The organism is Actinomadura miaoliensis, from assembly GCF_039536785.1.
Taxonomy (GTDB): domain Bacteria; phylum Actinomycetota; class Actinomycetes; order Streptosporangiales; family Streptosporangiaceae; genus Spirillospora; species Spirillospora miaoliensis.
In genome coordinates this window covers 512,085-626,556 of record NZ_BAAAZG010000001.1, presented here as the reverse complement: position 1 = coordinate 626,556, position 114,472 = coordinate 512,085, and the positions used below count along the sequence as shown (strand labels likewise).

Sequence of the window (114,472 nt, the reverse complement as noted above, 5' to 3'; positions counted from 1 at the left end):
CCTGCTCGCCCTGCCCGCCTACGGTCGCTACCAGCACACCTACGAGGAGATGCTGGCCGCGCACGACGAGCTGATCGCCAAGGCCGCGGACAGGGTGACGATCCTGCACCTGGGGCGCGGCCTCGCCGAGGAGCTCCAGGACCTGTACCTGCGGCTGGCCGGGAGCGTCACCCCGCTCGGCGACGACGACCTGCGGGCGCTGCGGCGGCTGGCCGGGCACTGCGCGACGGGCCCGCAACCGGAGACCATCCCGATCCGGGAGAACCGGGCCGTCGTCAACCAGGCGCGTCTGGCGGCCGGGGCCGATCCGCTGCTGGACACCGTCACCGACGTGCTGCGCCTGGCCTGCGCCCTGTCAGGCGGCGACGTGACCTTGCAGGAGCCGACCCGGTTCGCGTCCCTGTCACGGTCGGTACGGCGAAGCCTGCTCGCCGGCCTCGACGACGTCGTACGCGCCGACCCCGGCAAGCTGGGCGACGTGGCCGCCCGCCGGGAGCAGTGGAAACGCCTCGGGGAGCGGCTGCATCCGCACGAGTACCCGCGATGGCCGCACGCGGCCCAGGTGTTCGCCGTGGCGCGAAGGGAGCGGACGGCGCCTTCCTTCGCGGCCCGTGTCGAGGCCCGGCTCGCCGCCGGCGACGTGCCGGGTGCGGCGACCCTGCTGAAAGGGGCGCCGGGCCTGCTCTTCCGGTCACTGGACCGGCTCCTGCGCACCGCGTCCACGCCGGCCGAACGAGACGCCGTCCTGGAGATCGCCGAGACGGTGGCCGGGCGGGTCTCGGGCCGTGTCGTGCTGTCCGTCCGGGAGCATCTGCTCAACCGCGCCGCCGGGGGAGGCACCCGGGTCTTCGCCAACCGCCTGGGCCGCGGCATCACCGCGCCCGACACCCGCCCGCCGCTGGACGAGCAGACGGTGGAGCGGCTGGCGGCGTTCCTGGACGCCGAGATCCAACGCCGCCTGCCACCGATCGGGCGTCTGCTGGTCGACCCCGACGTGCTGGACGTCGCGCTGCCGCTCAGCGGGAAGGCCACGGCGGACGGTCTCGGAGTGCTGCCGCGGGGTTCGGTGACCCGGGTCGACGGCGAACTGCTGCGGTTCTTCGTCCACTGGAGGCAGCGCGACCACGACACCGACTTCGACCTGTCGGCCCTGATGCTCGACGGCGACTACCGCAACCCCACCTGGCTGTCGTACACGTCCCTCACGCAGGTGGGAGGCGAGCACTCCGGCGACATCGTCGTGGCGCCGGACGGCGCGACGGAGTTCATCAACCTGCGCCTGGACCGGGTACCGGCCCGGTTCGTCATCCCGCAGGTCAACATCTACTCCGGCGAGGGCTTCGACCGGGTCGCCGAGTCGTTCTTCGGATTCATGCTGCGCGACGCCGACCAGGCCGGGCGGCCGTTCGAACCCCGCACCGTGCGGATGAAGTCAGAGCTGCGCGGCCCCGGCCGCGTCGCGCTGCCGCTGGTGTTCATGCGCGGTGACGACGGCCGCTGGCGCGCCAAGTGGCTGCACCTGCACCTGAAGGGCCGTCCGGCGTTCAACCGGGTCGAGGGCAACCGCCTGTCGACGGCGAGGCTGGTCCGCGCCACCGTGGAACGCCGGTACCTCACCGTCCGGCACCTGATCGGCCTGCTGGCGGAACGCGCCGGATCGGTGACGACCTGGGACGGCAGGACGATCCCCGGCGGGCCGGTCACCTTCATCGGCCTGGAACGCCCCGAGGGCCTGCACGAGGCGTCGCGGGTGTTCACCCCCGACCGGCTGAGGGACCTGATCCCCGCCTGACCGGCTGCTACCGTAACGGCGGGGCGAGGCCATGAGGAGGCTTCCTTCTCACGCTTCGAACGTAACCAGCCCTCTCGCTCTCCTCGCCCCACCGTGATGCGTGCGCGACGGTGGCCCGGGCGGCCGGCCGGATGCCCGTCCGTCCAGGTCACCGGCGCCGCGTCAGGTCTCCCCGGTCACCGTGATGGCGCGGACCGGGCACAGGGCGGCGGCCTCTCGTACGGCCGGGTCGCCGGTGTGGCCGGGTTCCACCACGACGACGAGGCCCTCGTCGTCGGAGTCGAAGACGTGCGGGGCGGACAGCAGGCACTGGCCGGAGCCGATGCACCGGTCGCGGTCGGCGGATATCGACATCACCAGGTCACCGGGAGGCGGTAGAGGCCGAAGGTGCGGTTCTCGTACTTGAACGGGAGTTCGTCCGGACCGACGGCGAGGCGGATGGAGGGGATGCGTTCGAACAGCGTGCGCAGGCCGATCTCCAGTTCCGCGCGGGCCAGGTGCTGCCCCAGGCACTGGTGGAAGCCGTATCCGAACGCCAGATGGTGCCGGGTGCCGCGGTGCACGTCGAACTCGTCGGGACGCTCGTAGACGAGTTCGTCGCGGTTGGCGGACGCGCCGAGGACGAAGATGCCCTCGCCCGCGCGGATCACCTGGCCGCCGAGCTCCACGTCCTCGGTGGCGACCCGGTCGAAGGCGGCCCAGTCCACGACCGAGTGGAAGCGCAGCAGTTCCTCCACGGCGCCGGGCCACAGCCCGGGGTCGGCGGTGAGGTCGGCGAGCTGCGCGGGATGGCTCAGCAGCGTGAACACACCGAGCGGGAGCATGTTGGCGGTGGTCTGGTGGCCCGCCACCAGCAGCAGGAACGCGATGCCGACCAGTTCGTCGCGGGACAGCTCACCGGTCGCCAGCCGCGTGGCGGCCAGGCGGCTGACGATGTCGTCGCCGGGGTGCCGTGCCGCGCGGTCGACCAGCGTGCCGAGGTAGGTGATCAGCTCGGTGCGGGCGGCGGCCGTCTCCTGCTCGGCGCCCTCGCCGGACGCCTCGGCGATCCTGCGGGTGCAGCGGTGGAAGTAGTCGTGGTCCTCGTACGGCACTCCCAGGATCTGGCAGATCATCAGGGAGGCCAGCGGCAGCCCGAACGCGGTGACCAGGTCGGCCCCGTCGCCGCGGAGCATGTCGTCGACCAGCCGGTCGACCACCCGCTGGATCCGCGGCCGCATCTCCCGGACGCGCTTGACGCTGAAGTCGGGGATCACCATCCGGCGGTAGCGGCCGTGCTCGGGCGGGTCCATGTCGAGGAACTGGCCGGCCTGCTCGTCGGCCGAGCCCGCGAAACCGGCGAGCGGATGCCCGGGCGTGCTCGGGTCGGTGCTGAACCGCGGGTCGGTGAGCAGCCGCCGCGCCTCCGCCTGGCGCGTCACCACCCACACCGGGCCGTCCAGGAAGGACACCCGCGCCAGCGGCCCCGCCGCGCGCAACCGCTCGTATTCGGGCGGCGGGGAAAAGGGACAGCGCCGCGGCATCGGAAAAGTGGGCAGCGGAGAAGAATCGTCGTTCAATGCGCGGCTCCACGGAGAAGATGTGCCGAGATAACTGCCAGAAGGGCCCCCGCGCCACTGTAACCCCGATCTCGGGGGGTGTCCACGGCGACGGCGCGTGACGCGGTGCGCGCATTCTGTGTCCGGCAAAGCGGGGATGCGGCCTTGGCAGATCTCGACAATTGACCGCGGATGCGGGCGGATTTACTCTTGACCAGATCAAATGATCTTGTCAAATGCGAGAGGAGCCTGGTCATGAAGTACATTTGGTGATGACAGCGGCCGGCCTGGGTGGTCACCGGATCATCCAGGCCAGGCATTCTCCTCGTCATTCCGGCCGGTGCCGGATTTCGGTGCCGGATCATCCTCTGGTGGTCGCCGATGCCGAGCAAGCCGCTATTCGATCCGCGCTCACCCGATTTTCTCGAAGATCCTTATTCGGTGTACGCGGTGCTCAGGGAACATGACCCGGTGCATTGGTTCGCGCCATTGCGGGCGTGGGTGGTGACCCGGTACGAGGATTGCCGGTTCGTGCTGCGCGACACCGGCCTGTTCGCCGCCGACCCGTCCCGGGTGCGGCCGGACGAGCCGGCCCCGCCCGGCGTCCAGGGCATGGACCCGCCGGAGAGCCAGGCGTTCCGCGGCGCGATCGGCCAGGCCCTGCGCGGGGTCGAGGAGGCGGGGGCCGAGCCCGCGCTCACCGACCGCGCCGCCGAGCTGCTCGTCGCGCGCGGCTCCGATGCGTTCGACGCGATCGAGGACTTCGTCCGTCCGCTCGTCCTGCGGGCCGTGCACCTGGTGCTGGGCGTGCCCGAGCCCGACCGGGCGACCTTCGTGCCCCACCTGGTCGAGGTGGAACGGCTCATGGACGCCGGGCTGCGGCCGGAGGTGGTGGCGGGCACGGCGTCGTCCAGGGAGTACATCGGGCGGCTCGTCGCCGGCTGGTGCGCCGCGCCCGCCGAGGGGTCGCCGCTGGAGTTCTTCAAACGGTGGTGCGGCGAGGCGGGCGTGTCCGAGGCCGCCTTCCAGAGCACCGTGCGGTTCATGGCCCTGTCGACCTGCGGGTCGGTCGCCGCCGCGGTGGGCAACGCGCTGCTGGCGCTGCTGCGCGGCCGCGACGGGCTCGCCGTGCTGGCGCCGCTCGACCGCGCCGGCCTCGACCGCGCGGCCGACGAACTGCTCAGGTTCGACGGCCCGGTGCAGGCCGTCACGCGGATCTGCGCGGCGGACCTGACCCTCGGCGACCGGCGGGTGTCCAGGGGGGAGGAGGTCATCGCCCTCGTCGCCGCGGCCAACCGGGACCCCGAGGTGTTCGAACGGCCGGACGAGATCCGGCTCGACCGCACCCCCAACCCGCATCTCGCGCTCGGCCGGGGCGCGCACGTCTGCCTCGGCGCCGCCCTGACGCGGCTGGTGTTCCGGGCGGCGTTCACGGCCCTGGTCGCCGTCCGCCCGAAGCTGACGCTGGCCGGCGAACCCGAGCGCGTCCCGGTGGCGACGCTGCGCTCGCTCGTCCGGCTTCCCGTGGCGGACGGGCCCCGGGCATGACCGCCACGGCCTCCCGTCCCGACCCCTCCCTTCTCGCCGACCGCGCCGATCCGACCTCCGATGGGAGCATCGATGTCCGCTGAGCCGTACGCGTTCTCCGCCGGCTACTACGAGCTGCTGCGCACCGCCGCCGGACCCGACGGGTGGCCGCCGGTGGGCTTCTTCACCGACCTGGTCCCCGAGGGCGGCAGCGTGCTGGAGCTGGGCCCGGGCACGGGCCGGATCACCCTGGCCGTCGCGGAGCGGGCGGCGAGCGTCTACTGCCTGGAACGGTCCGCGACGATGCGGGCCGTGCTGCTGTCCAAGCTCGCGCAGCGGCCGCACCTGCTGGACCGGGTGACCGTCCTGGACGGCGCGGCCCCCGACTTCAAGCTGAACCGGCGCTTCGACCTGGTCTGCTTCGGCGGCGTGCTGGAGCACATCCCCACCGACGCCCGGCTGCGCCTGTTCACCACGATCCGCGAGCATCTGGTGGACGGCGGCCTGCTCGCCATGGACATGGTCCTGGACGAGCCGGTGCCCGAATGGGACGAGCACGTGCGGGGCGAGGTGCGTGCGGGCGACTGCCGGTACGAGCTGTCGACCGCCGTCCGCAAGCTCGGCCCCGACCTCGGGCGGCTCCGCTACGTCTACCGCACCTACCTCGGCGACGAGCTGCTCTCCACCGAGACGGTGGAGCGCGACCACAACCTGCACCGCAGGGAGCCCGTGCTGAAGGACCTGGAGGCGGCCGGGTTCGAGGCGGTGGGCGGCTCGGTGCTCCACGCGCCGACCTACCGTCCCGAAGAGGACGACAACCCCGGCACGCTGGTGGCGCGCGCCGTCGCGGGGCGGCCGTGACCGGCACGATGACGGCGGCGCCGGCCGTGACGGCGCTGGACCTGCGCTTCGACGTGGAACCGCTGGCGGCGGAGGTCCGCCGGCTGCGCGAGCGCGCATGGAAGGCGCAGCGGCCCTATGGCCAGGACGGGCTGATGTCCACGACGGCCGCGGACTGGACGATCCTGTCCCTGCGCAGCCCCGGGGGCGATCCGGCCCGCACCGATCCGGGCGGCGCCGGGCTGGCGAAGTTCGCCGACACCCCGCACCTGGCGGCCTGCCCCGCGCTCGGCGCGGTGATGGCGGCCGTGCCGGCGCCGCTGCGGGCGGTGCGGCTGATGGCGCTGGGACCGGGCGCCGAATCCCCCGAGCACCGCGACTCCAAGATCGGCCTGCCCTACGGGACGCTCCGCCTGCACGTGCCGATCACCACCAACCCCGGCGCGGTCGTCGTCATCGAGGGGGTGGAGTACCACTGGGAGCCGGGACGGCTCTGGTACGGCGACTTCAGCCGCCCCCACCTGGTGCGCAACTCCGGCGACGAGGCCAGGATCCACCTCGTCCTGGACATGCTGGTCACACCGGAGCTGCTGGGCCTGTTCCCGGACGACGTCCGCGACCGGCTGCCGATCGGCGACGTGCTGTTCGCCCGTCCGCCCGTGCCGCTGCCGGAGCGGGAGCTCGGCGCGCTGCGCCGGAGCTTCATGCTGCCCGCCGCGTTCCGCGAATGGTCGGAGGACGAGGTCTCGTCCGGCGCGGACCTGCCCGCGCGGATCGTGGCCGTGGACGGCGAACCGGTGCTGGAGGTCGCCGGCGAGCCGACCTTCGGGCTCGTCCACCTGGGCGCGGGCGAGTTCCGGCTGCGGGGCTGGAGCGAGGAGCGCACGCTGCACATCGCCTCAGACGGACGCGTCCGCATGTGGGTACGGGCCGGACGGCGGCTCACCTGCTGGGAACGCCCCTCCGAACCCTGACCCCGGACCCGCGTACCCCGGCGCCGCGCCGCCCCGCCCGCCGCTAGTGCCGTTCGCCGAGGCGGCGGGCGCGGCGGAGCCCGCCGCGCAGCAGCAGCGCGGTCAGCAGGATCGCCGCCCCGCCGAGCGCGATGGTGCCGCCGACCGGGAGGAACTCCGCGACGGCCCCGGACAGCACCGGCCCCATGCCCTGGAACGTCATCATCCCGGTCGAGGCCAGCCCGAACGCGTGCCCCCGCGCGCCGTCGGGCACCGCGTCGACGAACTGCCGCTGGATGCCCAGCTCGTAGGCGTACCCGACCCCGGCGGCGAACTGCAGGACGACCACGACCGCCAGCGGAACGGGCAGCGCCAGCCCCAGCAGCGGCAGGCCGAGCAGGACCAGCAGCGGCACGACCATGCGCTCCCGCGCCCGCGGCCCCAGCCCCCGCCCGACGGCCAGGTTGCCCACCATCATCCCGGCGGGCGAGCACGCCAGCAGCAGCGCCCCCACGCCCTCGGGGAACCCGCGCACCGCCGCGTACGGCACGAGCAGGCCCTCGGCGCCGGACACGAACACCAGGGGCAGCCACTGCACCAGCAGCAGAGCCCGCACGATCGGGTCGGCGAGCAGGTCGCGGCTGCCGGACCAGCTCTCCCGCAGCACCGACCCCGGCATCCCGTCGGCGCGCGGCGCGGCGGGCAGGTCGGGCAGCCGTGCCCGGGTGAGCGCCGCGGCCAGCAGGAAGGCGGCCGTCGCGACGAGCAGCGCGGAGCGGGCGCCGAGCGCGGCGATGACGATCCCCCCGAACGCCAGCCCCAGCACCTGCGCGGCCGAGGCGGCGACCATGGTCAGGGAGCGTCCCAGCACGTAGGCGTCGCCGCTGAGCACCTCGCTGATCAGCCGGTTGAACGCGCCCGACACCACCGGGGTGACGACGGAGACCAACGCCACCAGCAGCAGGGACACCGCGACCGGCGCGCCCGGCAGCGCCGGAACCGCCGTCGCCACCGCACCCGCCGCGTACGCGCCGACGACCAGCGGCCGGGGCCGCAGCCGGTCGGCCAGCGCGCCGAGCAGCAGCCCGCCGGCGACCTGCGGCAGCCAGCCGACGCCGAACGCCAGCCCGGCCAGCAGCGGCGAGCCGGTCCGCCCGTACACCAGCACGGACAGCCCGACCATCCGCAGCACGCTGCCCATGATCCACAGGCAGCGCGCGCCGAACAGCACGCGGAAGCGGGGCTCGGCCAGCACGTCCCGGTACGTGGCGCGCGGTGCGCCCTCCAACGACGTCATGCGTCCACTGTGCGGGACATTGATCAACCCGACCAGACCCCGCGGGCGGCTAGAGGACGTCGCCCAGGCGGGTGCGGAAGTCGTCTTCCAGGTCGGCGACGGCGTGCAGCGCGGTCAGCGCGTTCGGGCGGGGGCGACCCCCGGTGGTGACGCGCCGCGCGTTGTAGTGCAGGGCGCGCACAAGCGCGGTCCACGCCGGGACGAGCGTGGAGCCCACCCAGTCGCTCAGCTCCTCCAGCGCCTCGGGACCCTGGCCGGGGAGGCGGGCGTGGCGGAGCGACGCGGCCACCATCTTCCGGTTGCGTGAGGCGACCCAGAAGTCGTTGTTGTGACGGTAGGTCGCCGGGTCGGCCAGGCCCTTCTCCAGCCACTCCCGCAGCACGTCGAAGGCCGCCCGTCCGCACGCCCAGCCATGCGCGGCCACCTCGGGGTCGGCGATCCGCGCCGTCGCGGTGCGGGTGAGCATGACGGCGGCGAACCCGGCCGTGTCGGGCACCCGGCGTCCGGTGAGCTCCAGCCACTGCCACGGCCGCTCCGGCGACCACGGCGGCCGGTCCCGGCGGTCGCCGAGCGCCCAGCGTTCACGGCTGGCCTGCTCGGGGCCGGGCGGCGGGGGAGACCACGCGTACGCGCCGACCTCGGCGGCGGGCACGGTGCCGACGAACCCCGGGTGCAGCCCGGCGTCGTCGGTCCACAGGAACCGGTCGTCGACCTCCACCCTGCCCGGCGGTCCCGGCCTGACCAGGAACCAGTGCGGCGCGGGCTCGGCGTCGCCGGTCTCGATCCAGGGCAGGTGCGTGGTGCGGCCGGTGACGATCGCCGCGCCCGTCTCGTGCGCGTGCCGGACGATCGCGTCCGCCGCCTCCCCGGGTGCGGCGGCGCCCCGGCGGTGCAGGTCCACGCGGTACAGCTCGCCGTCGCCGGTGAGCGGCGTGTGGTAGTGGAGGAACTCCATCAGCGAACCCGAGCGCCGGACGCCGAGGAAGAGCTGCGTGCCGAACGCGAGAACGTCGGGCACGCCGATCGCGCGCAGCAGCCCCGCCGCCGCGGTGCTGTAGCAGGACAGCAGGTCGCCGCGCACCTCCCCGGTGCCGGCGGGCCGCGTCATCTCGTGCATCGAACCTCCTGGAGCGGCATGCCGGGGGCAGCGGGGGCGATGACGACCGGGCGGGCGAGCCAGTCCCGTCCGTGCCCGCCCGCGAAGGCCAGCGCCGCCGCGTACCCGTCCGGGACGGGCAGCTCCCGCCAGGTCACCCCGTCCAGGTGCCCGCACGCCGCGTCCGCCACCGCGCCGGGCGACCGGAAACCCGCCAGGCCTCGCCCGGTGGCCTTGCAGCGCGCCTCCCGCACGGCCCACACCCGCGTGAACTCGCGGCGGCCCTCGGCGGGCGGCAACGCGTCGATCCGCCGCCGCTCCCGGGGATGCAGCCAGCGCCGGGCGATGCGCTCCCAGCCGGGCCCGGGTGCCTCCTGGACGTCCAGCCCCAGCCTGCCGCCGACGCCGACCGCGACACCGACGAGCCCACCGCTGTGGGAGATGTTGAAGTCGACGTCCCATCGGCGCCCGTCCGGATGGGCCAGGTACGGGCGGCCGGACGGTTCGCGCCGTACCAGGCGGGGAGCGCGCAGCCCGAGCCGTTCGACCGCCGCCCGCAGCACCGCCGGCAGCGGGCCGTCCCCGGTGCCGGCGCCGGACGGGCACAGCAGCACGACCGCCGCCACGTCGGGCAGCGCCACCGCCCGCAGATCGGGGTTCCCGGGCCCGGCCGTCGCCGTCACGTCTCCAGGACCCTCGCGACGTGCTCGTACTCGGCCGGTTCGTACGGCAGGTCCAGCACGACGGTGCGCACGCCCAGCTCCCGGTAGGCGTCCAGCGCCGCCGCCACCGTCTTGTACGAGCCGACCAGCTTCGGGCAGTCGATGCCGATGCGGCCCGCCCCATACCACAGGCACTCGTCGTGGAGGGCGCCGGCCTCGGCGAGGTCGATGTTGGCGCGGTGCTGCGAGGAGGTGACCTGCCGGGCGAACAGGCGGCGGGTGAACGCGTCGCGGCGCGTGGCCGCGTACTGCCGGTCCGCGGTGTCCCACGCCTGCTCGTCGGTGTCCCGGGCGACCACGCCGACGATCATGGCGAGCCCGCCCGTCAGGCCCCCCGCCGCCAGCCGCTCGTGCTCGGCGGCGATGTCCGCGCGAGGCTTGGCCATCACCAGGGCCCGGTCGAGCCGCGGCAGCACGGCCGCGATCTCGGGAGAGCGCGAGCCGGGCGCCAGCACGCGCGGCGCCAGCGCGGGGTCGGGCGGCGGCTCGGGCGGCGCGGACCGCAGCCCGTAGCACGGGCCGGAGTGCGGCTCGCCGCGCAGGACGGCCCGCAGCGCGTCGATGAAGTCGGCCATCCGCTCGTACTTGCCGCCCTCGGCCGGGTCCAGGCCGAGGGCCTGCAGCTCCGCCGCCTTCGCGCCCGCGACGACGTTCAGGTTGACGCGCCGGCCGTACAGGTGGCAGAGCCCCGCCACGGCCCGCGCGGCGATCGCGGGGTGCGCCAGCGTGGGGTTCACCGCCACGATCGGTTCCAGCGTCGTGCTCGCGGCCAGCACGAGCTGCCCCGCCAGCCACGGGTCCAGCGACTGCCAGAAGTCGTAGATGAGCATGGCCGACGCGCCGAGCCGCTCGGCCGCCGCGCAGTGCGCGGCCACCGTCTCCCGGTACGCCGCGCCGGAGCCGCCGCCCGGCGCGGGGCCGTGCGCCCCGGCGCCGAACACGTCGGCGTGGCCGGGGCAGACCGTGAACGTCTCCATCCTGGCGTCCATCGTCCTCACCCCTCGTCCCGGCCCAGCGGGCCCGACGCGGCGAACGAGCAGGCGGCGGTGTCCAGCAGGCCGAGCCTGCCGTTGGCGCGCAGCAGGCGCCGGTTGCCGTACATCAGGCTCGCCGACCGCAGGTCCCGGAAGATCCGTTCGAGCACCAGGCCGTCGCCCTGCCGGTAGCCGAGGCCGAGCCCGGCGACCTCCAGCAGCCCGTCGGCCGCCGCGAAGCAGCGTTCGGACGCCGCGACCTTCACATTGTTGATCATGATCTGGAAGGCGGGACGGTCCCGTCCGGCACCGGTGCGCGCCTCGTACTCGCGCAGGCCCGCGGCCACCATCGCCTCGGCGATGTCCAGGTCCCGGCGGGCCAGCGCGATCCGGTCGAGCGTGTCGTCGTCGCGGCGGATCGCGGGGCCGCCGCCCGCGGGACGGCGCGCGTGGCCGACGACGTGCCGCAGCGCGGCGCGGGCCGCGCCCGTCCACGCCGCCGCCCAGCCGAGATGCCCGAGCGGCGCCATCGTGCGCGCCGTCACCCGGGCGAAGCCGCCGGGCGGTTCGATGACGTGGTCGCGGGGCACCTCGACGTCCACGGTCATCGACACGTTGCAGGTGCCGCGCATCCCCAGCATCCGCAGCGGCGCGATCACCTTGGGGTCGGACAGCTCGCGCGGGCAGTGCACGAGCACCACGTCGTCGGCCGGGCCGTCCTCGGTGCGGCGCATCGTCACCAGGAACGCGCCCGCCTGCGCCCCGCCCGACACCACCGGGGCGTCGCGGTGGAACCGGACGACGCCGTCCCGGTCGTCGATCGCCGCCATCGCGGTCAGCATGTGGCCGCCCTTGCCCGCCTCGGTGGTGATGGACGCCAGCAGCGTCTGCTCGGCGGCGACGGACCGCAGCACCCGCGACCGCAGCGGCTCGGGCGCGTACTCGGCCAGCACCGCCACCTGCTGGCAGTGCATGACCCACAGCACCGCCACGCCCAGGCACCGCCCGCCCAGCTCCGCCGCGGCGTGCAGGAAGGCGGCGGTGTCCGCGCCGGCGCCGCCGCAGTCGGCGGGCACCGTGTAGCCCAGCAGGCCGTGGTCGCGCAGCACGCCGATGCCGCGGCCGTCGGGGTCGCCGGTGGCGTCGATGACCTCGGCCAGCTCGGCGAGCCGCGCGGTCGCCCCGGCCAGGTCGGGGCGGGCGGTCACGGCTCGGCCCGTTCGGCGGGGTGCCCGGACACCTGCTCGGACACGACCGCCCAGATGCTGTCGGCGGTCGCGAACACCTCGTCGGTGAACGCCGAGTCGGGGAAGACGAACCCGAACGCGTCCTCCAAATCCATCACCAGGTCGACCGCCCGCATCGAGTTGAGCCCGAGCGACCGCAGGTTCGCCGTCGGGGTGATCTGCGCGGTGTCCTGGACCGCTCCCAGGTGGCCGAGCAGCACGCGCAGGAATTCCTCGCGCCGGTCTGTCATCGCGTCTCCGCCCTTTCGCCGGTGGCCCTTTCGCCCGTGGAATCGCCGTTCACGCCGTGTGGGGCGGCGGACAGCGGCCGGTACGCCGTCTCCAGCCGCAGCGCCGCCCGGACGCCGCCGGCGTCCACGGCCACCTCGGCGGGCGCGTCCCGGCCGAGGAACGCCACCAGCGCCGCCGTCAGCCCGTACGCGCCCACGTTCGGGACGGCCAGCAGCCCGCCGGGGGCGGCGCCGGGGAGCCGGGCGCGCTGGTTGAGCAGGTCCAGCGCCGTGCACAGCGGCCCGGCCAGCACCGCCTCGCCGTCGCGGTCCCGCGCGCCGTCCCCGGCCGGCACGGCCGACGGCAGCGGCAGCGGCTCCGCCATGATCGGCGGGACGCGGCGCAGCCCCTGCATGCCGCCCAGCACGTTGACGCCGCCGTCGGCGATCACGAAGCGGGTGTCCTTGCTGCGCTTGACGTCCTGCACGCCCAGCAGGAGCGTGCCGCATCCACCGGCCAGGTAGCGGCCGGACTCGAACGCCACGACCGGCCCGCCCGGGGACGCCGCCGCCCCGGGCAGCCGCGCGAGCAGCCCGGCGAGCCGCTCGTCCAGGCCGGGCCAGGCCGGACGGGTGCCGGGCCGCGCGTACGGGTGGCCGAAGCCGCCGCCGAGGTCGACGATCTCCACGCGCAGCCGCAGCGCCTCCTGCGCCTGCCGGACGGCGTCCACCGCCAGCTCGAACCAGTCCATGAGCCGGTCGGTGTCGTCGATGTTCGTCCCGACGTAGACGTGGTAGCCGGCCAGCTCGACCCCGTCCGCCCGGAACTGCCCGGGCCGGTCGCGCACCCACGCGACGTCCGCGCCGAACTGCGACGGCGCGCCGCCCATCGCCAGGCCCGCCCCCCGCGGGTACGCCGACGGGTTCAGCCGGAGGATCGCCTTGGCCGGCACCCCCGCCCGCCGCGCGCACAACCCCAGGCGGGCCAGGTCGGTCGGGGAGTCGACGGAGAACAGACGCACCCCGCGCGACAGGGCGTGCGCGAGTTCGCCCTCGGTCTTGGCCGGGCCCGTGTAGAGACACGAACGGGCGTCCGCGCCCGCCGCCAGCGCGGTGTCCAGCTCGCCGCGGGAGCAGACCTCGGCCCGCGCCCCGGCGTCGAGCAGCGCGCCCACCAGCGGCGGAAACGGGTTGGCCTTGAGCGAGTAGAACAGGTGGCTGCCCGCGGGGACGGAACCGGCCAGCTCGGCGTGCGCCGCCCGTGCCACGTCGAGGTCGTAGACGTACAGCGGGGTGCCGTACTCGGCGGCCAGCCTCCGCAGCGTCCGCGCCGGGACGTTCATGCCGGCCTCCCCGCGTCACCGGCGGCGTTCACCTTGCCGGGGCCTGCCGCCGCCGCGCCGAGGGCGCGCACCGCGACCGGGTCGACCTTGCCGTTGCGGTTCAGCGGAAGCCGTTCCACCGGGACGATCAGATCCGGCACCTTGAACCACTCCAGATGCCTTTGCAGCTCGGTCCGCACCCGCATGGCCGTCAGCCCGGTGACGACCGCGAGGACGGGCGGGTCGTCGCCCCGCGCGCCCACGCAGAACGCCTCGTGCACCCCGGGGACCTCCTCGGCCGCCATCGCCACCTCGGTCGCCGACACACGGAACCCGTTGGACTTGTAGATGTCGTCGTCGCGGCCGTGGAAGTACAGGTAGCCGTCCTCGTCCAGCCAGCACTGGTCCCCGGTGAACAGCGCCCGCTCGCCGAACGGGCCCCACGGCCGGAACCGCAGCGCGGTGCGCTCCGGGTCGCCCCAGTACCCCTGGGTGACGTGCGGGCCGCGCACGACCAGCTCGCCGATCTCGCCCGGCGGCAGCGGCCGCCCGCCGGCGTCCACGATCACGCATTCGGTGTCGTCCAGCGGGCGGCCGACCGAGCCCGGCTTGTGCGGCAGCTCCTCGGGCAGCAGGATCGAGATGCGCTTGCACTCGGTGAGCCCGAACATCAGGTACACGCCGAGGTCCGGGTAGCTCGCCCGCAGCCGTTCCAGCAGGTCGGCGGACATCGCCGCGCCGGTGTTGGTGAGCACCCGCAGCGGCGGCAGCGCGTGCGGGGTGCGCCGCGACAGCCGGTCCAGGTTGTGCGCGAGCCCCGGCACCGACGGCAGCACCGTGACCCGGTGCCGGTTGAGGAACGCCAGCAGCCCCGGCCCTGCGTCGGTGCCCTTCCCCCACACCAGCGAGCAGCCCGACAGCATGCTCAGCAGGATCTGGTACACGCCGTAGTCGAACGCCAGCGGCAGCACGCAGCCGATCACGTCGTCCTCGCGCAGCCGCAGCCGCCGAGCGATCATCCGCGCGGCGAACACCATGTTCGCGTGCGTGCCCGCCACGCCCTTCGGCCGTCCCGTCGACCCGGAGGTGTACAGCACGCTGACCAGGTCCCAGGAGATCGGCCGCGCCGCGGGCGGCACGGGCCCGCCCCGCCCGTCGCGGGGCGGCGGGGCGGTGAAGCACGGCAGGTCTGCGATGGGCAGCCCTAGCGTTCCGGCGCACCGCCGCGCCTCGGTGTCGCGGCCCGCGACCACCAGGGCCGGGGCGCAGTCGCGCATGACGTGCTCGGCGGCGTAGCCGGTGGTGTCGCCGTTCATCAGCACGTAGACGGCGCCGAGGCGGGACGCGCCGAACATGACCGCGATGGCGTCGGTGAACTCGTCGATCACCACCACGACGCGGTCGCCGCGCCGCACGCCGCAGCGCCGCAGGCCCGCCTCGGCGGCCAGCGAGGCGTCCCGCAGCTCGGCGAACGTGCCGCGGACGTCGCCGCTGACCAGCGCCGTGCGGTCCGGCCAGCGGGCGGCGGCGCGGTCGAGCAGGTCGTGCAGCAGCGACGCCTCCGGCTCGGGGTGGGCGGTCATGACGGCACTCCTCCATGCTGTGCGCGCAGGGCCGGGGCGACGAGGACGGCGGCGATGTCGTCCGGCGTGGTGAACGACTCCGGCACGAGCAGCTCGTCGGGCAGGACGGGCCCGAGCTCATCCTCCAGGCGCTCGACGACGGCCGCGAGCGCCAGCGAGTCGAACCCGGGCACCTCGAACAGCGCGGTGCCCGGCGTCAGGGCGGGCTCCTCGCCCAGCACCGACCGCAGCACCGTCAGGACGAGCCCGACGGCGGCGGCGTGGGCGTCGGCGGTCATCCGGCCGCACCCCCCACCGCGGAACGGGCGATCTTGCCGGTGGACGTCACGGGCAGCTCCTCGTGGAAGGTCACGGTCGCCGGGACCATGTAGCCGGGCACCTGGCCGGTCAGCCAGTGCCGCAGCGCGGACGCCTCCGGCGCCGCGCCCGGACCGTCCGGCACCACGTGCGCCTCCAGCACCGTGCCGTGCTCGGGATGCGGCACCGGCCGGACGACCGCCTGCGCGATCCCCGGGTGCGCGAGGATCGCCGCCTCCACCTCGCCCAGCTCGACGCGGAACCCCCGCGTCTTGACCATGCCGTCGCGGCGTCCCCGGAACCGCAGGACGCCGGCCGCGTCCGCCTCGGCGAAGTCGCCCGTCCGGTAGTAGACGCGGCGGCCGTCGCCGCCGGGAAGGCCGAGCATGGCGCGCGCGGTGCGCCCGGGATCGTGGAGGTAGCCGGGGGTGACGGACGGTCCGGAGACGATCAGCTCGCCCTCGGCCGACGCGGCGCGCGGCACGCCGTCGTCGCCGAGCAGCCGCACGTCCGTCCCGGGGACGGGGCGGCCGATCGGCATCCGGCTCCCGGCCAGCAGCTCCGGGGTCACGTCCGCCCAGGTGACGACGTTGGTCTCAACCGGGCCGTAAAGGTTGGCGACGCGCGCCCCCTCCGGCAGCGCCGACACCAGCGTCCGCAGCTGCGGCACGTGGTACTCCTCCCCGGCGTACAGCAGTTGGCGCAGCCGCGGGAGCCCGTGGTCCACCAGCCGGGAGCGCCGGGTGAGCGCGTTCAGCGCCGACGGCACCGCGTACAGCGCCGTGATGCCTCGGTCGCGCAGGAACCGGTAGGCGGCGGCCGGGAACATCACCGTGCGCTCGTCCATCAGGTGCAAGCACGCGCCGGACGTCAGCGCCACGTACACGTCGTACACCGGCAGGTCGAAATGCAGCGGCGCGTGCTGGGCCACGTGGTCGCCGGGGCGCAGCGGGAACACGGCGGCGGCCCAGTCGACGAAGTAGCCCGCGTTGACGGTGCTGATCATCACGCCCTTGGGGACGCCCGTGGACCCCGACGTGTAGAGGACGTACGCCAGCTCGTTGGCCGCGATGTCGGGCGATCCCGCCGCGTCGCGCCGCGCCACGAGCAGCTCGCCCGCCAAAATCTCCTCGGCCTGCCGCGACCACCCCGTGCCCGCAGGGGCCAGGCCGGTGAGGGCGCCGAGGTCCTCCTCCGGCCAGTTCTCGGCGGTGTCGGCTGACGCGAACAGCAGCCGGGGATCGGCGTCGGCGACGATCTGCCGCCGTCGCCGGGGCGGCGCGTGCGGGTCGATCGGGACGTACGGGACGCCCGCGAGCAGGCAGCCCAGCATCAGCACGATCGCCTGCGGGCTCTTGCGGACGCTCAGCCCCACGCACTGCCCGGCGCCGGTGTGCGCGGCGACCACCTCGGCGACCTGTGAGGCGAGCGCGAGGCACTGCCCGTACGTCAGGCTCAGGTCCGTGGCGCCGTCCCGCACGGCGGTCGCGTCGGGCCGCTCCCGGGCCGCCCGGGTGAACCGGTCCGCGATGTCGTACTCCGCCCTCATGCGCGTTCCCCTTCCGCGGGCGCCCCGGCCCGTCCGGCGGCGAGGGCGGTGGCGAGCGCCCGCTCGGCCTCGGCCGCGGCGGTGACCAGGTCCGCGAGGCCGCCGGAGGGACGGCGGCCCGCGCGCAGGCGGCGCAGCGCCAGGTAGGCGAAGCGGTTCACCTCGGACCACCGCGCGACGACCTCCTCGCGGAAACGGCCGCCGAGTTCCGCCGGCACCGGGCCGCCGGGCTCGGCGGCGAGGTCGTCCAGCCACGTCGCGTACAGGCCCCGGCGCCGTTCGATCGTCCAGCAGGCCTCGCAGAACCGGTCGAACGCCGCGAGGTCGACGTCGGCGCGGCAGTGCTCCTCCACGAACGCCTTGTAGGGCTCGGACGCCGCCCAGTCCCCGAGCACGGCGAGGTTGGCGCGGAACAACTCGGCCCGTCCAGGAACTCCCGCGTCCGGGGGCTCGGGGACGAGAGTGACGAGCCGCGTCGCCGGGTCCCGTTCCAGTACGGCCGTCAACGCGGCGTCCACGGTCGTGTCCAGGGGCCGCGCGTCGCCCCATTCGGTGCGGTTGTCGTAACCGTCGGACACCCGCAGCGTCGGGGGCGACCCGTCGACGGCCGTGACGACGAAGCTGTGCTCGACGTGCTTGCGGCCCGCGTAGGGACACCACGGCAGCAGGTAGGCGTCGGTGACCACCATCGGGACGCGGCCGGAGGCCAGCGCCCGCTCGCACGCCGCAGCCAGCCCGCCCTCCGCGACGCGTTCGGAACGCGGACGCAGCCCGGCCAGCGACGCGCACCGGTCCTGCTGCGCCTCGAAGTCCAGCAGGGGCGCCGCCCCGCCGCCCGACTCGTAGGCGAACCACCACTGCGAGCCCAGCACCGAGCGGACGTCGCGGCATCCCTGGGCGAGCAACGCCATCGCCAGCGTCACCTCCCAGCAGTCCAGCAGACCGGTGTCCAGACCCGCGCCGGCGAGGACGGAGGCGGACACGCCCGCCGGGGTACCTTCCATCGCTTTTCTCCTGCGCCCGAGAACCGAACGGTGAACAGCGGAACGGTCCGGCATCATTCGCGCGGACCGGGCGGCGCGTTGTCGAATCGTTCGCGCATCCAATGGAGCATTCGCAGCAGTTCCACGGACTCCAGTGCCGTGCCACGCCGATTCCGGCCCCGCGGAGACGGTTTCAGCGGCATTCCGCCGACCGCCGCCCAACGCAGCCGGCCGGTGTCGTCGAGAAAGGTGCGGGCGCGGTTCCTGTTGTCCGGATGCAGGCAATAAGGAACGTCCAGGTAACCCCGCGCGAAGGCGGCCGCGAAAGCCTCGCCGATGTCTCCGGACAGGTCCAGCACGCATTCGACGAGCGTCCGCGCCTCCCGGTAGACCTCCGTGCCGCGGACCAGGTCCGGCGCGGGCACCGGCGGAGCAGACGCCCGCAGGCGCAGCGCGGCGGCATGGGCGTCCTCCAGCGCCACCACGTTGTCCTCGATGGCGGGGATGCGCGTCGCCTCCGCCCTGGTCTTCAGGATCAGCCGCTCCGCCCGCGTCGCGACCGCCAGCCGGACGCTGTCCTCCAGCAGCGCGGCCGCGCCCCGCGCGGTCTGCGGGAACAGGCCCATGTAGGTGTAGAGGACCACGTGCCAGTCCAGGTCGCCGAGGAACTCGGCCGCCAGCAGCCGCAGCGCCGCGACGGCCTCGGCGTCCTGCCCGTGGTGGGTCTGCTGGGCATAGCTGAGCGACACGCTGCGCAGGCCGTGCTGCCGGAAGAACAGGCCCTCCAGCACGCTCAACGCGACCAGCAGCGAGGGCGGGCAGAGCTGGCCCAGCATGCACCCGCCGAAACTCTCCAGATGCGCGCCCGGTGTCCGCGCCAGCAGCTCGCAGGTCGTCCGCCAGTCCGCGATCGCGTCCGCCAGCGGGACCCGGCTGTAGGGCAGGCAGTAGGAGACCGGACCGCCCTCGGTCGCGGTGAGGCCGCAGCGCAGCGCGGTGCGCACGATCGCCGACGGCAGCGCCGACCCGTGCCGCACCTGGACGGGGAAACCGCCGCCCGCGACGCCGTCGAGGACCGCCGCCGTCGTCTCCACGGCATGGGCGACCAGCGGATAGCCGTTGAGGTCGGCGCCGGCGGCGAGCGCCCGCGCCGCCCGGTCGTGCGCGCCGACACGGGTGTAGCTGTCGAGCGTGATCGTCCCGGCGGCGCACGCGTCGGCGGCGCGCACCGCCAGCAGGCCGCGACGCATCGCCTCCGGAGAACCGAACCCCATCCTCGGCTGGACGACCAGCCGTCCCGCGCGCGCGTGCCCGGCCACGAACTCGCCGAACGACGTTGCGCACGACGGCGGGGACGCCTCCGGCGGTGCCTCAACGTGCATGCGCGTCCGCCCACGCCAGGTGGTCGCGGAACTCCCGCAGGGCCGCGTCGCCGACGAACACGCCCGTGAAGCCGAGCCCGGTGAGCTCCGCCACGACCTCCCGCCGGCCGGTCCCGCCCGTCGTCAGCATCCCGCCGATGACGACGGGCACGTCCGACAGCCCGGGCACGCGGCGGAACGCGGAGATCAGCTCGGCGCCCTCGACGCGTCCGTGCCCGTTGACCGTGCTGATCGCGACCAGCGTCGGGGGAGCGGCGCGGCATTCGTCCAGCAGCACGTCGACGGGACAGCACGCGCCCAGGTTGCGGACGAAGAAGCCGGCCTCCTCCAGCACGCACTGCAGGACGACGAGGCCCCAGGTGTGGGAGTCCGACGGCGTCGAGGCGACCACGGCCGTCTTCCGGGGCCGGTCGCGGGACGTCGGCGGGAACGGCGGCGCGGCGCCCGGTCGCGGCGGAGCCTCGCTCATCGAGATCCCCGCGTCCCGTACGGCGGACGCCCGATCCGGTGAGCACGTTCCAACACCGTCGCGCGCGAAAACGGCCGGGTGTGGAAAGCGCGGTGCAGTGACATTGACAACGAAACTCCCGCTCCATAACATCCGCTGTCACCACTTGTGGCACACAGCCAACCCGAGTCCGTCGGGCCCAGTCCAACAACAAATCGCTGGCGGTCCGACAGCGAAGGCTTGTCAGGCCAGGTGAGAGACATGGATCTGGATCTAGCTCACGTTCGGGCCTTCGTCACCGCCGCCGACCGCCTGCATTTCGGCCGGGCCGCAAAGGATCTTTCTCTTTCGCAGCAGGCGCTGTCCGCGCGGATCTCCCGGCTGGAGGGCGGCCTCGGCGTGAAACTGTTCGTCCGCGGCGCCCGCGGGGTCCGCCTCACCACCGCCGGACGGCACTTCCTCGACCCGGCGCGGCGGCTGCTGCTCGCGGGCGACCAGGCGGTCGCGTCCACCCGGTCCGGCGCCGGGCCGCTGCGCATGAACGTCTGGGGCAGCCTGCTGTTCCCCTCGCCGACCATCCGCGCCCTCGCCGGGGGCGAGTCGGGGCCGCGGCTGGAGGTCGGCGTCTGCCGCGACCTGCCGGACGCGGTCGCCGCCCTGCGCGACGACGCGATCGACGTCGCGCTGGGACGGGTGTCCGCCGGGGCCGACACCGCGTCCCTGGCGCGCCGCCTCATCCGGCTCGACGCCATGGCGGTGATCGTCAACATCGAGCACCCGCTGGCCGGGCACGCCCGGCTGACCCCGCGGGACCTGCGCGGAACCCCGCTGTGGCTGCCGGCCCCCCTCGAGTCGCTCGACTTCCTGCGCCAGTTCGTCGAGCGTTTCGGGCTGGAGGGCCGGTTCGGCGGCGTCGACCTCGGCCCGTACCACATCCCCTGGCTGCTGCGCGAGGAGCCGCACCAGGCCGCGGTCGTCCCGGCGCACCTGGAGTCGTTCGGCGAACCGTTCCTGCGGCTGATCCCGCTCGTCGACCCGACGCCGCTGTACGGATCGTCCCTGCTGTGGAGCCCCTCCCAACGCCATCCCGAGTTCGACGCCCTGCTCCGCAGGGTCGACACCGCGATCCGGCAGCGCGCCTGGCTCCGCTACGACAGGCACCGGCACTGGCTGCCGCAGACCGAACAGGCCGACGTCGAAGCCCTCGCCCTGTAAGCCGGGCGCCTCCTCACCGGTGACGAGACCGATGCCCGGCGGCGCTACCGGCGGCGGTCCTCATCCCAGCGGTGCGGGTCGGCCTCCAGCGCCGCGCGGTCCCAGCCGCCCAGGTCCGCGGCCGCCGCGTAGGTCGTTTCGAGGAACTCGGTCAGCGCCCGGTCCGGGGCCGCCGCGGCGGCCACCGCCTCGTACGGAAGCAGGAACTGGCCGTTCTCCCGGCTGTAGAACGCCGCGTCCGGCCCGACGGGATGGTCGCCGAAACCGTCCGGCTCGGGATAGGCGTAGGCGTAGAACGCGCCCTCCTCGGCCCCGCCGGGCCAGAACCCGCAACTGGACAGCTCGTGCGAATAGCCCTCCACCATCACCCAGTTCGGGCAGTTCGGGGCACCGCCCGGATGCTCTGGGGCCGGCCGCCCGGAGAACCTGGTACAGGCCAGGTCGAGCGCGCCCCAGAACAGGTGCACCGGGCTGACCTTGCCGACGAAACGGGACCGGAACCGGCTGATCACCCGATGGGCCTGCATCAACTGCCGCCAGAACAACTGCGCCGCGTGCGGGTCGTAGGAGGCGTGCCGCTCGTCCTCGGCGAACGGGATGGCCGGCTCCACCTCGTTCGGCCGGGCCTGGATCCGCGTCGGCACGCCCAGCTCGTCCAGCGTCCGCATGACCTCGGTGTAGAACCGGGCCACCGGCTTGGGCTCAAGCGCCACCTGCCGGTCGCCTCCGTCGCTGGTGCGGACGTGCAGCCGGTGGTCCAGGAAGTCGAACTCGATGTCGAACGCCCCGTGTCCGCACGGGATGGCCGAAGTACTCAGCCCCCGCGGCGTCACGTACAGGGTGACCTGCCACCAGTGGTTGACCAACGGCGAGTGGGCCAACCGGATCTTGCCGACGATCTGCGTCCACATGTGCAGGGTGTCCCGCGTCTCGGACCAGTCCGCCACGCTCAGTCGCGGCCACCCCGTCTGCCGTGCCTTCAGCTCAGTCACAGCGTTACCCCGATATCCCCCCGGCCGGCGGCCCCGCGCCGTCCAGACGACCGCACCACCGGCACTTGCTGCGAGGACTTCCCCCCACCATCGCCGCCTAACCGCACCCGCCGGCGCCGACCCCGCGATCGAGTTCACCACCGCCCGGATCAGAGTCCATGACAAATGGCGGTGCGTCGTTTTGGTTTTCCACGGCGACCGTCTCAAACGCGGTTGAATCGCCGATCAGGAAATCCGATGCCGCCGTTCTCGACAAGGCACACGGTTCCGACGCCGGCGTTCGTGCTCACCGGCCCGAGCCGCCCGCCTCCTGACGGTCGGAGGCCAAGTGAAAAGGAAGCCTCGAATTCGGCGCACGGGTGACACGCATGAATGTGCGCGGCGGTTCACTTCAAGCCCCAGGCGGATTGGCGTCACCGGAACCAGCGTGGTCTCGGCAGAGGTCCAGGAAGGAGGCGGAGCCGTTCCGGAAACGTCCGCCTCCCCGGTGAACAATTCCCTTCCCGTGCGCAGCCACGGCTGAGTGATCTTGGTCTACGTTTTTTCCGCCGGGCAAGCCGGAGATTCGGTCCACACATGGGATTGGGTCACAAGTCCACCCGTCAAACGATCAAGGTTCCGAACCATTGCGGACCGGACCGGCGGGAAATGCGCCCAGGTATTGTGCCGCCTCTGCCGCGGGTGCTAAGAATTCCGCCAACATGCAATCCCCTGCAGGAGGTTGTTTTGCTCGGAAAACGACGAGCAGCGGTTGTCCTGGCCACCAGCCTGGCTCTCACGTTCGCAGGGACGGCCACGGCGTCTGCCGACCGCACGACGCCCGGAGGCCCCTGGGTGCAGGATGCGCAGCAGGTCTCGCTGGAGCGCCTGCACACCTACGCGGAGCTCACCACCGCGCTGCACAGCCTGGAGGAACGTTCCAAGGGTGCCGTCGACGTCGAGTCGATCGGCAAGACGCATGAGGGCCGCGACATCTGGTCCGCGACGGTGGGCACCGGATCCACCAAGGTCCTCTACATCACGCAGCAGCACGGCAACGAGCCCCTGGGCACGGAGGCGGCCCTGCAGTTGCTGCAGCGGATCGGAACCTCCAAGGCCGCCTGGGCCAAGGACGTGCTCGACGACGTGACGCTGCGCGTCGTCGTCCGCGCGAACCCCGACGGCACCGAGCGGTACCAGCGGCAGAACGTCGACCCCGACTGCTCCGGCGCCTACTGCCGCACCGGGGTGGGTTTCGACATCAACCGGTACCACGACCCGGCGATGAGCCCGGAGGCCAACCCCGTGCCGGAGTCGGCCGCGATCCAGCGGCTGGTGCGCTCGTGGCGGCCGGACGTCACCGTCGACTACCACCACCAGGGCAGTTACCGGCAGCCCGACGGCTCGATGGCGACCGCGTCGATCCTGTGGCCCACCAACTCCGGTGTGACGCCGCAGGTGCTCGCGGACAGCAAGCGGGTCGCGGCCGTGGTGTACGGCTCCCTGGAGAACTACGGCTTCGCCGACGTCAGCCGCTACCCGGGCGAGTCGATCGCGGGCATCGCCCGCAACTCGTTCGGCCTGCAGGGCAGCGCGAGCCTCCTGGTCGAGCTGCGCGGCGGCATCGGCCAGAAGTCCGCCGGCTACCTGATCCGCACCGCCTACGCCTCGATGGCGACGCTGCTGCAGTCCGCCGCCGACGGCAGCCTCGCCGCCGCCGATCCGGCGGTCGCCGACACCATCCCCGCCCGCGGCGAGCCGGTCGACCAGCACGAGAGCGAGTGAGCGACGGCATGACGAAGCACAACCGGACGACCTCCACCCGCGCGCTGACCGGCAGGAAGCTGGCCGGCGTGGGCCTGGCGGTGACGGCGCTCATGGCCCCGGCCGTCGCGCTCGCGCCGCCCGCCGCCGCGCAGCCGGCGGTCGCGAACTGCGGAACGTCCACCGGCGACACCGGAACGTCCGCGTGGACGAGCCATGCCGAGCTGGGGAAGGAACTGCAGCGGCTGGAGTCGCAGCGTTCCGGCGTCCTGGACGTGACGCGGATCGGCACGTCCAACCGCGGCCGGGACATCTGGGCGGCCCGCACCGGCACCGGCCCGAAGGTGGTGCTGGTCACCAGCGAGATCCACGGCAACGAGAAGACCGGCACCGAGGCCGTCCTGTCCCTGCTGCGCACCGCCACGGCCGACACGCCGGCGGCACGGCGCCTGCGCTCGCAGGTGACGCTGGTCGCGGTGCCCAAGATGAACCCGGACGCCGCCGAGCTGGACCGGCGCGGCAACGACCGCACCTGGGCCGAGGTCGTCGCGGACTTCCCGCAGCTCGCGGGCGCGCGCCCGTCGTGGAACTACTACACCAGGCCGCAGCAGGGCGACGACTACTCGACGCGTCCCGGCTTCGACGTCAACCGCGACTACCACCCGGACCTGAACTACGTGCCGCGGGCCGCCGACTTCCCGGGCTCCTCGGCGGGCCCCGGCTGGTACATCAATCCGGAGTCGCAGGCCGTCAGGGACCTGTACAAGTCGCTGAAGGCGGAGTTCGGCGCCGTCGACAGCTACATCGACCTGCACCACCAGGCCCCCTGCTACCTCGACGAGAACGGTGACGCCCTGGTGACCATGTCGCTCTCGGGCAAGTTCGTCGACGTCGACAAGCACCAGCAGTACAACCGCGGCTACCGCCTCGACTACTCCAAGCAGCTCACCCTGGCGGCGTACGACACCCTGTCGGGCTACGGCCAGTCCCCGTTCGGCTCGCTGACCCTCTACCCGCAGGACATCGACCTGCCGGGCACCGGACTGGGCGCGTTCGCGCTCAACGGCTCCGGCACCGTCCTGTTCGAGGTGCGGGGGCAGACCCAGACGTGGGGAGCCCGGCAGCGCGGGCAGCTAGTGAAGACGGTCGAGCACGGGCTCACCGGCATCATCGAGGCCGTGGGCTCCGGCGCGGCGCACCAGATCGACCCCGACCGATACGACGACATCCCCGAAACCGCTCGCTAGACCCCGTTTCGCCGGGTGGGCCGTCCCCGCGACGGCTCACCCGGCGCACGGCCGCCCCCCACGAGCACGCCATTCGGTGCCGACCGGTTTCAGGGCCGTAGCGCCCAAGCGCGTCGGCTCAACGGACATCCAGACCTCCACGCGGCACAACTGCTCCTGCGGTCTTCGAAAGGCGCATGGGGCGGGCGCTCGCACCTGGCGTTGGGGCGTCATGCGTCGCGCCGCCGTGCGCTAGGATCGCAAGCCATCGGTCGGCCGGAAGGGTCCGCCGAACCGCCAGAGCCCTCTGACGGATCGTCAGGGCCGGCGCTTTCCCAGCGGGACGTCCCGCTTCTCCATTTCTCCGCTCCGGACGCGAGTCCGGACATCTCGGCCGTCAGCCGTCTCTTTCCCAGCACGCACCAGCTCAGGATGGCGTGATCCAAGGAGGCGGAGAACGTGACAGTGGCCGTGCGGCGCCGCGCGTTGTGGGCGGTGGCGGCAGGGGTGTTCTGCATCCAGTTCGACTCGTTCGCACTCAATCTGGCCCTTCCCGCCATCGGCCGGGACCTGGGAGGCGCGGAGGCGGATCTGCAATGGGTGCTCAGCGCCTATCTGCTCGCCACCGGCACCCTCATGCTCACAGCGGGACGCCTGGGCGACCTGCTCGGGCGGCGCCGGCTGCTCCTGTGCGGGCTGACGTTGTTCACGGCCGCGTCGCTGGGGTGCGCGCTGGCGCCGTCGCTGCCCCTGCTCGTCGCGGCCCGCGTCGCCCAGGGAGCCGGAGCGGCGATGATCATGCCTGCGGGCCTGGCGCTGCTGACCGGCCTCCACCCGCCCGGCAGGCGGGGCCGCGCGATCGGCTGGGCACTGGGCCTCGGCGGCGTCGCCACCGCCGGCGGCCCCCTCCTCGGCGGCCTCCTCACCGAGACGTTCTCCTGGCGGGCGGTGTTCTGGCTGAACGTTCCGCTGGGCGCGCTGGCGGCGCGGTGGGCCGCGGGCACCATGGAGAGCCGCGACGAGGCCGCCGAAGCGCGGATCGACTGGCCCGGCCTGCTGTGGGCGACCGCGGCGCTCGGCGTGCTCGCCCTCGCGGTGGACCGTGCGCCCGCCTGGACACCGCCGGCCACCGCGGCCGCCGCGCTGCTCGCCGCCGTGCTGCTGACGGGTTTCCTGCGCCGGCAGAAACGTGCCGGGAACCCCTTGGTGGATCTCGGCCTGCTGCGAAACCGTCCCTACACGGTGCTGACGATCACCGGCGCCGTGGCCAACACCGCCACGGTCGTCTTCCTGTTCGTCGTGCCGCTGAGCCTTCAGCACCGGTGGCACCTTCCGGCGGGCGGCGCGGGCGCGGCCTTTCTCGCCCCGGCCGCCGTGATGGCGGTCAGCGGACCCGTCGCCGGACGCGTCCGCCCTCACGCCGCCCCGGCGGTGATGTGCGCATGCCTCGCGGCGTCGGCCGCGGCGCTGGCCGTCCTCGCCGCCGCGCCGACACCGGCCTGGTACCTGGCGGCGGCCACGGTCGCCGGCGCGGTGCTGGGGACCGCCAACGCGCTGACCCTCACCGCGACACAGTCCGTCATCCGCGCCGAACGGGCCGGCGAAGCCTCCGGTGTCACCAAGACCGCCATCACCCTGGCCGCCGGGCTGGGCGTCGCGTGCGCCGGAGCCGCCATGAACGGCGACACCGCTCCGTCGGCGACGACACCCGTCCTGTACGCGACCGCGTCCGTCTGCGTCACCGCCGCCCTTGTGGCCGCAGTCAGTAGCCGTCGGGCTCGCCTCAAGCCTGTCCGACGCCGGCCGGCCCCTACCTGCTCGGCCCATGATGGTGCGTCAAAGGAGTGACCTTTCCGTATCCGCTCGTCGGCCCAGGAAAGCCCGCCTGGCGCGGGCGTAAATCGGTGACGGCCGTCCGCGCGGGTGAGCAGCTCAGAGGCCAGACGGCGGCGCGGGGGACGACCCCTCCGCAGGTTCGCCCCCCGCGCCGTCCGGTCAGCAGACGTCCGACGAACCCGGGCTCAGGATCGGCACATTCAGCCTGATCAGATCGCTGAGCACCCTGTTGCACTTGATGCCCGATTTGCCGTGTCCCGAGCTGACCATCGCCGTGGCAGTGGTCGCCAGCCCGGCCATGGTCACCACCGTCATCGTCGCCGTCAGGACGACCCGAGCGCATCGTGTCATGTTCAGTTCTTTCCTCTACGCATCTCGCCAACTCCGAGGAGTAGTCACTTGAAAACATGGAGTATTCGATCATGGTCGGGCTGGTCGGCTACTGATCCCCTTGGGGGGCATATGCACCTATGGCGCCCCGTTGGGACGTGCCGGTGCGCCTACGGGACGGGCGTGCGGGGGTGTGGGCAACGGGGGAGTTCGCCGAGCCCGCAGGGGCGGGCGCTGAGCGGGCCTTGCCATTGCGATGGAGTCGGTTCTCTGAGGGGCCACGAGACCGTCTCGGGCGCGCCACAGGTGGAGTGCTGTGCCGGCGGATGGGCCACCAGTCCCGACCCAGTCGGCCGCGACACCGCCGAGACCGCACGCGTGGCAGAACAACGCCCAGGGAGGCGACATTGCCGCCGAAAGCGGCACGACGACACAGTGCAGCAGCCCGAGGACGAGGGGGCCGCGCTCGGCCAGCCGGGTGACCTGGCCGGAGCCGGATCGGCGGGGCAGACGACGGCGTGCACGTCCGCCAGGCCGGAGAAACGCCGTCGGCGGCGCGGACAGCCGTGCGCGTTCAGGCGTGGCGGCCCGAGCAGAAGGCGTGACAAATCGCCGGACGATCTGGCGGCATGGCGCCATCGCAACCGCCGGGCGGCGCCGCGCGTATCGCCGCAACGTGCCCACCGGTACCGGCGCGGACCCTCGAAAGAGCCACGGCGAACACCACCGGGAATCACTCGTTCGATCGATGCCCCGTTCCGCCGCACACCTTAAACGCCACGCTTCCTGAGCAGGAAAAACGCGGTGGTTGCGCGATGGTCCGGCCCCACGGTCTCATGGGTGGCCGCCCGTGGCGTGGCCCATCGCCGACAACGGCGTGTGAACCGCGGGCACGGGCGGCGGCGCGGAGAGGTGCAGGGGGACGGGAAGGCGGACCGGTCGGCGCCGCGACCGCCACTGGGCGTGGCCGCACAGCGCAGGCCACGCTGGCGCGGACGTGTCCGTCGTGTGCTGGGCTCCGGGGCGCCGCGACCATGCCGGGATCACGGCGAGGCCGTCGGCATGCGTTCCGGTGACGCCCCGTCACCGTGATGATCATCACGACGACCGCGTCGTCCGCGACGGCCTGCGGCCGTTCCTCGAACTCAGGACGACATCGCGGTGGCTGGTACCGCCGAAAGACGGCGATCATGCCCGGACACGACAGGCCTGCGGGTACTGGGGCGACCCGGCCCGAACCGGTGTTCTGAGACCGCACCGCGAAGCCGGCGCCGAGAGGGCGGCGCTACCCTCCGTGTTCACACACGGGACCGAGCATGTAGTTTACTGTGGGCATGCCGCGTCTTGACTAGACTTGCATCATTCGTTGTCTCGAATCGTTCGCGTTCATGAAGGCAGGTTCGGTGCCATGACCGCATCCCAGACCCCGACCACCGCCGAGCAGTTGCGCGGTGCCGGTCTGCGGGTGACGGCCGCCCGCGTCGCGCTGCTCGAGACCGTCCGGGACGGTGACCACCTCGGCGTCGAGGCGATCGCCTCCGGGGTGCGCGACCGCGTAGGCCACATCTCCCTTCAAGCCGTGTACGAGGCCCTGCACGCCCTCACCGCGGCCGGACTCGTACGCCGCATCGAACCGGCCGGCAGCCCCGCCCGCTTCGAGGGCCGCGTCGGCGACAACCATCACCACCTGGTGTGCCGCAACTGCGGAGCGGTCAAGGACGTCGACTGCGCCGTGGGGCATCCGCCCTGCCTGGACCCGGTGGACGACGCCGGATACCTGGTCGACGAGGCCGACGTCACGTTCTGGGGGCTGTGCCCGCAGTGCCGTCCCGGGTCCGAGAACGGCTGACCCCGCGGGCACCTTCACCGGCCCGCCCTCCACTCGACCGCACCCCCGCCTCGGGCGCGACGTCGGCCGGCATCCGCCGAAAAGCGGACGTCCAGGCCGGCCCGTGCGGACCGGCCTGGACGTCAGGACCAGCTGAGGATCAGACGAGGTCGAACCGGTCCAGGTTCATCACCTTGTCCCACGCGGCGACGAAGTCGCGCACGAACTTCTCCCGCGCGTCGTCGCTCGCGTAGACCTCCGCCAGCGCGCGCAGCTCCGAGTTCGAACCGAAGACCAGGTCGACGCGGCTGCCGGTCCACTTGACCTCTCCGGTGGCGGCGTCGCGGCCCTCGAAGGTGTCGGCGTCCTCGGACGTCGGCCGCCACGTCGTGCCCAGGTCGAGCAGGTTCACGAAGAAGTCGTTGGTCAGCGACCCGGGGGTGTCGGTGAAGACACCGAGCGGCGAGCGCCGGTGGTTCGCGCCCAGCACCCGCAGGCCACCGACCAGGACGGTCATCTCGGGCGCGCTCAGGGTCAGCAGGTTCGCCTTGTCGATCAGCAGGTACTCGGCCGGCAGCCGGTTGCCCTTGCCGACGTAGTTGCGGAACCCGTCCGCGGTCGGCTCCAGCGCGGCGAACGACTCCACGTCCGTCTGCTCCTGCGAGGCGTCCGTGCGTCCCGGAGTGAACGGCACCTCGATGTCGAAGCCGGCGTTCCTGGCGGCCTGCTCGACCGCGGCGCACCCGCCGAGCACGATCAGGTCGGCGAGCGAGATCTTCTTGCCGCCGGTCTGGGCGGAGTTGAAGGCCTCCTGGACGCCCTCCAGGGTGCGCAGCACCGTCGCCAGCTCGTCGGGGTCGTTGACCTCCCAGCCGTTCTGCGGCTCGAGGCGGATGCGGCCGCCGTTGGCGCCGCCCCGCTTGTCACTGCCGCGGAACGACGAGGCCGCCGCCCACGCGGTGGAGACCAGCTGGGAGACCGACAGCCCCGAGGCGAGGATCTGCGCCTTGAGCGCGGCGACGTCCTGCGCGTCGACGAGCTCGTGGTCCACCGCCGGGACGGGGTCCTGCCACAGCAGCGTCTCGGCCGGGACCTCCGGGCCGAGGTAGCGCGTGACCGGACCCATGTCGCGGTGGGTCAGCTTGAACCACGCCCGGGCGAAGGCGTCGGCGAACTCGTCGGGGTTCTCCAGGAAGCGCCGCGAGATCGGCTCGTAGACCGGGTCGAAGCGCAGCGCGAGGTCGGTCGTCAGCATCGTCGGGGCGTGCGTCTTCGACGGGTCGTGGGCGTCGGGGACGGTCCCGGCGCCGGCACCGTCCTTCGGCTTCCACTGGTGCGCCCCGGCGGGGCTCTTCGTCAGCTCCCACTCGTAGGCGAACAGGGTCTCGAAGAAGCTGTTGTCCCACGTCACCGGGGTGGGCGTCCAGATGCCCTCCAGCCCGCTGGTGATCGTGTCCCCGCCCTTGCCGGTGCCGAAGCTGTTCTTCCAGCCCAGTCCCTGCTCCTCCAGGGGCGCACCCTCGGGCTCGGGACCGACGTGCTCGTCGGCGTTGGCCGCGCCGTGCGTCTTGCCGAAGGTGTGACCCCCGGCGATCAGGGCGACCGTCTCCTCGTCGTTCATCGCCATGCGGCGGAACGTCTCGCGGATGTCCCGGGCCGCGGCGATCGGGTCCGGGTTGCCGTTCGGACCCTCCGGGTTGACGTAGATGAGGCCCATCTGCACCGCGCCGAGGGGGTTCTCGAGTTCCCGGTCGCCGGTGTAGCGCTCGTCGCCGAGCCAGGTGGTCTCGGGACCCCAGTAGACGTCCTCCTCCGGCTCCCAGACGTCCTCGCGACCACCGGCGAAGCCGAACGTCTTGAAGCCCATCGACTCCAGGGCGACGTTGCCGGCCAGGATCAACAGGTCGGCCCACGAGAGGTTCTTGCCGTACTTCTTCTTCACCGGCCACAGCAGCCGGCGCGCCTTGTCGAGGTTGGCGTTGTCCGGCCAGCTGTTGAGGGGCGCGAAGCGCTGCTGCCCGGACCCGGCGCCGCCGCGGCCGTCGCTGATGCGGTAGGTGCCCGCGCTGTGCCACGCCATCCGGATGATGAACGGGCCGTAGTGGCCGAAGTCCGCCGGCCACCAGTCCTGCGAGGTCGTCAGCACCTCCGCGATGTCCCGCTTCACGGCGGCCAGGTCGAGGTTCTTGAACGCCTCGGCGTAGTCGAAGTCCTCGCCGAGGGGGTTGGCCACGGCGGGGTTCTTGGCGAGGATCTTCAGGTTGAGCCGGTTCGGCCACCAGCCGCGGTTGCCACCGCCCTGCGTGGGGTGCGGGGCGCGGTCGTGCGCCACTGGGCACCCGGCTTCGCTCTCGTTAACTTCGGCGAGGACGGCGTCGTTGTTCTCGGCCATGCGATTCCTTCCAGGGGCTGAGCGGGGGGATCGGGAACTACTGGGCGGTGGAGCAGTCGGGGCACAGGCCCCAATAGATGACCTCGGCCTCGTCGATCGAGAAGCCGCGGTCGTCGGACGCGGTCAGGCACGGCGCCTCACCGACGGCGCAGTCGACGTCGGCGATGGCCCCGCACGACCGGCACACGAGGTGGTGGTGGTTGTCTCCGATCCGCGACTCGTAGCGCGCCACGGAACCGGACGGCTGGATCCGCCGCACCAGACCCGCCGCCGTCAGCGCGTGCAGCGAGTCGTACACGGCCTGGTGGGACACCTTCGGAAGATCCCTGCGCACGGCAGCGATGATCGAGTCCGTGTCGGCGTGCGGATGCGCGTGCACCGCGCTCAGCACCGCCACCCGAGGACGGGTCACGCGCAAAGCGGCCCCGCGCAGCATCTGCTGGAAGTCCAAGGGTGCGACCACGCCCCAGAGACTGGCCCACTTTCTGGAACCAGTCAAGAACTTGTGTCGACCAAGATCAGCTCCTACAGTGCGACACGACAGGCCCGCGCTCCCCGGCGCGACCCCTCCGCCTGCCGCCAGTGCGGCCTGCCAAGAAAGTGCAGGTCAGCCACGCCGACGGACTACCGCCCCGAACGCGGCCGGGAGCCCGAGGCGGCGGTCGGCAGGGCGTCGGACGCGGTACCGGGCCGTACCTCGGGCTGCCGGGGCGGGCGCGAGCATCGGGTACGCGGTTGCGATCGCGGCAGTCCGATCGATGTCGGGGCGCCGATCAGAGCCGAGGCCGCCCGGCCAGTCGGGCCCGCTGCCTGCTGCTCTCGACGACACGGAACCGCCGGGCCGCCGAACCATCTGCCCGTGCGCTCGCCCGCTCGAGCCCGCTCCGGAGGTGACGCGATGACCGCCGACCACGCACCCGTTGGTTTCGCCGACCTGGGCTGTGTTTCACAGTCCCGGCCAACGGCGCGAGGCTGGCGGCTCGCGCCTCACCGGGCCTTGGCGAGCGCGACATCGCTTCGCGATCTGTCCGGTGACGCTCGCCTCCGGCATCGCCTCACCGGCCAAGCAACGCGCTCGCGCGCCTAAAGCCACTTCGAAACAGGGCCTGACCCGCCCGACCTGGTGGCCGACGCCCGCGAGCCACTCGCCGCCGCAGATACGGGGCCGCCACGCTGATCGCGCTGGGAAAATCGCCTTGCATTTCGCAGATTTCGCTCGTGAGCACATGCGGCTCGCTCGGCCACTGCTGTTTTGCCAAGGAAACCCGATTCGGGTCAACGCGCGGATTTCCGTTGAAGGCATATCTCCTTCAACGCCCAGGCCAGCTAGGGCGACCCCCGCCCGCCCACATCGTGCTGCTGTCCGACAGCGACAACACCACCGGCCGCACCGCCCCGAGGCCATCGGTGCCTCCCGCGGCGCCCACGTCCCGAGCAGGAATCGTTCGGGTTCGAGCGCCACGTATTGGGCGGTCAGCCCGTCGAGGGGCGGGCTGACCGGGTGCGTGCTGTCGATCCGAACACGTCGAACCGTTGATGGTGTCGGCGGTCATGCCAGACGGCGTTTGGGTGCCGACGACAGCAAGGCCCACGTTCAACTGCCGGCGGCGCTTCCAATGCCCATTCTGTGTATCGAGGAGGGCCTTTGTGGGATTTCGGCTCTAGGAGGGGCGCCTGTCTTTGAGGGTGTAGCCGCCATGGAGCACCGGCGCGTCGGCGGCCGGGGCCATGCACCTGGTCAGCAGCGGCTCGCCTTCCGGTGTGCCCCCGGACAGCCCGATTCGGCTGGGACCGGCGCCCTTGCCGGCGACGTAGAAGCTCACGCCCATGCGGACATGCCGCTCCAGGTAGCCCGCCTGCTCCCAGGGGCCGCCGGGAGTGGTCCGGACGAGTCGTCCGGTCACTGTCGCGGTGGGGCCGCCGGTGGTGAGGCAGTCGACTTCGAAATCCCCCCAATTGGCCGGGACGCCCGGCTGGTCGACCCCGTGGTAGATGCGGAACGTCCCCCAGGAGCGGGTCGGGATGCTGGGGCTGTTGGTGAATTCGCTTTGCGCGTCGACCGTTACCCAGATGTTGTGTCCGGGCGCGGGAAAGTACATTCGGGCCTTTCCTTTGATGCTGGACGTGGAACCGGCGGACGGGGTGCCGTGGGCGGACGCGGCGTTCGCGGCCGAGACGGCGGACACGGTCGTCGTCACGGCCGCCAACACCAGGGCAGAGGTCAGAGCGACAGTCGACTTGAACACGATGACGGCTCCTTCATGTGGGAATAGGTGATCACGATGGTGTGTTTCTCATCCTCCCCAGCGCTGGAGAAATAGGCGCGGGGCAACGGTTCCGGCATTGCGATTCAGTGGTAGTTTCAAAGCCGGGAAGGACTTCACGCCTGGGGGGCGCACTTGGGGCGAGTCTGACGCTGGTACGACCAGGCGGCGACGCCCAAGGCGATGCCGTACGGGCCGAACGCGCCGATCCCGCAAGCGGCGACCGTCCAGCCCGACCAGCCGGTCATGATGCCGTCGCTGGGAAGGTCGCCCAGGCCCACCACAGGCGGCAGCAGGTAGAAGATCGCGCCGATGACGCCGTAGGGCGCGAGCGTCAGAGCCCCGAGCCAGGCCGGGGTCAGGGGGAGCCAGCGTGGCACCCGGCGTCCCGCCAGCAGCGGTACCCGACGTGGGAAGACCTGGCCCCACCTGTGGGTGAGCCCTAGCAGCAGCACGATGCCGACCAACGCCGACAGCGTGGTGAAGTCCAGCCCGTACCTCTCCAGGGTCAGGATGAGACCGGAGGCGCCGTTGCGCTCGAACTCGGCGACCACCTCGTCCGCGGGCACCCCGGCGAACGTCCCGCCGAGCGCCCACGTCGTCTTCATGACGATGTACGGGACGAACGCCATGGACCCGGCATAGGCGATCAGACGTACCGCACGCGGCGCGGGGGCGGGCGGTGCCGGGATCCTGCCCGCGTCCCGTCCGGCGTGCGCGAGGCCGCATCGCGGACAGGTGTCCGCCGTGCGGCGTTGGAACGCCAGCGCCGCTCCGGCGAAAAGCGCCGCCCCGACCGCGCAGAACACCTCGACACCGAAGGTCGGCCAGTCGTCGACCGTCCCGGTGAAGACCAGTTGCAGCCCGTTCATGACGAACGAGAACGTGCCCGCCGCGGCCAGCGCACAGCACGTCCGGAGGCCGACGAGCACCCATCGGCGCGGCGTCCGCCGCACCATGCTCGCCGCCGCGGCGATCCCGCCCGTCAGCAGACAGCAGGCGATCAGCCCGGCCGCGGCCCGGCCGCCGGGCACATCCCGCAACGGAGAGCCGGTCTCCCGGCCGGCGGCCCAGCACAGGGCCGGCGCGATCCCGATCAGCGCCCACCCTCCGGCCGCGTACCCGGACCAGCGCGGCCACTGTCCCGCGAATCCTGCGATCGTTCTTCCGAGCGCGACGGTCATCGATGCCCCTCTGGAGTCATGAGCCGACCCTTCCGGACCGCCGCATCAGGAACCTCCCGCTGGAAGCCGATCCACGTCCCCCGCTCGGGGGAGCGATGCGCGTGCCGCACGGCACCCGGCCTCCTCGCGGGCTGCACGCGGCGAGGTCGAGGTGTACGGTCGGCCGTATGGGGAGTTTCGAGGGTTCCGCCCTGCCGGATGGCGAGGCTGAGATCACCGACAAGCGCCTCCTGCGCGGCGCGAGGACGCGGGAGTCGATCCTGCGGCATGCGGTCGACCTGGGCTCGTTGGAGGGACTGGACAACCTCTCCTTCGGACGGCTCGCGGCGGAGGCAGGGCTCAGCAAGGCCGGCGTCCAGACCCTCTTCAAGAGCAAGGAGGCGCTGCAGCTGGCCACCGTCGAGTACGCGCGTCGCATGTTCATCGACGCCGTCATCCGGCCGGCCCGCTCCGCCTCCCCCGGAGTCGCCCGCCTGCGCGCTCTGCTGGAGCACTGGACCACGTACGCCACCGCCCCGCTGTTCGCCGGGGGGTGCTTCCGGGCCGCCAACCTGGCCGACTTCGACAGCAGACCGGGCCCGGTCCGCGACGAGTTGTTCCGTCAGCAGCAGGAGTGGAACGCGACGATCGCGGGTGAACTGCGGCACGCGATGGCGGTGGGCGAGATCGCTGAGCTGGACGCCGAGCTCGCCGCCTTCCAGATCGACGCGCTGCTCTGCGCGGCCAACACGGCCCTGCGCATGGGAGACGACGATGCGGTGAACAAGGTCCACCGCATCGTCGAGGGGATGTTGCGGCCTCCCGTGCGGTGACGCTCAGCCGCGCGCCCTGGGCAGCAGGAAGACCAGGACGGCCGCCAGGACGGCGATGACGCACGCGCCGATCGACGCCATCGCGAAGGCATGGCCTGCGGCATGCACCCGTCCGTCGGTGGCCGGGTGGAAGGAGTTGAAGAAGACCGCACCGATGAGGGCGACACCGACCGCGCTGCCGACCTGCTGCGCGGTCGACAGCGCCCCGGATGCCATGCCGACCGATTCCGGCTTGATCCGGCTGAGCACGGTGTTCAGCACGGGCGTGATGAGCAGCCCGCCGCCGACGCTCTGCAGCATGAGCGTCGGGATCACCAGCAGCGGGGTGATCCGCGGGCCCGACAGCAGCACGACCGCGGTGGTCAGATAGCCGGCCGCCATGATGATCGCCCCGGCCTCCAGGACGCGCCGCCCGAATCTGGGCACGAGCCGACCGGCGACCAGGCTGAAGACGAAGAAGGTCGTCGCGGCCGGGGCGTACACCAGGCCCGCGCCGAACGCCGACATGTTCAGGCCGTCCTGCATCGTTATCGACAGGGTCAGGTAGTAGGAGCTGATCAACGCGTACACGGCGAGTACCAGGACCAGACCGAGGGAGAACGAGCGCTGCCGGAACAGCGACAGCCTCATGAGCGGGTCACCGCCGCGCCGGTCCACGGCGCGCTCGATCACGGTGAGGACGCCGAACGCGACGGCGCCGGCGACGAAGCAGACCCATGTCCACCACGGCCGGCCCTGCTCTCGACCCTGGATGAGCGGGAAGACGGTCAGCAGCAGCGCGACGCTGAGCGCGAGGACGCCGGGGATGTCCAGCGTGCGGGCGGCCGCCGACCGCGATTCCGGGACGTGTCGCAGCGCGAGCAGGATCGTGGCGACGCCGATCGGCACGTTGATCCAGAACACCGCCCGCCAACCGGAGCCGAACAGGTCGGCGCTGATCAGCAGGCCGCCGACGAGCTGACCGCAGATGGTGGCCATGCCCAGCACCATGCCCAGCACCCCGTAGACGCTGTGCCGCCGGGCCTGAGGGACGAGCACCGTGATGAGGGCGAACACCTGGGGCACCATCAGCGCGGCCCCGGCGCCCTGGACGGCGCGCGCGGCGATGAGCGTGCCGGGATCCGGGGCCAGGGCGCACGCGATCGACGACAGCGTGAACACCGCCGTGCCGAGCGTGAAGAGCCGCCGTCGTCCGTACAGGTCCGCCAGCCGTCCGCCGGTGATCAACAAGATCGCGTAGCTGAGCTGGTATGCCGCCAGCACCCACTGCACGTCGCCGGCCGAGGCCCGCAGGTCGGCCCGGATCGCGGGGCCCGCCACCACGACGATGAACGAGTCGAGGGTCGCCATGAAGCTGCCGATCATGACGACCGCCATCGCGGTCCATGGAACGGCCGCCGGACCTGGTCTGGCCACGGTGGCGGTTGCCGCTTGTCGTGCACGTGTCACGAGGGACTCCTGTGAATGCGCGCCCGGAGGCTCCCGGCCGGGCGCGGGTGGGGACATGGAGGGGAAGGAGCCAGGCGGGCGGCGGTCAGGCGGGTGCGGTGCGGCCGAGCCGCGAGGCCAGCGCCTTGACCATCTCGGCCGCCATGACCGCCTGGCCTGAGGCCGAGAAGTGGATGCGGTCCGCGCTCAGCAGGGTGTCGCGGTCGTTGACCGGGTGGTCCCACATGTCCACCACCACGGCGTCGTACTCGGCGGCCAGCCGCCGGACGATGCCGTTGAGCGTGGTCACCCGCTCGTGCCAGTCGGGGAACACCGCCACGACGAAGGCCCTGCCCAGGGTGAACGTCGTGAGCAGAGCGCCGGTCCCGGCCGCCAGTTCGTACATGCGCCGCAACATCGCCTCGATCTCCCCGAAGTCGGGGTGGCGCCGGAGGATGTCGTTGGCGCCGCTCGGCACGTGCAGCAGGTCGGGACGGAACTCGATCACCGGGTGCAGTTGTGCGTCCAGTGTGCGGGCCGTGGTCGCCCCGATCTCTGCGGTGTTGAGGTAGGCCAGCTCGGGCCGGACGCGCCGCAGGATGCCGGCGAGCCGGTCGGACCACCCCTGGTCCAGGTAGCCGGGACTCGCGTCTCCGGTGCCGGCCGACAGGCTGTCTCCGATCACCGCGTACCGGCGCCACGGGGCCCCGGCGAGCAACGTCGCGGCCTCCACCGGCCCCAGACAGAACGGGTCGGACTCTTCGATGAGGACGTGCGGGGAATGACTCACCGCGAAAGCATACGGTCGACCGTATGTTTAGATCAAGGTGCGAGGCTCGGATGATCAGCGAGAAGGGACTCGTGCAACCCGGTGCCCGCGATGGGATCCGCCCAGCTCAGCTGCGGTCTGGGTGGACAGATGAGGGGACTTTCGCCGATCGTCGGGCCTGGGGGGAGGGGCGCGCCGGGTCTGGTCGTGGCCGGGGTCGATGAGCGGCGTGGTGTGTCCGTCGTCGGCATGGCGGGCGGCGGAACCGCGCGTCAGCTGCCTGACCAGGACGCGCCCCAGCCCTCGAGAGGCTCCGATGACCAGAGCCCGACGCATCGGGAGCGCGGTATTTCAGGATTCGGCGTGACCGAACGGCGCGAGCTCGTCGTCCTCGGGCACGGCGAGGAGGGACTCGGCGCCGTCCTCGAGCATCTGGGCTATCTCGGCCGAGCGCGCGAGCATCGTCTTCTCGTAGCCGCGTACGGCGTCGTCGATGGTGGTGGAGTGGGCGAGTGCGAGCGCGAGTTCGCTGGCGTCGAGCATGGCGAGGTTGACGCCGACGCCCAACGGCGGCATGAGGTGCGCGGCGTCTCCGAGGAGAGTCACGCTGGACGAGTGCTCCCATGTGTGCGGCGCCGGCAGGGCGAACAGCGGACGGTCGACATAGGCGCCGTCGTTGTCGGTGATCATTCGGAGCATCCGCGGTGACCAGTCCGCATACTCGTCGAGCAGGAGCCCGCGGATGCCCTGGGTGTCCTCGGGGTGAAGCCGGTTCGCTGCGATCCAGTCCACCGGGACGCGCCGCATGATGTAGACGCGCATGTGGCCGCCGCTGTTGCGCTGTGCGAACAGGCCGCGTTCTCCGTCGGCGGCGTGGGCGCTGCCTTGGCCGACCAGTTCGCAGAGCTCCGGGTGCGCGTTCTCCATGTCGTCGAACCATGCTTCAAGGAAGCCGACCCCGGTGTAGCGCGGCGTCGCGGGGGACACGGCGGCGCGGACGCGGGAGAAGGCGCCGTCCGCACCGATCACGAGATCCGCCTGGGTGGTCGTGCCGTCGGTGAACGTCAGCGTTCGCGGCCCGTCGGCCGGTCCGCTCACTGATTCCAGGGTGCGTCCCCACTGGACCGTCCCTGCGGGCAGTGAGCCCAGCAGGAGGTCGCGAAGCTGTCCGCGGTCGATCTCGGGCTTGCTCGTTTCGCCCTCGTCCGGCAGATGGTGGGCCAGGACGCGCCCCGCCGGGTCCAGGCGGCGCATTTCCTGTCCCTCGAACCTGGCGAGCGCGAAGAACTCCTCCAGCAGGCCCGCTTCGCGGAGCGCGAGCTGGCCGTCTTCCTCGTGCAGGTCGAGCGAGCCTCCCTGGTCGCGGGAGTTCCCGTCCGGATCGCGGTCGTAGACCGTCACCGCGATGCCGTGCCGCTGCAGGATGCGTGCGCACGTGAGGCCTCCCGGGCCGGCGCCGATGATGCTGATCCGCGCGTTCGCGGGCGTCGGAGCGTTCACGGTGGATTCCCTTCGTCAGCCGGGCTTCCGGTGCCGCCATGACGCGGCGACGACCGGTGCTCACCCCCCACGGGGCGGCACCCGAACACGACACCACCAAAGCAGAAACCGATCCATAACTGCAACAGTTACAGTTGCGGACCTGATGCGGATTCTGCTCTGTTCCAGTCGTGGGATACAGTGGCGCCATGCCCGACTCTCCGACCGTTGGCCGTCGCGAGCGCAAGAAGGCCGCGACGAGGCAGGCCATCGCCGACGCCGCCCTGGAGCTGTTCCTGGAGCATGGCTTCGAACAGGTGGGCGTCCGCGACATCGCCGAACGGGCCGACGTATCGACGACGACCCTCTTCGCGCACTTCCCGAGCAAGGAGGCGCTGGTCTTCGACCGTGAGGAGGACGTCGAGGCGGCCTTGATCGCCGCGGTCCGTGAGCGGCCCGCGGGCCAGGACGTGGTCGAGGCGCTCCGCGCCCACGCGCTGAGCACATGGGTGCCGCTCGCATCGGATCCGCGTCTGGAGCGGCTGACAGCGCTGGTGGACCGAACGCCCGCGCTCCGCGAGTACGCCGAGCGCATGTGGATGCGCCATGCGGCCGCCCTCGGCGCCGCGATCGCGGCAGAACTCGGCCGGGAGGCCGACGACCTCGCATGCTCGGCACTCGCGCGGTTCGTCCTGCAGACCCGGGCCCTGCCCAGGGGCCGGCACGATCCACGCGCGGTTGTGGAGACGGTGTTCGACCTGCTGATCCACGGTTGGCGGTCACAACAATCCGCCAGCGCCTCACCGCCGGCGAGTGAGTGAGCGCCCGGTCGCTCCACACCGTTTCCTAGGCGGTCATCTGCCCGTCCACCTGCGCCGCGCCGCCCGCCTCGCCGTGCCGCACCTCGCACGGCAAGGCGGCCGCCCGCGTCGCCACCGCGATCACAGCAAGCACCTTGGCGCCCGCCGCTGGCTCTCCGACCGCCGCGGCGAGTCCCACATCGCGCCCGGCTACGAGCCCCACATCTACTACGGCTCCCCGCAGCTTGCGATGCTCTCTTTGCGCCACCGTCTCCACCAGTGCTCGGCGGCCGGTCGTGCGCTTCAGCTGAAGGTGCGCCGGTAGGTGTTGGGGCTGACTCCGACGGTCTTCTTGAAGCGGTCGCGGAAGGCGGTGGGGGAGCCGAAGCCGACCTGGGCGCCGATGCGTTCGACGGAGTGGCGGGTGGTCTCCAGGAGGTGCTGGGCCTGCCGGATGCGGGCGCGGTGAAGCCACTGCAGCGGTGTGGTGCCGGTCTGCTCACGGAAGCGGCGGATCAGGGTCCGCGTGCTCATCCCGGCGTGGGCGGAGATGTCGTCCAGGGTGAGGCTCCGGGCGAGGTTGTCCTGCAGCCAGGCGAGCAGGGGTTCCAGCTCGGATCCCTGCGGGACGGGCGGACGGTCGTGGACGATGAACTGGGCCTGCCCGCCCTCGCGTTCCAGGGGCATGACGGACAGGCGCGCGGCGTCGGCGGCGACGGCCGAGCCGTAGTCGCGGCGGATCATGTGCAGGCACATGTCCAGTCCGGCGGCGGCCCCGGCCGAGGTGAGGAACTGCCCGTTGTCGACGTACAGGACGTCCGGGGCGACCTCCAGCCGCGGATGGGCGGCGGCCAGCAGGTCGGCCGCAATCCAGTGGGTGGTGACCCTGAGGCCGTCCAGCAGACCGGTGGCGGCCAGGGGGAAGGCGCCCGTGCAGATGGAGGCGATGCGAGTGCCGTCCTCGGCCGCCGCTCGCAGCGCGTCGCGGACGTCGCCGGGGAGCGGCGCCGTCGGGGTGGCGGTTCCGGGCACGATGATCGTGTCCGCGCCTCTCAGCCCTTCCAGCCCCCAGGGCGAACGCAACGTGAACGCACCCGTGTCCAGTTCCGGCTGCCGCGCGCACACCCGGATCTGGTAGCCGGGGCGCCCGTCGGGCAACCGCGTGCGGGTGAAGACCTCGATCGGCGTGGACAGGTCGAACGGGATCACCTGGTCCAGCGCGAGCACGGCGACGGTGTGCATGGCGGAAACCTATATGCCCGCTCCATGGCGCCACGCCTGACAGGAGGCAATGTGAGGTGTTCCGTGCCAGGCCAGCCGCCATGGGAGCGCTTTGGCGAGATCCGGGTGGACGATGTCATTGACGCCACGTAGAGCCATCCCGGCCACCGCAGGGCCTCCAAATGTGCGGGCGACAGCAGGCGACCGCGCGGTGGGGCCTGGCGGGAACCCTCCGCCGTGGGGACGAAACTCGCCTCACAGGCCGGGAGATCGTGCCGCCCGGCGGTGCGCCGTTCGCCTGCTTCGAGGGGCGTCTGCGGTCCGCCACGGCGGTGTCGGATCCCAGCCGTCCCCGCATGCCGGCTGGTCACAGCGACCGTTGTGCTCGCAGGACGGTGTCGTGGGTGTGGCGGGTGCCCGCGGGTGGTGGGGTGGTTCGTGGGCGGGTTTCGTTGACCAGGACGGTCCAGGTGGCGTCGAGCAGCTCGGCGATCTCGGCGGGCTGGTAGTAGGGACTGGGGTCGAATTCGTCACCCGGCGGGAGGTCGGCGAGGTCATGGCTGACCACGAGGAGAGTGCCGCCGGGGGCGACCGCGTCCAGCAGGCCGCGCAGTGCCGCGTGGTCCGGCCGGCGCGGCAGCGGAAAGTACTGGGCCGAGACCAGATCGAAGGCGCCGGCGGGAGGGGCCGCCGTGGTCAGGTCGGCGCGTGCCCAAGCCACGTTGGGGGTGACGCCCGCGGCCTGGGCAGCGGCGCGTTCCAGGGCGACACGGGAGATGTCGACCGCGGTGACCAGCCAGCCGCGACGGGCCAGCCAGAGGGCGTCGGCGCCTTCGCCGCATCCCACGTCCAGTGCTTGCCCCGGGGGCAGGTCGGCCACTTCGGTGACGAGCACTCCGTTAGGGGCGCCGCTGAAGAGGCGGTCGCGGCTGCGGTAGCGCTCGTCCCAGAACTGTGTGTCCGTTGTCGTGCCTCGCCCGGCGCGGGGCTGTCGGGTCATCCTGACCACCTCCGCGCCCACACTGACCCGCACGACGCCGACTTGACAAAGTTCGTTGCCGAAACTGCAATAGCGGAACCATGGGGGAATTCGACGGGGTACTCGACGCGGTCGGTTCACGCCTGCGCGAACTGCGGCGACGCAGCGGCATGACCCTGACGGCGCTGTCGCAAACCACGGGCATTCCGATCAGCACCCTGTCCCGGCTGGAGACCGGGCACCGCAAGCCCAGCCTGGAGTTGCTGCTCCCCCTGGCCAAGGCGTACCAGGTGCCGCTGGACGAGCTCGTCAACGCCCCGCCCAGCGGCGATCCGCGCGTGTACCCGCGGCCGATCACCCGCAACGGCATGACGGTCATTCCCCTGACCCGCAAACCCGGCGGCCTGCAGGCGTTCAAACAGATCCTGCGCCCTGGCCCCGGCAACCTGGAGCCAGACCCGCGTTCGCACGAGGGCTACCACTGGCTCTACGTCCTGAACGGGCGGTTGCGCCTGATCCTCGGCGACCAGGACCTCATCCTCACCGCCGGCGAGGTCGCCGAGTTCGACACCCACCTGCCCCACTGGTTCGGCAACGCGGAACCGGAACCGGTCGAGTACCTGAGCATCCTCGGCCCCCAAGGCGAGCGCTTCCACACACGGGCCCGCTACCGCCCCACCTGAAGACGCTCCGCGCTTTCGATTCGCGGCGCTGTGACGACGGCAGCCAGGCGGCTTGCGCGGTACCGGTCCGGTGCCGTCCAGCGCGGCGGCCAGCGTCTGGAACAGCCGCTGGCCGGGGGCAGCACGACGACGTGCCCCCGCCGTTCACCGGTGCGTTCGCATGGGCCGCGCAGAACGCGGCCAGGTCGCCGAACAGGCCCGGGACAGTTCGACGACGAGATCCAGGACGCCGGCCTTGACGGCGTCCAGGCCGAGCGCTGGGGCTTCTTCCTCACGCCGATCGCGGGGCGGCCCCCCTGCCGGAACCGCTCGAACGTCGCCAGCACCCGTTCGGCGTAGTCGAACCGGCCGTCAACCTCGTGCGGGGCCACGCTGACCTGATCCCCGCGTATCAGGAGGTCGAAGCGGACCTCGCCGAGCCGGTCGCGCAGGCGCCGCGCGCCCTCACGCAGCCCGCGCGACGGCGCGGCGTTCACGTGCGCGGCCACGTCGTCGCGGAGCGCCCGCAGGCCGGACGAGGTCGCGCGGGCCGCGTCCAGCCCTTCGGCCAGGGCGCTGACCGCCGCGGTGTGGTCGAGCACGATCTCCAGGAACCAGCGGTGCACCTGAGGGGGTGCTTCCTGCGCGCCAGCGCCTCCAGCCGGGCGCGCGTCCTGGCCATCGACGCGGTGAAACGCTCGGCGACCCGGCGCACCACCGGATCCTCCAGGTCGCGGAAGACTTCCTGCCGGAAGACGACCAGGTCCGCGTCGTGCAGCGGACGGTGGAAGTACGCGGCGACCTCCGGCAGGCCGGCCGCTTCCGTGACCGCCCGGACGACCTGGTCGAGGTTGAGGTCCCGGAAGTACTCCGGCTCCGCGACGCCCAGTTCGCCGGAGCGCTCGACCGTCCCGGCCAGGATGCTGCGAATGCCCATCGCCTCCCGCCCCTCGCCGGCACCGAAGAGCCCCGCGGACGCCTCGGACACAGCCGTCGCTCGCAAGATCATCCCGTTCCGAGCGTAGGCCCCTCGCCGCGTCCGCCTCGTCTTGGCGAGACCGGAAGTCCGCATACGGCCACCTGGCCCGGTACGGCCCGGCCGGACGGCCGCATGTGCTCGCGGGGACCGGGGGCGGGGCTCGGTGCCGACCCACCCCTCAGCTGGGCGGTGCGGGGATGGGGCGTTCGGCCAGGGCCGCGGCGACCGCGACCAGGTTGTGCGCCATCGCGCGGCCCGTGCTCACCGCCCAGTCCTTGCCTTGGTCGGCGTCGAGAAAGCTCGGACCCGGGCCGGGGCCCTGATTCCAGTACGTCCAGGCCTGCCCGGGGACGGTGTAACCGAACTCGTTGAGCGCCCCGCTGATCTCGCTGATCACGTGGTGCGCCCCGTCCTCGTTGCCGGTGACGACCACACCCGCGACCCGGTTGAAGGCCACCGGGCGGCCCTCCTCGTCGGTCTCCGACAGCATCGCGTCCATGCGCTCGAGCACCCGCTGGGCGATCGACGAGGGATGCCCCGCCCACGTCGGCGAGGCGATCACCAGGATCTCCGACCGCACCAGCAGGTCGTGCACCCCGGGCCAGTCGTCGCCCGGCCCCATGTCGGTCTGCACACCCGGCGGCAGGTTCAGGTCGACGGCCCGGATCGTCTCGACCTTCACATCCCTGGCCCGCAGCTCGTCGATCACCACCGCGGCCAGGGCCTCGGTGTTGGACGGCTCGGGCGAGGGTTTGAGCGTGCAGTTGATCACGACGGCGCGCATTCGCCGGCCTCCTCGGGTGCTCGGGGGTAGGGGACAGCGCCCACCTACCCGCGTCAGCCCCCCGAAACGTCGGCCGCCAATTGACACCCGCAATCTCCCCCGGGGAGGTCCGCCGGAGCCCCCCGATAACCAGCAGCGCCGCCGCGCCCCCCACCGCAGCCTGTCACCCCCCCGCGAACTAACCGACGAACCACGTCCCGACCGTCCAACGCACCACCCACCCCAAACCGCCGCCTACCCCACGGCCGACCCCGCCCCAGCCACCCCCGCAACCTGACACCCACACCCCCACGACTTGGGCCACACCCCCCGCGACTTGGGCTCGCACCACCTCGACTTGGGGCTCGCGCGTCCGCGCCCTGCCACCCGCACGCCCGCGACTTGCCGCCCGTGCGTCCGCGACTTGCCGCCCGCGCGCCCGCGCCCTGCCGCCCGCGTGTCTGCGACCTGCCGCCCGCGTGTCTGCCACCTGGGGCCCGCGCGTCCGAGACTTGGGCCCCGCGTGTCTGCCACTTGGGGCCCGCGCGCGACCTGAAGTCCGCCGCGTCTGGGGTCCGCGCGTCCGTGACTTGGGCCGGTGTGTCTATGACTTGGCGCTCGTGCGTCTGCGGCTTGGCGCCGCGCGCGCGTGACCTGGGGCCCGCCCGTCCGAGACTCGGGGCCCGCGCGTCTGCGACCTGCCGTCCGCGTGTCTGCCACCTGGGGCCCGTGCGTCTGCGCCTTGCCGCCCGCGTGTCTGCGGCTTGGCGCCGCGCGGCTGCGATCTGGGGTCTGCGCCTCTGTGGCTTGGGGCCCGTGCGTCCGTGAGTTGGCGCCGGTGCGTCTGTGGCTTGGGGCCGGCGTGTCTGCGACCTGGCGCCCGCGTGTCTGCCACTTGGGGCGCGTGCGTGCGCGACCAGGGGCCGCGCGGTTGTGACTTGGGGCCTGTGCGTCTGTAAGCGCGCGCGGCGGTGGACGCGATCAGGCCGAAGAAGGGCGGCAGTGCGGTGAACGTCGTCGGCGTTACCGCTGCGCTGGGCGACGTTGGCGCCAACTGCCACCTCACGTGGCGTGCGCAGTTCCACCGCGATGCTGGACGGGCTGCCGTTCGTGGAGCGCTCCGCCTGGTTCACGTTGTCCACCAGGACGAGCCCGACCGGCCTCTACTCCGACGCCACCGCCAAACGCCTCCGGTGCCGCCTATCGGTCCGACGGGAGCGGGGCCTGCGAACACTCGGTCGGCATTCGCCGGGCGGGACCGGGCGTCGTACTCATGCGGTACCACCGTAAAGACCGCGGCCCGGCCATCGCCTGATCATCGAGGCGGCGCGGACGGGCCGGTTCCCGGATCGGTCCCTGCGCCCTATCGGTCCCATTCCGAAGTTCCGCGTGAAAGGCGAGGAGATTCAGCATGGGCAAGATCGCGAAGGCGTTGGGCACGGCGGCCGCGGCGATGACGATTCCCCTGGTCGCGCAGGGCACGGCATACGCGGACATCCCGATCGGCCAGACGATTCAGGGCAACGCCACGTACTACGACGCCGCCGGTTACGGCGCCTGCGGCACGCAGATCAACGCGGCCACGGAAATGCTCGTGGCCGTCTCCGCCTCGTACTGGACCGCGCCCAATCCGAACAACGACCCGCTCTGCCAGGGCGTCTTCGTCGAGGTCACCGCCAACGGGCGGACGGTCAGGGTCCCGGTCAAGGACAAGTGCCCGAGCTGTTCGCCCTCGCACATCGACCTGAGCCTGCCCGCATTCCGGCAGCTCGCCGACCCGGCGCAGGGCAACATCCCCGTCACCTGGAAGTTCGTCCGCTAACGATGGTGGGAGTGCCGTCCCTCTCCCCGGGACGGCACTCTCGTGTTTTGATACGGCCTGCCGCTCGACCGACAGGAGCTCCCCCATGGGTCACGAAACAGGCCTCGGACGCGATCGGCAGGTCTCCCGGTCGGTTCCGGCCGCGCCCGGCGTCGGTGAAGTACGGCAGGCGCTTGACCGGCCGCCGCACCGCCGCGCACATCTGGTCCGGCGGGGCCGCTGGGACGCGGCGGACGAGCCGGTCACCCAGAATGTGGCGGACACCCTGCCCGCGCCGATCGCGCTCCGCGGTCCCGACCTGGCCGAGCTGGTCTACCTGCCGGGGGCGCCGCGGCCGGACACTGCCCCGGGGTGTCCGCCGGCGGAACGCCGGGACGCCATGCACGCCGTGCGGCTGGCCAACCAGGGTGTGAACCGCGAGGAGGTGGTCCGCCTCGCCACGCATGTGCTCGCCACACCGGCCTGGCGTGACGTCGGCACGTTCTGGCACGCGGTGGTCGCCCTGGCCTACGCCGACGAACTCGACGAGGCGCACGAGCAGTGCGAACGAGCCGTCCGCGCCGCCGACTGGACGGCCACGTCCCGGCACCGTGACGCGTTGACGCTGTTGCGCGCACGCCTGGCCTGGCTGCGCGGCGCCCCTGACACAGCCGCCGGACTGCTGGCCGACGCGGCCGTGCGCGGGGTGCACCCCCAGTTCAGTCGGCTGGCCACGGCTTGGCGTGTGGCCGCGCTGATTGACCTGGGTGAGCTCGACCGCGCACACGGCCTTCTCATGGAGTGCGACGTCGACGGGCAGGACGCGGGGGTGGGCACCCGGGTCGAACTGCTCGCGGCCAGGGGCGGGCTGCATTTCGCCGCCGGACGGGTCGAACTGGCCGGTGACGACTTCCGCGCGTGCGGCCGGATCCTTCTTGAGTGGGGGGTGGTGAACCCTGCGGTCGTGCCGTGGCGTTCGCGCGCTGCCCTGTGCGCGCACCTGCTGGGGCGCAAGACCGTGGCCGACGCCCTCGCCAGACAGGAGCTTGTCGCCGCGAGCCGCTGGGGCGGTGCGCGTTCGGTCGGCGTCGCGATGCACGCGGCCGCGCTGGTGTTGGACGGCGGCGCCGACGCGCTGCGGGAGGCCGAGGCCGTCCTGGAACGGTCGAAGGCCACCGGTGAGCTGCTGCGTGCGCGCTACGACATCGCCCGGGCGCTGGACGCCGAAAAGGAGTACCGCGCGGCCCGCCGCGTGCTGGAGAGGACCCGCGACCTGGCGCGCCGCACCGGATACCGCCTGTGGGCGGACCGCGCGGACACCGCGCTCGCCTGCATGGTGCGGCCGGACGGCGTCGACAGGCTGACGCCGCAGGAACGCAGGATCGCCGAACTCGCCCGCGCTGGCCTGAGCAACGGACGGATCGCAGGGGAACTGTCGCTTACCAAGCGCACCGTGGAGTTCCATCTCACCGGCGTCTACCGCAAGCTGGGAATCAAGGGCCGACGCGAGCTGCGGACCATTCTCAGCCCCCTCCGCTGAGGTGCGGCCCGCGATGGTCCGCGACGGTGGATCACATCACTCCGCAAACTCTGGACCAGACTGTCAAGAGATCTGTAAACTGCCGTCCGGTCGGCCCGGGTAAACGCCACGCACGGCGGGCCGCATCGGCACCGGCCATGTTTATCCGCGCACCTCATTCCAGTGGCACCCCGGTTTCTTCCGACCGTTCGACACGACAGTCATGCCAGAGCAGCGCCCCACGCCTTGTGTCCGACGACTGGAACCGTCCTGAGAAGTCCACGGGAGGTGTCGCATGAGCACCGGCCGACAGCGGAGTCGTGTGGACGTCGTCTCGGCGCCGCCGGACAGAGAGCTCTCCCCGGCGGGACGGGCGGCGAGGCGCGAACCGAACCCCGCCGACAGGCGGTTCGCCGGGATCGTCGGGGTGCCGTCCGCCGGCCGGGACGTCGCCCTCGCCTCACCCCACCCGTGGGCGGCGGAATGCCGCGCCGCCAAGGCCGTCCGGTGTCTGAGAACCGGCCGGGACTGGCCCCTCGCGGTCCGGCTGGCCGAGGAGGCACTCGACGACGTGCCGTGCCGATACATGCCGTTGTGCGTTTCCCGTGCCCTGAACACGCTGGTGCTCGCGGGCGAACTGGTCGTGGCGGACGCGCTGAGCCGCGGGATCGCCGAGGAGGCGTCGGCGGGCTCCCGCTATGGGCTGATGGACAACGTCACCCTGATCAGGGGACGGATCGCGCAGCTGTGCGGCGACCTGGCCGGTGCGGAGGAACTGTTCGCCACGCTGCTGCACCCCGAGGCGGAGCCGGTCACGCGGCTGCTGGCCGTCGCCCACACCGCCGAGCTGCTGGTCGAAGCCGGCGCCACGGGGCGGGCCCGCGAACTGCTGGCCGAGCACGACATCGACGGGGCGATCCGGTCCGGCGCCCCCTGCCGGGCCGACCTGCTCGGGGCCCGCGGCGCGGTGGCGATGGCGACCGGTGATGCCGAACGGGCACTCGGCGACCACCTCGCCAGCGGGCGCGAGCTGGTGGCCCGGGGCGTGACGAACCCGGCGGTGCTGCCGTGGCGGGGCAGGGCGGCGCTCGCCGCGCGGGCCGCCGGACGACCGGTGCTCGCGGCCGTACTGGCCTGGCAGGAGCAGGCGGCCGCGATGCGCTGGGGCGAACCGCGCGCCATCGGACGCGCCCTGACCGCCGTCGCGCTCGTGGACGGGAAGGGCCAGGAGATCGACCTGCTCACCGAGGCGGCCGAACTGCTGGAGGTGGCGGCCGCCCCGGTCGAACTCGGCACCGTGTCCTACGAGCTGGGGGTACGGCTCGTCGAGCAGGGCGAGCGGACGAGGGGACGCGGGCAACTGGAGCGGGCGCGCCTCCTGTTCACCCGCATCGGCATCCAGCACCGGGCCGACGAGGTCGAGCGGGCCCTGCACGCAATGGGCATGTCCTGTCCGGGGGAGGCACTCACCAGCCGGGAAATGAGAATCGCCCGGCTGGCACAGGCCGGAATGACCAACAAGCAGATCGCCGGGCACCTGTATCTCGCCCTGCGCACCGTGGAGGTCCATCTCTCCCGGGTCTACCGCAAGCTCGGAATCTCCGGTCGAGAGGAATTGCGCGCCGCCACCTTCTGACCTTCCACAGTTCGCGTGACCGAGTGTGGCCGCCCGGTGAAGGACCGGCTCGGCCGCACCGCCGTAGTACCGGTCGGTGGCCTGCACGTGTGCGCCCAGGAGCGGATCGATGCCGAGTCAGGGCAGGTGGAAGGGGGGCGTAGGTGGGGCGGGACGCGCCTCAGAGCGCAGCCCAGCGCCGAGTGCGTGCAGCCTCCAGGACGCGGCGGACCTTCAATTCTGGCGCAGCAGGTCCGCCAGGATGGCGAAGATGACGACGATGACGGCGTACGCCAGGAGGACGACGACGCCTTCCTCCGTCATGCCGGTCGCGATGAAACCTATGGCGAGCGGCAGGCACACCAGCGCGGGCAGCACCGCACCTACGAGTGAGGGAAACCGCGCCCGCAGGCGGAGCCCGCCGGGCGTGTTCAGGATCGCGACGTAGGTCACCACGATGAGGACCAGTAGCGGCAACGCCAGGACGCCCAATGCTCTCAACCGTCCCCGTGTGCTCTGAATCGCCGGACCGCGACGACGAGCGCGCCGAGCGCCAGGAGGAATGCCTCCACGGCGATGACGCTGTTCAGGTTGGACGAGTAGTTCACCGCGTAGACGGTGATGGCCACGCCGACGAGCAACTGGAGCAGCGTCCCGGCGAAGAAGACGCCCATGGGCAGCGGCTTGGACGAGCCCGGAGGCTCAAACGGCAACGCGGGATTCGTGTGGTCCGCGAACCGTGCGGTGGCAGGCGGAGGCACGGCGGGCGGATGCGCGCCGTAGGGAGGCGCCCCGGGCGGAGGTGCGCCGAACGGAGGTGTGGGCGGCCCGCCCGTGGCGGCGGGCGGACGGTAGGTGGACGGCGGAGGCACGTGCGGCCGTGGCGCGGGCGCCTCGCCGAGCAGTTCGGCCAGCACCTGCGACATCGTCGGCCGCCGCTCGGGCACCTTGTCCAGGCAAGCCGCTAGCAGGGCGCGCCGGTGCGGCGGCATCGCCGACAGGTCCGGGTCGACGTTCAGGATGCGGTGCAGGACGGCCGGGATGCTGTCGGTGCCGAACACGGGGCCGCCGGTCGCGGCGAAGGTCAGCGTGACCGCCCACGAGAACACGTCCGACGGCGGCCCGATCTCCCGTCCCGCCACCTGCTCGGGCGACATGTACGCGGGGGTGCCGACGATCCCGCTGGACAGGGTGGTGGTGGAGGTCAGCGCACGGGCGATCCCGAAGTCGATGACCCGCGGCCCGTCGGTGGCCAGCAGAACGTTGGACGGCTTGAAGTCGCGGTGCACGATGCCCGCCCGGTGGATGCCGTTCAGCGCGGCGGCCGTGCCGATGGCCAGCCGCTCCAGGCTGCCGTGGTCGCGCGGACCGGCGCGGCGGACCAGGTCGCTGAGCGACTCGCCCTCGACGTACTCGCTGACGATGTAGGGGCGGTCGCCTTCGACGTCGGCCGCGAGGACCCGGGCCGTGCAGTACGGCTCGACCTCGCGCGCGAGGGCGCTCTCCCTCAGGAACAGATGGCGGGCGCGGTCGTCACCGGCCAGCCGGGCGTGCAGGATCTTGACCGCCACCCGCGTTCCCGCGCCGTCCTGTCCCAGGTAGACCGCGCCCTGTCCGCCCTCACCGAGCAGCGCCAGCAGCCGGTACGAGCCGATCGTCCGTGGATCATCGGCCCGCAGTTCCACAGGATTGACCACGTGCCGATCATAGAGAGCATCGGGTAGGTCGTCCCACCCCTTCGCGGTAACGATTCAACCGGTCAAATCGGCCATCCGAGACGATCAACCACCTTCTCCAGGTCAGGGACCTTTGGGTCCATTCTCAACCGGCCGAGAGATCTCCTTACCGGCCCGCGAACTGTAATGGACAACGCGAGGTGGGCAGCCGAAGAGGGCCGAACACCTACGCTTCGTCGTCGATCTCATTCCCGGTTATCGCCGCTGGAATGGAGACTGCCGCCTGGCCGTCGAGTACCGCTGGTAAATCGGCAAGTCCAACGCCGGGCCGGGCTGCTCACCTGCATGGATCGACGCGATCGTCCAGGCGACCGCCCCCCTCAGCCCTCGCATCGACTGAAGCCGCGGACAGCTCAAGGAAACACAGGCTTTCCCCGGGAAGCCGCCCCTTGCGTCCCGATCACCAGTCACGGGTGGCGATCAACTGCTCCGCATCCGCGTCCTCGAATCCGTAGGAGGAGGCCACGAACCCGAAGTCGTCCGCTATCGACTCCCGGGCAAAGGTCTCGATCTCGCTTCCGGCCGCCGCGAACTCCTCCTCCAGCGCGTTGAACTCCTCCGTCGCGGCGTGCGTCAACGCGTACAACGCCGTCAGATCCGCCGGCCGCTCCGCCTCGATCCGCTCGCACAGCCTCAGCAAGATCGCCTTTCCCTTGTCAACGAGGTGATCCGGGAAGAATTCGTCCGAGTACATCCCCTGCAGGAACGCATACCCCGCGACCCGCTGGTTCTCGATCGCCACGATGACCTCCGCCTTCTCCGTTGACCCGCCGCCACGACCCTAGAGCGAGCGACTGACGGATCCGGGGGAGCGCCGCTGGACAACACCAGAACCCCCCGGCAGGGCGGTTCGTCCTGGCCCCGTGACGCAACCCCGGCAACGCTGCTGCTCCACGGCCGAACCGAATCGGCGCCAACCCCCGTGGCCCTCGTGGTGACGCTGATACCGCTGCCCGCGCGCATCAGCCGCTCAGCCCCACCGGACCGAGTCGCACGCCAGCCGATAGCCGCGCTTGACCACCGTCTCCACGATGCCCGACCGGCCCAGGCCGCGCCGCAGCCGCGCCACGGCCATCTCCACCGCGTGCTCGTCGGCCTGCGGACGCGCGTCCCGTCCGCCCGCCCCGCCGACGTACCCACCACCAGGCGGCTTCAGCGGCGAGCGACGGTGGCTGCGGTGCACGCGGGCGCAACCGGCCGCATGCCCTCTCTGCCTGCCGGTCCGGCTCATGCAACATGCGCGACGCGGGAGTCAGGACATTTCGCTCGCTTCACGATGACGCCCAGTGACGGCCTCGGCTCCGGAGGAGCAGAACCCTCCGCGACCCGACCTGCCGGGCAGCAGGGAGCCTCGCTCACCGCCGCCGAAACCGACGAGCCAGCAGCCTCTTCGAGTCGTCCTCGACCGTTGTGCCGTACCACGCTCGTCCATCTACTAACTTTCCTAGGAGACGTCCCGGGTTGCTGTGAGAGCGAGTGGAATCGGACGCGATGTCGAACATCCCGAGCAGTGATCAGACACGGGCTCACGCCGGACAGGCCCGGCGGCTGCGGCGCCGGTTGCTGCCCGTGGCGGCCGCCGGACTGGCCCTGGTACTCGTGGCCGGTGTCGTGCGTACCGTGACGGTCGCCGGAAAGGTCCCCGGGGGCACACGGGTCGCGGGCGTCGACATCGGAGGGCTGTCGCCGGCGGACGCGGAGGCCAAGCTCGCCCGCGAACTGGCGGATGACGCCGAACGTCCGATCGTGGTGACCGCCGCCGGACACCGGTTCACCATCGCTCCGGCGGAGGCGGGACTGTCGCTGGACGTGCGGGCCACGGTCGCCGCGGCGGGCGGCGGGGCTCCCACCCCCTCCGACCTGCTGCGTCCCTGGATCGGCGGCCGGGAGATCACGCCCCGGGTGAAGGTGGACGCCGGACGGCTGTCGTCCGCCATCGCGGGCGTCGCCAAGGAGGTCGACACCCCGCGCCGGGACGGCGGCGTGCGCTACCAGGGCACGCGGCCGGTTCCGGTGCTGCCCAGGCCGGGGAACGAGATCGATCGCGCGGCGGCCGAGCGCGCGGTCAAGGACGCCTTCCTCCACCCCCGGCCTCAGGTGACCGTGGCGCCGCGACCGGCGGCTCCCACGGTGTCGGCGCAGGAGGTGCGGCGTGTCGCGCAGACCACGGCGCGTCAGGCGGTCGCCCGTCCGCTCGTTCTGACCCGCGGGGACCGGCGGGTCGCGGTGTCCCCGACGGACATCGCCCGCAATCTGCGGTTCGTGGCCGACGGGCGGGGCTCGCTGCGTCCCGAGTTCGACGCGGCGGCGGTGGCCAGGAGCGTGGAGAAGCGGTTCGTGCCCGCGGCCCAGGCGCCCCGGGACGCGACCTTCACGGTGAGCAGGTCGGGAGGCCTCAAGCTCCGGCCCTCCCGCGCCGGTCAGGGAGTGGACGCCGCCAAGCTCGGCCAAGCCGTGAGCCGGGTCCTCACCACGGGCGGAGACCGCACCGTGCCGGTGGACGTGGTCACCACACAACCCCGGATCACCACCGAGCAGGCCCAGGCGATGGGGATCAAGGAAAAGATCAGCGGCTTCACCACCAACCACCCGTGCTGCGCGCCGCGGGTGACCAACATCCAGACCATCGCCAGGATCCTGGACGGGTACATCGTCAGGCCGGGGGAGACGTTCTCGCTGAACGGAGTCGTCGGCAGGCGCGACAGAGCCCGCGGATTCGTCCCCGCGCCGATGATCCTCAACGGACGGTACGTCGACGACGTGGGCGGGGGCGTCTCACAGTTCGTCACCACCATGTTCAACGCGGTGTTCTTCGGCGGGCTGCAGGACGTCCAGCACACCCCCCACTCCTTCTACATCTCCCGGTATCCGGCCGGGCGGGAGTCGACGGTCTCCTATCCCGAGCCGGACTTCCGGTGGCGCAACGACTCCCCGTACGGGGTGCTGATCAAGACCTCGTACACGGCCACGTCGATCACCGTGACGTTCTGGAGCACCAAGCGGTTCGACATCGAGTCGCGCAGCTCCGGCCGCTACAACGTGCGCCCCTTCGAGTCGATCACCGATTCGGGGCCGCGGTGCATCCCCATGCCCGGCGCGGAGGGGTTCTCGATCGACGTGTGGCGGATCTTCAAGAAGGACGGCCGGGTCGTGCGCAGGCAGAAGTTCCACACCGTCTACCAGCCCGAACCCAAGCTGACCTGCACCGAAACCCCGAGCCGATGAACGGCCGCCCCGCGCCCGCCCAAGGCGTGGGGCGTCGTCATGCGCCGTGACGGACGGGCCGTCGTGGACCGCCAGCCCGAGACCAAGCCGAGCATGTCCGCCTGGTCCTCGCGCGTGACGGGCGTGGCCGACCACGATCGGTGAGGCGTCGGGCTCGGTGGCGCGTCGTGACCGTCGGCCTGCCCGTCATTGGTACTGAGCACGCCAGGGGGATCGGGGCCCGGCAGACCCGCGGCTACCCGACTGACATGCGGATGTCGCAACTGTTCGGCACCATGCCACAGGCATCCCTCAGAGGAGGCCTGTCTCATTGCGCGCCCTGCGCGTAGCCGCTGATCCGTGGTGCTGAGCGCGCCAAGGCGGAAGCGGGGCGTTGCGAAACGACCCGCCGATGTGCAGGCCGAAGTTCGCGGTGCCGCCTTCCGAGCGACCGCCCGGCCCCAAGCGCCGCCTGACAACAGCGCGGCCCCGCACAGCCGTCACCCGGGGCGCCGCACCCCAAGCTCGGAATCTACAAAGTAAAGGGCGCGGGCTGGATGACTGCAAACCGAGGCGGTGTCGTCATGTCTGCGCATGGACTCTACCGGCACGACCGCGCCCGCACCCACGTGAACTGCTACTAAAAACCGTAGTAGACGTCGGCTCAGGGTGATCTGCGATACGTGGCGATCCGGCCGGAGGATCCGGACGGCACCGCCTACTGAGCAGCCAGTGCAGTAGTGGGCAGATTCATGTCGACCCTGTTGCAGGTCCAGAGCAGCCGAGCGGGCCGAGCCCCGCCTGCGGGCCATGCCGGCGCGGGACATCGCTGCGTTGAGATGGCCTCGGAGTCGTTGCAGTTACAGGCCTGAGAGACCCCGAAGGTCCACGGCGCACCGAAAGTCGTCACTGGCGAAGAGAGCGACTTCCGATGCGAGCCGGGCGCCATGTAGTAGCGGCAAGCCAGAGAAGCCGAGGGGCGGCTGCGTGCCTTACGCGCTCGGCCCCCCTCGCGGCCCGGGTTCCGCTCGGCGAACGCAGGGCCAACCCTCCCTCCCCGTCCGCCGCAGATCGCCGACGAAACTACTAGGTGAAATAGTTCCAACCTCCGACTCGCAAGCATCCAAGCGGCGCTGCGCGAGAGTGCGCAAGCCCGAAGGCCGTCAAGCGCCTCCCGGACGTTCCAATGGCGCGGTGGTCTGCCGGTACCTCCCAGGGGGTGGGAAGCGGCGCACGCCCATCGGTCGCGGTGGGCGGCGGGCTACTATCGCGCGTAGGAAGGTGGTGGAAGATGGCCCTGCCGCGACTCGGTGAGCTCGAGGCCGCCGTCATGAAGCGGGTGTGGACGTACGGCCGACCGGTCAACGTGCGTACGGTCCTGGAGGACCTGCGGCACGACCGGAAGATCGCCTACACCACCGTGATGACGGTCATGGACAACCTGTACAAGAAGGGCTGGCTGCGCCGTGAGATGGTCAGCCGGGCCTACGTGTACGAACCGACCGCCACACGCGAGGGCTACACGGCCAAGCTCATGCGCGAGGCCCTGGCCACCAGCGACAACCAGGCCGCCGCCTTCGTGCACTTCCTCGCCGAACTGTCCCCCGAGGAGACCGAGGCGCTGCGCGCCGCATTGAAGATCATTCCGCCGGAAAGCCGTACATGACCGCTGCCGTCGCGCTGTTGGTCTACGCGGTAGTGCTCGCGTTCTTCGGCACGTGGCCGCTGCGACGCCTCACCTGGACCGAGCGGGCCCCGCGGCTGGGCGTCATCGTGTGGCAGGCGGCCACCGCGTCCGCGCTGGGCGCGCTGGTTCTGGCGGGCATCGTGCTGACGGCGTCGACCACGCGCGCGTCCCACGGGCTGGCTCAGCTTCTCGACGCCTGCCAGGCGATACTCCAGGCGCACTACGGCGGCGTGAAGCAGCCCGTCGGCGCATATGCCGGCATGGTGGTCGCGATCGGCGTCACCGGTTGGATCCTCGTCCGCGTCGCCGTGTCGCTGGTGCTGACCGCGCGTCGCAGGCGCGGCCATCTGCGGGCGCTCGCCGTCGTGGCGTGGCCTCGCCCCGACTTGCAGGCGCTGGTGCTCGAGCACCGCCAGCCGATGGCGTACTGCCTGCCCGGCCGGCACCGCTGCGTGGTGCTCACCACAGGTGCCCTTGACTGCCTGGACGAAGGGCAGCTCGCCGCCGTCCTCGCGCATGAACGGGCGCACCTTCGCGGACGGCATGACCTGGCGGTGACCGTCGCCGCCGCGATCGAACGCGCCTTCCCCGGTGTCCCGTTGTTCCGTGCGGCGCATCAGGAGATCGCCCACCTGGTCGAACTGGTCGCCGACGACGCGGCCGCCCGCCGGCACGACCGGGCGACGGTGGCCGCGGCGCTCGTGACGCTGGCCGCGGGCCGAGCGCCCGCCGGCGCGCTCGGTGCGAGCGGTTCCCTGGCGCTTCACCGTGTGCGGCGGCTGCTGGCCCCGCACCGCCCGCTGTCACGTCCCGCCCGGCTGGGCGGAGGCCTCGGCGTGGGCCTGCTGATGATCCTGCCGATCGTCCTGGCGGCCAACCCGGCGATCATCGTTTTCCTCCAGCGGCACTGCCACCTGCCGACGTGACGGCACGGGCACACGCAGCAGCGGGGCCGCCGCCCCGTCCCGTACTGTCCTGCCCGCACGGAAGACCAGCCCGGGTGCGGCAGATCCGATCAGCTGGCCGGTGATGTGCTGCGAGCAGTGCTCTGGGCGCGGCCGCAGCCAATGCGGCGTCGCTGCACCATCCGGCCGCCCGACCGGCACGAGACAAGCTCGACTACCTGCTTTGCATGCTGGCGATCGTGCTCGGTCACGTCGGCGTCCCCCACGAACTCCCACCACCAGCGACCAGCGACAGCGCACGGTTTCCAACTCGGCGCCCCGGTCGAGTCGGCCCAGCGGATACCGGTGCCGCCGCCTACGTGCTCATGCAACTGCGCCGCTGCCACACCGTCAGCTTCACCAACCTCGCCCTGCCGTGCTCAACCGCCGCACCCGCCAACGCTACGCACAAGCCGCCGCTGCCCAACGCCAACCCACCCGCGCCGCCCTGCGCCCACCACCTCATCCTCCGCACCGACCGACCCCCAAAGCTCGGCGTGGCCGCCGTAGGGCCCGCAATACCCGCGAAGGCAATACCGGCCTTGCGCATGGCGCGGCTGCCCGCCGAGGACGCCGGCCCGGCGGCGGACACCACCACGCAAGGACGGAACACGTGACCGTGACCCGCGACAAGGACTACGACGCCCTGACCCTCACCGTGGTCGCCGACTTCGACGCGCCCATCGAGCGGGCATGGCGGCTGTGGTCCGACCCGCGCCAGCGCTGGTGGGGAGGGCCGCCCGGCCCTGACGCGGCTGGAGGTCCGCAACCGGGTGCAGGCCGCGATCGTCGCCTACGAGGCCGGCCTGGTCGGCGACGACACCTCCGCCCCCTGACCTGCGCGTCCCCGGTCACCCTTCACGACCGCCGTGGACGAGCCAACGAGCGGACGCCCCCGCGCAACCTCGGCCGGCAGGAAGCCGCTCACAACAAGCGCGTCGCCATGGCAGCACAAACCGGTCGTGGGCGTCCCGGGTGGGACGACCGACACGGCGCCGACGGACGCGGCGGGCAGCAGCCAGGAGATCTGGCCGCCGTTGGCGTAGCCGAACATGCGGCCCCACCCGGCGTCCTGGTTGGTGTTGCCCAGCCCGCCGACCTCGTCCGTACAAGGGGCGGATGCAAGGACACCGACATGGTGGTGCGCGGCCCGTTGAGCGGTCAGCGTGCGACGTAGTTGTCCGCGTAGGTGTCGGCGGGCGGCACCTCTTTGATCACATCGATGAGGACGCCGTTGGGGTCGGCCACGATGAAGTGCCGCTGGCCGAAATCCTCGGTGCGCAGGTCCAGTTCGGCCTTCAGGCCCTCGTCGAGGACGAGGCGTTCCCACTCGGCGTCCACGTCCTCGACCTCGAAGTTGAGCAGCAGGCCCTGGGCGGGCTTGCGATAGGCCTCGGGCACGGTGGGGTGGCCGTAGTCGAGCAGCGCGAGTTCGTACGGCCGGTCGCCCTGCCGGCGCAGGCTGACGTACCAGTCCGCCTCGAATGTCACCTCGAACCCGAACAGGCGGGTGTAGAAGTCGCGCGACTCCCGCAGGCGGGTGACGCCGATGACGGGATAGAAGCTGGTCAGCTTCACGAAGCTCCTCCTTCGCATACCGATGGTATGTCGAGTACGCTATTTGGCGTACCATCGGTATGTCAACGGAGTGTCCATGACCAGCAGGGTGGAGCAGCGTGAGCAGACCCGGCGGACGCTCGTGGCCGAGAGCCGCAGGCTGTTCGCAGCCAGGGGCTACGGCGAGGTGGGCCTGTCGGAGATCGTCCGCGCCGCCAAGGTCACCAAGGGTGCGCTCTACCACCACTTCGACGGCAAGGCGGACCTCTTCCGGGCCGTCCTGCGGGAGGTCCAGGACGAGGTCGGCAGGAAGGTGGCGGCCGCCGCCGACGCGCACGACGACCCTTGGACGCAGTTCACGGCAGGATGCCAGGCCTTCCTGTCCGCCAGCACCGATCCCGACGTCCAGCGCATCATGCTCATCGACGGCCCCGCGGTCCTGGGCTGGAACGAGTGGCGGGCCATGGACGAAGCGGCCTCCGCCCGGCACCTGGCCGAGGCGCTCACCGACCTCATGGACAAGGGCCTCATAGCGCGCCGGCCCGTCAAGCCGTTGACTCACCTGTTGTCGGGAGCGATGAACGAGGCGGCGCTCTTCCTCGCCGAATCGAGCGACCCCGACGACCTACACGACACCATGGCCGCCCTCACCCAGCTCCTGGAGTCCCTCCGCACCACAGACGGCACGTAGCGGGCTGTCGTCGCGACCCGCGAGCGGACTGCGTCACCGATGCCAGACCGCTGGTGCCTGACGCCGGATTCAACCGAGCGCGGATGGCGGGCATGCCCTGCTCGCGCCCAAGCACGAACGGAGCGGCACCCGAACGGCATCTCAGGACACAGCACGGGGTTGTGTTAGCTTGAGGCGCATGTTCGACCCTCGTGCCTAGAGACCGGCTGACCGCGTCGCCCGTCCAGCATGGGCTTGACGCGGAAGCGGGCTTCTCAGGTTCGCAGCGTCCCGCCGCACATACCGGCCTGACGCTGCCCTTTTCGAGGGATTCTGATGTCTTCGCAGCAGGTGGCGTCCTACCGCGCCGTTCTCCGCACTCCTCTGGCCGGACGTACCTTCATCGCGGCGCTGGTCGGAAGACTGTCCTACGGAACCGTTTTTCTCTCGCTCGTCCTGGCATGCACACAGGCCACGGGGTCGTACGCGACGGCAGGCGGTGCCATCGCGTTGTTCGGACTCGCCGGCTCGCTGCTGTCCCCGGTACGCGCACGGTTGATCGATCGGCACGGTGTCCGCCGCGCGCTTCCGCCGATGGCGGTCGCGTACGCGCTGCTGTTGACCCTTCTCGCAGCCCTCACCTGGCGCCCGGGGACACCGGGATCTCTGCTGTGGCTCGTCGCGGGACTGACGGGAGCGTTCGCCCCACCGCTCGGCCCCATCATGCGGGCGTTGTGGAGCGACCTGCTCGCCGACGGCGCGCTTCTGCAACGCGCCTACTCAGTCGACACCGTCGCCGAAGAACTGCTCTACGTGGCCGGACCGCTGATCGCGGGCATGCTGGCAGGGCTGGCCCATCCTTCTCTCGGGGTCGCGGCCAGCGCCGGATTGGTGACCGTGGGCTCACTGGCGCTGGCGTCCTCGCCCGCCGCACGTTCCGATGCCCGCGAGCGGTCCCGGCAGGCCGAGGGGGCGGACGTCTCCCGGCCATCGACGGGCGTGCGGCCAGAGACCGGCGACATCCGCTCGCGGGCACCGCCGGACTCCGCCTGCCCGTTCTGGTGACCGCCGGCGTGGGCACGTGCCTGGGTGCGCTGAACCTGCTCGTGGTGGCCTTCGCCGAGCAGCACGCGCGACTCGCCGCGGTCGCCTGGGTGGAGGCCGCGCTGGCCGCCGGAAGCGCCGTCGGCGGTCTCGTCTACGGCACGGTGTCATGGCGGCGGAGCCCGGAACGTCGCCTGCCGCTGCTGGCGACGGCGTTCGCGCTCGCCCTGGCCGCCTCCGGGGCGGCGCCGGACATCGCCGTGCTCGCCTTGCTGATCGGCGTCACCGGACTGTTCGTGGCGCCTGTGCTCACCACGGCCTACATGGTGGCGGACAAGGCCGCGGCGGCAGGCTCCAGGACGCAGGCCGGTGCGTGGGTCAACACGGCGTTCAACACGGGAAACGCCGCGGGCTCGGCCGCCGTGGGGCTGCTCATCGGCCACCTCCCCCTGGCCGCCTGCTTCACCGTCGGCGCGCTGCCGTCCCTCCTCGGCGTCTTCGCGGGAACGAGGAAGGGGCGCCGTCCCCCTGATTTCCACAGGCGTGCGGCTGCGCGGCCGAGGGCTGCGACGAAACCGCCGTCGGACGCCGATGCGGCGGGGGAGAGGCAGCGCTGAGCCGCCGTCCGGCTAGTCGGCGGCTTGACTGCGGCGGGCGGCCATGCGCCGGGGGTCGGGCCAGCGTACGTCGAAGGCCCAGCCCGCGCGTTCGAACAACCGGATGAGGCGTGCGCTCGCGTCGAGTTGCCCCTTGCGCACCCCGTGGCGGGCGCAGGTGGGGTCGGCGTGGTGCCAGTTGTGCCAGCCCTCGCCGAACGTCAGCAGCGCCACCCACCACACGTCGGAGGAGCGGTCCCGCGTGCCGAACTCGCGGTCGCCGAACGTGTGCGCGATGGAGTTGACCGACCAGGTCACATGGTGCACGACCGCGTAGCGGACCAGGCCGCCCCAGAACAGCGCCGTCCACATGCCGGCCCACGACCCCGACCACAGCCCGCCCACGGCGGCGGGCAGCAGGAACGACGCCGCCACGGTCACCGGATACAGCGCGTCGAGCCGCCGGATGTCCGGGTCCGCCAGCAGGTCGGGGACCCAGTGGCGGCGGTCCGAGCGGCGGCGGGCCGTGTAGAACCAGCCCACGTGGGCGTGCGCCAGCCCGCGCAGCAGGGCCCGCCCGTCCTCGCCGTACGCCCACGGCGAGTGGGGGTCACCGGGCCGGTCGGCGTACTTGTGGTGTCTGCGGTGCTCGGCCGCCCACAGGGTGACGGGCCCCTGCAGTGCCAGGCCGCCGGCGACGGCGAGCGCGATCCGCAGCGGACGGCGGCACCGGAACGAGCGGTGCGTCAGCAGCCGGTGATAGCCCACGCTGATACCGAAGATGCTCACCGCGTACATGACGGCCGCGATCACCACGTCGCGTGGACCGATGCCCCGCCCCCACACCACGGCCACCGCCGCGGCCAGCGCCAGCAGGGGAAGCACCACCAGCACGAGCAGGTAGGCGGTGCGGCGGCCGGTGGACACGGCGACGGTGCCGGTCACCGGCGGTTCGGGCCGGCGGGTGGGCGTGGACATGCCGTCTCCTTCGGGTCCGGGCGACGGACGCCTGCCCGATTGAAGGGCATGCGCCGCGTCCCTCGCCAGTAACCCCGCAGCCAGGGAAATATCTCTGGATGTAGCCACATCCGTACTTTCTGCGTCGAACGCTTGTGGACCCGGCTATGGATGGTTAGCTTCCAGATACCTCGCGTCACGAACCTGTTTCTCAGGCGGATGACGCATGCCCTTTTCCGAGCGGAATGGAGATACCGCGTGGGCGATGCGCCGCAGCACCTCACCGCGGACGGTTATCTAGATCGATACGAGGCGGCCGCCGAACGCGATCCGATGCGGGGGCCGGCGCTGCTGGCGGGGTGGCTGCGCACCGAATGGCGTCCCCTCTTCGCCGAACTGCGGGCCCGCCGGCCGATTTTGCGCACCCCCGCCTTCACGCTGGTGACCCGATTTCCGGACGTCACCGAAGTGCTTCAGAACGGCGACATATTCACGGTCAGCGGATATGCCTCCCGGCTCGACCCGGCCGTCGGCGGACCGGTCATGCTCACCCGCGACGGCACCCCGCTGAACTGGCGGGAGAAGGGGCTCATGCAGGTGATGCTGCCCCCCGAGGACGTGCCCCGGGTACGCGCCCTGGTCGCCCGCACCGCCGACCGGGCGCTGGACGCGGCGGAGCCGCGCGGCCGGATCGACCTGGTCGGCGAGCTGGCGCGGCCCGTCTGCACCACGGTGTGCGCGGAGTACTTCGGCTTCTCCGGCCCGACCCCCGAGACGCTGGCGCGCTGGTCCAGGGCGATCATCACCGACCTCACCGCCAACCTCGCCGGCGACCCCGAGATCCACGCCGCGTCGCTGGCGGCCGGCCGGGAGATGATGGACCACCTGCGCGGCGTGGCGGCCGAACGCCGCGCCGACGGCGGCGCGGCGCACCGCCAGGACGTCTTCGCCCGGCTGCTGGGCACCGTCCTGCCCGGCGAGCTGGCCTGGGACGACGACCGCATAGTGATCAACGTGGCGGGGCTGCTGCTGGGCTTCCTGGAGAACGCCGTCGGCTCCACGACCCACCTGGTGCGGCAGTTGCTGCTGCGCCCGGAGGTCCACCGGGCCGCCGTCCGGGCCGCGAACGAGCCGGACACGACGGAGTTCGACCGCCATGTCTGGGAGGCGCTGCGGTTCGACCCGTTCCTGAAGATGATCAGTCGGGTGTGCGCACGCGAGCACGTCCTGGCGGCGGGCACCCCGCGTGAGACCGTCGTGCCCGCCGGCACCCTGGTCCTGGCCGCCGTGGCCTCGGCCATGTTCGACGAGACCGCCGTGCCCGAGCCCGACCGGTTCCGCACCGACCGGCCGCCGCACACCCGGCTGCATTTCGGTCACGGCCCGCACGCGTGCGTGGGCGTGCATCCCGGCGCGGCGGTGATCTCCGAGACGGTGCGCCGCCTGCTGCTGCGGCCCGGCCTGCGGCTGCTCGACCCGCCGGACGGGACGGTGGTGCGCGACCGGGACGTGTTCCCCGACCGGTTCTGGCTGGGGCTCGGCGGCGACGAGAGGTGAGCATGCGCAACGAGCGGACCAAGGCACGCGGCATCGCCACCGACGGGGCGGCCAACCGGCTGCGCTACCTGGCCCTCACCCACGGCCGCCCGCTGTGGCGGCTGGCCGAGGCCGACCCCAGGCTGCGGCTGCGCCTGAACGCCGCGTTGATGGACAGCGCGATCCGGGAGATGCCCGGACGGCCGGAACCGCTGAGCACCAAGTCCGACTACACCTCGTGGGCGTCCCTGACCGACCGCACCTACATGGCCCGGCACCTGCCGCCGGTGCCCGGCCGCGACGAGGCACGGCCGTCGGCGGAGCGGGCCGCCGACCTGTTCGCCCGGGACGGCGAAATGATCCCCTGCCCACGGTCGACGGTGCTCTTCGCCTATTTCGCCCAGTGGTTCACCGACGGATTCCTGCGCGGCGACACCAACGTTCCCCGGGATCCGCGTCGCACCAGCTCCAACCACGAAATCGACGTCAACCCGGTCTACGGGATCACCGAGGACCAGACCAACGCCATCCGCGCCTTCGACGGCGGCCGGCTCAAGAGCCGGCTCGTCAACGGCGGCGAATTCCCGCCGTACCTGTGCGAGAACGGAAAGATCAAATCGGAGTTCGCGGCGCTGAGCGTGGCCCTGTTCGACAGGGTCGACGAGCCGCGGCGCGACACCCTGTTCGCCACCGGCGGCGACCGGGGTAACGCGCAGGTCGGATTCACCATGTTCACCGTGCTCTTTTTGCGCGAGCACAACCGGGTGGCGCGGGTGCTGGCGGACGCCTACCCGAAATGGGACGACGAGCGGCTGTTCCAGACGGCCCGCAACATCGTGATCGCCATCGTCATCAAGCTGGTGGTCGAGGAGTACATCAACCACATCACCCCCTACCATTTCCGCTTCCTGCTCGACCCCCGGCTGAGCACCCGGCTGGCCAGGGCGCCCTGGCACCGGCAGAACTGGGCGTCGATCGAGTTCAACCTGGTCTACCGCTGGCACAGCCTGGTCCCGTCCGAACTGGTCGTCGCGGGGCGGGAGCTGCCGCTGCCGGCCACCTTGTTCGGCAGCGCGCTGCTGCCCGAGGCGGGGCTGGGACGGCTGTTCGAGGACGCCTCCGAGCAGCGGGCCGGACGCATCGGGCTGTTCAACACCGACCCGGCTCTGCGGGAGGTGGACGTGGCGAGCATCGCCGGCTCGCGCGCCGTGGACCTGGCCCCCTACAACGACTACCGCGCGCACTGCCGCTTCCCGCGCGTCCGCCGCTTCGAGCAGATCTCCGGCGATCCGCGCGTCCACGGGGCCCTGCGCGAGCTGTACCGGGACGTGGACGACGTCGACCTGTACGTGGGCCTGTTCGCCGAGGAGCCGGGCTCGGCCAGGGCCATCCTCCCGCCGCTGCTCACCAAGATCATCGCGATCGACGCGTTCTCCCAGGCCCTGACCAATCCGCTGCTGGCGCCCCGGGTGTGCAACGCCGAGACGTTCTCCCCGGTCGGGATGCGGATCATCGGCACCACCCGGACGGTCTCGGACGTGCTGCACCGCAACGTGCCGGAGGACCCGCGGCCCCGTTTCGTGAGCATGACCTGGCGAGGCGCCCGATGACCGCCGAGCACGACGCCGAGCCCGACACCGAGCCCGACGCCGAGCACGACGCCGAGCCCGACACCGAGCCCGACGCCGAGCCCGACGCCGAGCACGACACCGAGCACGGCGCCGAGCCTGCCGCCCGGGTCCTGCGCGAGGCCGCGCGGGAACTGGCCGACATCGCCACCACGCTGCGCGAGGTGTCCCGGCACGCCACCGCCGCCGCCACGGACGGCGCCGTCTACGGTTCGCTGCGCCGGGCGCCCGCCGCCGGGGCACGAGCGCAGCGGGCCGTGCTGCGCGCGGTCACCGACCGGCGCGGGCTCGGCTACACCGTCGCGGGCGGCCCGATCGGCACCCTCGGCGCCAAGCTCGGCGGCATGGCCGGGACGCGCAGCCTGGCCGTCCGGATGATGACGACGTCGCTGCGGCTGCGCATCGCCGCCGTCTGCCTGGACAACCCCGAACTGGTCACCGATCCGCTGCTGGCGCGGCTGCACGAGGCGGTGGCGGCCGAGCGGGAGATGGACGCGGTCCGGGCCCTGTGCGCGCTGATCAAGGACCGGGGCACGGCCCGCACCCTCACCGCGATCGCCCCGATCTTCGGCGAGTTCCTGGCGTTGCGCGCCCTGCTGGACCGCAACCCGCTCAACGACCGCACCGCCTGGCTCATCGCCGGCGGCGAGGCAGCCGCCACCGCCGACCCCATCACCGGCCTGAGCAACCGGGCGATCGCGGTGCTGGACGTGGGGGAGGGCGCCGCCCGCCGCACCGCCCCCGAACCCGGCGAGCTCGCGCGGCTCGGCACGCACGGATCACTGCTGGACTTCCTCACCAACATCTGCGTCGTCGGCCCCACCGGCCGGGTCCTGGTGCAGACCGTGACCGGCCCGGACGGCGTCCGCCGGCACGTCGTGCAGGTGCCAGGCATGCGGATCGGCAACCCCGACCTGGACTCGCCCGCCGACCTGCTCGGCGCGTTCAGCAGCACCCTGATGGACAGCGCCCCCTTCAGCCGCGCCCTGGCCCGGGCCGTCGAGGACTACGGCGTTCCGCCCGGCGAGGACATCGCCCTCATCGGCCACAGCGCCGGCGGCGCCGCGATCATGAATCTGGCGCAGGACCCGGAGTTCTGCGCCCGCCACACCGTCGCCCACGTGGTGGCCGTCGGGTCGCCGATCGACTTCAAGCGGCCCGCCTCCCCCCACACGTGGGTCGCCAGCATCACCAACCAGCACGACCTCATCCCCAGCCTGGACGGGCAGGGCGCCGGCTCCTGCTTCGACCTGCACCCCGACTGGTACGTGGTCGACTACACCGACCCCGCCCACGTGTTCCCCGCCTGCCACCGCATGGAGCACTACCGGGCCAACATCGCCGAAGACCTTCCGGAGGTCCGCGCCCACCTGGAGGAACGGCTGAGCCCATACCAGGGCCCGGTCGTCCGGTCGCAGCTGTACCGGCTGTACGACCGCAGGCCCGCGGCCGCGACGACCACGGCCCCGACGACCGTGCCCCCGACGACCACCGTGGTCACCACCGCCGGAGACACCGTCGAACTGCCGTTGCGTTCACCGGAGGGCCGCGCGCTCACCGCCTACTTCACCGCCGACCCGGCCGTCGCCGCGCGGCTGCTGGGGGAGCACGGGCGCGCCGTGCGGCTGGGCGGCCGCGCGCTCATCGCCCTCCACGCGTTCGAGAACCGGGGGACACCGCTCGGTGACTACGGTGAGGCGCACCTGGGGGTCGTCGTCGCCGACCCGGACGGTCCGCGCCCGTCCCGCGTGTGGCGGGAACTGCTGCCGTCCGGTGAACACCGCGGCCTGGGCACCTGCTTCCTGCACTCGGTGCTCACGACCGACCTGGCGTGCGCCGTGGCGGGCGAGGCGTGGGGGCATCCGGCCTCGGTGGGCGCGGTGCGCGTGGCGGGCGACGGGCGTTCCGCGTCCGTGACGGTCGTCGACACCGACGGCACGATCCTGACGCTGGCCGGGCCGCTGGGCCGCGGGCTGCCGTTCGTCAGACGGGACGTCGTCGTCTACTCCCGGCGGGACGGAGCCCCGCTGCGTTCGCACATCCGCGAACGCGGGCGCCGGCGGGCCCACCCGTCTCCCGGCATGCGGCTCACCGTCGGCTCCTCCGCCAACCCCCTCGCGCGGGCTCTGGACGCGCTCGGCCTCGACGGCGCCCGCCCGGTGCTGTGCCTGACCGCGCCCGCCCGCAGTGGCCTGCGGACGCCGGCCGTCCCCCTGCCCGCCCGCTGACCACGGAGCCAGTACATGCCCATCGATCCTGTCTCCGCCCACGCCCGGGTCCTCGGCGCCGACGCCGACGTGCTGGCCGAGTGCGCCGCACGGCTGCGTCGGCTCGCGGCCCGGCTCCGTGCGCACGACGCCGCACCGCCGTGGCTGTACCACGCGCTGAACGACCACATCACCGCCTGCGTGGTGGCCTCCGCCGACCTCGCCGACGCCGCCGAACGGCTGCACGAGTACGCCGCGGCGACGATCTCCGACGGCCCCACCCGCTGATCACCCGGGCCGCGGCCGCGTCCCCGCATCCCCGCCGGCCCGGCCGGACGTGATGTCGCAATGCCGCCAGCCTGTCGCGACGTGGCCGACCAGGCTGTCGGCATGACCGATTCGCTGACCGTCCTCACCGGCATGTACGCGGCCAAGGCGGAGTACCTGGCCGCGTCACCCACTGGATGGCCGCGACGAGGACGGTGTCCTGACCGCGGACGGCGAGCTCGGCGCGGGCCACGGCCACGGCCCGGGAGGCGCGTTGGGGCGGTCGCCTGCGGCAGGTCGCGTCGCCGACCGGTCGTGATCTCGGTGGCAGGGGTTGACGACCACACCTCTCATTGCTCAGAGTCAGGGGTCATGTACTGTTGGTGAGCGAGTGGTGGCCGGCTGGTCGCCTGGCTCATCGGGGGGACGCTATGAGCCGTGTGACCGAGTTGCCGTCCGCCATGCCTCCGGCGGCAGGCGGCTTCTACCGCCAGGGGTGGTGGCGGCGAGAGAGCTTCGTCGACGATCTGCACGCCCGTGCTCGTCAGATGCCCGCGTCGGTCGCCTACGTGAACGTGCGGTCGCTGCGAGGCGCCACCGAGACGGCGACGGTCACCTTCGGTGAGCTGGCCGAACAGGTCGAGCGGCTGGCGGCGGTGCTGTGGAGCCTGGGCGTGCGGCCCGGCGATCTGGTGGCCCTTCGGTCGCCCAACCGGTGGGAGGCCGCGGCGTTGTGGCTGGCGTGCGGCAGGGTGGGGGCGGTGACCATGTCGCTGTCGCCCTGGGCGGGCGCCCGCGAGGCGGAGATCGCCTTCACCGGCATCCCGGCCCGTCTGCTGGTCATCGGGGACGCGTGCGCGCCGGATGCCGCGGGCCTCGCGCCCCGCACGGTCCACCTGGGGGAACTGCTGGACAGCGCGCACTCCGCCGAGCCGCTGCCCGCCACGGAGCGACCACAGGTGTCGCCGGACGACCCGCGGCACGTGGCGCTCACTTCGGGCACGACCGGGAGCCCCAAAGCGGTGGTGCATTCCGGCAACACCCTTTACGCGTCACTGCGCGCGGCCGCCGCGTTCCTGTCGCCCCGGCCGGTCCTGACGAGCGCCGCGGGATTGACTCATGCGTCGGGGCTGAAGTACCTGGCGTTGATGCCGCTGGTCACCGGGGGGCGTGCGGTGCTGCTCACCAGTGACGACCTCCACGGCCCCGACCAGTGGCTCGATCTGGTGGCTCACCATGAGGTGAGCTGTCTGGTGGGCCTTCCGGCCCTCCTGGGGCAGTTGGTCACCGCCCAGCGTCGACGCGAACTCGACCTGTCCGGCATGCGCCGCGTCGTCAGTATCGGCGCGCCCCTCCCCGCCCCGACAGCGGTCGGCATACGCGCTCACCTGTGCACCGGCCTGATCAACGTATTCGGGATGACCGAAGGCGGCCCCCTCTGCGCGACCGCGCCGGACGACCCGTCGGAACCCGCCGAGCTGGGCATGGGACGGCCCGTCGGAGGCACACAGGTCGAGATACGCGGCGAGGACGCCTCCGGGGCGGGCAGTCTCAATGTCCGCGGCCCGAGCATGTGCCTCGGCATCGTCGATGTCCGGTCCGGCCGGACGACGTGGACCCCGGACCGTGACGACGGCTGGTACGACACCGGCGACCTGGTCCGGAGCGACGGGCACGGGCGGCTGCACTACCTGTCGCGCGCCTGCGACCGGGTCGGTTGGGGGCCCATGATCCCGACCGCGGAGGTCGAGAGCCAGTTGCTCGGCCACCCCGCCGTCGCCGACGTCGCCGTGATCGGGGTGCCCGACCGGCAGGGGCACGAAGCCGCCTGCGCCGTCGTCGTCCCGCGCAGCGCCCGGCCGACCCTGGACGAGCTGTGCGCGTTCCTGCGTCAGCGGCGCATGGGCGACAAAGACCTGCCCGCCCGGCTGGCCGTCGTTCCGGCGCTGCCCCGCACCGCACTGGGGAAGATCAGTAAGGCGGAGCTTCGTCGTCAGGTCATCAACGGCGCCCTGCCGACCGAAGGCTATGACGCGCTCCGGCACCGCCTGGAATGACCCGGCGCGCGCACCACAACCCCCCAGGACCGATCGATCACTCGCTCACGTGGCCGTCCAACAGGACGGCGAGCGGCTTTGTGGGGGACAGGTGGACACGACAACGCAGAACCGAAAAGAACCGGCGCACCGGCTCCGGCTCCTCGACGACGTGGCGCCACCGGCGCCGCCACCGCCGGTACCGCCCGGATGGCGGACGGGGCCGCCCGACTTCGTCGGGGTCGGGACGATGAAGTCCGGCACGACATGGTGGTGGTCGGTGCTGACCACCCATCCCGCGATCGCCTCACCACGCGCCGCCCAGGCGGCCGCCGACCATTCCGGTGCCGATTCCCGAGCGCTTCACGGAGCGAAAGAGGTGCACTTCTTCGACCACTATGGCCGCGTCGAAGAGGTGGATCCGGCGGAATATCACCGCTACTTCCCCCGTCCGCCCGGTTCGATCGCCGGCGAGTGGACGCCTCGGTACATGTACGACTTCTGGACGCCGCCGATGCTGCGCGCGGTCGCTCCGGAGGCCAGACTGCTCGTGCTGCTGCGTGATCCGCTGGAACGCCTGGCGTCGGCCCTGGGCTTCCACCGGGCCCTGGAAGCCGGGCACTCTCTCGCGGCCGTCATGGAACACCAGTTCCACAGGGCTCTGTACTGGCAGCAGCTGCGGATGCTGATGAACAGCTTCGACCGCGACCGGATTCTGGTCCTGCAGTACGAACGGTGCGTCGCCGAACCGGAGCGGCAGGCCCGGCGCACCTTCGAGTTCATCGGTGTGGACCCGGACATGTGGCATCCGGTTCGCCCCTTCGACCAACAGGTGGGGCGGTCGTCTCCGAAGCCCGTCGTCAACGAAGCCACTCGCGCGGTGTTCTGTCAGGCCATCGCGCCGGACATCAGCCGCCTACTGAGCGAGTTTCCAGAAATCGACCCCACGCTGTGGCCCAGCGTCGACCCTTCGTCGCCCGCAAGCGGCACAGAAGCCCACGACGACCTGGCCGCTCTGGACGGCTGAGGCCGCCGACCGGAAAACCCCCCGGCACGTCATCGCCGCGATTCACTACGCCACACCCACGGGGGAGTGGCGTCGTCACAGGAGTTCAGAATGCTGGAGATCATCGGGGCCGGTTTCGGCCGGACCGGCAGCTATTCGCTGAAAGAGGCGTTGACGCGCCTGGGATACGGCCCATGCCACCACATGACTTCACTCGGCGAGAGCGAGGAGTTGCTGCGACGCTGGGAAGCCGTGGTGGACGGCGAGCAGATCTCGTGGGACGTGGTGCTGGCCGGTTACCGCGCCGCACTGGACTGGCCGGCCTGCGCATACTGGCGGGAACTCGTCGCGGCCTATCCGCACGCGAAGGTCATCCTGACCGTACGCCCCCCGGATCGCTGGTATGCCAGCATGTCCCGCACTCTTTACAGATCCTCCCGTCCGGCGCCGCTGACCCCCGAGGGGATGCTGATGCGGCTGGAGGACCTGCTGGACCCCGGCCTGCGGCGGCGTCGGCGGATCTCGCGAGAGGTGATCTGGAAAGGGACGTTCGGTGACCGATTCGCCGACCGCGAGCACGCGATCGAGGTCTTCAACCGCCACAACGCCGAAGTGCGGGCCCATGTGCCCGCCGACCGGCTCCTCGTCTTCGACACGGCCCAAGGCTGGGAGCCGCTCTGCGACTTCCTGGGCGTCCCGGTGCCCGACGAGGAATTCCCCCACCTCAATCGGGCCGCGGCCTTCCAGGACGGCCTGTCGAGGCGCCGCCGGCGGATTCTGACCGGACGTGCCATGGTCGGAGCCCACGGGGACGCCGTTCGTTGACCGCCCCTTTCCGTGGGACGTTCACCCTTCCCCGCGGTGCCTGCGCAGAATCCATGGGTGGTGGCCGTCGGCGAGGATTTCAAGACGCCTGGGCCAGTGGTAGGGGGCCGGCAGACGTCCGGCCCCCCGGAAATACAGGACGGTGCATCCCGTCTTCCCCTGGTGGGGGTTGAAGCCGCCGCCGTCCGCGGTCAGCCCGGCACGTCTCGCGACGGCATCCCAGATCTGGTCGAGGACGCGTGCGCCGGGCTCGGTGACGCGGAAGCCCAGGTGTGTCTGGTGCTGGCAGGAGCGCTCGTCCTCGGCGATGCGGCCGCCGGTCGCGGAGGCGTGCGACGGCAGCAGGAACAGTTCCATGGACCGATCTCTCGACGTCTTCACGTGCGTTATCACGACCGGCAACTGCTCTCGGGGAAGCCCGTAACGCTTCGTCAGGTGACTGCGGACCACCGTACTGGGAACGGTCGGCGCCGCTTTCAGTCCGCGCTCTTCCAGTTCCGTTAATGCCCTGTCGATTCGTCCGGGAAAGACGAGCAGGGCCCCGTGATCGAATCGAGTGTGCCGGGCGATCAATTCCGTCGCGTCGCCGTGCGCGTCCGGTGGCAGAACGGCCCGCAGCGCGCTTTCCGTCGTGTGGGCGGCGATGAACCCTCGCATCGTCTCCAGGCGCCCCCAGTCGGCGGGGGCCAGACCGGGCACCGAACGCCGGCTCATCTCCTGCCGGACCGGGGCCATGGCGGTGTACGGAGGCGGAGGCGGGACGTCGTCCATCATGACGGCACCCCGGGCGCGGCGGTCGCGGACAGGCGGCTGCCTCTCGTCCGTACCGGTCTGCGGTTTTCGCTGTTGAAATCGCTCGTTCTGCACATGGCGGCGGTATCGGCGCCATGGGATGTTCTGGCCGCCACTGCACGACCAAGGACCATTTTGACCGGCTTGCCCTTTCGGTGGGCGCCGCCCATGCCCCGGCCCCGGATCAGACCACACTCTGCTTCGGTCACCTTCGACAAGGTACTCGAAGAATTGCGCCTCGTAGTTAATCGATTTCTAATCATGAGGCCACTCAATAACACCACGGCCCTGGGATTCGCGTTACCGTGACGTCCGCGCCGACCCGCCGCTGCCGCGAGCCCCGCCACCCGCTCTGCGGGGCGGCCCCGTGGGTGGAAGCCCCGCTCACGACCCCGTGCTCAGGTCGGCCAGGTGAGGGGCAGGGTGTCCAGGCCGAGGACGAGGCTGGCGTGTTCCGTGGGCCGGGCGCCGTCCGGAATGCGGTAGTCGGGGATGCGGCGGTGCCATTCCTCCAGGGCGATGCGCAGCTGCAGGCGGGCCAGGTGGGCGCCGAGGCAGCGGTGCGGGCCCGCGCCGAAGGCGATGTGCCGGTTGGGCGCGCGGTCGAAGTCGACGGTCTGCGGGTCGGGGAACACCCGGGGGTCCCGGTTGGCCATCATGAGCGGCAGCATCACCATGTCGCCGGCGCGCATGGGACAGCCGTGGACGTCGGCGTCGGCGGTCAGCCTGCGGGCGGGCAGTACCAGCGAGTAGGCGCGCAGCAGCTCCTCGACGGCGTCGGGGATGATGCCGGGCTCGGCCACGAGGCGGGCCCGGTCGGCGTCATGGCGGGCCAGATGCCAGAACGAGTACGACAGCTGCGCGGTGACGGTGTCCAGGCCGGCCAGGAACAGCAGGACGCACAGTTGCAGCAGCTCCTCGTCGGTGACCGGTCTGCCGTCCAGTTCGAAGGCGGTCGCGGCGCTGACCACGTCGTCGCGGGGGGCCGCGCGCCGTTCGGCGATCAGCCGCCGGAAGCAGGCCGTCACCTCGGCCATGGCCTCGGCGCGTCCGGCCCCGTCCGGCGGCGGGTGCAGGATCGCGTACTCCCACTCCAGGAACTCCTCCAGCCTGCCGGTGGGCAGTCCCATGAACTCCAGGAACACCGTGGTGGGGAAGCGGCGGGTGAAGTCGGTGACGAAGTCGCACGATCCCTTGGCGGCCAGCCCCTCGACCAGTTCGACGCACCGCCGCCGGACGGCGTCCCGCATCGCGGCGGCGCGGGCGGGGGTGAACAGCGGCCGCAGCAGCCTGCGCCAGGCGGTGTGCAGCGGCGGATCCAGCATGATCGGGATCCACTGGTAGGGCGGATCCGGGTCGATGACGGAGATCGCCCGGCTGGAGTGGGACTCGGCGTCCTGGTAGGCGGCGACGATGTCCTCGTGCCTGGTCAGCACCCAGAATCCGTGCCCGGCCCCGCTGTGGAACGCCGGGCACCGCTCACGGAGCTCGTCCAGCATCGGGTGGGTGGTGCCCGCCGGACGGGGCTCGCCGAACGGGTCGAAGTGGATCCGGGGGTGACTCATCGGCGCTCTCCTCTCCGCGCTCCTTCGCGTGCCACTCCGCGGTCGCTCCTTCGACCGTCCGGCCGTGCCCGGGGCGGCGTCGAGGGCCTCGGCGGCGTGGCCGGCGGATCTCACCGGGGGAGACCTGGGAACCGGAACGGTGTGTGGCGAACGTATCCTCCATAACGGTGCGTGACTAGACACGATCGTCCGATAGGTCGCCCTGAACCTGCTTGAAGGAGCATGCATGCCTCTGCCTCCCGGGAGGTCCGCCTCGCCCGCCACCGAGACCGTGCTGAACGAGGCGTTCGACCGGATCCTGCGCCGCAACCCGGGCGAACCGGAGTTCCACCAGGCGGTGAAAGAGGTCCTGGAGACCCTCGCACCGGTGCTGGACCGGCGTCCGGAGCTTCTCGACGCCAAGATCATTGAGCGGATCACCGAGCCGGAACGCCAGATCATCTTCCGGGTGCCGTGGCAGGACGACAAGGGCGAGATCCATGTGAACCGCGGCTTCCGGGTCGAGTTCAACGGCGCGCTCGGCCCGTACAAGGGCGGGCTGCGGTTCCACCCGACGGTCAACCTCGGCGTCATCAAGTTCCTCGGCTTCGAGCAGATCTTCAAGAACGCGCTCACCGGGCTGAACATCGGCGGCGGCAAGGGCGGCAGCGACTTCGACCCGCGCGGCCGCTCGGACGACGAGGTGATGCGGTTCTGCCAGTCGTTCATGACCGAGCTGCACCGTCACCTGGGCGAGCACACCGACGTCCCGGCCGGCGACATCGGCGTCGGCGCCCGCGAGATCGGTTACCTGTTCGGGCAGTACCGGCGGCTGGTCAACCGCTGGGAGGCCGGCGTCCTCACCGGTAAGGGCATCGGCTGGGGCGGCTCGGCGGGCCGCCCCGAGGCCACCGGGTACGGCAGCGTGCTGTTCACCGCCGAGATGCTCAGGCTGCGCGGCGAGGACCTGGAGGGCCAGCAGGTCGTGGTGTCCGGCTCCGGCAACGTCTCGATCTACACGGTGGAGAAGGCCCAGGCGATGGGCGCCAACGTCGTCACCGTCTCCGACTCCGACGGCTACGTCGTCGACGAGAAGGGCATCGACCTCGCCCTGCTCAAGGAGGTCAAGCAGGTCCGGCGGGGACGGGTCGGCGACTACGCCGAGCTGCGCGGCCCGTCCGCCCGCTACGTGCCGGGCGGCCGTGTCTGGGAGGTGCCCGCCGACATCGCCTTCCCGTCGGCCACCGAGAACGAGTTGAACTCCGACGACGCGGTCACGCTCATCCGCAATGGCGTCAAGGCCGTGTCGGAGGGCGCGAACATGCCGACCACGCCGGACGCGGTGCGTCTCTTCCAGGAGGCGGGCGTGGCGTTCGGGCCCGGCAAGGCCGCCAACGCGGGCGGCGTCGCGGTCAGCGGGCTGGAGATGGCGCAGAACGCGGCCCGCGTGAGCTGGACGTTCGAAAAGGTCGAGGCCGAGCTCACCCGCATCATGAAGGCCGTCCACGACAAGTGCCACGAGACCGCGGAGCGTTATGGCTCCCCGGGCGACTACGTCAAGGGCGCCAACATCGCGGGCTTCGAACGCGTCTCCGACGCCATCCTCGCGCAGGGACTCACCTGACCGAACGCGACCACGCCGGGTAGCGGTCTTCGCGGCGGCCGCCGGGACATCCCGATCACGCGGGTGGTTACCTGCCGGGTAATCGTCCCGGCGCGGCGGCGCCGCCAGGATGGCGTTCGTCCGCCCCACCACGAGGCGGCGGCGTCAAGCCAGGAGGATTCGCCATGCCCACAGCCACATCCGCGACGACCCGGGCGGTGGTGGAGGAACTGTTGCGCCGGATCGGTGCGGGAGACCCCGAGGGCGTGGCCGAGCTGTACGCCGAGCGGGTGGACTGGAAGGTGAACTGGCCGCAGGCCGAGCACGGGCGCGCCGCCACCCCGTGGATCCGCCACCGTTCCACCCGCGCCGACGCCGCCGCCCACTTCCGGCAGCTCGCCGAGCACCACGTGCCCGACCAGGCGGGCACCGAGATCGAGCGGATCCTCGTCGACGGCGACGAGGCGGTGGTGCTCGGTGAGATCCGCCAGACGGCCCGGTCGACCGGCCGCGCCTACCGCGCCCGGTTCGCCCTGCACCTCACGGTCGAGCACGGCCTCGTCACCCGGCACCACGTGTACGAGGACAGCCTCGCCGTCGTCCAGGCGTTCGATGCCGAGCGGCACGGACAATGAGGGCGCCCGGCCGATGAGCCGCCCACGGCCGCTCGCGAGGCCGCCGGCGTGCGGAGCCGGACGGACCGGCTCAGGCGTCCCCGCCCCCGTGACGTTCCGGCGTGGCCGGCCACCCTGTAAACTCCCTGTCGGCGAAGGGGAGTAGTCCTGCGACATCGCTGGTCGACACACTGGACATCCCAGGATGTCCCGGCCACCGAGCCACCGCGCTGACGCGCGGGGCGGACGAGACCTTCGGCAAGGCATGACCTGCCCGCACCACCATGCGGGCTGTACCGTCGTGCCGGGCCGAGTGGTTCGTCCGTCGCCTCCCAGGGCGTCGCCGAGGTTCGCGGCCCGGCCCCAGTGGAAGGCGCCCCCGGGCATGACATTCGATCCTCTGGCGTTCATCACCGCCTTCGGGCTGATCTTTCTCGCCGAGCTCCCTGACAAGACGATGTTCGCCTCGCTGGCCATGGGTACGCGCATGCGCCCGCTGTACGTGTGGTTCGGCACCTCCACCGCGTTCATCGTGCACGTCACGATCGCGGTGGGCGCCGGCAGCCTCCTCGGCCTGCTGCCGGCCATGGCCGTCAAGCTCGTCTCGGCGGCGCTCTTCGCGTTCGGCGCCGTCGTCCTGTTCCGCTCGGGTGACGACGAGGAGGACGACGACCGGGCGGGCGGGAGGATCACCCGTTTCTGGCCCGCCTACGCCGCCGCCTTCACGGCCGTCTTCGTCAGCGAATGGGGCGACCTGACGCAGATCACCACCGCCAACCTCGCCTCCACCAACCCATGGCTGCCCACCGCGGTCGGGGCGGCGGCCGCCCTGATGTCGGTGTCGGCCCTGGCGCTGCTGGCGGGCCGTTTCATCGCCAAGAAGGTTCCGCTGAAGACCGTCCAGCGCATCGGCGGCCTGTGCATGGCGGGCCTGGCGATCTGGACCCTCATCGAGGCGTTCAGCTGATCACGGAACCGCCCCCGAGGAGAGCGGCCGTGGCGTCCCCCTGTGCGTGGCGCCGGCACTGGGCGGCAGGTGCCGACGACCGAACGCCGGCCGCCGCCACAGGGACCGGGCACTCGAAGATCTACGCCGCTGGTGCCCGGTCGGGCGACGCGGTTCACCAGTGCGCTCCCGGGTAGACGAGGCACGGCACGTGGCGCCTGGGCAGGAGGGGGTTGCAATGGCAGACGCGTTCGCTGACCGAGTGGTCGTGGTCACGGGGGCCAGCGGCGGAGTCGGTCGTGCGACCGCACGGCTGTTCGGAACGCGGCGCGCCCGCGTCGCGCTGCTGGCCCGCGGCGAGACCGGCCTGCAGGCGGCGGCGGAGGAGGTGCGCGACGCGGGCGGCCGGCCGCTGCCGCTCACGGTGGACATGGCGGACTTCGACCAGGTCGACCGGGCGGCCGACAGGATCGAACGGGAACTCGGCCCGATCGACGTCTGGGTGAACGTCGCGTTCAGTTCGGTCTTCGCCGAGTTCTGGGACATCGAGCCCGAGGAGTTCCGCCGGGCCACGGAGGTCACCTATCTGGGCTTCGTGCACGGCACGAGGGCCGCGTTGGACCGGATGCGGCCGCGCGGCCGCGGAGTGATCGTGCAGACGGGGTCGGCGCTGGCCAAACGGGGCATTCCCCTGCAGTCGGCCTACTGCGGAGCCAAACACGCCATCCAGGGGTTCTACGAGTCGCTGCGCTGCGAACTGATGCACGACAGGTCGGGCGTCCAGATGACCATGGTGCATCTGCCGGCGGTCAACTCTCCGCAGTTCAGCTGGCTGCTGTCCCGGCTGCCGCGGCACGCGCAGCCGGTGCCGCCGATCTACCAGCCGGAGGTGGCCGCCCGGGCGCTTGTCTACGCGGCCGAGCACCCCCGGCGCCGCGAATACTGGGTCGGAGCCAGCACGGTGGGGACCCTGCTGGCCAACCGGCTGGTTCCCGGGCTGCTGGACCGCTACCTGGCCCGCACGGGATACGACTCCCAGCAGACCGGGGAGCCCCGCGATCCCGACCAGCCGGCGAACCTGTGGGAGCCGGCGGACGGCAAGGACGGAAAGGACTTCGGCGCCCACGGCGTCTTCGACGCTCGCGCGCATCAGCGGAGCCCGCAGACATGGGCAGCCCAGCACCGCCTGGCACTGGGGGCGGCGGGAGGCGCCCTGGCGGCGGCGGCAGGAGTCTGTTGGTGGAGGCGCTGATCTCGGCCCCGCTTCCATCCTCCGGACCGGCCGCCTTGCACGACGTCCTGCCCGTGCCGTCATCGGCCTCCTGAGGGGTCTTCGCCGGGCGCCTCCGGCCGGGGGCCGGGCACGCTGGGATCCGGACGGGGCGCGGCCAGGCGGGTCGGCTGAAGACGGCCCCGGACGACGACCTCGCCCGCACCCTCCCAGCGGGATGCCTCGTCCGGCCCGGCGGCGTCCAGCGCGGTCCCGGACGCCAGCACGCGGCCCGGGGTCTTCTTGGCCAGCTCGGTGAGCCGGGCGGCCTCGTTCACCGGGTCGCCGATGACGGTGTACTCGAACCGCTTCTCCGCGCCGATGTGCCCGGCCACGGCCGGCCCGGCCGACACGCCGACGGCGGCCGTGACCTGCGGCACCTCGGCGGCCAGGCGGGACGCCAGCTCGCGCGCGGCGGCCAGGGCGCGTCCGGTCGCGTCCGGCAGGTCCAGCGGCGCGCCGAAGATCGCCAGCGCGGCGTCGCCCTCGAACTTGTTGATCCAGCCGCCGTGCCGGTTGACGACCTCGACGACCACCGCGAAGAACTCGTTGAGCAGCGCGACGACCTCCCCGGGCGGGCGGGTCGCGGCCAGCCGGGTGGACCCGACGAGGTCCACGAAGATCACCGCCACGTCGCGGACCTCCCCGCCCAGCGTCACGCCGCGTTCCAGGGCCAGCCGCGCGACGTCCTCGCCGACCTGCCAGCCGAACAGGTCCCGCAGCCGCTGACGCTCGCGCAGCCCGGCGACCATCTGGTTGAACCCGGCCTGGAGCCGCCCGATCTCGCTGCCGTCGTAGACGGGCACCTCGGTGAGCAGGTTCTGCCGTTCCACCTGGGCCATGGCCAGACGCACCGAACCGATCGGGTCGGCCATCGCGCGGGCCGCCAGGTAGGTGACGGCGAGCCCGACGGCCAGGGCGGCGCCGCCCAGCGCGACCATCGTCCAGCTGAGCTGGCGGCTCGACACGTCCGCGACGGTCAGCGACGCCACGCTCATGAACACGATCCCCAGCACCGGCACCGCCGTGCCCAGGCCCCAGGCGAGCACCGACCGGGTGACGACGCCCGGCACGCGCGACCCGGCCGGGACGCGGGTGGTCAGCGCGATCGCCGCCGCCGGGCGGAACAGCCGCTCCGACACCAGATAGACGATCATGCAGGTGGCCAGCCCGCCGAGCAGCACGGTCAGGCCGAGCTTGAGCGCCATGAGCGGCGAGAACACCAGGTTGATCCCCGCCCACCCGACGGCCGCGACGCCCCACAGCACCCCGTGGACCTTCATGAGCAGCAGCGGCGCCCGCAGCACCAGCCGCTGCTCGGCCTCGGTGAGCGGCCGCTCGGTGCCGAACAGCCGCCGCATCGGCCGGAACACCCGCAGCCCCACGACCACGCCCACGGCGATCGCGGTGGTCGTGTAACCGAAGAACAGGGCGACGTTGGCGCGCTGGAGCGGCTGATGGCCACGGATCTCCACGGGATCCGGCAGCACGACCGTCGCCAGCACGAGCACCACCAGCGAGCCCACCGCGTTCGCCAGGACCGCGCTGACGCTCACCAGCCGCCGGATCCGGCGCTCGACGGCCGCGCGCGGCGCCCGGGGTGGTCCGTCGATGAACCGCGCCAGCCTTTGCCGTATCTGCTCCATACGCCGGGACTGTACGCATGCACTCCCGGCCGCCACCCCTCCGGTACCGAGAAGACGATCCGTCCGCGCGGCCCGCCGGACGCGAGGCGGGACCGGGGCGCAACGGTTGCCCGTCCGGCGCCAGCCCACCCGCCACGGCGGCGGGCGCCGCCTCGGGAACGCGTCACCAGGCCCATCGGCAGAGTGCGAGGTTGACGTCGCCGATGAACACCATGGCGGCGCCCCGGGGGCGACGGCCGGTGCCGCCGCGCGCCCGGGCGCCGGGGGACAGGTCAGTGGTGGTACTGGTGGACGACGGCGTGGCCCTTGCCCCTGCCGATCATCCACTTGTTGATCGGCGTGGTCAGCAGGAAGGCCACCACCAGGGAGAAGGCCAGCGAACCCCAGAACAGGAAACTGTCCAGGCCCGCGTCCATCGCACCGGGCACGGCGAGCATGACGCCGTTGTCCAGGATCTCCATCACGGCGATCGACACCGTGTCGGCGGCCAGGGCGACGCCCAGCGCCGCCCTGAGGCCCACCCCGGCGCGCAGGACCCCGCGCATGGTCAGCGCGTATCCGAAGACGAACGCCAAGGCGACGGCGAGCACCACCGTGGCCAGGCCGTGCAGCCCGAGGGCGGTGCCGATCACCATGCCCAGCACCTCGCCGATCGCGCATCCGGTCAGGCAGTGCGCCGTGGCCTGGGCCGCCATTCCCCAGCTCGCCGGCCCGCCGTGGCCATCACCTCCGTGGTCACCGTGGTGGTGGCCGCCGTGGTTCTCGCCCTCGCCATGGTGGGGCATGTGCCGCTCAGGTGTCGTCATCACAAACCTTCATTTCGTAGGGGGACGGGCCGACGCGCCCTTCTGCAGGGAGACGTCGTGGCCACGCATGCCGTGACAGATTTTCGGGATCAGATGGTCACGGAGAGCCGCTCACGGGCGGCGATGGCCTTACGCAACCGGATCATCTCCTTGGGGAGGTCGACCGCGACCGCCCCCACGAGGACTCCCTCCCGGGTGAACGCGAGGGCGAACTTGCCCTCGTCGATGTCGCCGGAGACGAGGCCGCTCTCGTTCGCCAACCGCGGGAAGCCGGCCCACTGTACCCGCGTACCGTGCACCCGCGTCCCGAGCGTGGGGACGGCCTCGAACCTCTCCGCCTCCCCGACGCCACGCAGTAGGTTGCGGGCGGCGACGGCGCCCTGCTCGTTGGCGTTCGCCCAGTGCTCGACGCGCACCAGCTCGCCGTCGAACAGGCCGTGCGGCCAGCGGGCGACGTCCCCCGCCGCGACGACGCCGGAAACGCCCTCGGCGAACAGCTCCGCGCCGGTGACCACGCCGTCGTCGACCCGGACGCCGCTGCCGTCCAGCCACTCGGTGTTGGGCACCACGCCCATGCCGACGACCACCAGATCGGCCGGAACCGCACGGCCGTCGCTCAGCCGCACCGCGCGCACCCGGCCGCCTTCGCCGGTCAACGCGACCACCCGGACACCCGAGACCAGCTCAACGCCGTGCCTGGCGTGATGCCCGGCCAGCCACCGGCCCGCCTGTCGGCCGATCGCGCCGGCCATGGGAACCCGCCCGGCGTCGACCACGGTGACCTGGCGGCCCTGCGAGCGCAGGGTGGAGGCCACCTCGCCGCCGATGAAGCCGCCACCGATGACGACCACCCGTTCGGCTCCCTCGGCCAGGGCCTCGCGCAGCGCCTTCGCGTCGTCGATCGTGCGTAGTACGTGGACGCCGCGCAGGCTCATCTGCTCGTCGGGAAGGCGGCGGGGGCGCGCGCCCGTGGCGATCACCAGCCCGTCGTAGGGCAGTTCGGTGCCGTCGTCCAGCCCGACCGTCCGGGCGCGGGTGTCCAGTCGCACGGCACGGCGCCCACCGAGCCAGCGGACGTCGAGGTCATCGCCGCCCGGCAGCGCGACGTCATCGTCTCCCGTCAGCACGCTCTTGGACAGCGGCGGCCGGTTGTAGGGCAGGTGCGGCTCGGCGCCGACCAGGCTGATCTCGCCGCTGTACCCCTCCTCCCTCAGGGTCTTCACGGCCCGCAGACCCGCCAGCGACGCCCCGGCGACCACGACGCGTTCGATCGTTCCCATCTCCACTCCTTCCGGACGACGGTCGACATCATACGGTACCCCCCTAAGGTATATCGCCCCTCGGATGACCGCTTGCCCCACCGGAGTACCGGGAACCAAGTCACCGGCTCCCAACGACCGAGGCGCGACGTCGTCAGATCGTTCACCCGAGTCCGAAGCGTCTCGACGCCGACGCGGGTCGCCCCAGGGCTGACGCCGGGCCGGCGTCCGCCAAACGGATCCAGCGTCACGCCGCCCGCCAGACCTTCCATGGACGTCCGGGGAGCAGGCGTTCGTGGACAGTGGCCTCGTCAAGGAGATGCGGCTGCTGCTGACCCAGGTCGGTGGCCGCGCCCGCCGCGCAGACGGAGGAGGCCGTCAAACGGGCCGCGAAGGAGTCAAAACGCCACCCAACCCGGCGAGCACTATTCGACATCTGCCTCGACGCCGCAGCCGACCTCACCACACCGACGAACTGACCCGACAGTCCGCTGACCGGCCTGCGTACCAACATCGGTTCGTCCACGAGGAGGACGATTGGCAGGCCACCAAACTGCAGTGGAGTCGCCAGGTCGGACAGGGGCAACGCGCAACCTGAAATTGACAGCGGGGAATCTTGTTGCCATTGCACCAGAAAAGCTATTGATGTCACCGCCGGTGTGGCGTTTATCCGGGAGGTCTCCTTCCCTTCCTCGCCTGCTGGCGAAGAATTCTCCCGCGTGTGGTCGGGCGCGGCTGACTGCGATCGGTGAGGCGTCGGACCCGGTGGCGCGTCCGCTGGAGTCGGTCGACCCGCTGACGGCGCCGTCACATCTGAGCTGGAGCGACGGCGCGCTGAGCGCGCCGCGGGTAGCTGCCGGTGGTGCGGGACATCCGCGCAGGGCGGCTGTGCGGATGGCTGCAGCGATTGCGTAATCCGCGGCACCGCTCTCTCTATTTGGTTATTCCGGAATGGGGGAACCCCTAGTGTCGCTCGATCGGTCGCCGTCCCTTATCGAACCACCCTGACAGAGAAATGACGGGCGCTCGTCGACATGCCGCTGCTCGCCTTAATTCGGTGTGAACGGTCGGCGCGAATACCGCACGAACATCAACTATTCGGACATTGATAACTGAATGTCCGGTTCTGGTTCCGGGGCCGCTCTTACCGTCCGCACCTGTGACAAACAACCTTTTGCCGCACACGCTGTGGCGCACTGCGAGCCGGGCCGTGGCCGCGCTCGGCGCGGTGGTGCTCGGGGCGGGCGCGCTGTCCGCCGCCGCCGGCCCCTCGTCCGCCGCCCCGGCGGGCGAGAAAGTGATCGTCTCCGAGGACTTCTCCGGTAGCGCCCTGCCCGAAGGCTGGCGGGTGGTCGACGGGACCTGGAAGGTCCAGGACGGCAGGCTCGTCGGGACGGCCACCAGCGGCAACAACAAGATCACCTTTGGTCGGCACCTGGACGACTTCAGGTTCGAGGCGACCGTCCGCTTCGAGAAGGTCGCCGAGCCGACCAGGTGGGAGGCGTTCGGTCTCGACGTCCCCGCCGACGGTGCCCGTCCGTGGTGGATCGCCACCATGCGCAGCGGCAGCACCGCGAGCAACGGCCTGGAGTTCGCCCAGATGACGACGGCGGGCTCCTGGAACGTCACCGACACCGCCGCCGCGCCCTACGCCGCCGGCACCGGCCGCGACATCAAGGTGTCCATCGAGGTGCACGGCAACCAGGCGCGCTGGTTCTTCGACGGGCAGCAGATGATGCGCACCACGAGCCTGGTGCGCTCGGCCGACGGCGTTCAGGCGCTGTTCGTCAACGGCTCGACCGTCTCGTTCGACGACGTCAAGATCACCGAACTGCCCGGCAACGGATACCTGCGCCCGGCCGGCAGCCCCGTCACGGTGATCGCCCATCGCGGCGCCTCCTCGGCCGCGCCGGAGAACACGCTCGTCGCCCAGGAGATCGGCCGGCGCGCGGGCGCCGACTTCATCGAGAACGACGTGCAGCCCAGCAAGGACGGCGTGCCGTTCGTCCTGCACGACGGGACGGTGGACCGGACCACCGACGGCACCGGCTCCATCCGCAACCTCACCTCCGCCCAGCTCAAGGCGCTCGACGCGGGCTCGTGGTTCTCACCCCACTACACCGGCGTGCGGATGCCCACGCTCGCCGAGCAGCTCGCCGACCTGCGCACCCGCGGCGGCGACCTGCTGCTGGAGATCAAGGGCGCGCACACCCGGGACCAGGTCGCGAAGATCGTCCAGGTGATCCGCGAGCAGAACATGACCAAACGGGTCTTCGTGCAGAGCTTCGAGGTGGAGGCGCTCAAGTACACCTACGAACTGGCTCCGGAGCTTCCCCTCGGACTGCTGCGCAGCAGCCTCGACGCCGACCCGGTGGCGATCGCCAAGGAGCTCCACCTGACCGCCTACAACCCCAGCAGCGGCCCGCTGCTGGCCAGGCCCGGTGTCGTCGCCGACCTGCACAATGCCGGCGTCGCGGTCATGCCCTGGACTGTCGACTCCGCCGCCACCTGGAAGAGCCTGGACGCCCTCGGCGTCGACGGGATCATCACCAACCGGCCCGCCGAACTGGCCGGCTGGAACAACGCCATGCTGCACGGCGCGCGGCCCAAGCCGACCGTCGACATCGCCTCACCCGCGAACGGCACCACCCTCGACCGCGCCCAGCGGCCGGTTGTCGGCGTCGCCGCCGCCAACGCCGACAATGTCCAGGTCAAGCTGGACGGCGCCCCCGTAGCCCCCGGCAAGCCCCTCGACCTGACCGGCCTCAGCGTCGGCGAGCACACCCTGCGCGTAAAGGCGACCAGCCCCAAGGGCACCGCCGTGGCGACGTCCACCTTCACCGTCGCCGCCACGCCCGCCGGTCTCGGCCACCTCATCATCACCTCCGGTGCCGACCAGGGCGCGGTGTCGGCGCTGACGAGCAAGCTGGCCGCCGGACGCTACGACCAGGTCGCCCAGTACGCCACAGCCCAGTCCGGCAAACACATTCCGGCCAGGTATGCCACCGTGATCGCCGCCGACGCGCTCGCCCTCCGCTCCCAGCAGTCCTGACCCCTCCCCGGGGCCTGGCCGTCACGGCGGCCAGGCCCCCGGCCCTTCCCACAGCAGGACGACCTCCACGCCAGCGACGACGAAGACGTCCCATCCATTCGGCGAACATCCCGGACCGGCAGAGGCCGCCTTCGGGCAGGACCGCCCCAGGCTGAGCAGCGTCAGGCATCCAGTCACAGGCGGCCGGAGCAGCGAGCCACGCCGGCCATCGTCCCCGCGCACGGCCCCTTCCACGGAGGCGCGCCGACCAGCCGGGCAACCAGTCATCTAGCCACGGACCCGCGCGGCGGGCACCGATCGACAGCCTCGACCATCCAAGGACGGCCGCCGCGCTGGCCACGCTACGCGCCCGTGCCCCCGGCGTGACGGTGTCGCTGACCGAAGCCGAGCCGCCCGGCGCGGGTCCAGGTCGGCGAGCTACGGCACAGGTGAAAGATGTCCAGACCCGGCAGAACGGGCCGGGGAGACGGGAGAAGCCGCCGGTGGCGGCCACCACCCCACCTGCAGCCCGCCGCCGCTTGAGGCCTGGACCGGTCATGGCGTCGCGGTCGAGCAGGGCGATGCCGATGAGCAGCGGCGGGTCGCAGCGGTGTGGCGCGACGGCCATGGCCGCCGCGCCACTGTGCGGGTTCGCGCGTGCTGAGGTCAGCCCACGCTGCGGGAGAGCGTCGGGCAGACCCGGTCGCGTGCAGCCGCCGCCGGGAGAGGGACGGGCGTCACCGCACCGTTACGTTGGAGCTCCCGCTGCTCTGGTATCCCTCGGTGGCCATGATCATGTAGTCGTGGTTGCCCAGGTTCATCCCGTAGCGCGCCCACGCGTCGAAGTGGTTGCCCGAGGTTATGGTTCCGCCCGTCCGCCTCGACTGCCGGACGCTCCAGTACTGCGGGAAGGTCCTCGTGCCCTCGATGGAGGGGGCGTTGTAGCGCATCGTCTGGTAGATGTCGTACGTACCGCCGTCGCTGGTGATCGTGCCCTTGTACGTCCCGGTGGGCCGCCAGCTGCCCCAGTTGTCGACGATGTAGTACTCCACGAGCGGGTTCCTCGTCCACCCGTAGAGGGTCAGATATGAGTTGCCGGACGGGTTGAAGCTGCCCGAGTAGTTCACCGTCCTGCGCCCGCCGGGGTTCCAGCCCTTACCGGCGACGAAGTTCCCCGTGTTGCGCCACGAGGTGCTGTAGTTGCCGCCGGACCCCAGTTCCATGGAGACCGTTCCCTGGCTGTCGGTCCAGAACGAATAGAAGTAGCCGTTGTTCCAGCCCGTCTGGTTGGTGGTGATGGCGGCGTGGGCGGTGCCGGGCAGGAGCGTTGTGGCCGCGACCATCGCCACGGCGCTGGCACCGCTGACGAGCAGCCTGGCGCGGGCGCGTCTGCGGCTCTTCGGGTGCGCGGGGGCCTTGATCATGTGCGCGCTTCCTCCTCGTGGAACCTGGCAGCGAAGCCAGGCGGCGTTGTACGACCAGACGAGGCGGCCGGTGGCCCGAGTACGGCCGCGCGTCGGCGTCGCACAACGCGGCGGGGTTGCCGGTTGTCGTGCGGTCAACGACCGGAGGGGAGGACCAAAGGGGGGCGGGTGACCCGGATCGACAGTGATTGACACCTGTCGATGGCGACAGTGTTCATCCGACTCCACCGAGTGTCAACGATTCCCGTACGCTCGCGCGCACTTTCTCGGTCAGGGATCTCACGCAAAAGCATTGCCCCTGGTCACCGACCATTCCCAGCCGATCGAACAACGATGATGCGATGAAAACTTCCATAGCCCGTGCGGATCACGCCGCGCGGAGCGAAGGGAGACCGAAATCAAACCCGCCCCGCCGCGCCGGACGCCGACAAGCCTCCATATCGTCCCTAGGTCACCCGCGGCGCCCCCACGCCCCCCGTCCGCGCTTCATCCCTGGCCAGCCGTAACCACCGCCCGCGCCCACCGGTTGCGTTTCGTCCCATACCCGGAGGCATCGCACGATGGCGCCTGCGCTCTCGGGCGCGGGATCAGCGCGCGGCCGGCCTGCGAGGGGGCTACCGCACCGGTGCGCTCGCCACAACTTTCGCCGTGTCAAGACTGTGCACGGGCCGGGTCGCGGGCCGTGCTTCAGCTGGCCTGTGGGGCGAATCGCGGACGGGGGTTGCGGGCGGTGCCCGGGTGCCCCAGGGACGAACACGGAGAGAGGTTGCGGGCAGTGCGTTCTGCTGGCTTGCGGGCGAATGCGGACGGATGTCGCGCGCGGTGCCCCGGCTGCCTGGCAAATACGGACTGGGCTTGCGGGTGGTGCCTGCGGTTGACTGGGGCAAACGCGGATCGGGGTTGTGGGCGGTGATTTCGGCTGGCTCGGGGGCGTACGCGGGCAGAGGTCGTGGGCGGTGCCCCGGATGCCTGGGGGCGAATCGTGGGGGCAGGCGCTTCGTGCGGCGTCAGTGTCAGCGGCGCTAGCCGCGAGCCTGGCGTCAGCATCGCGTCGGTGGTGCCGCATTGCAACGGCCACCTTTCGAACGCCGCCTCCCCGCGCGGCAGTCAGCCCGGTGGTGCGTGCGGTTGAGTCGGGGTGAAACGCGGGCGGGGTTGTGGGCGGTGCCCGCGGCTGGGGCGGAGGCGAGTCGCGGGCCCGGGGGCAGGCGCTTCGTGCAGCGCTAGTGCCAATGGCGCCGACGGCGACTCTGGTGCCAGCATCTGTTGGGGTGAAGGTGGACGCGGTTGCGTCGGTGCACTTGGGTGCAACTGCGGCGAGGTGGCGGGTGTGTGGGGCGGTCGAGTTTGTGTTGCCACGCTGAGCCTGCTGTTGGCTGCGTGTGGCCAGCGGGCCGCGCTGGCGGCGGTGTGCTGTGGCGGCGTGGTGTTGCTGGCGACGAGGCGTCGAGCGGGGGCGAGGTGTTCCCGCGCGGTTTCTTCTGTGGGGATTGTTGTTGATTCGCCCTGGTTCGTCAGATCATCCGTGGGACACGACCACGGAAGGATCCCACGGCATGCGTACACGGCCGGTTTACGACATTGCCGCGCTGCTGGCCCGCCTGGGGGTCGGCGCCGTCTTCCTCGCCCACGGCTGGCAGAAGATCGAGGTGGGCATCACCGCCACCGGCAGGTCGTTCGACCAGTTGGGGGTGCCGGCGCCCACGGCAGCCGCCATCTACGCCACCTTCGCCGAGCTGCTGGGTGGCCTCGCACTCATCGCGGGCCTGGGACTTCCGGTCGCCGGAACCGTCCTCTTCCTCGACATGGCGGGCGCCTTCGTCTTCATACATGCCGGCAACGGCCTGTTCCTGGTGGATGACGGCAAGGTCGCGAACGGCTTCGAACTGGTCCTGGTGCTGGGGCTGGCGAGCCTGCTGTTCGCGGCGGGGGCAGGCGGTCGGCTGACGCTGGACCGCCGCCTGTTCCCGTCGCGGGCCGACCGGTCAGAGCAGGAGGCCTGGCCGCCGCCGGAGGACCCCTCGGTTCCCTGGCCGCCGCCGGACGAACCCGAGGCTCTTGAGGCGGGCCCGGCTCGCTCCGGCGGTACGGCCGAGGAGGGGGCGGCCCGCACGACCCGGCCCGACATCCCGGTCGAGTCGACACGGCGGCGCGGTGCGGTGGGCCGGAGCGGCGGTGACCTCGCGGCGAGCCGGACCGACTCGGCCGACGCCGCCGACGTGCCTGTGGGGCCAGCCGCCGAATCGAAAGGCGGCAGACGCCGACGGAAAACGAAGGCCGACCGCGAGGGAAGCACCGCTTCGACGCCGGACGTACCGGACGAGAGGGCTCCCAGAACCAGCGGCGGGGGCTCGGCCGTGCCGGCGGGAGAACCGCCCGCTGAGGGCAGCCCCGGCGCACCCCGGCTGGCGGCCGACATCATCAACGATGTCGGCGGGGATGTGCGTGTGGCCGGCAAACGCAAGCCCCCGAAACCCTGAGCCGCCGCCGGCGGGCGGGGAAACTCTGTCGGCGGTGGGGACTTCACCGGCGGATGGCCGCCGGCCGGGCGGACGTCAGGGCGTTGGGGTGAGGCGGACGGGAAGGGCGGACAGCCGCCAGGCGCCGGGCATGGGGATGCGCTCCAAGTCTTCCGGGGGGACCGCCAGGCACAGATCGGGATAGCGGTCGAAGAGTGCGGCGAAGGCGACCTCGGCCTCCTGGCGGGCGAGGGCGGCGCCGAGGCAGTAGTGCAGGCCGTGACCGAATCCGAGGTGGGTTTCGCGGCGGCCGTCCGGTTGCCGGGTGATGTCGAGCCGGTGCGGGTCGTCGAAGCGGCGCGGGTCGAAGTTGGCCGAGACGAGGCTGGCCATCACCGGCGACCCCTTCCGCAGCTTCCTGCCGCCGATCTCGACGTCCTCGGCGGCGTACCGGAACCGGGCGCCCTGGACGGGCCCGCACCAGCGCATCAGCTCGTGCACGGCGCGCGGCAGCAACGCGGCCGGGTCGGTGCGCAGCAGTTCGAGCTGGTCGGGATGGGTCAGCAGCGCCACCGTGCCGTTGCCGATCAGGTGGGCGGTGGTCTCGTGCCCGGCCAGCACGATGGTCAGCACCATGGTGACCAGTTCGAACTCGCTGAGGACGGCGCCGTCCTCGTCGTGGACGCCGATCAGCGCGGTCAGCAGGTCGTCGGCGGGCTCGTCCCGGCGGCGTGCGACGAGCGCCTCGACGTGGTCGACGATGCCGCGGATCGCCGCGGTGAAGTGCTCGGTCTCGTGCGATCTCATCAGGGCGCGGCTCCACCCGAGCCACCGCCCGCGATCCTCCTCGGGGATGCCGACCAGCTCGCAGATGACCGTGATCGGCAGCGGATAGGCGAAGTGCTCGAGGAGGTCCACCGCCCCGTCCCGCGGGGACGCCCGCTCGGGAAGCCGGTCGAGCAACTGCCCGGTGATCTCCCTGACCCGGGGCAGCAACGCGGCGACGCGGCGCGCGGTGAACGCGCGCGAGACGAGCCGGCGGAGCCTGAGGTGCTCGTCGCCGTCGGCGTCCAGCACGCTCCGCAGCAGATACGGCGCGTACTCGTCGTCGATGCCCATCTTCCGGAAGATCTCCGTGCGCGGGTCCTGGATCCGCATGCCCGGCACGTTGCCCGGGTTGTTGACGAACCTGCGGTCGCTCAGCACCAGCCGGACGTCCGCGTATCGCGTGACGATCCACAGGGACGACCCCCGGTCGCCGTAGACGACCTGCGCCATCGGCGACTGCTCGCGCAGCCGCGAGTAGCCGTGGAACGGGTCGCGCAGCAGTTCGGGATCCATCAGATCGACGGTGACAGGGGCAGTCATCCCGATCCCTCCACAAATACCGGAATATGGGGGACTTTGCTGACTTTCGTTTCTCGTGGTGCGTGGAAGTCCCAGCAGATTGCAGCATCGATCGATCCGGTCGGCAAGCCGGTCCCGGCTGTCCGCTCTGTCGATATCGCTACGTATGGGATATTTCCCGGTGTTGATCTACGAACCCTTGACCTTTCTTTTGGGGCGCCAAGAGCATCGTCTTGCTTAACTCTATGCGGCGGCAAGATTGCTAGACGTAATCTTTCCCGGTTGGTTGGAGAACGCGCAGAAGTCCCGCGGTGCCCGGCTCCGGATGTTCGCGGAGCCGGAGCCGCCCGACGAGGGGAAGCTGAATGGGACGACTCAAGGGCACCGGGCCGAAACCGCCGAGCGACCTGACCACCCACCGGGCGATCGAAACGGTCCGCCAGATCCAGCATCTGATGCTGCTGTGCTCGCTGCTGCCGCCGGACGGCAGGCTCCAGGAAGTGCTCCGGCTCGCTCTCTCGCTCCATGAGGAACCGCTGCTGGCGCGGGTCACGCCGGTGACGGACCTGCACCCCCAGGCCACCAAGGAATGGCTCGAATCCTTCTGGATCCGGGACGGAATCTCCGCCGAGGAAGAGGAGCTGATCGCCTGGCAGAACGACAAATCCAACATGGACGCCGCCATAGCCGAAATCAGGAATGCCGAACGGCAGCTCGGCATTCGGCTGGCGACTGAACTGGTCGAGTAGCCCGGCAGGGTTCATCACAGCAAAGGAGAAAGGCGATGTCACCGAGCACCGTACTGCGTCACGCCGCCGCGGACGCGGAGGTCCGTGCCGAGGTACTGGCGACTCCCGAGGCGTTCGGGGTGTCCGCCGGCACCGTTCCCGTGTCCGTGGAGCCGCTGGACGAGGAGGCCCTCGGCTTCTGGACCGAGGGCGTGGCCGCCGTCGAGGTCTACGCCTGCGCCACGAGCTGCAGCGCGGGTCCGTTCACGATCGTCTGCGACGGCGGCACCAAGTAGCCGCCGATGTGACGAGCAGCCGGTGGGCCGACGCGGTCGGCCCACCGGCCCGTCCGGACCGACAGAGCGAGGAACCCCGGAGTGACCCCACCCTTCCCCCTGGACATCGCGGCCCGCGCCGCGAACCTTTCCGAACAGTCCCAGGTCGTCTCCGCCCTGGGGGCGGCCGACGGAGCGCCGCCGCTGACGGAGTTCGACCGGTGGCGGATCGGCCGGCTGGCGGACAGGCTCGCCGGGCGCTTCCACAAGGAGAGCACGCGGCGGCCGGGAGCGGCGCGGCACACCCGAGACTCCCTCACCGAGCTCCTGACCGAGTACCGCCGGCACGAGCTGACGCTCACCGGCTGCGACGACGACCTCGGCCGAGTCCTCACGGACCTGCAGCGTGAATGGCTGCCGACGTACGAGGCGGCGCTGCGGGGGCTGGAGCGGGCCGGCGACCGGGCGGCGGAGGAGAGCTGGCGCGGGTTCGACACCTACTACGGGCGGCTCGCCATCGCCTGCGAGCCGTTCCTGACCGAGCTGGGCCGGCGGCTGGGCGGGGCGCTGGCGGAGGAGCCCGGCCGCCCGGCCCTCGTCATCGACCCGCAGGTGGTCGACGACTTCCAGGCCCACCTGCTCGGCCGCTTCGAACTGGCGCTCGCCTGGGCGGTGGAGGCCGACGCCAAGGCGTACTGCGCCCTGCACGGCATCGACCCGGAACACGCGACCCAAGAGGACTACCTCGCCTACCTCGACAAGACGTTCGCCGACACGGCGTCCTACCACCGCTTCTTCCTGGAGTTCCCGGTTCTCGGACGGTGGCTGGCCCACGTCACCGAACTGCTCGCCGGCCACGGCCGAGAGATGATCGCCCGGCTGCGCGCCGACGCCGGCGCCGTGGCCGAGGCGTTCTTCGGGCGGCCGATCACCAGGGTGCGCACCGTGCGCCTGGGCCGCTCCGACATGCACGCCGGCGCCCGCAGCGTGGCGATCGTGGACGTCACGCTGGCGGACGGCGCCGAGGAGTCGTTCGTCTACAAGCCGCGCTGCATCCGGGGCGAGGCCGCGCTGCAGGAGCTGCTGGCCCGGCTGCGCGACGAGGACGTCCTCGGCTACGCGCCCCGGGCGGTGCTGCCCAGGGACGGGTACGGCTACGAGGCGCTGATCCCGTCCGGGCGCAACCGGGTCGAGACGCGTGCGCAGGCCGAGCACGTGTACGCCGAGCTCGGCGGCTACCTGGCGATCTTCTACATCCTCGGCGGGGGCGACCTGCACTTCGAGAACGTCCTGGTCGCCGATGGTCACGCGTTCATCTGCGACTGCGAGACCGTGCTCGGCGCCCTGCCCAAGGGGCAGCCGCGGCCGTCCGGCACGCTGATGGACTCGGTGTTCAAGACCGGTCTGATCGAATGGCCCACGGCGGCGTCCGCGGACGACACGGGCATCAGGCTCAGTGGCTACTCCGGCGGCGCCTCCTACCAGCTGCCGATGCCGGTACCGCAGGTCAACGACCGCCGGATCTCCTTCGCGGCGGCCGTGACGCACCGCACGGGCGTGCGGGTCGAGCCGGGAGCGCCCAACCGCGTCTTCGTCGGCGACGAGCTGACCCGCGCCGAGGACTTCACCGACGCGATCAGGGCCGGCTTCGACCGCGTGTACCGGTGGTTCCAGGAGGCGCCCGAGCGTGCCATCGAGTGCGTGACCGGCCTGTTCGCCGGAACGCGCGTGCGCTTCATCAACTGGAGCACGCAGGTCTACGCGCAACTGCTGGTGGCCGCGCGCCACCCCAAGTGCCTGATGGAACCGCTCGAGGTCGACCTGCTCGTCAACACGGTGCGCACGTTCCCGCGCAACTGGGACGCCGACGGCGTGCTGCCGCCCTGGGAGCTGGCGTCGATGTGGCGGCTGGACGTGCCGATGTTCACCGTGGACGCGGGCGGCGACCGGCTCGTCCACGACCACCGCGACGAGGTCGCGGCCACGCTGGCGGCGACCCCGCTCGACCACGCCGCCGCGCGGATCCGGCGGCTGTCGGCGCGCAACCGGGCCCAGCAGGACCAGTACATCGCCGCGGGCCTGTCCGGCGGCGACGTCACGAGCCCCGACTTCGCGGCCACCTGCGTCGAGCAGGCGAGCGCCGTCGGGCTGCGGCTGTGCCGGATGCTGCGCGAGCCCGGCCGTGCGCCCTGGACCTCCTACGTCATCACCGGCGACGGCAAGGCCGAGATCGACATCGAGGGCGATCTGTACACCGGGTCGGCCGGCATCGCGTTCTTCCTCGCCCACCTCAACGAGGCGGACCCGCGGCCGGAGTTCCGCCGGGCCGCCGAGCGTGCCCTCGCGCACGCCCTCGACACCCGCGAACGCGGCCGCATCGGCGCCTTCGCCGGGCTCGGCGGGCTGATCTACGTCCTCACGCACCTGCACCACCTGTGGGACGACCGCGCGCTGCTCGACCGTGCCGTCCAGCTCTGCGACGAGGCCGCCGAGCTGATCGAGCAGGATCGGCACTTCGACGTCTTCCACGGTGTCGCCGGGCTCATCCCGGTGCTGCTCGGGCTCGCCGACGCCACCGGAGGCCACGGCCTGGACCACGCGCACCGATGCGCCGCGCACCTGCTGCGCCATGCGCAGGCCGACGGCGACACCCTTTCCTGGCCCAACCCCGACCCGGACACGGTGGCGGCCAACCTGACCGGCCTGTCCCACGGCGCCGGCGGCATCGGCTGGGCGCTGATCATGCTGGGGTGCCGGGACGACCGCGCCGGCTACGTCGACGCCGGTCGGCGCGCCTTCGCCTACGAGGCCCGCCACTTCGACCAGGACGAACAGGACTGGTACGACCTGAGGCGCATCGCGGGCGGCCGGTTCCGCAACGGGCGCCACTACGCCAACGCCTGGTGCAACGGCGCAGCCGGCATCGGCATGACCCGCATCCACAGCTGGGCCCTGCTCGGCAAGGACGACGACACCATGCTCCACGAGGCCCGCCAGGCGCTCACCGCCACGATGCGCGGCTTCCCGCGCCTGATGAACGACTCGCTCTGCCACGGCCGTTCGGGCAACGCCGAGTTGTTCCTGCGTTTCGCCGAGCTGAGCGACGAACCCGCCTTCCGGATGGAGGCCAACGTCCAGGCCCAGGCCCAGTGGCGGAACCTGGAGGACGCGCGGCCGGGCCCGGAGTCGGGATTCTTCCCCGGCCTGATGCTGGGCCTGGCGGGTTTCGGAATGCACTTCCTGCGTCTGGCCCGGCCCGAGAGCACCCCGTCGGCCCTGCTCCTCGACCCGCCGGGCCCGCCCAGCCCATCCAAGGAGTGAACACGATGTCCGTTGAGTCCTGCACCCGGTTCCTGCGCCTTGCCGTAGAGGACCCGCAGGTCCGGCAGCAGATGAAGGCCCTGACCGGGGTCGCGGAGGTGATCCGGCTCGCCCGTGCCGGCGGCTACGACTTCACCGTCCGCGACCTGATGGTGGCGTCCTCTCAGGCCGGCCATGGGGACGCGCCGGAGGCCACGCAGACGCCGAAGGCCGGAGAGTCCTCCCAGGCCGCGGAACGTGCGAAGCCGCGGGCGGGCGAGGTCTACCACCACGAGTACGACATGAGCGAGCTCCCCGGGTTCGCCGAGATCATCGACGAGCTGCCGCGGCTCAAGATCAAACCGTCCACGGTCGACCTGGCCCGTTTCCACGACGCGTTCCGTGAGGAGGACCTGCGCTCCACCTCGCTGGCGCCGTCCAGCCCCGCCTACCGGGCCTGGCGCGACCGGGCCGCCGCCGAGAGCACCGACACCACCGGGGACACCAGGCGCGACTTCCACCTGGTCAACCTTGACGAGCACGTCGCCCACCCCGGCTACGACGGCTATCTGGCGGCCAAGACCCGCGTCGTGGCCGCGCTGGAGAAGGTCTTCGGCGACGACGTCCGGTTCTCGGGCAGCATGTGGTATCCGCCGTCCTCCTACCGGCTCTGGCACACCAACGAGGACCAGCCGGGCTGGCGCATGTACATCGTCGACTTCGACGGGGACTTCGCCGACCCGGGGCACACGTCCTTCTTCCGCTACCAGAACCCCGCCACCGGACAGCTGGTCACCCTACGGGAACGTCCCCGGATGGTGCGGTTCTTCAAGATCGAACAGGAGCCGGACCGGTTGCTGTGGCACTGCATCGTCAACCCGACCGAGCGCCACCGGTGGAGCTTCGGGTTCGTCGTGCCGGAGCACTGGGCCGAGCGTCTGGCGGAACGGTCGTGAGCCTGCGGCCGGGCCCGGCGCCGGCGTCCGCCCGAACCGGGCCCGCCGTCCCGGCGATCAAGGCGGTCGGTCTGCGCAAGCGGTATGCGGACATCACCGCGGTCGACGGGATCGACCTGACCGTGGCCCCGGGTGAGAGCTTCGGGTTCCTCGGCCCCAACGGCGCGGGCAAGACAACGACGATCGCGATGCTCTGCACGCTCTCCGTGCCCACGTCGGGCCGGATCGAGATCGCCGGCCACGACACCCGCACCGACCCCGCCGGCGCCCGCCGCAGCCTCGGCCTGGTCTTCCAGGAGACCACCCTGGACGGCGACCTCACCGCCGCCGAGAACCTGCGCTTCCACGCCGACCTGTACGACGTTCCCGTGGCCGAGGTGCCCGCCCGCATCGAGCAGACCCTGGCCCTCGTCGGGCTGACCGGCCACCGCGACCGGCTCGTGCGCACCTACTCCGGCGGCATGCGGCGGCGGCTGGAGATCGCCCGCGCGCTGCTGCACCGTCCCCAGGTCCTCTTCCTGGACGAGCCCACCATCGGCCTGGACCCGCAGGCGCGCGCCCAGGTCTGGCGGTACCTGCGGCAGGTCTGCCGCAGCGAGCGGGTCACGCTGTTCCTGACCACGCACTACCTGGACGAGGCCGACCAGTGCGACCGCATCGCGATCATCGACGAGGGGCGCATCGTCACCGAGGGAAGTCCCGGCGAGCTGAAGTCGGTCCTCGGCGCCGACCGGATCGATCTGCGCACCGCCGACGACGCGGCGGCGGCGCGGCTGCTGCGCGACCGGCTCGGCCTGGCCGCGACCGCCGGGCCGCGCGGGTTGTCGCTGCGCGCCACCGACAGCACGCGGGTCCTGCGGCAGGTCTTCACCGAACTGGACATCCTCGTCTATGAGGCGAAGGTCGTCCCGCCCAGCCTCGATGACGTGTTCCTCCACCACACCGGGCACCGGATCCGCGACGGCGTCCCCGCCGAACCCGACAGCCCGCCACCCGACCCCGGGCATCCGGCCGGGGAGCCGCCGTCCGTCACGCCGCCACCGGCCGTTCCCGTTCCCCGGGGCCTGCGCGCGGAACTGCGCGCCCTGCGCATGATCTGGCGGCGCGAACTGCTGCACTTCGCCCGCGACCGCACCGGAACCGCCGTCTCGCTGTTGCAGCCGCTGCTCTTCCTGTTCGTCTTCGGAGCCGGCGTGGCCGGTCTCCTGCCCGCGTCCGGCGGACCCGCCTACCAGCTCTTCCTGTTCTCCGGCATCCTGATCATGGCGGCGCAGGGCCCGGCCGTCTCCGTCGGGTCCTCGGTGCTGTGGGAGCGCCAGAACGGCTTCCTCCGCGAGATGCTCGTCAGCCCTGTCCGGCGCGGCACGCTGCTGATGGGCAAGTGCCTGGGCGGGACCACCGTCGCCACCTGCCAGGCGGCGATCCTCCTCACCGCCGCCACCCCGATCGGCATCCCCTTCGACGTCGGCCTGTATGCGCTGCTCCTGATCGAGCTCGCGCTGACCACGCTCGCCATGACGGCCTTCGGAGTGCTGGCGGCCACCCTGGTCGGCCGGCCGCAGACCTTCGGGACCGCACTGACCGTGGTCATGGCGCCGCTGATCTTCCTGTCCGGCGCGATGTTCCCGCTCGCCGCCATGCCCACCTGGATGGCGACGCTCGCACTGGTCAACCCGCTCAGCTATGCGGTCGACGGCATGCGCCGCACCGTCGCGGCCTATCTGCCCGACCCGCCGGCTCAGCTTTTCCAGCAGCTGACCTGGGGGCACTGGCAGCCCCCGATCCTCGCCGAATGGGGACTCATCACCGCCGGTGCCCTGCTCGGCCTGCTCCTGGCCGCCCGCCGTTTCTCCCGCACCACCTGATCTCAGCCGTCTGAGGGTGGGGGAGGGGTGGTCAGGGGAGGCCGGCGTCGTGGGCGAGGAGGGCGATCTGGGTGCGGTTGTCCAGGTCTAGCTTGGTGAGGATGCTGGACACGTGCGCCTTCACCGTCGTGACGCCCATGGCGAGTTCGGCGGCGATGTCCGCGTTCGTGCGGCCGCGGGCGATCGCCAGGGCCACCTCGTGTTCGCGAGGGGTGAGGGCGGCCAGCATGGTGCGGGCCCGTTCGTAGGCGCCCGCCTGGGCGATGGTGCGGTCCATGAGCCGCCGGGTGACGGCGGGGGACAGGATCGGGTCGCCCGCGGCGACCCGGATCACCGCGTCCACGATCTGCGCGGGCGGGGTGTCCTTGAGCAGGAACCCGCCTGCGCCGGCGCGCAGCGCGTGCAGGATGTTCTCGTCGGTGTCGAATGTGGTCAGCACGATCACCTCGGGCGGGCGGGAGCGGGCACGCAGCCGGCGGGTGGCGGTGATGCCGTCCACGCGGGGCATCCGCAGGTCCATGAGGACGACGTCGGGGGCGTGGGCGTCGGTGGCGGTGATGGCCTCCTGGCCGTCGGCCGCCTCGCCGACCACGGTGATCCCGGCGGCGCCGTCCAGCATCATGGACAGTCCGGCGCGGACCAGCGCGTCGTCGTCGACCAGCAGCACGCGGATCACCCGGGCCATGGTAGCCAGGCGCGGAGCCGGAACTGCCCGCCGGTGATCTGATGGTCCAGCTGCCCGCCGGCCAGCCGTACCCGTTCGGTGAGCCCTACCAGGCCGAGGCCGCCGCCCGGCGCGGCGGGGGCCTGCTCCGCCGCGGGCAGCGGGTTGCGGATGTCGATCAGCAGGCGCGTTCCGGGGCCACCGCGCAGCAGCACCTGGACCGGCTGGTTCGGGGCGTGCTTGCGCGCGTTGGTCAGCCCCTCCTGCGCGACGCGGTAGACGGTCCGGGCGGCGCCTGCGGGGAGGGCGGCGGGGTCGGCGACCTCGTCGCGCAGTCGTACCGGCTGACCTGCCTGGCGCGCTTCGGTGACCAGCCGGGGCAGATCGGCCAGCGTGGGCTGGGGCGCCGGCTCGTCGTGCCCGTCGTCCTCCTCGCGCAGCAGGCCGATCACCTGCCGCAGCTCCTCCAGCGCCTGGTGCACTCCGGTGCGCACCACCCCGGCGGCCCGGGCGAGCTGTTCGGGGGAGGAGTCCGGACGGTACTCCAGCGCACCGGCGTGGGTGGCGACCAGCGTCAGCCGGTGGGCCAGCACGTCGTGCATCTCCCGGGCGAGCCTGCGCCGTTCGGCCATGCGGGCCTCGGCGATCCGCCTGCCCTGCTCGGCCTCGGCCCGGTGAGCGCGCTCGCGCAGTGAGATGAGCAGGGCGCGGCGGGAGCGGGCCAGCGCGCCCCAGCCGAGCAGCGCCCCGTACGCGGCGCAGATCAGCAGCAGCCACCAGCCAAGAGAGATGCCAGGGGGCGGTCGCCACAGTCCTTGGACGAGGTGTGCCGCGATGCCCGCCGCGGCCACGGCCGCCGCGACCGGCAACCGTCTGTGCTGGGCCGCCTGCAGTGCCCCCAGCGTCGCCGCCGGGCTGGCTGCCGGGGAGGCCGCGGCGAGGAGGGTGGCGGCGAGCGCCCCGGAGACCGGCCACCACAGCTGGGCGAGCGCCGCGAGCAGGCTCACCGCCGCGACCGCGACATCCAGTCCCAGCAGGGACCCGCCCGCCTGCCCCCACAGCGACGTGGCCGTCAGCGCGCCCATCCCGAGGATCACGCTCGCCACAGCGACCGGACGCGGGGCTCGGATCTCACTCACCGGCCCAAGCTAGCCTGCGGCGCGGCAGAGCCGTCACCTACCAAAGTCGGACCCCGCTCCCTCCGGTGCTGGACAGCGCGCGACCACCCGCCTGATGTGGCGGCCCGGGCAACCGGGCGAGGCTGACCGGCATGAACACCTCTGTCAACAGATCCCTGCTGACCGTGGCCGGGGCGCCCGCAGCCGCCTTGGCCGTGTGGACCCTGGCGGTGCCTCTGGCGGGAACCGCGCCGGCCGTGCGGACGGACGGCGGCACGCAAACGATCGGTCCGGCGTCGGTCGCGGTGGCGAGCCTGCTCGTCGGCCTCGCGGGCTGGGCGCTCCTGGCCGTTCTGGAGCGATGGACGCCCCGGCCCGGCCGTGCCTGGACGATCATCGCTCTGGCCGTGCTCGCCCTGTCCCTCACGGGCCCCTTCGGCAACGCCGTGGGAGTCGCCGCGGCGCTGGTGCTGGCCCTGCTGCATCTGGTCGTCGCCGCCGTGCTCTACCTCGGGCTGGTGCGCCGGTGAACCTGCCCTACGGGTACCTGACCACCCTGGTCCTCCTCGCGATCTGCGCTCTGTTCGCGTTGGCCGCGCCGGGACGGCCCCGACCGCTGGCCATGCTCAGCTTCCGCCTCGGCGTGGCCCTCAATGAACTGCCCTTCGTCGCGATCGCCTGGCTGCTGGCCGCCACCGTCCTGGCCTTCGTCCAAGGCGACCTCGCCTCGCCCGTCCCCGTCGTTGCGGCGGCCGTCACCATGGCGGGGCTGGGCCTGATGGCCTGGCGCGGACGCCAGGCGCTGCCCGCCGTGCAGCGCGCCATGGGGCCGATGCCCGTCTCGCGCCGCCTTCCGTACGGGCGCATCCTGCTCAGCCCCTTCCTTCGCCGCCGCCGTGCTGTGGAGCGGATTCCCGACCTGCCCTACGGCCCGGCCGGCAGGCGCAACCTGCTGGACCTCTACCGCCACCGCTCGCGGCCCACCGGAGCCCCGGTGCTGATCCATCTGCATGGCGGCGGCTACACGGCAGGACGGAAGAACAGCCAATCCCTGCCCCTGCTGTACCGTCTGGCGGACCAGGGCTGGGTGTGCGTCAGCGCGAACTATCGTCTGCGGCCGCAGGCGACCTTCCACGACCACCTGGTGGACGCCAAGAGAGTGATCGCCTGGGTTCGCCGGCACGGCCCCGCCTACGGCGCCGACCCCGACCGAATCGTCCTGGCCGGCAGCTCGGCCGGCGCCCACCTGTCGGCCATGGCCGCCTTCACCCCCAACGACCCCGCCTTCCAGCCCGGCTTCGACGACGTCGACACCTCCGTCGCGGCGGTGATCGGCCTCGGCGGCTACTACGGCCCCTACTACGGCATGGGCCCGCAGACCTCGCCCATCGCCCAGGTCCGGCCGGACGCACCGCCGTTCTTCATCGCCCACGGGGATCACGACACCGTCGCCCCGGTCGAAGGCGCTCGGCTCTTCGCCGAACGCCTGCGCGAGCTGTCGACCCAGCCGGTCGTCTACGCCGAACTGCCCGGAGGGCAGCACGCCTTCGACCTGTTCCACTCGCTGCGTTTCGACGCCGTCGTCAACGCCATCGACGCCTTCACTGCCCGGGTCCTGTCGTCCGCTTCCCCGGCGGACGAATCCGCACCGGACCGCGAGGTCGGCTGACATCGGCGGGGTGCACGCCCAGGCCGGTCGGGGGCGTCCCACGCGGCCACGGGTCGGTGCGCGCTCTCGCTGATCGCGGTTGTCAGGAGGTGACGGCGCACTGCCCGCGGTCGGCGGTCCGCGGACCGTCCGCGGTGGGGCGCACGTCGAAATCGAAGATCGCCGTGGGCAGGTACAGCGTGCAGCAGGCGTTCGGGATGTCGACGATTCCGCTGATCCTGCCTTCGACGGGCGCCGAGCCGAGCAGCAGGTACGCCTGCTCGCCCGTGTAGCCGAACTTTTTCAGGTACTCGATGCCGTTGAGGCAGGCCCGCCGGTAGGCCGTCGTCGCGTCCATGTAGAGGTTCGTGTCGTCGTGGGGGTCCACCGAGATGCCGACGAAGCTGATGAACTCCGAGTACCTGGGTTCGACGTTGCCCGGCATGAAGACCGGGTTGGTGGTGACGCCGTACTTCGCCATGCCGTCCTTGATCAGGTCGACGTGGAAGTCGATGAACCCGCCCATCTCGATCGCGCCGCAGAAGGTGATCTCCCCGTCGCCCTGGCTGAAGTGCAGGTCGCCCACCGAGAGGTTGGCGCCCTCAACGAAGACCGGCAGGAACACGCGCGAACCGCGGCTGAAGTTCTTGATGTCCTGGTTGCCGCCGTGCTCGCGTGGCGGCACGGTACGCGCGCCTTCCCGCGCGATGCGCTCGGCGTCGTCTCCGGAGGCGTGGCCCGCGAGCGCGCCGCCGGGCTCGGGAGGCAGCGCCAGAGGCGGCACCCGGTCGGGATCCGTGTCGATCAGGGCTTGTTCCCGGCGGTTCCACCGGTCCAGCAGATCCGCCGACGGGGCGGTGCCGAACAGTCCGGGATGGGTGATGCCGGTGTACCGGACGCCAGGCAGGTGCCGTGAGGTGGCCTGCTGCCCGTGGAAGTTCCAGACCGCCTTGAGGGCGTCCGGGTAGTAGTCGGTCAGGAACGACCCTCCGTTCGACTTGGCGAACACGCCGGTGTAGCCCCAGCCCTCACCCGCGACCTGGCCCGTGTGCTGGATGGGCCCGAGGTCGAGGATGTCGACGATGAGCAGGTCACCGGGTTCGGCGCCCTGGACGCGGATCGGGCCGCTCAGCATGTGGCACTGCCTCAGGTCGACGTCGCGTACGTCGTTGGCGGAGTTGTTGTCGCCGATCTGGCAGTCGGTCCAGTCCCGGCACTCGATCCTGAACTCGTCACCCGGCCGCACCGAATTGGCGGCTGGAATGTCCGGGTGCCACCTGTTGTGCCCGGGGATCTTTTGATCGCGCATCGACTTCGACTGGTCAACATGGAATATGACGTCAGGCATCGTCATTCCCCCTGCGTTCGCTCGATTTCCGATTGGGAGGGGGTTCACCGCTGGCTCGGACCCCGGGACGGCGGTGCTCCACGACGACGGCTCGTCCTATGGCCGGGGCAGTTGAGCCGACGCCGGGTGGGGCCTAGAGGCGGTCCGCCGGCGAGGCGGCACTTCGGACACCACGTCCGGCGCCTCCCGGCTCCGCTCCTCACGTTCACGGCTCTCCCGTGCGGTCCTGGTCGTGCGCGTCAATGCCGGTGCCGAGAACAAACGCCGGCATCCGCACCCGCACACGGGACAGTCGTGGACCGCCGGCGCGGTGCCGAGAGCCAGCCGCACCTCAAAGGCGCCGCAGCCGGGACACGCGTATTCATAGGTCGCCATGACCACCTCCGCGGGAGGGCCCTCCACACCACGCCATTCCCCGATATGCGTCGAGTGTCCGCTATCTGGGTAAATCATGAGGAAAATGAGTGATCGGGTGACGGACGGTCGTACGCATGCGCTGACAGAGCGTGCCGCCAGCGCCAGGGAGAACGGCGACCGTGTCGTGCGCTGCCCGCCGCCCGGCCCAGCAATCGACCACGGCAGGTCGATCAAACCCGGCGCGGCTGCCGGTGCGGTGCCGCAGATGATGGTGCACACGACCGTCGGCCGCCCCGGGGGCCGGAACAGCGGAAGAAACGAACACGCCCGCCTGCCGCTGCCTGCCGCCGCCCGCCGAGACCAGCCGGGGAGCGCACGGTCGCTCGAAACAGCGGAAGGCGTGAAACCACCAGGCTCGGCTCCGCCCCGGCGCGAATCCGCCAGCCGGGGCTAATTCGATGATGGCGGTTGGGAAGGCCGGTAGCGATGCGTCAAAACGATCTCGCCGCCGATGCCACCGATGATCGTCAGGAAGACGATGGGCCGATGGGCATCTTCATCGCGGTGATGAAGGTCATCCCGATCGGCTCCATGGCCTGGCCGAGGTCCGGCCACCGCCAGCCCAGCACGATGCCGATGACGATCGCGATCAGGACGTGCACCGTACACCTGGGGGCCTGCTAGACCGACGCCGAGGTCGTGTCCCTGGAAACATCCTGCCGATTTGGTGGGGCGGCCCCTCGCGGCCGGTTGAACCCATGCCGGGCATGGACGTCGGCAGTTGCGGCGTCACCTGCCGTGCCTTCACGCCGCGCCCCGCTGACCGGGGCGTCGCCGAGGGTGAGGTCGCCTTGAGAGAGCGCAGCCTTACGCCGTGCAGCTCGCTATCGCGCGCGGGAAGCTTATGACGTGGGTCGAGGGGAACGCGCCGTGCCTGCTGCGTTTGGGGCGATCGAAGTGCGCCGCGCTAGTTGTGCTTGAGGAAGGCGTAGCACTCCACCTCGGAGCGGTCGTAGGTCAGGCCGCGCTGTACGAAGTCGCGCACACAGGCCCGCTGGCGGTCGCTGAGGTGGAGCCTGCCGCACACGGTCACGCTCGAATACGTGCGGCAGTTGAGGGTGGGGTTCCAGGCACCGATCGTGTAGGTCTTCCGGGCCTCCGCACGGCAGTCCTGGCGAGCGGCCTTGGTCTCCGCATACCGGCACTGGTTGATGAGCGTCCGGTACTGCTCCCGGCTGACGGGCTCCTTGCCGGCGCTCGCGTGCGCGGCACCGCCGGTCGCGAACGTGGCCGTCGCGGCGAGCACGACAGCAGAGATGATCCACTTCACAACGTCTCCTTCCAGCTACCAGATTGTGCCCGTGTGCACTGCCCACTCTCCGCCCGCCGAACCCTGCCGTGCTCGTTTCTCCCGCGAGGACGGCGCGCAACGGACCGACCGCCCCCCGACCGCGACCCCGCCCTACCCAATACCACCGCCACCAGCGCGTTCTCCGTCCAAGCCGTGTTCACCTCTGGCCGGATGTTCTAGCAGTTGCCAGCTTCCACACCAGCAACCGCAGCATCACTGTGGCTGTCTGACATCGCCCCTGCGCCGCGCCACCTCAGGGTCGGGGGTTGACTGGCTTGGGGTGGTGCGGGTGCGGCTTCCATTTCGGGGCGCCCGCCTTCGTCAAGGCTGGCACCATCTACCGTGCCCCTGGAGCGGGCGGTCTTGCAGTAGCGGGTGGCGATGCCGCGCCACTGCTTGAGCCGGTTGAAGCAGCGCTCGACCTCGTCCGCAGCCGGTAAACCCGCTTGTCGAAGACCGGCGGCCGCGCCGCAGTCGGTTGCGGACCTGGGCGGCGCGTTCGGGGATGGTGGCGCCGATGCCGCGTTCGCGCAGCCAGGCGCGGATGGCCTTGGTGCTGTATCCCTTGTCGCCGATCACGTGATCGGGCCGCACGCGGGGGCGGCCCGGACCAAGCCGCGGGACCCGGAAGGCCGGCCATCACAGCGGTGAACTGGGTGCAGTCACCCGCGTTGCCGCCGGTCACCACGAACGTCAGCGGCCGGCCTTTGCCGTCACAGGCCAGGTGGAGTGTGCTGGTCAGCCCGCCCCGCGATCGGCCGAGCGCCCGCCGCCCCCTTTTCGGGTGCCGGCGGCGTGCTGGTGGGCGCGCACGATGGCGGAGTCCACCGACAGCAGCCAGTCGATGTCCTCGGCAGCGTCGGCGCGGGCCTGGGCGGCTTGCAGCATCGGCGTGAACGTCCCGTTGGCGGCCCAGCGGCGAAAGTGGGTGTGCAGCGACCGCCAGGAACCATAGCGTCCGGGAACATCCCGCCAGGCCACCCCGGAACGGAACTTGACCACGATCCCGTTTCAGCAGCCGCCGGTCATCAGCCCGATCCGCTGCCTGGGCGGCAACGGCTCCAGCACCTGCCGCTCGGCATTCGGTCAGCTCATGACGACGAACCACGCCCTACATGATCCACATCAACCGACCAGCTAACCGCACCTTGGCGACAGTGGGCTCACGTCGTGCGAGAGTGGGCTGTTGGGTCGGCTGGTTTCTCGCGGTGATGACCTGCCGGGATCAGTTTGTGCGCAGTGCGGTGATCCGGCGGTTCAGGGTGGTCAGAGCGGACTCCGGTGTGTGCCGTCCGACCAGGATCTGGACGTTCAGGCCGTCCGTGAATGTGATCAATGAGTCCGCCTCCTGGGCGGGGTCCAGGCCGGGGCGGGCGTGCCCGGCGTCCTGGGCGACGCGGATGAGCAGGGTGAGCAGCTCCGCCAGGCCCGCGTAATGCTCGCGCTGGACGGCGGCGAGTTTGGGATTGACGGCCGCCTGGGCGGTGAAGGCCAGCCAGACCTTGGTCTCGGCCAGGCTCGGCTCGTCCAGCGGCACGATCCCGACGAGCGTCTCCTCCAGCATCGTCATGGCCGACTCGGGCTCCGCGGAACCGGAGATCCGCGCCTGGACGCGTTCGGTGATCCGCCGGTTCATGTAGTCCATCACGAAGGCGACCATCTCCTCCTTGGTGGAGAAGCATCGCTGGACGGCTCCCATGGAGACACCGGCCCGCGCCGCGGCGTCCCGCAGGGTGGCGCCCTCCATCCCCTGCTCGCTGATGAGCTCGAAGACCGCCTGGGCGATCTGCCGGCGCCGGCTGTCGTGATCCACCTGTCTGGGCACGCTCCGAGTCTAAGTGATGCGCTTGTATCGGAACGATGCTAGGTTCCGATACAAGCGCATCGGAACGCCGTCGAAGGAGACGCGTATGGGCAAGAATCGGAAGGGCGACACCGGCTGGCAGAGCGCCCGCTGGATCCTCGGCACCGTCCTGTTCGTCCAGGGATTCGGGTCGGCCGTAACGCAGGCGCTGGCGGACACCAGCTTCGGTGTGGCCGGCCTGCTCCGCGCCGCAGGGCTTCCCCAGTGGACGGACCTGGTGGTCGGCGCCGCCGGTCTGGCGCTGCTCGTCTGGGCCCTGGTCAGGCGCGGTGCCCAGAGGCGGACGCATGTCTGACACGCCGACCGCTCCGCACGCCGGCCGTCCGTTCGAACAGCACGTCCCGCCTGGCAGGCCCGGCCGTCGCCGCCTGCTGCGAGCCGCGGCCATCCTGGGCGGGGCGGGCGGCGCGAGCGCGATCACGGCGGGTACGTCGAACGCGGCGACCTGCCCGCCCGGCCGCGGCGACCAGCCGACCTTCGTGCTCGTGCACGGCGCCAACGGGAACGCCGCCTCGTTCGCCCCGCTCGTCGCCGCCCTCTCCGAGGCGGGCCATCGGGCGCTGGCGGTGGATCTGCCAGGGCACGGCCCGGACGGCAATTTCCCGGCGTCCTACCAGGCTCCGCAGGATTTGGCCGCCTTCGCCGCCGCCCCGTCCCCTGTGCTGGCCCGGACGACCCTCGCCGACAACGTCCGCCATGTCGTGGCCACCGTACGCAGCGCGGCGCGCCACGGACCCGTCATCTTGGTCGGTCACAGCATGGGAGGCGCAACGATCACTCGCGTGGGCGACGAGGTTCCCCATCTGATCGCGCGGCTGGTGTACCTGTCAGCGTTCTGCTGCGTCCGGCTACGCAGCGTCATCGACTGTTTCCAGACTCCGCAGGCCTCCACCACATTGCTTCCCCTGATCCCCAGCATCCCGACGCCTGAGCGGCTCGGTGTCAGCCGCACCAACTGGCGTTCCGCCGACCCCGGTTTCCTCGCCGCCGCCAAGGCCGCCTTGGCTGCGGAGTACGACGACGCCTCCTTCCTCGCCGCGCTGAACACCTTCGAGCCGGACGAGTCGACCACGGTGGTCACCGACGACGCCCGCGGCACCCCGGCGGCCTGGGGCCGGATCCCGCGCACCTACGTTCGCTACACCCGCGACCGGGCGATCCCTCTCGCCCTGCAGAACCGAATGATCAAAGAAGCGGACGAGGCCACACCCGGCAACCGCTTCGAGGTCCGTTCGCTGGCAGCACCCCACCTGGGTCCCAAGGACCCGCAGCCCCTGGCTGCCGTCCTCACCAATCTGCTCTGAGGACGCCCCGCACCCGGCCGAACACAGTTCCCGTCCGATCACCCTGATCGGACGGGAACTCGCCAGCGCTCAGAGCCCTGTCGATGGCGGTGATGCGACTCGGCGCGGAACCGGGCCTGGTGAGGCCAAGCATGATGAAGATGTGCAGCCGCCAAGAGCGGCCGCGGGGCTGGTGGAGGCGGCCGCGTCAACCGGTGATCGGCAGCCCGAACTTGGTGACCAGCCGGTTGGTGAACGGGGTCAGGTGCAGGCGCGCCAGCCGGACCCGCGCCGCGCCCCGGCGGACCTCCACGCGGGCGCCGCGACCGGTGCGACCACCGCCCTCCGTACCCAGGGTGAGCAGCCGCAGGGCGGCGAACGTGCCCAGGATCGCGATCCCGCCGACGACCAGCGGCAGGCCGGCCGCCACCCGATCGCGGCGTACAGGCTGGGCGGGCTGTCAGGACGGCTGTGATCCCCGTGTTACGGGACGTTGTTTCGCCTGGTGGTGAGCCGATCACGGAGGGGCGCAGTGGCGCCTGTCCAGTTCGTTCGCGTGGCAGTCCAGTCCGCGCAGGACTCTTCCACGGCCCGGGTGGGACGTCCCATGGTGTTCACCGCGAACGGCGTGTTCGTGGTTGGCGGCGGGGGAGGTCGACCGGCGCCACCGGCTCGTCTCGTTCGGTTGTCCGCAGTAGGTGGGCCGCGTGGGCCGACAGGTTCATGCTCGTCTTGCTCGCCCGTCCTTGGCCGTGGCGACGGCGATGGCCGTCCCTGCCTGCCGTCAACAACGCCCGGGCCCCGGGTGCCGGGTCGAGTTGGCGACGCAGCGCACACTGAGTCGCGGCGGGGGAGGGCGGTGGTGGTCCAAAAGCCCGCACGTCATCGTCATCGACATCCCTGCGAGCGTCATCTCGCTGGCAGCGAGCGTGACCGGCTGGGTCAGGGGCACCGCTCGTCTCGTCATCTGCGAATGCCGGCGCTCGGCCGCCATTCGCAGATGACGTTCTGTGTTAGCTCGCCTGCTCACCGGGTACCCCGCCGCACCAACAGCAGAAAAGCAAACCCCCAAGCGAAGGAAAAGTGGTGCAGGCATGGTGAGCGTGAGGGGCGACCAGCGTCCCGGCCACCGGCCGGCCGACGTGTCGCTTGACGGCGCGTCGGCGGATGCCTCGGCCGGAGAGCTGGTCGCGCAGGCGGGACGGCAGATCGGCGAACTGGTGCGGCAGGAGATGGAGCTGGCCAGGGTCGAGATGGCCGGCAAGGCCAGGAACGCGGGGAAGAGCGCCGGTCTGTTCGGTGGAGCGGGTGCCGTCGCCTTCTACGGCGGCGCTGCGCTGGTCGGCGCGGCGGTCGCCGGGCTGGCGGTGGTGTGGCCGGTATGGGCGGCCGCGCTGGTCGTCGGGGTGGTGCTGCTGGCCCTGGCCGGAGTGCTGGCCCTGACCGGCCGTAACAGGCTGGACCGGGCGACGCCCCCGGCGCCCGCCGCGGCTGCCGCATCGGTACGTGAGGACGTGCACGAGATCAAAGATCATCTACACCGGAGGCATTCTCGATGAGTCACGGCAACTCTCGGGCGAGCGCTGCCCGCGGGCAGGCGACCGAGAAGGCGACCCCCAACCGAGGCGCGGGCCGGAGCAAGGACCGTCAGACGCTGGAGGCGGACATCGAGCAGACTCGCCAAGGGCTGAGTGAAACGGTCGACGCTCTGATGCGCAAAGTCGATGTGCCGGCCCGCGCCCGTGACAAGGCCGAACAGCTGCGGGAGCAGGCCGCCGGCACGTTCGGCACACTGACCCGGACGGTCCGCCACAAGGCGCCGCAGGCGCGTCAGCAGGTGGCCGTGCCGGTGACCAAGGCCGCCCAGGCGATCCCCGAGCCGGTTCGCCGGACGACGGCGCGTACCAGCCGGAAGACCGTGCAGACGGTCGGGGAGCGGCCGGAGGCACTGGTCGCGGCGGTCGCGGTGTGCGCGGGGGCCGGAGTGTGGCTGTGGCGTCGCGGGAGCCGGTCATGAGCCGGGCCGATTCGATGTCCCGTCCGGTATCGGCGGCTCTGGGGCTGGCCGGTGGTCTGATCGCCGGTGCGGTGTTCAAGCGGGCCTGGCGGCTGGTCTCCGGCCAGCGGGACGCCCCCGACGCCGGGGACATGGACCGCGGCTGGGTCGAGATCGTGGCCGCGGCCGCGCTGCAGGGCGCGATCGTCGGCGGTGTCAAGGCCGCCCTCAACCACGGCTACCTGCTTCGCCGTCACGATGGCCGAAGGCGTTCGTGACGGGTTCTTGATGCCCCGCCCGGTGACCGGAGGTCTGCGGTGCCCCGGTCACCGGGCGGCCAAAACACTTCGTCGGGCCCGGCATCCCGGGAATCGTGCGTCGAATTCCGCGATCCGGCGGCCTCGACGACAACGGGCATGGCGTGCGGGGACGCGCTCCGGTCCACCGGCCAACCTCTGATCTGAGCGTTGGTCGGCACTGCACGCGTCGTTCGGATCGTCCAGGACGTCCGTACGGTGCGGGCGTCGTCGCAGGGGTAGGTGCCGGGGCCGGTGCGTGCTGGGCGGGCCGACCGACAGCGTTCGTAAGCCCTGCGGTGCGGATGCTTGAGCGCCGCAGCCCAGGGCCATGGGCCGCGGGCGGCCGCCGCGGGCCGGCACGAGCACCGATGTGGGCGTCTACATGCTGGTTTGTGGCCGGCCGCCGGAACTTCACCTCACCGTTGATCACGAACGCTAGCCTTCGCAGCATGAACGACGATGCCGTGGTGCGGGTCACCCGCCGCGGGCTGGTCCTCGGCGCGGCGGCCACCGCCGCGCTCGCGGCGACCGGCACGGCGGCGACCGCCAGCCCTGGCGGCCACGATGACGATCCGTTGCGGGTGCTGGTGGCCACGAACGAGCCGTGGGGCACCTATCACGTCAGGCCACTGCTGGCCGAGGCCGCGCGCCGCGGCTACCTGCTGACGCAGCTGGTACCCGACTACTCGCAGATCGCGCCCGGTGAATCGGTACCGGTCGCGACCCCGCAGACCGCTCCTCGGGCCGACCTGCTCGTGGTCACCGGAGCCTCGGACTGGCCGGCCGACATGGCCGCGCGCTTCCCCCGGCTGCGCCTGGCGGCGAGCTCGCTGGCCTACCTGAACCCGGTCGAGGCGCCGCGGGCCCGCGAACTGCGCCACCGGCTACGCGCGATCACCTCGTCGTCCCCGGCCGAGGCGCGCGCGTTCGCCGGGTACCTGGGCCTGCACCGTCCGATCCAGGTGGTGGGCTCGCCGCAGACCGATGCCCTTCCGGCACGCGACCCGCAGCCGGACACCGTGCTCGTGCTCACCAGCGTCACCTATCCGGATCAGACCGGCGGCGCGGCGCCCGGCACCCAGTTGCTGCTGGACGCGGCCGCCCGGCTGCAGGCGGCCGGGAAGCGGATCGTCGTGGGACTGCACCCTCGCGAGAACCCGGCGTTGTGGGACCGCTACGAGATCAGCGACGTACCGTCCGTGGAGGCGGCGGCTCGAGCCGAGGCGGCCATCGGCATACCCGGCACCGTCTTCCCGCTCGTCGTCGCGGTCGGTACTCCGGTCGTTGGTTGCCTCGACCCGGCTCTGCGTGTGCCCGACTATCTGCTGGCCGTCTGCTCCTCGACGATCACCTCGGCCGAGGGGGCCGTACCCGCCGTGGAGCAGGCCCGGCTGCCGGACGCGCGCACATTGGCCGATGCCGTCGGACCGGTGGGTGGATCGGCCGCCCGGCTGCTGTCCTCTTGGCGCCGAGCCGCCCGCCCCTGACCTCCGGCGGGCGTCGGCCCGACCAACGCGGTGGGATGGGGCTCGGGGACATCGGGTCCTCGCTGGAACCGGTCGACGTCGGGAATCGCGTTGACGAGGCGAAAGAGCCGGTTGCAGGAGTTCGCTGTTGCTTCGGTGGTGGGAACTGCTCCGCGCCGGGTGTGACCATCAGGTCGCGGCGCGGAGCACGCGGGCCGCGCCTGCACCGCCGTGCGGAAGACGTCGGGCTTGTCGAACTCATCCACGCCGCCCCCGCCGGGAGTGAGGGGGCGCGCGTGCGCGGCGGGATTCTTGTTGAGTGTGCCTTTCCGCTCGGCGGGGCTCGCCGGTGCTGGAGGCGTGGCTTCGGCTGATTGCCACATGCGTTCCCGACGGGTGTCGTCGTGCTGTCAGCCGGTCTTGCGTTGTGTAGCGGCCGGGGGAGATGTAGCGCGAGACTCTCGTTGGTCTTCTGGTCGCTGGGGTCGGCGAGGTGGTGGATTGCGTCCGGGCGTACCGGTTGGTGATCAGCGCGTCATTCGCCGGGACGCGAGGTTGGCCTGATGCCCAGGTGCTCAAGCCCATCAACCTGCTGGGCCGGCGTTGTACGCGCTGCTGACTGGCCTGTATCCGTCCCTGACCGAACTGGCGCAGGCCGCGCCGCCCGCGGCCGGGTCCGGTTCCGGCTGCCCGCCGGGGACGCGGCGCGGGCGGCACGTGCCGGGTGGCTGCGGTGCGCCGCGGCGGCGTCGGATGCCCTGACTGCGGCTGGACGGTGATCCCGGTCACCAGCGCCATCGAGTCGGTGGTCCACCCGTCGTTCGGGCAGACGGTCTTCTGCGTAGCGCGCGTCACCGGCCGAAAGGGAACGACGCGGTGGCTGTTGCAGAGCTCCGGTCCACCTGCCTGCGCGAAACATCGCCGCGTCCAGGGAGCGGACGCGGCGACGTTCCATGCTTGGGCACGAGCGACGGGAGGCTACGGACACGCCGACCCGATCTGGTGGCCGGGGGAGCGCCTCGGGCGGCCAGCGGCGGATGAAGACCCGCATACGGGCTGGGACAGGACGAACATAACCACCGCCCGGCAGCGGCAGGTAACCGACACCTGCCGCCAGTGGGCACGACCGCCCGCCGAGCATTTGGCACATCCGCATGCTCGGCGGGCATGTCATGTTCGCCGGGACGGTATGCCAGAGGCGACGCTGGAAGCCGTGCCGCTACGCCCACCTCGGCGGCGAACCACTCAACCCGTTGCACGGGCCGGCCGACCTGGGCCGCCGGCCCGTGCAACGACGCCATGCTCACCTACGGTCGCCGAACATCACGCTGAGTAAGACAATCGCTGGTTCAGCGCGCGTACCGCGACGATGTGGATGGCGGAAAGCTACCCCTCCGCTCCAGTAGAACCCGGATCGTCTGAGCCAGGTGACGCCCTTCTTGCCAGGTCATCCGGCATCTGCCCACGGTGGCGATTTCCCGTTGAAAGATGGCACTCACGCCACTGGGAGCCGCTGCGGCACCCCCAATACCTTCGGGAGGCGCCGGGGTGCGGACCCGGCCATTCCCGTAAGTGAAGGGCATTGCATGCGCAGCCAGATAGTTCTGTTCGACGGCTTCGATCCGCTGGACGTCATCGCCCCCTACGAAGTGCTGTACGCGGGAGGCACCGCCTCCGGAGAGGCGTTCAGTGTGGAACTGGTCTCCGCAGAGGGACCGCGCGAGGTGGTGAGCGGTACCGGTGGCCTGGCGCTGCGCGCCACGGCAGCCCTGGACCCCGAAAAGGCGGACCTGGTCCTGGTCCCCGGTGCCTCGGGTCGCGTGGGGGAGCCCGGTGAGGTCCCCGACGAGGTAGACGCGGGGCAGAGGACGCAGGACGAGCCCATCCCCGTACTCCTGGGCCGTACCTTGACCACCGAGTTGCCCACGCTGCTGAAAGCGGCGATGGATCGTCCGGAGGTGACCGTCGCCGCGGTGTGCGGCGGCTCTCTCGTGCTGGCCATGGCCGGTCTGCTGGAGGGCCGCCATGCCACCACGCATCATCTCGGCCTGGACCTGCTCGAGGCCACCGGCGTGCACGCGGTCCGCGCCCGTGTCGTCGACGACGGCGACCTCGTCACCGGCGCCGGCGTCACCTCGGGGCTCGATCTGGGCCTGTACCTGCTGGAGCGCGAGATCGGGCCCCGGATCGCCCACGCCGTCGGGGAGCTGTTCGCCCACGAGCGTCGCGGCACCGTCTGGCGCCACCACGGACCCGCGCCCGCCGCTCTGTGACCACACCCTTCCACGACGCCGTAAGAAAGAGCTTCACATGCCCAGCAACTCCGTTGAAGGCACGTGGGACCTGATCGTCTCCACCCCCATCGGCAAGATCGAAGCCGTGGCCGAACTCCGGAACCAGGACGGGGTCCTGACCGGTTTCGCCCACGGCGCGGGAGAGACGGTGCCGTTGACGGACATCGTCCTCGACGGCGACCGGCTCACCTGGAAGCAGGCCATCACGAAACCCCTGCGCCTGAACCTCGCCTTCACCGTGGCGGTCGACGGCGACACGATGACCGGCACCTCCAGGGCGGGGCGCCTGCCCGGCTCCAAGGTCACCGGGCACCGCCGCGTCGCGCGGGCGGGTTCGGAGCACCGACCGTGACGAAACTCTTCCTCTCCCTGCATGTCCTGGCCGCCATCGTGACCATCGGGCCGGTCACCGTCGCCGCCAGCATGTTCCCTCCGGCCCTGCGTCGCGCCCATCACGGCCCCGGTGCCCCGGACGCGCTCACCACAGTGCGGACGCTGCACCGCATCTGCCGCGTGTACGCGGGTGTCGGTATCGCCGTGCCCGTCTTCGGGTTCGCCACGGCCAGCAGCCTCGGAGTCCTGGGCAGCGGATGGCTGACCGCGTCGATCATCCTGACCGCAGCGGCCGCCGCCGTCCTGGCGCTGATGATCCTGCCCACCCAGGACCGGGAACTCACCGCCCTGCAGGACGACGGCCCCCGTCCCGACGTCCCGGCGGCCGGCCGTCTCGCCATGCTCACCGGAGTCTTCAACCTGCTGTGGGCCACGGTGACCGTGCTGATGATCATCCGGCCCGGCTCCACGACCGGAGCGTGATCGTGAACCTTCGTCCGCTGCGCGTCGCCGCACACGCCGAGCTGGTCTCACTGATCGTCCTGCTGGCGAACCTGGCCACCGCGCACCTCAAGCCCATCTCGTCCCTGATGGGGCCCGCCCACGGTTGCGCCTATCTTTTCGTCGTACTCGCGACCTGGCGCCTCAAGCAGGCCACGACCGCAACAAAGGCGATCGCCCTTCTACCCGGCGTCGGCGGTCTCCTCGCGGTGCATCGGCTACAAGCCCCGCACCGCCGCGCGGCACAGCGCGACTCCGGGGCCGCCGCACGTAGGTAACCCCGCAGCGGTGTCGAACCCTCGCACCGCCCCGGCGTCCACCGAGGGCACTGTGAACGACGAAGCACGGCACGTCGACGTGTTGACGAGCACGTGCGACGGTCAGTGGAGAAGCACAGGAAAGCGGAAATTCCGCCGGGCTCAACGTGCCCCGCCAAAGGCTGCGGTGCGTGGACGGCGATGGCGGCCCGACGCCGACGTCCGCCGGATGATCGAGACGTACGTGCGCGCCTACGTCGACCAGGTGCGCGCCTTCGCCGCGCACGGCGACGACCAGGGCTTCGCGCTGACCCTGGACAACACCGACGGGC

The 114,472-nt window shown here is 71.8% G+C and carries 99 protein-coding genes and 5 pseudogenes (2 of these 104 only partly in view); 53 read left to right on the top strand and 51 right to left on the bottom strand.

The genetic code is table 11. The features are described 5' to 3' along the window. Positions 1 to 1,792 carry the 3' portion of a TerD family protein gene (locus tag ABD811_RS02890; RefSeq protein ID WP_344940188.1) on the top strand. 389 nt of this gene lie to the left of the window's left edge, so the window shows 1,792 of its 2,181 coding nt (coding positions 390-2,181); the start codon falls outside the window, past its left edge; it ends in the stop codon at positions 1,790 to 1,792. A 162-nt stretch (positions 1,793 to 1,954) separates the two neighbouring features. On the opposite strand, the gene ABD811_RS02885 is transcribed toward ABD811_RS02890, so the two are convergent. Next, entirely contained in the window at positions 1,955 to 2,146 is a 192-nt protein-coding gene (locus ABD811_RS02885) for a ferredoxin (RefSeq protein ID WP_344941054.1), read from the bottom strand. Beyond that, on the bottom strand, positions 2,146 to 3,315 hold the full coding sequence (locus ABD811_RS02880) for a cytochrome P450 (RefSeq protein ID WP_344940185.1): 1,170 nt from the start codon (positions 3,313 to 3,315) through the stop codon (positions 2,146 to 2,148). Before ABD811_RS02880 ends, ABD811_RS02885 begins: the two co-directional genes overlap by 1 nt. A gap of 486 nt (positions 3,316 to 3,801) precedes the next feature. Here ABD811_RS02880 and ABD811_RS02875 point away from each other — a divergent pair, with 486 nt between their 5' ends. The 3 genes from ABD811_RS02875 (at position 3,802) to ABD811_RS02865 (ending at position 6,671) form a co-directional block, all read left to right on the top strand. Then, entirely contained in the window at positions 3,802 to 4,878 is a 1,077-nt protein-coding gene (locus tag ABD811_RS02875) for a cytochrome P450 (RefSeq protein ID WP_344940182.1), read from the top strand. Positions 4,879 to 4,950: 72 nt separating this feature from the next. Continuing rightward, on the top strand, positions 4,951 to 5,718 hold the full coding sequence (locus ABD811_RS02870) for a class I SAM-dependent methyltransferase (RefSeq protein ID WP_344940179.1): 768 nt from the start codon (positions 4,951 to 4,953) through the stop codon (positions 5,716 to 5,718). Then, positions 5,715 to 6,671, top strand: a complete 957-nt coding sequence (locus ABD811_RS02865; protein WP_344940176.1) for an aspartyl/asparaginyl beta-hydroxylase domain-containing protein — start codon at positions 5,715 to 5,717, stop codon at positions 6,669 to 6,671. Before ABD811_RS02870 ends, ABD811_RS02865 begins: the two co-directional genes overlap by 4 nt. 43 nt (positions 6,672 to 6,714) lie before the next feature. Here the strand turns inward: ABD811_RS02865 and ABD811_RS02860 are convergent, their stop codons facing one another. From ABD811_RS02860 to ABD811_RS02800, 13 genes are read right to left on the bottom strand one after another with little or no spacing between them, the layout of a single operon-like run. Continuing rightward, complete coding sequence (locus tag ABD811_RS02860; RefSeq protein ID WP_344940174.1) at positions 6,715 to 7,947, bottom strand: MFS transporter; 1,233 nt, start codon at positions 7,945 to 7,947, stop codon at positions 6,715 to 6,717. A gap of 49 nt (positions 7,948 to 7,996) precedes the next feature. Continuing rightward, positions 7,997 to 9,064 carry a hypothetical protein gene (locus tag ABD811_RS02855; RefSeq protein WP_344940172.1) on the bottom strand — a complete coding sequence of 356 codons (1,068 nt, stop codon included), beginning with the start codon at positions 9,062 to 9,064 and terminating at the stop codon, positions 7,997 to 7,999. Next, positions 9,052 to 9,726, bottom strand: coding sequence for a 4'-phosphopantetheinyl transferase family protein (locus ABD811_RS02850; protein WP_344940169.1), 675 nt, complete (start codon positions 9,724 to 9,726; stop codon positions 9,052 to 9,054). Before ABD811_RS02850 ends, ABD811_RS02855 begins: the two co-directional genes overlap by 13 nt. Beyond that, positions 9,723 to 10,754: an LLM class flavin-dependent oxidoreductase gene (locus tag ABD811_RS02845; protein WP_344940166.1), complete on the bottom strand. Its 1,032-nt coding sequence runs from the start codon at positions 10,752 to 10,754 to the stop codon at positions 9,723 to 9,725. The genes ABD811_RS02850 and ABD811_RS02845 overlap by 4 nt, the downstream gene beginning before the upstream one ends. Before the next feature lie 5 nt (positions 10,755 to 10,759). Next, positions 10,760 to 11,947: an acyl-CoA dehydrogenase family protein gene (locus ABD811_RS02840; protein ID WP_344940163.1), complete on the bottom strand. Its 1,188-nt coding sequence runs from the start codon at positions 11,945 to 11,947 to the stop codon at positions 10,760 to 10,762. Continuing rightward, complete coding sequence (locus tag ABD811_RS02835) at positions 11,944 to 12,216, bottom strand: acyl carrier protein (protein WP_344940160.1); 273 nt, start codon at positions 12,214 to 12,216, stop codon at positions 11,944 to 11,946. Before ABD811_RS02835 ends, ABD811_RS02840 begins: the two co-directional genes overlap by 4 nt. Then, on the bottom strand, positions 12,213 to 13,538 hold the full coding sequence (locus ABD811_RS02830; RefSeq protein WP_344940157.1) for a type III PLP-dependent enzyme domain-containing protein: 1,326 nt from the start codon (positions 13,536 to 13,538) through the stop codon (positions 12,213 to 12,215). Before ABD811_RS02830 ends, ABD811_RS02835 begins: the two co-directional genes overlap by 4 nt. Further along, complete coding sequence (locus ABD811_RS02825; RefSeq protein ID WP_344940154.1) at positions 13,535 to 15,100, bottom strand: class I adenylate-forming enzyme family protein; 1,566 nt, start codon at positions 15,098 to 15,100, stop codon at positions 13,535 to 13,537. The genes ABD811_RS02830 and ABD811_RS02825 overlap by 4 nt, the downstream gene beginning before the upstream one ends. Next, entirely contained in the window at positions 15,097 to 15,378 is a 282-nt protein-coding gene (locus tag ABD811_RS02820) for an acyl carrier protein (protein ID WP_344940151.1), read from the bottom strand. Before ABD811_RS02820 ends, ABD811_RS02825 begins: the two co-directional genes overlap by 4 nt. Next, positions 15,375 to 16,946, bottom strand: a complete 1,572-nt coding sequence (locus tag ABD811_RS02815; protein ID WP_344940148.1) for an amino acid adenylation domain-containing protein — start codon at positions 16,944 to 16,946, stop codon at positions 15,375 to 15,377. Before ABD811_RS02815 ends, ABD811_RS02820 begins: the two co-directional genes overlap by 4 nt. Continuing rightward, on the bottom strand, positions 16,943 to 17,950 hold the full coding sequence (locus ABD811_RS02810; protein WP_344940143.1) for a hypothetical protein: 1,008 nt from the start codon (positions 17,948 to 17,950) through the stop codon (positions 16,943 to 16,945). The genes ABD811_RS02815 and ABD811_RS02810 overlap by 4 nt, the downstream gene beginning before the upstream one ends. Positions 17,951 to 18,003: 53 nt before the next feature. Beyond that, the gene (locus ABD811_RS02805) at positions 18,004 to 19,311 is read right to left on the bottom strand and encodes a methylaspartate mutase (RefSeq protein WP_344940141.1); all 1,308 of its coding nucleotides are present in this window, start codon (positions 19,309 to 19,311) and stop codon (positions 18,004 to 18,006) included. Continuing rightward, positions 19,301 to 19,780: a cobalamin-dependent protein gene (locus ABD811_RS02800; protein WP_344940138.1), complete on the bottom strand. Its 480-nt coding sequence runs from the start codon at positions 19,778 to 19,780 to the stop codon at positions 19,301 to 19,303. Before ABD811_RS02800 ends, ABD811_RS02805 begins: the two co-directional genes overlap by 11 nt. A gap of 240 nt (positions 19,781 to 20,020) precedes the next feature. Here ABD811_RS02800 and ABD811_RS02795 point away from each other — a divergent pair, with 240 nt between their 5' ends. After that, positions 20,021 to 20,974 (top strand): LysR family transcriptional regulator, encoded by a 954-nt coding sequence (locus ABD811_RS02795; RefSeq protein ID WP_344940135.1) that lies wholly within the window; start codon positions 20,021 to 20,023, stop codon positions 20,972 to 20,974. Between the two features lie 44 nt (positions 20,975 to 21,018). On the opposite strand, the gene ABD811_RS02790 is transcribed toward ABD811_RS02795, so the two are convergent. Continuing rightward, a complete protein-coding gene (locus tag ABD811_RS02790; protein ID WP_344940132.1) occupies positions 21,019 to 21,966 on the bottom strand; it encodes a DUF5996 family protein in 948 nt (315 codons plus the stop codon). An 834-nt stretch (positions 21,967 to 22,800) separates the two neighbouring features. Between ABD811_RS02790 and ABD811_RS02785 the strand changes: the two genes are divergently transcribed. The 3 genes from ABD811_RS02785 to ABD811_RS02775 all read left to right on the top strand — a co-directional run bounded on the left by ABD811_RS02785 (position 22,801) and on the right by ABD811_RS02775 (position 26,783). Continuing rightward, complete coding sequence (locus tag ABD811_RS02785; RefSeq protein ID WP_344940129.1) at positions 22,801 to 23,730, top strand: M14 family zinc carboxypeptidase; 930 nt, start codon at positions 22,801 to 22,803, stop codon at positions 23,728 to 23,730. 8 nt (positions 23,731 to 23,738) lie between these two features. After that, positions 23,739 to 24,956 carry a M14 family zinc carboxypeptidase gene (locus ABD811_RS02780; protein WP_344940126.1) on the top strand — a complete coding sequence of 406 codons (1,218 nt, stop codon included), beginning with the start codon at positions 23,739 to 23,741 and terminating at the stop codon, positions 24,954 to 24,956. Positions 24,957 to 25,394: 438 nt separating this feature from the next. Then, positions 25,395 to 26,783 carry an MFS transporter gene (locus tag ABD811_RS02775; protein ID WP_344940124.1) on the top strand — a complete coding sequence of 463 codons (1,389 nt, stop codon included), beginning with the start codon at positions 25,395 to 25,397 and terminating at the stop codon, positions 26,781 to 26,783. A 147-nt stretch (positions 26,784 to 26,930) separates the two neighbouring features. Here ABD811_RS02775 and ABD811_RS02770 read toward each other — a convergent pair whose 3' ends face one another. Next, entirely contained in the window at positions 26,931 to 27,122 is a 192-nt protein-coding gene (locus ABD811_RS02770; protein WP_344940121.1) for a hypothetical protein, read from the bottom strand. Between the two features lie 1,387 nt (positions 27,123 to 28,509). Between ABD811_RS02770 and ABD811_RS02765 the strand changes: the two genes are divergently transcribed. Then, a complete protein-coding gene (locus ABD811_RS02765) occupies positions 28,510 to 28,950 on the top strand; it encodes a Fur family transcriptional regulator (RefSeq protein ID WP_344940118.1) in 441 nt (146 codons plus the stop codon). A 139-nt stretch (positions 28,951 to 29,089) separates the two neighbouring features. On the opposite strand, the gene katG is transcribed toward ABD811_RS02765, so the two are convergent. The 4 genes from katG to ABD811_RS02745 form a co-directional block, all read right to left on the bottom strand. Then, positions 29,090 to 31,321 carry a catalase/peroxidase HPI gene (gene katG / locus ABD811_RS02760; RefSeq protein ID WP_344940115.1) on the bottom strand — a complete coding sequence of 744 codons (2,232 nt, stop codon included), beginning with the start codon at positions 31,319 to 31,321 and terminating at the stop codon, positions 29,090 to 29,092. A gap of 37 nt (positions 31,322 to 31,358) precedes the next feature. Next, positions 31,359 to 31,757 (bottom strand): Fur family transcriptional regulator, encoded by a 399-nt coding sequence (locus ABD811_RS02755; RefSeq protein WP_344941051.1) that lies wholly within the window; start codon positions 31,755 to 31,757, stop codon positions 31,359 to 31,361. A gap of 1,225 nt (positions 31,758 to 32,982) precedes the next feature. Continuing rightward, a complete protein-coding gene (locus tag ABD811_RS02750) occupies positions 32,983 to 33,567 on the bottom strand; it encodes a hypothetical protein (RefSeq protein ID WP_344940112.1) in 585 nt (194 codons plus the stop codon). A 134-nt stretch (positions 33,568 to 33,701) separates the two neighbouring features. Beyond that, positions 33,702 to 34,769, bottom strand: a complete 1,068-nt coding sequence (locus tag ABD811_RS02745) for a hypothetical protein (protein ID WP_344940109.1) — start codon at positions 34,767 to 34,769, stop codon at positions 33,702 to 33,704. Between the two features lie 167 nt (positions 34,770 to 34,936). Between ABD811_RS02745 and ABD811_RS02740 the strand changes: the two genes are divergently transcribed. Further along, a complete protein-coding gene (locus ABD811_RS02740; protein ID WP_344940106.1) occupies positions 34,937 to 35,581 on the top strand; it encodes a TetR/AcrR family transcriptional regulator in 645 nt (214 codons plus the stop codon). A 3-nt stretch (positions 35,582 to 35,584) separates the two neighbouring features. Here ABD811_RS02740 and ABD811_RS02735 read toward each other — a convergent pair whose 3' ends face one another. From ABD811_RS02735 to ABD811_RS02725, 3 genes are all read right to left on the bottom strand, one after another. Next, on the bottom strand, positions 35,585 to 36,958 hold the full coding sequence (locus ABD811_RS02735; protein ID WP_344940103.1) for an MFS transporter: 1,374 nt from the start codon (positions 36,956 to 36,958) through the stop codon (positions 35,585 to 35,587). Positions 36,959 to 37,115: 157 nt separating this feature from the next. Further along, complete coding sequence (locus tag ABD811_RS02730) at positions 37,116 to 37,799, bottom strand: SGNH/GDSL hydrolase family protein (protein WP_344940100.1); 684 nt, start codon at positions 37,797 to 37,799, stop codon at positions 37,116 to 37,118. Positions 37,800 to 38,129: 330 nt separating this feature from the next. Further along, the gene (locus ABD811_RS02725) at positions 38,130 to 39,278 is read right to left on the bottom strand and encodes an FAD-dependent oxidoreductase (RefSeq protein ID WP_344940097.1); all 1,149 of its coding nucleotides are present in this window, start codon (positions 39,276 to 39,278) and stop codon (positions 38,130 to 38,132) included. A 188-nt stretch (positions 39,279 to 39,466) separates the two neighbouring features. Between ABD811_RS02725 and ABD811_RS02720 the strand changes: the two genes are divergently transcribed. Continuing rightward, entirely contained in the window at positions 39,467 to 40,078 is a 612-nt protein-coding gene (locus tag ABD811_RS02720; protein WP_344940095.1) for a TetR/AcrR family transcriptional regulator, read from the top strand. Positions 40,079 to 40,360: 282 nt separating this feature from the next. Here ABD811_RS02720 and ABD811_RS02715 read toward each other — a convergent pair whose 3' ends face one another. Continuing rightward, positions 40,361 to 41,299, bottom strand: a complete 939-nt coding sequence (locus tag ABD811_RS02715; protein WP_344940092.1) for a GlxA family transcriptional regulator — start codon at positions 41,297 to 41,299, stop codon at positions 40,361 to 40,363. Between the two features lie 346 nt (positions 41,300 to 41,645). Beyond that, a complete protein-coding gene (locus ABD811_RS02710) occupies positions 41,646 to 42,278 on the bottom strand; it encodes a class I SAM-dependent methyltransferase (protein WP_344940089.1) in 633 nt (210 codons plus the stop codon). An 80-nt stretch (positions 42,279 to 42,358) separates the two neighbouring features. Between ABD811_RS02710 and ABD811_RS02705 the strand changes: the two genes are divergently transcribed. Then, positions 42,359 to 42,940, top strand: a complete 582-nt coding sequence (locus tag ABD811_RS02705) for a cupin domain-containing protein (protein ID WP_344940086.1) — start codon at positions 42,359 to 42,361, stop codon at positions 42,938 to 42,940. On the opposite strand, the gene ABD811_RS02700 is transcribed toward ABD811_RS02705, so the two are convergent. From ABD811_RS02700 to ABD811_RS02690, 3 genes are all read right to left on the bottom strand, one after another. Further along, the gene (locus tag ABD811_RS02700) at positions 42,925 to 43,416 is read right to left on the bottom strand and encodes a hypothetical protein (RefSeq protein ID WP_344940083.1); all 492 of its coding nucleotides are present in this window, start codon (positions 43,414 to 43,416) and stop codon (positions 42,925 to 42,927) included. The genes ABD811_RS02705 and ABD811_RS02700 overlap by 16 nt on opposite strands. Beyond that, positions 43,413 to 43,856, bottom strand: a complete 444-nt coding sequence (locus ABD811_RS02695) for a hypothetical protein (RefSeq protein WP_344940080.1) — start codon at positions 43,854 to 43,856, stop codon at positions 43,413 to 43,415. Before ABD811_RS02695 ends, ABD811_RS02700 begins: the two co-directional genes overlap by 4 nt. Before the next feature lie 220 nt (positions 43,857 to 44,076). Next, positions 44,077 to 44,682, bottom strand: a complete 606-nt coding sequence (locus ABD811_RS02690; protein ID WP_344940077.1) for a flavodoxin family protein — start codon at positions 44,680 to 44,682, stop codon at positions 44,077 to 44,079. Positions 44,683 to 46,072: 1,390 nt separating this feature from the next. Here ABD811_RS02690 and ABD811_RS02685 point away from each other — a divergent pair. The 3 genes from ABD811_RS02685 (at position 46,073) to ABD811_RS02675 (ending at position 49,617) form a co-directional block, all read left to right on the top strand. Further along, positions 46,073 to 46,483 (top strand): cysteine/serine endopeptidase inhibitor, encoded by a 411-nt coding sequence (locus ABD811_RS02685; RefSeq protein WP_344940074.1) that lies wholly within the window; start codon positions 46,073 to 46,075, stop codon positions 46,481 to 46,483. An 85-nt stretch (positions 46,484 to 46,568) separates the two neighbouring features. Next, the gene (locus tag ABD811_RS02680) at positions 46,569 to 48,002 is read left to right on the top strand and encodes a LuxR C-terminal-related transcriptional regulator (RefSeq protein ID WP_344940071.1); all 1,434 of its coding nucleotides are present in this window, start codon (positions 46,569 to 46,571) and stop codon (positions 48,000 to 48,002) included. Between the two features lie 274 nt (positions 48,003 to 48,276). After that, a complete protein-coding gene (locus ABD811_RS02675) occupies positions 48,277 to 49,617 on the top strand; it encodes a helix-turn-helix transcriptional regulator (protein WP_344940068.1) in 1,341 nt (446 codons plus the stop codon). 213 nt (positions 49,618 to 49,830) lie between these two features. Here the strand turns inward: ABD811_RS02675 and ABD811_RS02670 are convergent, their stop codons facing one another. The 4 genes and pseudogenes from ABD811_RS02670 to ABD811_RS02655 all read right to left on the bottom strand — a co-directional run. Continuing rightward, positions 49,831 to 50,097 carry a hypothetical protein gene (locus tag ABD811_RS02670; protein WP_344940065.1) on the bottom strand — a complete coding sequence of 89 codons (267 nt, stop codon included), beginning with the start codon at positions 50,095 to 50,097 and terminating at the stop codon, positions 49,831 to 49,833. Further along, positions 50,094 to 51,293, bottom strand: coding sequence for a serine/threonine-protein kinase (locus ABD811_RS02665; RefSeq protein WP_344940062.1), 1,200 nt, complete (start codon positions 51,291 to 51,293; stop codon positions 50,094 to 50,096). Before ABD811_RS02665 ends, ABD811_RS02670 begins: the two co-directional genes overlap by 4 nt. Before the next feature lie 439 nt (positions 51,294 to 51,732). Further along, positions 51,733 to 52,074, bottom strand: a complete 342-nt coding sequence (locus ABD811_RS02660) for a DUF5713 family protein (protein ID WP_344940058.1) — start codon at positions 52,072 to 52,074, stop codon at positions 51,733 to 51,735. 228 nt (positions 52,075 to 52,302) lie between these two features. Next, a pseudogene (locus tag ABD811_RS02655) lies at positions 52,303 to 52,446 on the bottom strand (uroporphyrinogen-III synthase); the annotation flags it as partial. A gap of 377 nt (positions 52,447 to 52,823) precedes the next feature. Between ABD811_RS02655 and ABD811_RS02650 the strand changes: the two are divergent. The 4 genes and pseudogenes from ABD811_RS02650 to ABD811_RS02635 form a co-directional block, all read left to right on the top strand. After that, complete coding sequence (locus ABD811_RS02650) at positions 52,824 to 54,557, top strand: VanW family protein (protein ID WP_344940055.1); 1,734 nt, start codon at positions 52,824 to 52,826, stop codon at positions 54,555 to 54,557. 1,270 nt (positions 54,558 to 55,827) lie between these two features. Beyond that, complete coding sequence (locus ABD811_RS02645; protein ID WP_344940052.1) at positions 55,828 to 56,202, top strand: BlaI/MecI/CopY family transcriptional regulator; 375 nt, start codon at positions 55,828 to 55,830, stop codon at positions 56,200 to 56,202. Then, a complete protein-coding gene (locus tag ABD811_RS02640) occupies positions 56,199 to 57,149 on the top strand; it encodes a M56 family metallopeptidase (RefSeq protein ID WP_344940049.1) in 951 nt (316 codons plus the stop codon). The genes ABD811_RS02645 and ABD811_RS02640 overlap by 4 nt, the downstream gene beginning before the upstream one ends. 767 nt (positions 57,150 to 57,916) lie before the next feature. Next, positions 57,917 to 58,003: pseudogene (locus ABD811_RS02635) on the top strand (DNA-binding response regulator); the annotation flags it as partial. 325 nt (positions 58,004 to 58,328) lie between these two features. On the opposite strand, the gene ABD811_RS02630 reads toward ABD811_RS02635, so the two are convergent. Next, positions 58,329 to 58,745, bottom strand: a complete 417-nt coding sequence (locus tag ABD811_RS02630; protein WP_344940047.1) for a VOC family protein — start codon at positions 58,743 to 58,745, stop codon at positions 58,329 to 58,331. Between the two features lie 76 nt (positions 58,746 to 58,821). On the opposite strand from ABD811_RS02630, the gene ABD811_RS02625 reads away from it, so the two are divergent. The 3 genes from ABD811_RS02625 to ABD811_RS02615 all read left to right on the top strand — a co-directional run bounded on the left by ABD811_RS02625 (position 58,822) and on the right by ABD811_RS02615 (position 61,055). Further along, complete coding sequence (locus tag ABD811_RS02625) at positions 58,822 to 59,415, top strand: TetR/AcrR family transcriptional regulator (protein WP_344940045.1); 594 nt, start codon at positions 58,822 to 58,824, stop codon at positions 59,413 to 59,415. Between the two features lie 330 nt (positions 59,416 to 59,745). Next, on the top strand, positions 59,746 to 60,459 hold the full coding sequence (locus ABD811_RS02620) for an MFS transporter (RefSeq protein WP_344940043.1): 714 nt from the start codon (positions 59,746 to 59,748) through the stop codon (positions 60,457 to 60,459). An 8-nt stretch (positions 60,460 to 60,467) separates the two neighbouring features. Continuing rightward, complete coding sequence (locus ABD811_RS02615) at positions 60,468 to 61,055, top strand: MFS transporter (protein ID WP_344940040.1); 588 nt, start codon at positions 60,468 to 60,470, stop codon at positions 61,053 to 61,055. A gap of 12 nt (positions 61,056 to 61,067) precedes the next feature. Here ABD811_RS02615 and ABD811_RS02610 read toward each other — a convergent pair whose 3' ends face one another. Next, positions 61,068 to 62,012, bottom strand: a complete 945-nt coding sequence (locus ABD811_RS02610; RefSeq protein ID WP_344940038.1) for an acyl-CoA desaturase — start codon at positions 62,010 to 62,012, stop codon at positions 61,068 to 61,070. 237 nt (positions 62,013 to 62,249) lie between these two features. Between ABD811_RS02610 and ABD811_RS02605 the strand changes: the two genes are divergently transcribed. The 7 genes from ABD811_RS02605 (at position 62,250) to ABD811_RS02575 (ending at position 71,496) form a co-directional block, all read left to right on the top strand. After that, positions 62,250 to 63,548, top strand: a complete 1,299-nt coding sequence (locus ABD811_RS02605) for a cytochrome P450 (RefSeq protein ID WP_344940035.1) — start codon at positions 62,250 to 62,252, stop codon at positions 63,546 to 63,548. A 2-nt stretch (positions 63,549 to 63,550) separates the two neighbouring features. Continuing rightward, positions 63,551 to 65,137 carry a peroxidase family protein gene (locus ABD811_RS02600; protein WP_344940032.1) on the top strand — a complete coding sequence of 529 codons (1,587 nt, stop codon included), beginning with the start codon at positions 63,551 to 63,553 and terminating at the stop codon, positions 65,135 to 65,137. Next, complete coding sequence (locus tag ABD811_RS02595) at positions 65,134 to 67,383, top strand: lipase family protein (RefSeq protein ID WP_344940029.1); 2,250 nt, start codon at positions 65,134 to 65,136, stop codon at positions 67,381 to 67,383. The genes ABD811_RS02600 and ABD811_RS02595 overlap by 4 nt, the downstream gene beginning before the upstream one ends. A gap of 15 nt (positions 67,384 to 67,398) precedes the next feature. Continuing rightward, positions 67,399 to 67,650, top strand: coding sequence for a hypothetical protein (locus tag ABD811_RS02590; protein ID WP_344940026.1), 252 nt, complete (start codon positions 67,399 to 67,401; stop codon positions 67,648 to 67,650). Between the two features lie 410 nt (positions 67,651 to 68,060). Continuing rightward, complete coding sequence (locus ABD811_RS02585; protein ID WP_344940023.1) at positions 68,061 to 69,686, top strand: AMP-binding protein; 1,626 nt, start codon at positions 68,061 to 68,063, stop codon at positions 69,684 to 69,686. 49 nt (positions 69,687 to 69,735) lie between these two features. Further along, a complete protein-coding gene (locus ABD811_RS02580; RefSeq protein WP_344940020.1) occupies positions 69,736 to 70,692 on the top strand; it encodes a sulfotransferase in 957 nt (318 codons plus the stop codon). A 90-nt stretch (positions 70,693 to 70,782) separates the two neighbouring features. Then, positions 70,783 to 71,496 carry a sulfotransferase family protein gene (locus tag ABD811_RS02575; RefSeq protein ID WP_344940017.1) on the top strand — a complete coding sequence of 238 codons (714 nt, stop codon included), beginning with the start codon at positions 70,783 to 70,785 and terminating at the stop codon, positions 71,494 to 71,496. A gap of 21 nt (positions 71,497 to 71,517) precedes the next feature. Here the strand turns inward: ABD811_RS02575 and ABD811_RS02570 are convergent, their stop codons facing one another. Together ABD811_RS02570 and ABD811_RS02565 are read right to left on the bottom strand one after the other, a co-directional pair. Beyond that, the gene (locus tag ABD811_RS02570; protein WP_344940014.1) at positions 71,518 to 72,270 is read right to left on the bottom strand and encodes a hypothetical protein; all 753 of its coding nucleotides are present in this window, start codon (positions 72,268 to 72,270) and stop codon (positions 71,518 to 71,520) included. Between the two features lie 416 nt (positions 72,271 to 72,686). Further along, positions 72,687 to 73,853 (bottom strand): cytochrome P450, encoded by a 1,167-nt coding sequence (locus tag ABD811_RS02565; RefSeq protein WP_344940010.1) that lies wholly within the window; start codon positions 73,851 to 73,853, stop codon positions 72,687 to 72,689. A gap of 226 nt (positions 73,854 to 74,079) precedes the next feature. Between ABD811_RS02565 and gdhA the strand changes: the two genes are divergently transcribed. The 4 genes from gdhA (at position 74,080) to ABD811_RS02545 (ending at position 78,247) form a co-directional block, all read left to right on the top strand. Then, positions 74,080 to 75,456 (top strand): NADP-specific glutamate dehydrogenase, encoded by a 1,377-nt coding sequence (gdhA, locus tag ABD811_RS02560; protein ID WP_344940007.1) that lies wholly within the window; start codon positions 74,080 to 74,082, stop codon positions 75,454 to 75,456. Between the two features lie 164 nt (positions 75,457 to 75,620). Continuing rightward, a complete protein-coding gene (locus ABD811_RS02555) occupies positions 75,621 to 76,070 on the top strand; it encodes a nuclear transport factor 2 family protein (RefSeq protein WP_344940004.1) in 450 nt (149 codons plus the stop codon). Between the two features lie 364 nt (positions 76,071 to 76,434). After that, positions 76,435 to 77,016, top strand: a complete 582-nt coding sequence (locus tag ABD811_RS02550) for a TMEM165/GDT1 family protein (RefSeq protein ID WP_344940001.1) — start codon at positions 76,435 to 76,437, stop codon at positions 77,014 to 77,016. A gap of 217 nt (positions 77,017 to 77,233) precedes the next feature. Continuing rightward, a complete protein-coding gene (locus ABD811_RS02545; RefSeq protein ID WP_344939998.1) occupies positions 77,234 to 78,247 on the top strand; it encodes an SDR family oxidoreductase in 1,014 nt (337 codons plus the stop codon). A gap of 59 nt (positions 78,248 to 78,306) precedes the next feature. Here the strand turns inward: ABD811_RS02545 and ABD811_RS02540 are convergent, their stop codons facing one another. The 3 genes from ABD811_RS02540 to ABD811_RS02530 all read right to left on the bottom strand — a co-directional run bounded on the left by ABD811_RS02540 (position 78,307) and on the right by ABD811_RS02530 (position 81,997). Further along, positions 78,307 to 79,911: an adenylate/guanylate cyclase domain-containing protein gene (locus ABD811_RS02540; protein WP_344939995.1), complete on the bottom strand. Its 1,605-nt coding sequence runs from the start codon at positions 79,909 to 79,911 to the stop codon at positions 78,307 to 78,309. Positions 79,912 to 80,183: 272 nt separating this feature from the next. After that, positions 80,184 to 80,717: a DUF4396 domain-containing protein gene (locus ABD811_RS02535; RefSeq protein WP_344939993.1), complete on the bottom strand. Its 534-nt coding sequence runs from the start codon at positions 80,715 to 80,717 to the stop codon at positions 80,184 to 80,186. An 89-nt stretch (positions 80,718 to 80,806) separates the two neighbouring features. After that, positions 80,807 to 81,997, bottom strand: coding sequence for an NAD(P)/FAD-dependent oxidoreductase (locus ABD811_RS02530; protein WP_344939990.1), 1,191 nt, complete (start codon positions 81,995 to 81,997; stop codon positions 80,807 to 80,809). Between the two features lie 1,138 nt (positions 81,998 to 83,135). Between ABD811_RS02530 and ABD811_RS02525 the strand changes: the two genes are divergently transcribed. Further along, complete coding sequence (locus ABD811_RS02525) at positions 83,136 to 85,028, top strand: glycerophosphodiester phosphodiesterase family protein (protein ID WP_344939987.1); 1,893 nt, start codon at positions 83,136 to 83,138, stop codon at positions 85,026 to 85,028. Between the two features lie 722 nt (positions 85,029 to 85,750). On the opposite strand, the pseudogene ABD811_RS02520 reads toward ABD811_RS02525, so the two are convergent. Then, positions 85,751 to 86,431 (bottom strand): annotated as a pseudogene (locus ABD811_RS02520) (glycoside hydrolase family 11 protein); the annotation flags it as partial. Between the two features lie 1,556 nt (positions 86,432 to 87,987). Between ABD811_RS02520 and ABD811_RS02515 the strand changes: the two are divergent. Next, positions 87,988 to 88,911, top strand: a complete 924-nt coding sequence (locus ABD811_RS02515) for a DoxX family protein (protein WP_344939984.1) — start codon at positions 87,988 to 87,990, stop codon at positions 88,909 to 88,911. 75 nt (positions 88,912 to 88,986) lie between these two features. Here the strand turns inward: ABD811_RS02515 and ABD811_RS02510 are convergent, their stop codons facing one another. Then, on the bottom strand, positions 88,987 to 90,258 hold the full coding sequence (locus ABD811_RS02510; RefSeq protein ID WP_344939981.1) for a cytochrome P450 family protein: 1,272 nt from the start codon (positions 90,256 to 90,258) through the stop codon (positions 88,987 to 88,989). A 344-nt stretch (positions 90,259 to 90,602) separates the two neighbouring features. Here ABD811_RS02510 and ABD811_RS02505 point away from each other — a divergent pair, with 344 nt between their 5' ends. The 5 genes from ABD811_RS02505 to ABD811_RS02485 all read left to right on the top strand — a co-directional run bounded on the left by ABD811_RS02505 (position 90,603) and on the right by ABD811_RS02485 (position 97,361). Next, a complete protein-coding gene (locus ABD811_RS02505; RefSeq protein ID WP_344939979.1) occupies positions 90,603 to 90,986 on the top strand; it encodes a DurN family substrate-assisted peptide maturase in 384 nt (127 codons plus the stop codon). Positions 90,987 to 91,021: 35 nt separating this feature from the next. After that, positions 91,022 to 91,261, top strand: a complete 240-nt coding sequence (locus tag ABD811_RS02500; RefSeq protein WP_344939977.1) for a cinnamycin family lantibiotic — start codon at positions 91,022 to 91,024, stop codon at positions 91,259 to 91,261. A gap of 81 nt (positions 91,262 to 91,342) precedes the next feature. Beyond that, positions 91,343 to 94,561, top strand: a complete 3,219-nt coding sequence (locus tag ABD811_RS02495) for a type 2 lanthipeptide synthetase LanM family protein (RefSeq protein ID WP_344939973.1) — start codon at positions 91,343 to 91,345, stop codon at positions 94,559 to 94,561. Between the two features lie 5 nt (positions 94,562 to 94,566). Next, positions 94,567 to 95,496 carry a Nif11-like leader peptide family natural product precursor gene (locus ABD811_RS02490; RefSeq protein ID WP_344939970.1) on the top strand — a complete coding sequence of 310 codons (930 nt, stop codon included), beginning with the start codon at positions 94,567 to 94,569 and terminating at the stop codon, positions 95,494 to 95,496. Next, a complete protein-coding gene (locus ABD811_RS02485; protein ID WP_344939968.1) occupies positions 95,493 to 97,361 on the top strand; it encodes an ATP-binding cassette domain-containing protein in 1,869 nt (622 codons plus the stop codon). The genes ABD811_RS02490 and ABD811_RS02485 overlap by 4 nt, the downstream gene beginning before the upstream one ends. 31 nt (positions 97,362 to 97,392) lie before the next feature. Here ABD811_RS02485 and ABD811_RS02480 read toward each other — a convergent pair whose 3' ends face one another. Next, the gene (locus ABD811_RS02480) at positions 97,393 to 98,046 is read right to left on the bottom strand and encodes a response regulator (RefSeq protein ID WP_344939963.1); all 654 of its coding nucleotides are present in this window, start codon (positions 98,044 to 98,046) and stop codon (positions 97,393 to 97,395) included. Then, positions 98,034 to 99,164 carry a sensor histidine kinase gene (locus ABD811_RS02475; protein WP_344939960.1) on the bottom strand — a complete coding sequence of 377 codons (1,131 nt, stop codon included), beginning with the start codon at positions 99,162 to 99,164 and terminating at the stop codon, positions 98,034 to 98,036. Before ABD811_RS02475 ends, ABD811_RS02480 begins: the two co-directional genes overlap by 13 nt. A 131-nt stretch (positions 99,165 to 99,295) precedes the next feature. Between ABD811_RS02475 and ABD811_RS02470 the strand changes: the two genes are divergently transcribed. Further along, complete coding sequence (locus ABD811_RS02470) at positions 99,296 to 99,673, top strand: DUF6069 family protein (RefSeq protein ID WP_344939957.1); 378 nt, start codon at positions 99,296 to 99,298, stop codon at positions 99,671 to 99,673. Further along, positions 99,670 to 100,812: an alpha/beta hydrolase gene (locus ABD811_RS02465; protein WP_344939953.1), complete on the top strand. Its 1,143-nt coding sequence runs from the start codon at positions 99,670 to 99,672 to the stop codon at positions 100,810 to 100,812. Before ABD811_RS02470 ends, ABD811_RS02465 begins: the two co-directional genes overlap by 4 nt. 82 nt (positions 100,813 to 100,894) lie before the next feature. On the opposite strand, the gene fmdA is transcribed toward ABD811_RS02465, so the two are convergent. From fmdA to ABD811_RS02440, 6 genes and pseudogenes are all read right to left on the bottom strand, one after another. Then, positions 100,895 to 102,139 (bottom strand): formamidase, encoded by a 1,245-nt coding sequence (gene fmdA / locus ABD811_RS02460; RefSeq protein ID WP_344939950.1) that lies wholly within the window; start codon positions 102,137 to 102,139, stop codon positions 100,895 to 100,897. Between the two features lie 96 nt (positions 102,140 to 102,235). Next, on the bottom strand, positions 102,236 to 102,514 hold the full coding sequence (locus ABD811_RS43875) for an FmdB family zinc ribbon protein (RefSeq protein WP_425549354.1): 279 nt from the start codon (positions 102,512 to 102,514) through the stop codon (positions 102,236 to 102,238). Between the two features lie 509 nt (positions 102,515 to 103,023). After that, on the bottom strand, positions 103,024 to 103,158 hold the full coding sequence (locus tag ABD811_RS02455; protein ID WP_344939947.1) for a cation:dicarboxylate symporter family transporter: 135 nt from the start codon (positions 103,156 to 103,158) through the stop codon (positions 103,024 to 103,026). 305 nt (positions 103,159 to 103,463) lie between these two features. Then, positions 103,464 to 103,826, bottom strand: a complete 363-nt coding sequence (locus tag ABD811_RS02450) for a hypothetical protein (RefSeq protein ID WP_344939945.1) — start codon at positions 103,824 to 103,826, stop codon at positions 103,464 to 103,466. Positions 103,827 to 104,200: 374 nt separating this feature from the next. Then, positions 104,201 to 104,955: pseudogene (locus ABD811_RS02445) on the bottom strand (IS5 family transposase); the annotation flags it as partial. 117 nt (positions 104,956 to 105,072) lie between these two features. Continuing rightward, complete coding sequence (locus ABD811_RS02440; RefSeq protein ID WP_344939941.1) at positions 105,073 to 105,672, bottom strand: TetR/AcrR family transcriptional regulator; 600 nt, start codon at positions 105,670 to 105,672, stop codon at positions 105,073 to 105,075. A gap of 85 nt (positions 105,673 to 105,757) precedes the next feature. On the opposite strand from ABD811_RS02440, the gene ABD811_RS02435 reads away from it, so the two are divergent. Further along, complete coding sequence (locus ABD811_RS02435; RefSeq protein ID WP_344939938.1) at positions 105,758 to 106,006, top strand: hypothetical protein; 249 nt, start codon at positions 105,758 to 105,760, stop codon at positions 106,004 to 106,006. Between the two features lie 184 nt (positions 106,007 to 106,190). Next, complete coding sequence (locus tag ABD811_RS02430; RefSeq protein ID WP_425549353.1) at positions 106,191 to 107,015, top strand: alpha/beta hydrolase; 825 nt, start codon at positions 106,191 to 106,193, stop codon at positions 107,013 to 107,015. Positions 107,016 to 107,202: 187 nt separating this feature from the next. On the opposite strand, the pseudogene ppnK reads toward ABD811_RS02430, so the two are convergent. Beyond that, a pseudogene (gene ppnK / locus ABD811_RS02425) lies at positions 107,203 to 107,316 on the bottom strand (NAD kinase); the annotation flags it as partial. 772 nt (positions 107,317 to 108,088) lie between these two features. On the opposite strand from ppnK, the gene ABD811_RS02420 reads away from it, so the two are divergent. The 9 genes from ABD811_RS02420 to ABD811_RS02380 all read left to right on the top strand — a co-directional run. Further along, positions 108,089 to 108,553: a phage holin family protein gene (locus ABD811_RS02420; protein WP_344939932.1), complete on the top strand. Its 465-nt coding sequence runs from the start codon at positions 108,089 to 108,091 to the stop codon at positions 108,551 to 108,553. Further along, positions 108,550 to 109,011 (top strand): DUF3618 domain-containing protein, encoded by a 462-nt coding sequence (locus ABD811_RS02415; RefSeq protein WP_344939929.1) that lies wholly within the window; start codon positions 108,550 to 108,552, stop codon positions 109,009 to 109,011. Before ABD811_RS02420 ends, ABD811_RS02415 begins: the two co-directional genes overlap by 4 nt. After that, positions 109,008 to 109,268 carry a DUF4235 domain-containing protein gene (locus tag ABD811_RS02410; protein ID WP_344939926.1) on the top strand — a complete coding sequence of 87 codons (261 nt, stop codon included), beginning with the start codon at positions 109,008 to 109,010 and terminating at the stop codon, positions 109,266 to 109,268. The genes ABD811_RS02415 and ABD811_RS02410 overlap by 4 nt, the downstream gene beginning before the upstream one ends. Positions 109,269 to 109,738: 470 nt before the next feature. Continuing rightward, entirely contained in the window at positions 109,739 to 110,776 is a 1,038-nt protein-coding gene (locus tag ABD811_RS02405; RefSeq protein WP_344939923.1) for a hypothetical protein, read from the top strand. Positions 110,777 to 112,341: 1,565 nt separating this feature from the next. Further along, entirely contained in the window at positions 112,342 to 113,028 is a 687-nt protein-coding gene (locus tag ABD811_RS02400; RefSeq protein ID WP_344939921.1) for a DJ-1/PfpI family protein, read from the top strand. A 37-nt stretch (positions 113,029 to 113,065) separates the two neighbouring features. After that, entirely contained in the window at positions 113,066 to 113,401 is a 336-nt protein-coding gene (locus ABD811_RS02395) for a hypothetical protein (protein WP_344939918.1), read from the top strand. Then, entirely contained in the window at positions 113,398 to 113,865 is a 468-nt protein-coding gene (locus ABD811_RS02390; protein WP_344939916.1) for a hypothetical protein, read from the top strand. The genes ABD811_RS02395 and ABD811_RS02390 overlap by 4 nt, the downstream gene beginning before the upstream one ends. A gap of 2 nt (positions 113,866 to 113,867) precedes the next feature. Next, positions 113,868 to 114,161 (top strand): DUF3817 domain-containing protein, encoded by a 294-nt coding sequence (locus ABD811_RS02385; RefSeq protein ID WP_344939913.1) that lies wholly within the window; start codon positions 113,868 to 113,870, stop codon positions 114,159 to 114,161. Between the two features lie 166 nt (positions 114,162 to 114,327). Further along, positions 114,328 to 114,472, top strand: partial view of a DUF2252 family protein gene (locus ABD811_RS02380; protein ID WP_344939910.1) — the start only. 338 nt of this gene lie beyond the right edge of the window; the window shows 145 of its 483 coding nt (coding positions 1-145); the start codon lies at positions 114,328 to 114,330; its stop codon lies off the right edge, out of view.

Coding starts and splice junctions, on each gene's coding strand:
- ABD811_RS02650 (WP_344940055.1), top strand. CDS start 52,824: ATGTCGAACATCCCGAGCAGTGATCAGACACGGGCTCACGCCGGACAG.
- ABD811_RS02870 (WP_344940179.1), top strand. CDS start 4,951: ATGTCCGCTGAGCCGTACGCGTTCTCCGCCGGCTACTACGAGCTGCTG.
- ABD811_RS02400 (WP_344939921.1), top strand. CDS start 112,342: ATGCGCAGCCAGATAGTTCTGTTCGACGGCTTCGATCCGCTGGACGTC.
- ABD811_RS02645 (WP_344940052.1), top strand. CDS start 55,828: ATGGCCCTGCCGCGACTCGGTGAGCTCGAGGCCGCCGTCATGAAGCGG.
- ABD811_RS02535 (WP_344939993.1), bottom strand. CDS start 80,717: ATGACGACACCTGAGCGGCACATGCCCCACCATGGCGAGGGCGAGAAC.
- ABD811_RS02810 (WP_344940143.1), bottom strand. CDS start 17,950: ATGGAAGGTACCCCGGCGGGCGTGTCCGCCTCCGTCCTCGCCGGCGCG.
- ABD811_RS02555 (WP_344940004.1), top strand. CDS start 75,621: ATGCCCACAGCCACATCCGCGACGACCCGGGCGGTGGTGGAGGAACTG.
- ABD811_RS02500 (WP_344939977.1), top strand. CDS start 91,022: ATGTCACCGAGCACCGTACTGCGTCACGCCGCCGCGGACGCGGAGGTC.
- ABD811_RS02820 (WP_344940151.1), bottom strand. CDS start 15,378: ATGACCGCCGACGCCCACGCCGCCGCCGTCGGGCTCGTCCTGACGGTG.
- gdhA (WP_344940007.1), top strand. CDS start 74,080: ATGCCTCTGCCTCCCGGGAGGTCCGCCTCGCCCGCCACCGAGACCGTG.
- ABD811_RS02710 (WP_344940089.1), bottom strand. CDS start 42,278: ATGACCCGACAGCCCCGCGCCGGGCGAGGCACGACAACGGACACACAG.
- ABD811_RS02530 (WP_344939990.1), bottom strand. CDS start 81,997: ATGGGAACGATCGAACGCGTCGTGGTCGCCGGGGCGTCGCTGGCGGGT.
- ABD811_RS02845 (WP_344940166.1), bottom strand. CDS start 10,754: ATGGACGCCAGGATGGAGACGTTCACGGTCTGCCCCGGCCACGCCGAC.
- ABD811_RS02680 (WP_344940071.1), top strand. CDS start 46,569: ATGGGTCACGAAACAGGCCTCGGACGCGATCGGCAGGTCTCCCGGTCG.
- ABD811_RS02505 (WP_344939979.1), top strand. CDS start 90,603: ATGGGACGACTCAAGGGCACCGGGCCGAAACCGCCGAGCGACCTGACC.
- ABD811_RS02595 (WP_344940029.1), top strand. CDS start 65,134: ATGACCGCCGAGCACGACGCCGAGCCCGACACCGAGCCCGACGCCGAG.
- ABD811_RS02855 (WP_344940172.1), bottom strand. CDS start 9,064: ATGCACGAGATGACGCGGCCCGCCGGCACCGGGGAGGTGCGCGGCGAC.
- ABD811_RS02470 (WP_344939957.1), top strand. CDS start 99,296: ATGAACACCTCTGTCAACAGATCCCTGCTGACCGTGGCCGGGGCGCCC.
- ABD811_RS02735 (WP_344940103.1), bottom strand. CDS start 36,958: ATGGCGGTCGTCATGATCGGCAGCTTCATGGCGACCCTCGACTCGTTC.
- ABD811_RS02545 (WP_344939998.1), top strand. CDS start 77,234: ATGGCAGACGCGTTCGCTGACCGAGTGGTCGTGGTCACGGGGGCCAGC.
- ABD811_RS02695 (WP_344940080.1), bottom strand. CDS start 43,856: ATGGGCATTCGCAGCATCCTGGCCGGGACGGTCGAGCGCTCCGGCGAA.
- ABD811_RS02720 (WP_344940095.1), top strand. CDS start 39,467: ATGCCCGACTCTCCGACCGTTGGCCGTCGCGAGCGCAAGAAGGCCGCG.
- ABD811_RS02405 (WP_344939923.1), top strand. CDS start 109,739: ATGAACGACGATGCCGTGGTGCGGGTCACCCGCCGCGGGCTGGTCCTC.
- ABD811_RS02805 (WP_344940141.1), bottom strand. CDS start 19,311: ATGCACGTTGAGGCACCGCCGGAGGCGTCCCCGCCGTCGTGCGCAACG.
- ABD811_RS02800 (WP_344940138.1), bottom strand. CDS start 19,780: ATGAGCGAGGCTCCGCCGCGACCGGGCGCCGCGCCGCCGTTCCCGCCG.
- ABD811_RS02715 (WP_344940092.1), bottom strand. CDS start 41,299: ATGCACACCGTCGCCGTGCTCGCGCTGGACCAGGTGATCCCGTTCGAC.
- ABD811_RS02690 (WP_344940077.1), bottom strand. CDS start 44,682: ATGCGCGCCGTCGTGATCAACTGCACGCTCAAACCCTCGCCCGAGCCG.
- ABD811_RS02860 (WP_344940174.1), bottom strand. CDS start 7,947: ATGACGTCGTTGGAGGGCGCACCGCGCGCCACGTACCGGGACGTGCTG.
- ABD811_RS02410 (WP_344939926.1), top strand. CDS start 109,008: ATGAGCCGGGCCGATTCGATGTCCCGTCCGGTATCGGCGGCTCTGGGG.
- ABD811_RS02885 (WP_344941054.1), bottom strand. CDS start 2,146: ATGTCGATATCCGCCGACCGCGACCGGTGCATCGGCTCCGGCCAGTGC.
- ABD811_RS02610 (WP_344940038.1), bottom strand. CDS start 62,012: ATGTCCACGCCCACCCGCCGGCCCGAACCGCCGGTGACCGGCACCGTC.
- ABD811_RS02540 (WP_344939995.1), bottom strand. CDS start 79,911: ATGGAGCAGATACGGCAAAGGCTGGCGCGGTTCATCGACGGACCACCC.
- ABD811_RS02600 (WP_344940032.1), top strand. CDS start 63,551: ATGCGCAACGAGCGGACCAAGGCACGCGGCATCGCCACCGACGGGGCG.
- ABD811_RS02745 (WP_344940109.1), bottom strand. CDS start 34,769: ATGACCGTCGCGCTCGGAAGAACGATCGCAGGATTCGCGGGACAGTGG.
- ABD811_RS02575 (WP_344940017.1), top strand. CDS start 70,783: ATGCTGGAGATCATCGGGGCCGGTTTCGGCCGGACCGGCAGCTATTCG.
- ABD811_RS02640 (WP_344940049.1), top strand. CDS start 56,199: ATGACCGCTGCCGTCGCGCTGTTGGTCTACGCGGTAGTGCTCGCGTTC.
- ABD811_RS02825 (WP_344940154.1), bottom strand. CDS start 15,100: ATGACCGCCCACCCCGAGCCGGAGGCGTCGCTGCTGCACGACCTGCTC.
- ABD811_RS02420 (WP_344939932.1), top strand. CDS start 108,089: ATGGTGAGCGTGAGGGGCGACCAGCGTCCCGGCCACCGGCCGGCCGAC.
- ABD811_RS02625 (WP_344940045.1), top strand. CDS start 58,822: ATGACCAGCAGGGTGGAGCAGCGTGAGCAGACCCGGCGGACGCTCGTG.
- ABD811_RS02585 (WP_344940023.1), top strand. CDS start 68,061: ATGAGCCGTGTGACCGAGTTGCCGTCCGCCATGCCTCCGGCGGCAGGC.
- ABD811_RS02770 (WP_344940121.1), bottom strand. CDS start 27,122: ATGACACGATGCGCTCGGGTCGTCCTGACGGCGACGATGACGGTGGTG.
- ABD811_RS02795 (WP_344940135.1), top strand. CDS start 20,021: ATGGATCTGGATCTAGCTCACGTTCGGGCCTTCGTCACCGCCGCCGAC.
- ABD811_RS02590 (WP_344940026.1), top strand. CDS start 67,399: ATGCCCATCGATCCTGTCTCCGCCCACGCCCGGGTCCTCGGCGCCGAC.
- ABD811_RS02835 (WP_344940160.1), bottom strand. CDS start 12,216: ATGACAGACCGGCGCGAGGAATTCCTGCGCGTGCTGCTCGGCCACCTG.
- fmdA (WP_344939950.1), bottom strand. CDS start 102,139: ATGCCTGACGTCATATTCCATGTTGACCAGTCGAAGTCGATGCGCGAT.
- ABD811_RS02550 (WP_344940001.1), top strand. CDS start 76,435: ATGACATTCGATCCTCTGGCGTTCATCACCGCCTTCGGGCTGATCTTT.
- ABD811_RS02490 (WP_344939970.1), top strand. CDS start 94,567: ATGTCCGTTGAGTCCTGCACCCGGTTCCTGCGCCTTGCCGTAGAGGAC.
- ABD811_RS02415 (WP_344939929.1), top strand. CDS start 108,550: ATGAGTCACGGCAACTCTCGGGCGAGCGCTGCCCGCGGGCAGGCGACC.
- ABD811_RS02830 (WP_344940157.1), bottom strand. CDS start 13,538: ATGAACGTCCCGGCGCGGACGCTGCGGAGGCTGGCCGCCGAGTACGGC.
- ABD811_RS02675 (WP_344940068.1), top strand. CDS start 48,277: ATGAGCACCGGCCGACAGCGGAGTCGTGTGGACGTCGTCTCGGCGCCG.
- ABD811_RS43875 (WP_425549354.1), bottom strand. CDS start 102,514: ATGGCGACCTATGAATACGCGTGTCCCGGCTGCGGCGCCTTTGAGGTG.
- ABD811_RS02755 (WP_344941051.1), bottom strand. CDS start 31,757: ATGCTGCGCGGGGCCGCTTTGCGCGTGACCCGTCCTCGGGTGGCGGTG.
- ABD811_RS02685 (WP_344940074.1), top strand. CDS start 46,073: ATGGGCAAGATCGCGAAGGCGTTGGGCACGGCGGCCGCGGCGATGACG.
- ABD811_RS02740 (WP_344940106.1), top strand. CDS start 34,937: ATGGGGAGTTTCGAGGGTTCCGCCCTGCCGGATGGCGAGGCTGAGATC.
- ABD811_RS02515 (WP_344939984.1), top strand. CDS start 87,988: ATGCGTACACGGCCGGTTTACGACATTGCCGCGCTGCTGGCCCGCCTG.
- ABD811_RS02510 (WP_344939981.1), bottom strand. CDS start 90,258: ATGACTGCCCCTGTCACCGTCGATCTGATGGATCCCGAACTGCTGCGC.
- ABD811_RS02570 (WP_344940014.1), bottom strand. CDS start 72,270: ATGATGGACGACGTCCCGCCTCCGCCTCCGTACACCGCCATGGCCCCG.
- ABD811_RS02780 (WP_344940126.1), top strand. CDS start 23,739: ATGACGAAGCACAACCGGACGACCTCCACCCGCGCGCTGACCGGCAGG.
- ABD811_RS02880 (WP_344940185.1), bottom strand. CDS start 3,315: ATGCCGCGGCGCTGTCCCTTTTCCCCGCCGCCCGAATACGAGCGGTTG.
- katG (WP_344940115.1), bottom strand. CDS start 31,321: ATGGCCGAGAACAACGACGCCGTCCTCGCCGAAGTTAACGAGAGCGAA.
- ABD811_RS02435 (WP_344939938.1), top strand. CDS start 105,758: ATGGGCAAGAATCGGAAGGGCGACACCGGCTGGCAGAGCGCCCGCTGG.
- ABD811_RS02480 (WP_344939963.1), bottom strand. CDS start 98,046: ATGGCCCGGGTGATCCGCGTGCTGCTGGTCGACGACGACGCGCTGGTC.
- ABD811_RS02765 (WP_344940118.1), top strand. CDS start 28,510: ATGACCGCATCCCAGACCCCGACCACCGCCGAGCAGTTGCGCGGTGCC.
- ABD811_RS02395 (WP_344939918.1), top strand. CDS start 113,066: ATGCCCAGCAACTCCGTTGAAGGCACGTGGGACCTGATCGTCTCCACC.
- ABD811_RS02815 (WP_344940148.1), bottom strand. CDS start 16,946: ATGAGGGCGGAGTACGACATCGCGGACCGGTTCACCCGGGCGGCCCGG.
- ABD811_RS02705 (WP_344940086.1), top strand. CDS start 42,359: ATGGGGGAATTCGACGGGGTACTCGACGCGGTCGGTTCACGCCTGCGC.
- ABD811_RS02565 (WP_344940010.1), bottom strand. CDS start 73,853: ATGAGTCACCCCCGGATCCACTTCGACCCGTTCGGCGAGCCCCGTCCG.